Origin of the sequence: Diplocloster hominis (assembly GCF_032380655.1) — a bacterium.
Classification (GTDB): domain Bacteria; phylum Bacillota; class Clostridia; order Lachnospirales; family Lachnospiraceae; genus Diplocloster; species Diplocloster hominis.
This window is the reverse complement of the sequence record NZ_JAWDIY010000014.1, coordinates 1-115,343: the sequence shown is the minus strand read 5'-3', so window position 1 is coordinate 115,343 and position 115,343 is coordinate 1. Positions and strand designations below refer to the sequence as shown.

General features: G+C 46.3%; 112 protein-coding genes and 1 other annotated feature (1 of these 113 running past the window's edge). Of the genes, 84 read left to right on the top strand and 28 right to left on the bottom strand.

What is annotated here, in order from left to right; all coding sequences use genetic code 11:
• Both ABC831_RS14385 and ABC831_RS14380 read right to left on the bottom strand, forming a co-directional pair.
• A protein-coding gene (locus ABC831_RS14385; RefSeq protein WP_343248797.1) for an N-acetylmuramoyl-L-alanine amidase family protein crosses the window boundary here: on the bottom strand, positions 1 to 160 show its 5' portion. The gene continues 653 nt to the left of window position 1, outside the view; 160 of the gene's 813 nt are visible here — the first part of the coding sequence; its start codon is at positions 158 to 160; the stop codon falls past the left edge of the window.
• A 792-nt stretch (positions 161 to 952) separates the two neighbouring features.
• The gene (locus ABC831_RS14380; protein WP_343248796.1) at positions 953 to 1,723 is read right to left on the bottom strand and encodes an inositol monophosphatase family protein; all 771 of its coding nucleotides are present in this window, start codon (positions 1,721 to 1,723) and stop codon (positions 953 to 955) included.
• Between the two features lie 213 nt (positions 1,724 to 1,936).
• Between ABC831_RS14380 and ABC831_RS14375 the strand changes: the two genes are divergently transcribed.
• Positions 1,937 to 2,629: an iron-sulfur cluster assembly scaffold protein gene (locus ABC831_RS14375; RefSeq protein ID WP_158355063.1), complete on the top strand. Its 693-nt coding sequence runs from the start codon at positions 1,937 to 1,939 to the stop codon at positions 2,627 to 2,629.
• 18 nt (positions 2,630 to 2,647) lie between these two features.
• A complete protein-coding gene (locus ABC831_RS14370; RefSeq protein ID WP_343248795.1) occupies positions 2,648 to 3,658 on the top strand; it encodes a GGGtGRT protein in 1,011 nt (336 codons plus the stop codon).
• Positions 3,659 to 3,824: 166 nt separating this feature from the next.
• On the opposite strand, the gene ABC831_RS14365 is transcribed toward ABC831_RS14370, so the two are convergent.
• Together ABC831_RS14365 and ABC831_RS14360 are read right to left on the bottom strand one after the other, a co-directional pair.
• Positions 3,825 to 4,892, bottom strand: a complete 1,068-nt coding sequence (locus ABC831_RS14365) for a tyrosine-type recombinase/integrase (protein ID WP_343248794.1) — start codon at positions 4,890 to 4,892, stop codon at positions 3,825 to 3,827.
• 47 nt (positions 4,893 to 4,939) lie between these two features.
• Positions 4,940 to 5,467, bottom strand: coding sequence for a helix-turn-helix domain-containing protein (locus ABC831_RS14360; protein WP_343248793.1), 528 nt, complete (start codon positions 5,465 to 5,467; stop codon positions 4,940 to 4,942).
• 147 nt (positions 5,468 to 5,614) lie between these two features.
• On the opposite strand from ABC831_RS14360, the gene ABC831_RS14355 reads away from it, so the two are divergent.
• From ABC831_RS14355 to ABC831_RS14335, 5 genes are all read left to right on the top strand, one after another.
• Entirely contained in the window at positions 5,615 to 5,809 is a 195-nt protein-coding gene (locus ABC831_RS14355; RefSeq protein WP_343248792.1) for a helix-turn-helix transcriptional regulator, read from the top strand.
• Between the two features lie 11 nt (positions 5,810 to 5,820).
• The gene (locus ABC831_RS14350) at positions 5,821 to 6,084 is read left to right on the top strand and encodes a hypothetical protein (RefSeq protein ID WP_343248791.1); all 264 of its coding nucleotides are present in this window, start codon (positions 5,821 to 5,823) and stop codon (positions 6,082 to 6,084) included.
• 145 nt (positions 6,085 to 6,229) lie between these two features.
• Positions 6,230 to 7,180 (top strand): AAA family ATPase, encoded by a 951-nt coding sequence (locus ABC831_RS14345; protein ID WP_343248827.1) that lies wholly within the window; start codon positions 6,230 to 6,232, stop codon positions 7,178 to 7,180.
• An 81-nt stretch (positions 7,181 to 7,261) separates the two neighbouring features.
• Entirely contained in the window at positions 7,262 to 8,278 is a 1,017-nt protein-coding gene (locus tag ABC831_RS14340; RefSeq protein WP_343248790.1) for a plasmid recombination protein, read from the top strand.
• Positions 8,279 to 8,297: 19 nt separating this feature from the next.
• Positions 8,298 to 8,600: a hypothetical protein gene (locus ABC831_RS14335; RefSeq protein WP_343248789.1), complete on the top strand. Its 303-nt coding sequence runs from the start codon at positions 8,298 to 8,300 to the stop codon at positions 8,598 to 8,600.
• Between the two features lie 62 nt (positions 8,601 to 8,662).
• Here ABC831_RS14335 and ABC831_RS14330 read toward each other — a convergent pair whose 3' ends face one another.
• Positions 8,663 to 9,226 (bottom strand): SymE family type I addiction module toxin, encoded by a 564-nt coding sequence (locus ABC831_RS14330; RefSeq protein WP_343248788.1) that lies wholly within the window; start codon positions 9,224 to 9,226, stop codon positions 8,663 to 8,665.
• Positions 9,227 to 9,471: 245 nt separating this feature from the next.
• Between ABC831_RS14330 and ABC831_RS14325 the strand changes: the two genes are divergently transcribed.
• The 3 genes from ABC831_RS14325 (at position 9,472) to ABC831_RS14315 (ending at position 12,419) form a co-directional block, all read left to right on the top strand.
• On the top strand, positions 9,472 to 9,684 hold the full coding sequence (locus tag ABC831_RS14325; RefSeq protein WP_343248787.1) for a helix-turn-helix domain-containing protein: 213 nt from the start codon (positions 9,472 to 9,474) through the stop codon (positions 9,682 to 9,684).
• A 138-nt stretch (positions 9,685 to 9,822) separates the two neighbouring features.
• Positions 9,823 to 11,004 carry a GmrSD restriction endonuclease domain-containing protein gene (locus ABC831_RS14320; RefSeq protein WP_343248786.1) on the top strand — a complete coding sequence of 394 codons (1,182 nt, stop codon included), beginning with the start codon at positions 9,823 to 9,825 and terminating at the stop codon, positions 11,002 to 11,004.
• Positions 11,004 to 12,419 carry an ATP-dependent nuclease gene (locus ABC831_RS14315; protein ID WP_343248785.1) on the top strand — a complete coding sequence of 472 codons (1,416 nt, stop codon included), beginning with the start codon at positions 11,004 to 11,006 and terminating at the stop codon, positions 12,417 to 12,419. Before ABC831_RS14320 ends, ABC831_RS14315 begins: the two co-directional genes overlap by 1 nt.
• A gap of 458 nt (positions 12,420 to 12,877) precedes the next feature.
• On the opposite strand, the gene ABC831_RS26535 is transcribed toward ABC831_RS14315, so the two are convergent.
• From ABC831_RS26535 to ABC831_RS14300, 4 genes are all read right to left on the bottom strand, one after another.
• The gene (locus ABC831_RS26535) at positions 12,878 to 13,075 is read right to left on the bottom strand and encodes a helix-turn-helix transcriptional regulator (protein ID WP_425524590.1); all 198 of its coding nucleotides are present in this window, start codon (positions 13,073 to 13,075) and stop codon (positions 12,878 to 12,880) included.
• 370 nt (positions 13,076 to 13,445) lie between these two features.
• Positions 13,446 to 14,123, bottom strand: a complete 678-nt coding sequence (locus tag ABC831_RS14310) for a hypothetical protein (protein WP_343248784.1) — start codon at positions 14,121 to 14,123, stop codon at positions 13,446 to 13,448.
• Positions 14,124 to 14,347: 224 nt separating this feature from the next.
• The gene (locus ABC831_RS14305; RefSeq protein WP_343248783.1) at positions 14,348 to 15,049 is read right to left on the bottom strand and encodes an ImmA/IrrE family metallo-endopeptidase; all 702 of its coding nucleotides are present in this window, start codon (positions 15,047 to 15,049) and stop codon (positions 14,348 to 14,350) included.
• Between the two features lie 11 nt (positions 15,050 to 15,060).
• Positions 15,061 to 15,390 (bottom strand): helix-turn-helix domain-containing protein, encoded by a 330-nt coding sequence (locus ABC831_RS14300; protein WP_343248782.1) that lies wholly within the window; start codon positions 15,388 to 15,390, stop codon positions 15,061 to 15,063.
• 615 nt (positions 15,391 to 16,005) lie between these two features.
• On the opposite strand from ABC831_RS14300, the gene ABC831_RS14295 reads away from it, so the two are divergent.
• The 13 genes from ABC831_RS14295 (at position 16,006) to ABC831_RS14235 (ending at position 28,720) form a co-directional block, all read left to right on the top strand.
• Positions 16,006 to 16,503 carry a lytic transglycosylase domain-containing protein gene (locus ABC831_RS14295; RefSeq protein WP_343248781.1) on the top strand — a complete coding sequence of 166 codons (498 nt, stop codon included), beginning with the start codon at positions 16,006 to 16,008 and terminating at the stop codon, positions 16,501 to 16,503.
• A 19-nt stretch (positions 16,504 to 16,522) separates the two neighbouring features.
• The gene (locus ABC831_RS14290) at positions 16,523 to 16,807 is read left to right on the top strand and encodes a hypothetical protein (RefSeq protein WP_343248780.1); all 285 of its coding nucleotides are present in this window, start codon (positions 16,523 to 16,525) and stop codon (positions 16,805 to 16,807) included.
• 11 nt (positions 16,808 to 16,818) lie between these two features.
• Positions 16,819 to 17,235 (top strand): RNA polymerase subunit sigma-70, encoded by a 417-nt coding sequence (locus tag ABC831_RS14285; RefSeq protein ID WP_343248779.1) that lies wholly within the window; start codon positions 16,819 to 16,821, stop codon positions 17,233 to 17,235.
• 195 nt (positions 17,236 to 17,430) lie between these two features.
• Positions 17,431 to 17,706: a YjcQ family protein gene (locus tag ABC831_RS14280; RefSeq protein ID WP_343248778.1), complete on the top strand. Its 276-nt coding sequence runs from the start codon at positions 17,431 to 17,433 to the stop codon at positions 17,704 to 17,706.
• A 179-nt stretch (positions 17,707 to 17,885) separates the two neighbouring features.
• Positions 17,886 to 18,095, top strand: coding sequence for a hypothetical protein (locus tag ABC831_RS14275; RefSeq protein WP_343248777.1), 210 nt, complete (start codon positions 17,886 to 17,888; stop codon positions 18,093 to 18,095).
• A 28-nt stretch (positions 18,096 to 18,123) separates the two neighbouring features.
• Entirely contained in the window at positions 18,124 to 18,975 is an 852-nt protein-coding gene (locus ABC831_RS14270) for a hypothetical protein (RefSeq protein ID WP_343248776.1), read from the top strand.
• Positions 18,976 to 18,989: 14 nt separating this feature from the next.
• Entirely contained in the window at positions 18,990 to 19,448 is a 459-nt protein-coding gene (locus ABC831_RS14265) for a hypothetical protein (protein WP_343248775.1), read from the top strand.
• A 129-nt stretch (positions 19,449 to 19,577) separates the two neighbouring features.
• Positions 19,578 to 23,462: a phage tail tape measure protein gene (locus ABC831_RS14260; RefSeq protein WP_343248774.1), complete on the top strand. Its 3,885-nt coding sequence runs from the start codon at positions 19,578 to 19,580 to the stop codon at positions 23,460 to 23,462.
• Positions 23,463 to 23,546: 84 nt separating this feature from the next.
• The gene (locus ABC831_RS14255; protein ID WP_343248773.1) at positions 23,547 to 24,275 is read left to right on the top strand and encodes a hypothetical protein; all 729 of its coding nucleotides are present in this window, start codon (positions 23,547 to 23,549) and stop codon (positions 24,273 to 24,275) included.
• Between the two features lie 10 nt (positions 24,276 to 24,285).
• Complete coding sequence (locus ABC831_RS14250; RefSeq protein WP_343248772.1) at positions 24,286 to 26,412, top strand: phage tail spike protein; 2,127 nt, start codon at positions 24,286 to 24,288, stop codon at positions 26,410 to 26,412.
• On the top strand, positions 26,402 to 26,692 hold the full coding sequence (locus tag ABC831_RS14245) for a hypothetical protein (RefSeq protein ID WP_343248771.1): 291 nt from the start codon (positions 26,402 to 26,404) through the stop codon (positions 26,690 to 26,692). The genes ABC831_RS14250 and ABC831_RS14245 overlap by 11 nt, the downstream gene beginning before the upstream one ends.
• Complete coding sequence (locus ABC831_RS14240) at positions 26,664 to 27,683, top strand: BppU family phage baseplate upper protein (protein WP_343248770.1); 1,020 nt, start codon at positions 26,664 to 26,666, stop codon at positions 27,681 to 27,683. Before ABC831_RS14245 ends, ABC831_RS14240 begins: the two co-directional genes overlap by 29 nt.
• A gap of 11 nt (positions 27,684 to 27,694) precedes the next feature.
• The gene (locus ABC831_RS14235; RefSeq protein WP_343248769.1) at positions 27,695 to 28,720 is read left to right on the top strand and encodes a collagen-like domain-containing protein; all 1,026 of its coding nucleotides are present in this window, start codon (positions 27,695 to 27,697) and stop codon (positions 28,718 to 28,720) included.
• A gap of 8 nt (positions 28,721 to 28,728) precedes the next feature.
• Here the strand turns inward: ABC831_RS14235 and ABC831_RS14230 are convergent, their stop codons facing one another.
• A complete protein-coding gene (locus tag ABC831_RS14230; protein ID WP_343248768.1) occupies positions 28,729 to 29,166 on the bottom strand; it encodes a hypothetical protein in 438 nt (145 codons plus the stop codon).
• Positions 29,167 to 29,188: 22 nt separating this feature from the next.
• Between ABC831_RS14230 and ABC831_RS14225 the strand changes: the two genes are divergently transcribed.
• The 4 genes from ABC831_RS14225 to ABC831_RS14210 all read left to right on the top strand — a co-directional run bounded on the left by ABC831_RS14225 (position 29,189) and on the right by ABC831_RS14210 (position 31,417).
• On the top strand, positions 29,189 to 29,653 hold the full coding sequence (locus ABC831_RS14225) for a hypothetical protein (RefSeq protein WP_343248767.1): 465 nt from the start codon (positions 29,189 to 29,191) through the stop codon (positions 29,651 to 29,653).
• A 468-nt stretch (positions 29,654 to 30,121) separates the two neighbouring features.
• Positions 30,122 to 30,439 carry a hypothetical protein gene (locus tag ABC831_RS14220; RefSeq protein ID WP_158355105.1) on the top strand — a complete coding sequence of 106 codons (318 nt, stop codon included), beginning with the start codon at positions 30,122 to 30,124 and terminating at the stop codon, positions 30,437 to 30,439.
• Complete coding sequence (locus ABC831_RS14215; protein WP_343248766.1) at positions 30,436 to 30,693, top strand: phage holin; 258 nt, start codon at positions 30,436 to 30,438, stop codon at positions 30,691 to 30,693. The genes ABC831_RS14220 and ABC831_RS14215 overlap by 4 nt, the downstream gene beginning before the upstream one ends.
• Before the next feature lie 109 nt (positions 30,694 to 30,802).
• On the top strand, positions 30,803 to 31,417 hold the full coding sequence (locus ABC831_RS14210) for a glycoside hydrolase family 25 protein (protein ID WP_343248765.1): 615 nt from the start codon (positions 30,803 to 30,805) through the stop codon (positions 31,415 to 31,417).
• A gap of 32 nt (positions 31,418 to 31,449) precedes the next feature.
• Here ABC831_RS14210 and ABC831_RS14205 read toward each other — a convergent pair whose 3' ends face one another.
• The 3 genes from ABC831_RS14205 to ABC831_RS14195 are packed head-to-tail and all read right to left on the bottom strand — an operon-like array spanning position 31,450 to position 33,517.
• Positions 31,450 to 31,578, bottom strand: coding sequence for a hypothetical protein (locus ABC831_RS14205; protein ID WP_343248764.1), 129 nt, complete (start codon positions 31,576 to 31,578; stop codon positions 31,450 to 31,452).
• Between the two features lie 59 nt (positions 31,579 to 31,637).
• Positions 31,638 to 31,919: a hypothetical protein gene (locus ABC831_RS14200; RefSeq protein ID WP_343248763.1), complete on the bottom strand. Its 282-nt coding sequence runs from the start codon at positions 31,917 to 31,919 to the stop codon at positions 31,638 to 31,640.
• 41 nt (positions 31,920 to 31,960) lie between these two features.
• On the bottom strand, positions 31,961 to 33,517 hold the full coding sequence (locus ABC831_RS14195; RefSeq protein ID WP_343248762.1) for a response regulator: 1,557 nt from the start codon (positions 33,515 to 33,517) through the stop codon (positions 31,961 to 31,963).
• 248 nt (positions 33,518 to 33,765) lie between these two features.
• On the opposite strand from ABC831_RS14195, the gene ABC831_RS14190 reads away from it, so the two are divergent.
• Complete coding sequence (locus tag ABC831_RS14190) at positions 33,766 to 35,910, top strand: Hsp70 family protein (protein WP_343248761.1); 2,145 nt, start codon at positions 33,766 to 33,768, stop codon at positions 35,908 to 35,910.
• A 253-nt stretch (positions 35,911 to 36,163) separates the two neighbouring features.
• Positions 36,164 to 36,419, top strand: a binding site (T-box leader).
• 190 nt (positions 36,420 to 36,609) lie between these two features.
• A complete protein-coding gene (gene tyrS / locus ABC831_RS14185; RefSeq protein WP_343248760.1) occupies positions 36,610 to 37,818 on the top strand; it encodes a tyrosine--tRNA ligase in 1,209 nt (402 codons plus the stop codon).
• Positions 37,819 to 37,984: 166 nt separating this feature from the next.
• Here tyrS and ABC831_RS14180 read toward each other — a convergent pair whose 3' ends face one another.
• The gene (locus tag ABC831_RS14180) at positions 37,985 to 38,461 is read right to left on the bottom strand and encodes a DUF3021 domain-containing protein (protein WP_343248759.1); all 477 of its coding nucleotides are present in this window, start codon (positions 38,459 to 38,461) and stop codon (positions 37,985 to 37,987) included.
• Positions 38,462 to 38,470: 9 nt separating this feature from the next.
• Positions 38,471 to 38,821: a LytTR family DNA-binding domain-containing protein gene (locus ABC831_RS14175; RefSeq protein WP_425524589.1), complete on the bottom strand. Its 351-nt coding sequence runs from the start codon at positions 38,819 to 38,821 to the stop codon at positions 38,471 to 38,473.
• A gap of 571 nt (positions 38,822 to 39,392) precedes the next feature.
• Between ABC831_RS14175 and ABC831_RS14170 the strand changes: the two genes are divergently transcribed.
• The 12 genes from ABC831_RS14170 (at position 39,393) to ABC831_RS14115 (ending at position 52,879) form a co-directional block, all read left to right on the top strand.
• On the top strand, positions 39,393 to 40,223 hold the full coding sequence (locus tag ABC831_RS14170; RefSeq protein ID WP_343248757.1) for a MerR family transcriptional regulator: 831 nt from the start codon (positions 39,393 to 39,395) through the stop codon (positions 40,221 to 40,223).
• Between the two features lie 186 nt (positions 40,224 to 40,409).
• Complete coding sequence (locus ABC831_RS14165) at positions 40,410 to 41,444, top strand: NAD(P)H-dependent amine dehydrogenase family protein (protein ID WP_343248756.1); 1,035 nt, start codon at positions 40,410 to 40,412, stop codon at positions 41,442 to 41,444.
• A gap of 641 nt (positions 41,445 to 42,085) precedes the next feature.
• Positions 42,086 to 42,529, top strand: coding sequence for a LytTR family DNA-binding domain-containing protein (locus ABC831_RS14160; RefSeq protein WP_343248755.1), 444 nt, complete (start codon positions 42,086 to 42,088; stop codon positions 42,527 to 42,529).
• A 63-nt stretch (positions 42,530 to 42,592) separates the two neighbouring features.
• A complete protein-coding gene (locus tag ABC831_RS14155; protein WP_343248754.1) occupies positions 42,593 to 43,030 on the top strand; it encodes a hypothetical protein in 438 nt (145 codons plus the stop codon).
• Positions 43,031 to 43,127: 97 nt separating this feature from the next.
• A complete protein-coding gene (locus tag ABC831_RS14150) occupies positions 43,128 to 43,826 on the top strand; it encodes an ABC transporter ATP-binding protein (RefSeq protein WP_343248753.1) in 699 nt (232 codons plus the stop codon).
• 18 nt (positions 43,827 to 43,844) lie between these two features.
• Positions 43,845 to 45,572 carry an FtsX-like permease family protein gene (locus ABC831_RS14145; protein ID WP_343248752.1) on the top strand — a complete coding sequence of 576 codons (1,728 nt, stop codon included), beginning with the start codon at positions 43,845 to 43,847 and terminating at the stop codon, positions 45,570 to 45,572.
• A 112-nt stretch (positions 45,573 to 45,684) separates the two neighbouring features.
• The gene (locus ABC831_RS14140; RefSeq protein ID WP_343248751.1) at positions 45,685 to 47,040 is read left to right on the top strand and encodes an ABC transporter substrate-binding protein; all 1,356 of its coding nucleotides are present in this window, start codon (positions 45,685 to 45,687) and stop codon (positions 47,038 to 47,040) included.
• Between the two features lie 13 nt (positions 47,041 to 47,053).
• Positions 47,054 to 47,917, top strand: coding sequence for a carbohydrate ABC transporter permease (locus ABC831_RS14135; RefSeq protein WP_343248750.1), 864 nt, complete (start codon positions 47,054 to 47,056; stop codon positions 47,915 to 47,917).
• On the top strand, positions 47,917 to 48,744 hold the full coding sequence (locus ABC831_RS14130) for a carbohydrate ABC transporter permease (RefSeq protein WP_343248749.1): 828 nt from the start codon (positions 47,917 to 47,919) through the stop codon (positions 48,742 to 48,744). Before ABC831_RS14135 ends, ABC831_RS14130 begins: the two co-directional genes overlap by 1 nt.
• Positions 48,745 to 48,842: 98 nt before the next feature.
• Positions 48,843 to 49,934, top strand: coding sequence for a glycoside hydrolase family 172 protein (locus ABC831_RS14125; protein WP_343248748.1), 1,092 nt, complete (start codon positions 48,843 to 48,845; stop codon positions 49,932 to 49,934).
• A gap of 4 nt (positions 49,935 to 49,938) precedes the next feature.
• Positions 49,939 to 51,717, top strand: coding sequence for a cache domain-containing sensor histidine kinase (locus ABC831_RS14120; protein WP_343248747.1), 1,779 nt, complete (start codon positions 49,939 to 49,941; stop codon positions 51,715 to 51,717).
• A complete protein-coding gene (locus tag ABC831_RS14115; RefSeq protein WP_343248746.1) occupies positions 51,692 to 52,879 on the top strand; it encodes a response regulator transcription factor in 1,188 nt (395 codons plus the stop codon). The genes ABC831_RS14120 and ABC831_RS14115 overlap by 26 nt, the downstream gene beginning before the upstream one ends.
• A gap of 792 nt (positions 52,880 to 53,671) precedes the next feature.
• On the opposite strand, the gene ABC831_RS14110 is transcribed toward ABC831_RS14115, so the two are convergent.
• Positions 53,672 to 54,586: a prepilin-type N-terminal cleavage/methylation domain-containing protein gene (locus ABC831_RS14110; protein ID WP_343248745.1), complete on the bottom strand. Its 915-nt coding sequence runs from the start codon at positions 54,584 to 54,586 to the stop codon at positions 53,672 to 53,674.
• 174 nt (positions 54,587 to 54,760) lie between these two features.
• Here ABC831_RS14110 and ABC831_RS14105 point away from each other — a divergent pair, with 174 nt between their 5' ends.
• The 3 genes from ABC831_RS14105 (at position 54,761) to ABC831_RS14095 (ending at position 57,732) form a co-directional block, all read left to right on the top strand.
• Positions 54,761 to 55,180: a putative ABC transporter permease gene (locus ABC831_RS14105; RefSeq protein ID WP_343248744.1), complete on the top strand. Its 420-nt coding sequence runs from the start codon at positions 54,761 to 54,763 to the stop codon at positions 55,178 to 55,180.
• A 92-nt stretch (positions 55,181 to 55,272) separates the two neighbouring features.
• Complete coding sequence (locus tag ABC831_RS14100) at positions 55,273 to 56,313, top strand: threonine aldolase family protein (protein ID WP_343248743.1); 1,041 nt, start codon at positions 55,273 to 55,275, stop codon at positions 56,311 to 56,313.
• A gap of 102 nt (positions 56,314 to 56,415) precedes the next feature.
• Positions 56,416 to 57,732: an FAD-dependent oxidoreductase gene (locus ABC831_RS14095; protein ID WP_343248826.1), complete on the top strand. Its 1,317-nt coding sequence runs from the start codon at positions 56,416 to 56,418 to the stop codon at positions 57,730 to 57,732.
• Positions 57,733 to 57,998: 266 nt separating this feature from the next.
• Here ABC831_RS14095 and rhaM read toward each other — a convergent pair whose 3' ends face one another.
• The 4 genes from rhaM to ABC831_RS14075 form a co-directional block, all read right to left on the bottom strand.
• Positions 57,999 to 58,313, bottom strand: coding sequence for an L-rhamnose mutarotase (gene rhaM / locus ABC831_RS14090; protein WP_343248742.1), 315 nt, complete (start codon positions 58,311 to 58,313; stop codon positions 57,999 to 58,001).
• 96 nt (positions 58,314 to 58,409) lie between these two features.
• Positions 58,410 to 60,665 carry a CotH kinase family protein gene (locus ABC831_RS14085; protein WP_343248741.1) on the bottom strand — a complete coding sequence of 752 codons (2,256 nt, stop codon included), beginning with the start codon at positions 60,663 to 60,665 and terminating at the stop codon, positions 58,410 to 58,412.
• 7 nt (positions 60,666 to 60,672) lie between these two features.
• The gene (locus ABC831_RS14080) at positions 60,673 to 61,347 is read right to left on the bottom strand and encodes a DUF4956 domain-containing protein (protein WP_343248740.1); all 675 of its coding nucleotides are present in this window, start codon (positions 61,345 to 61,347) and stop codon (positions 60,673 to 60,675) included.
• 12 nt (positions 61,348 to 61,359) lie between these two features.
• On the bottom strand, positions 61,360 to 62,052 hold the full coding sequence (locus ABC831_RS14075) for a polyphosphate polymerase domain-containing protein (protein ID WP_343248739.1): 693 nt from the start codon (positions 62,050 to 62,052) through the stop codon (positions 61,360 to 61,362).
• Between the two features lie 1,240 nt (positions 62,053 to 63,292).
• Between ABC831_RS14075 and ku the strand changes: the two genes are divergently transcribed.
• Both ku and ABC831_RS14065 read left to right on the top strand, forming a co-directional pair.
• Positions 63,293 to 64,105 (top strand): non-homologous end joining protein Ku, encoded by an 813-nt coding sequence (gene ku, locus ABC831_RS14070; protein WP_343248738.1) that lies wholly within the window; start codon positions 63,293 to 63,295, stop codon positions 64,103 to 64,105.
• Positions 64,102 to 65,055, top strand: a complete 954-nt coding sequence (locus ABC831_RS14065; protein WP_343248737.1) for an ATP-dependent DNA ligase — start codon at positions 64,102 to 64,104, stop codon at positions 65,053 to 65,055. Before ku ends, ABC831_RS14065 begins: the two co-directional genes overlap by 4 nt.
• A 43-nt stretch (positions 65,056 to 65,098) precedes the next feature.
• On the opposite strand, the gene ABC831_RS14060 is transcribed toward ABC831_RS14065, so the two are convergent.
• On the bottom strand, positions 65,099 to 65,623 hold the full coding sequence (locus ABC831_RS14060) for a sporulation initiation factor Spo0A C-terminal domain-containing protein (protein WP_343248736.1): 525 nt from the start codon (positions 65,621 to 65,623) through the stop codon (positions 65,099 to 65,101).
• 239 nt (positions 65,624 to 65,862) lie between these two features.
• On the opposite strand from ABC831_RS14060, the gene ABC831_RS14055 reads away from it, so the two are divergent.
• On the top strand, positions 65,863 to 66,594 hold the full coding sequence (locus tag ABC831_RS14055) for a helix-turn-helix domain-containing protein (RefSeq protein WP_343248735.1): 732 nt from the start codon (positions 65,863 to 65,865) through the stop codon (positions 66,592 to 66,594).
• A 204-nt stretch (positions 66,595 to 66,798) separates the two neighbouring features.
• Complete coding sequence (locus tag ABC831_RS14050; protein ID WP_343248734.1) at positions 66,799 to 67,278, top strand: GNAT family N-acetyltransferase; 480 nt, start codon at positions 66,799 to 66,801, stop codon at positions 67,276 to 67,278.
• Here ABC831_RS14050 and ABC831_RS14045 read toward each other — a convergent pair.
• Complete coding sequence (locus ABC831_RS14045) at positions 67,269 to 68,969, bottom strand: sensor domain-containing diguanylate cyclase (protein WP_343248733.1); 1,701 nt, start codon at positions 68,967 to 68,969, stop codon at positions 67,269 to 67,271. The genes ABC831_RS14050 and ABC831_RS14045 overlap by 10 nt on opposite strands.
• Before the next feature lie 119 nt (positions 68,970 to 69,088).
• On the bottom strand, positions 69,089 to 70,342 hold the full coding sequence (locus tag ABC831_RS14040; protein WP_343248732.1) for a family 43 glycosylhydrolase: 1,254 nt from the start codon (positions 70,340 to 70,342) through the stop codon (positions 69,089 to 69,091).
• Positions 70,343 to 70,660: 318 nt separating this feature from the next.
• Between ABC831_RS14040 and ABC831_RS14035 the strand changes: the two genes are divergently transcribed.
• The 7 genes from ABC831_RS14035 (at position 70,661) to ABC831_RS14005 (ending at position 79,757) form a co-directional block, all read left to right on the top strand.
• Positions 70,661 to 71,665 (top strand): LacI family DNA-binding transcriptional regulator, encoded by a 1,005-nt coding sequence (locus ABC831_RS14035; protein WP_343248825.1) that lies wholly within the window; start codon positions 70,661 to 70,663, stop codon positions 71,663 to 71,665.
• A 148-nt stretch (positions 71,666 to 71,813) separates the two neighbouring features.
• The gene (locus tag ABC831_RS14030; protein ID WP_343248731.1) at positions 71,814 to 73,454 is read left to right on the top strand and encodes an ABC transporter substrate-binding protein; all 1,641 of its coding nucleotides are present in this window, start codon (positions 71,814 to 71,816) and stop codon (positions 73,452 to 73,454) included.
• A 245-nt stretch (positions 73,455 to 73,699) separates the two neighbouring features.
• Positions 73,700 to 74,563, top strand: coding sequence for a carbohydrate ABC transporter permease (locus ABC831_RS14025; protein WP_343248730.1), 864 nt, complete (start codon positions 73,700 to 73,702; stop codon positions 74,561 to 74,563).
• A 1-nt stretch (position 74,564) separates the two neighbouring features.
• A complete protein-coding gene (locus ABC831_RS14020) occupies positions 74,565 to 75,401 on the top strand; it encodes a carbohydrate ABC transporter permease (RefSeq protein ID WP_343248729.1) in 837 nt (278 codons plus the stop codon).
• A 4-nt stretch (positions 75,402 to 75,405) separates the two neighbouring features.
• Positions 75,406 to 76,704, top strand: a complete 1,299-nt coding sequence (locus tag ABC831_RS14015) for an MFS transporter (protein WP_343248728.1) — start codon at positions 75,406 to 75,408, stop codon at positions 76,702 to 76,704.
• Between the two features lie 34 nt (positions 76,705 to 76,738).
• Positions 76,739 to 78,487, top strand: coding sequence for an alpha-L-rhamnosidase-related protein (locus ABC831_RS14010; protein WP_343248727.1), 1,749 nt, complete (start codon positions 76,739 to 76,741; stop codon positions 78,485 to 78,487).
• Between the two features lie 94 nt (positions 78,488 to 78,581).
• Positions 78,582 to 79,757, top strand: coding sequence for an MGH1-like glycoside hydrolase domain-containing protein (locus tag ABC831_RS14005; RefSeq protein ID WP_343248726.1), 1,176 nt, complete (start codon positions 78,582 to 78,584; stop codon positions 79,755 to 79,757).
• A gap of 119 nt (positions 79,758 to 79,876) precedes the next feature.
• Here ABC831_RS14005 and ABC831_RS14000 read toward each other — a convergent pair whose 3' ends face one another.
• A complete protein-coding gene (locus ABC831_RS14000) occupies positions 79,877 to 82,288 on the bottom strand; it encodes a response regulator (RefSeq protein ID WP_343248725.1) in 2,412 nt (803 codons plus the stop codon).
• A 281-nt stretch (positions 82,289 to 82,569) separates the two neighbouring features.
• Between ABC831_RS14000 and ABC831_RS13995 the strand changes: the two genes are divergently transcribed.
• The 11 genes from ABC831_RS13995 to rpmF all read left to right on the top strand — a co-directional run bounded on the left by ABC831_RS13995 (position 82,570) and on the right by rpmF (position 94,060).
• Positions 82,570 to 84,066 (top strand): GntR family transcriptional regulator, encoded by a 1,497-nt coding sequence (locus tag ABC831_RS13995; protein WP_343248724.1) that lies wholly within the window; start codon positions 82,570 to 82,572, stop codon positions 84,064 to 84,066.
• 816 nt (positions 84,067 to 84,882) lie between these two features.
• Positions 84,883 to 85,860 (top strand): trypsin-like serine peptidase, encoded by a 978-nt coding sequence (locus ABC831_RS13990; RefSeq protein ID WP_343248723.1) that lies wholly within the window; start codon positions 84,883 to 84,885, stop codon positions 85,858 to 85,860.
• 23 nt (positions 85,861 to 85,883) lie between these two features.
• Positions 85,884 to 86,237: a hypothetical protein gene (locus tag ABC831_RS13985; protein WP_343248722.1), complete on the top strand. Its 354-nt coding sequence runs from the start codon at positions 85,884 to 85,886 to the stop codon at positions 86,235 to 86,237.
• A gap of 441 nt (positions 86,238 to 86,678) precedes the next feature.
• Positions 86,679 to 87,914, top strand: a complete 1,236-nt coding sequence (locus tag ABC831_RS13980; protein WP_343248721.1) for a nucleotidyltransferase — start codon at positions 86,679 to 86,681, stop codon at positions 87,912 to 87,914.
• 91 nt (positions 87,915 to 88,005) lie between these two features.
• Positions 88,006 to 88,509, top strand: a complete 504-nt coding sequence (locus ABC831_RS13975) for an SEC-C metal-binding domain-containing protein (RefSeq protein WP_343248720.1) — start codon at positions 88,006 to 88,008, stop codon at positions 88,507 to 88,509.
• A gap of 1 nt (position 88,510) precedes the next feature.
• A complete protein-coding gene (locus tag ABC831_RS13970; RefSeq protein ID WP_343248719.1) occupies positions 88,511 to 89,263 on the top strand; it encodes a YdcF family protein in 753 nt (250 codons plus the stop codon).
• A 110-nt stretch (positions 89,264 to 89,373) separates the two neighbouring features.
• A complete protein-coding gene (locus ABC831_RS13965) occupies positions 89,374 to 89,841 on the top strand; it encodes a C-GCAxxG-C-C family protein (RefSeq protein ID WP_343248718.1) in 468 nt (155 codons plus the stop codon).
• 1,111 nt (positions 89,842 to 90,952) lie between these two features.
• Entirely contained in the window at positions 90,953 to 91,948 is a 996-nt protein-coding gene (gene pta, locus ABC831_RS13960) for a phosphate acetyltransferase (protein ID WP_343248717.1), read from the top strand.
• A gap of 90 nt (positions 91,949 to 92,038) precedes the next feature.
• Entirely contained in the window at positions 92,039 to 93,235 is a 1,197-nt protein-coding gene (locus ABC831_RS13955; RefSeq protein WP_343248715.1) for an acetate kinase, read from the top strand.
• Positions 93,236 to 93,331: 96 nt separating this feature from the next.
• Positions 93,332 to 93,853 carry a YceD family protein gene (locus ABC831_RS13950; RefSeq protein ID WP_343248714.1) on the top strand — a complete coding sequence of 174 codons (522 nt, stop codon included), beginning with the start codon at positions 93,332 to 93,334 and terminating at the stop codon, positions 93,851 to 93,853.
• Positions 93,854 to 93,880: 27 nt separating this feature from the next.
• Positions 93,881 to 94,060 carry a 50S ribosomal protein L32 gene (rpmF, locus tag ABC831_RS13945; protein ID WP_158344836.1) on the top strand — a complete coding sequence of 60 codons (180 nt, stop codon included), beginning with the start codon at positions 93,881 to 93,883 and terminating at the stop codon, positions 94,058 to 94,060.
• Positions 94,061 to 94,184: 124 nt separating this feature from the next.
• Here the strand turns inward: rpmF and ABC831_RS13940 are convergent, their stop codons facing one another.
• The gene (locus ABC831_RS13940; protein WP_158354116.1) at positions 94,185 to 94,514 is read right to left on the bottom strand and encodes a winged helix-turn-helix transcriptional regulator; all 330 of its coding nucleotides are present in this window, start codon (positions 94,512 to 94,514) and stop codon (positions 94,185 to 94,187) included.
• Positions 94,515 to 94,807: 293 nt separating this feature from the next.
• Between ABC831_RS13940 and plsX the strand changes: the two genes are divergently transcribed.
• From plsX to ilvA, 6 genes are all read left to right on the top strand, one after another.
• Positions 94,808 to 95,830 (top strand): phosphate acyltransferase PlsX, encoded by a 1,023-nt coding sequence (gene plsX, locus ABC831_RS13935; RefSeq protein WP_343248713.1) that lies wholly within the window; start codon positions 94,808 to 94,810, stop codon positions 95,828 to 95,830.
• Positions 95,831 to 95,835: 5 nt separating this feature from the next.
• Positions 95,836 to 96,066, top strand: coding sequence for an acyl carrier protein (acpP, locus tag ABC831_RS13930; RefSeq protein WP_158354118.1), 231 nt, complete (start codon positions 95,836 to 95,838; stop codon positions 96,064 to 96,066).
• A gap of 890 nt (positions 96,067 to 96,956) precedes the next feature.
• Positions 96,957 to 97,649: a ribonuclease III gene (gene rnc / locus ABC831_RS13925; protein ID WP_343248712.1), complete on the top strand. Its 693-nt coding sequence runs from the start codon at positions 96,957 to 96,959 to the stop codon at positions 97,647 to 97,649.
• Between the two features lie 7 nt (positions 97,650 to 97,656).
• Entirely contained in the window at positions 97,657 to 101,217 is a 3,561-nt protein-coding gene (gene smc / locus ABC831_RS13920) for a chromosome segregation protein SMC (RefSeq protein WP_343248711.1), read from the top strand.
• Positions 101,218 to 101,245: 28 nt separating this feature from the next.
• On the top strand, positions 101,246 to 102,187 hold the full coding sequence (ftsY, locus tag ABC831_RS13915; protein WP_343248710.1) for a signal recognition particle-docking protein FtsY: 942 nt from the start codon (positions 101,246 to 101,248) through the stop codon (positions 102,185 to 102,187).
• A gap of 3 nt (positions 102,188 to 102,190) precedes the next feature.
• Positions 102,191 to 103,402 (top strand): threonine ammonia-lyase, encoded by a 1,212-nt coding sequence (ilvA, locus tag ABC831_RS13910; protein ID WP_343248709.1) that lies wholly within the window; start codon positions 102,191 to 102,193, stop codon positions 103,400 to 103,402.
• 182 nt (positions 103,403 to 103,584) lie between these two features.
• On the opposite strand, the gene ABC831_RS13905 is transcribed toward ilvA, so the two are convergent.
• Complete coding sequence (locus ABC831_RS13905; RefSeq protein ID WP_343248708.1) at positions 103,585 to 103,932, bottom strand: winged helix-turn-helix domain-containing protein; 348 nt, start codon at positions 103,930 to 103,932, stop codon at positions 103,585 to 103,587.
• Positions 103,933 to 104,305: 373 nt separating this feature from the next.
• Between ABC831_RS13905 and ABC831_RS13900 the strand changes: the two genes are divergently transcribed.
• Entirely contained in the window at positions 104,306 to 105,010 is a 705-nt protein-coding gene (locus tag ABC831_RS13900) for a LytR/AlgR family response regulator transcription factor (RefSeq protein WP_343248707.1), read from the top strand.
• A 113-nt stretch (positions 105,011 to 105,123) separates the two neighbouring features.
• Here the strand turns inward: ABC831_RS13900 and ABC831_RS13895 are convergent, their stop codons facing one another.
• Together ABC831_RS13895 and ABC831_RS13890 are read right to left on the bottom strand one after the other, a co-directional pair.
• Positions 105,124 to 105,468 (bottom strand): helix-turn-helix domain-containing protein, encoded by a 345-nt coding sequence (locus ABC831_RS13895; RefSeq protein WP_343248706.1) that lies wholly within the window; start codon positions 105,466 to 105,468, stop codon positions 105,124 to 105,126.
• A gap of 110 nt (positions 105,469 to 105,578) precedes the next feature.
• Positions 105,579 to 107,042, bottom strand: a complete 1,464-nt coding sequence (locus ABC831_RS13890; protein WP_343248705.1) for an FAD-dependent oxidoreductase — start codon at positions 107,040 to 107,042, stop codon at positions 105,579 to 105,581.
• 161 nt (positions 107,043 to 107,203) lie between these two features.
• Here ABC831_RS13890 and ABC831_RS13885 point away from each other — a divergent pair, with 161 nt between their 5' ends.
• From ABC831_RS13885 to ABC831_RS13835, 11 genes are all read left to right on the top strand, one after another.
• Positions 107,204 to 108,010, top strand: coding sequence for a class II aldolase/adducin family protein (locus ABC831_RS13885; RefSeq protein ID WP_158354127.1), 807 nt, complete (start codon positions 107,204 to 107,206; stop codon positions 108,008 to 108,010).
• A 48-nt stretch (positions 108,011 to 108,058) separates the two neighbouring features.
• The gene (locus tag ABC831_RS13880) at positions 108,059 to 109,489 is read left to right on the top strand and encodes an aldehyde dehydrogenase family protein (protein ID WP_343248704.1); all 1,431 of its coding nucleotides are present in this window, start codon (positions 108,059 to 108,061) and stop codon (positions 109,487 to 109,489) included.
• Positions 109,490 to 109,506: 17 nt separating this feature from the next.
• The gene (locus ABC831_RS13875) at positions 109,507 to 110,721 is read left to right on the top strand and encodes a zinc-dependent alcohol dehydrogenase (RefSeq protein ID WP_343248703.1); all 1,215 of its coding nucleotides are present in this window, start codon (positions 109,507 to 109,509) and stop codon (positions 110,719 to 110,721) included.
• A 17-nt stretch (positions 110,722 to 110,738) separates the two neighbouring features.
• Complete coding sequence (locus ABC831_RS13870) at positions 110,739 to 111,047, top strand: BMC domain-containing protein (protein WP_343248702.1); 309 nt, start codon at positions 110,739 to 110,741, stop codon at positions 111,045 to 111,047.
• Between the two features lie 66 nt (positions 111,048 to 111,113).
• The gene (locus ABC831_RS13865) at positions 111,114 to 111,392 is read left to right on the top strand and encodes a BMC domain-containing protein (protein ID WP_158344870.1); all 279 of its coding nucleotides are present in this window, start codon (positions 111,114 to 111,116) and stop codon (positions 111,390 to 111,392) included.
• Positions 111,393 to 111,410: 18 nt separating this feature from the next.
• Positions 111,411 to 111,704, top strand: a complete 294-nt coding sequence (locus ABC831_RS13860) for a BMC domain-containing protein (RefSeq protein ID WP_158344872.1) — start codon at positions 111,411 to 111,413, stop codon at positions 111,702 to 111,704.
• Between the two features lie 98 nt (positions 111,705 to 111,802).
• Positions 111,803 to 112,081 (top strand): BMC domain-containing protein, encoded by a 279-nt coding sequence (locus ABC831_RS13855; RefSeq protein WP_158344894.1) that lies wholly within the window; start codon positions 111,803 to 111,805, stop codon positions 112,079 to 112,081.
• 208 nt (positions 112,082 to 112,289) lie between these two features.
• Positions 112,290 to 112,931 carry a phosphate propanoyltransferase gene (locus ABC831_RS13850; protein WP_343248701.1) on the top strand — a complete coding sequence of 214 codons (642 nt, stop codon included), beginning with the start codon at positions 112,290 to 112,292 and terminating at the stop codon, positions 112,929 to 112,931.
• 39 nt (positions 112,932 to 112,970) lie between these two features.
• The gene (locus ABC831_RS13845; RefSeq protein ID WP_158344876.1) at positions 112,971 to 113,249 is read left to right on the top strand and encodes a EutN/CcmL family microcompartment protein; all 279 of its coding nucleotides are present in this window, start codon (positions 112,971 to 112,973) and stop codon (positions 113,247 to 113,249) included.
• 15 nt (positions 113,250 to 113,264) lie between these two features.
• On the top strand, positions 113,265 to 114,593 hold the full coding sequence (locus ABC831_RS13840; RefSeq protein ID WP_343248700.1) for an SLBB domain-containing protein: 1,329 nt from the start codon (positions 113,265 to 113,267) through the stop codon (positions 114,591 to 114,593).
• A 16-nt stretch (positions 114,594 to 114,609) separates the two neighbouring features.
• Positions 114,610 to 115,158 carry a BMC domain-containing protein gene (locus ABC831_RS13835; protein ID WP_343248699.1) on the top strand — a complete coding sequence of 183 codons (549 nt, stop codon included), beginning with the start codon at positions 114,610 to 114,612 and terminating at the stop codon, positions 115,156 to 115,158.
• Positions 115,159 to 115,343: the final 185 nt, after the last annotated feature.

Here is a 115,343-nt window from a genome sequence, read left to right as displayed (position 1 = left end):
TCCTATGTGCCAAAAGAAAGCCCAGAATCATCCCGATCACAACGAAGATCAGAGACTTGAGCACCCGATAAGACAATAGCTTGGCCGCCTTAATCAGCTTCTTCTTCCGCCGCAGCCTCATACGGGATTCGTAGCGTGTACGTTCGTAATTTGCTTCCATATATATGTCATCCTCATAAAGTAAGTCATCCTCAAAAGGGTTTTCATCTATCTATTAGATCCACAGACCCCTGAAAAAGTTCCAGTCTTTTTCAAAATATCCCATTTTATTTTCTCAAACTTTATTTGCCGGCATTTCATCCTAATAGTACCGTCAATATTCTATTAGATATCGTCATTTTCCAATGGATACGGTCATTAATTTCAACAGACACCGCCGTTTATCCCAATAGTTCGTCATCGATCCAAATAGTTACCATCATCGATCCCAGTATACATCAGAATAGTGTCATTATATCGGACATTTGTTTCAAAGTTGTATCTATAATTTCAAAATAAGACATGAATACTGTCCAGAATAAAATAATCATACCATCTTTCAGCAAAATGCGCCATAGTCTGCCAAATATTACATCTTGGGTCTCTTCCAAATATTACATCCTGGGACCCGTCTGAAGTTGGAATAAGTGGGAGCTATTAAAAATGCGACACAAGTGCGGCAATGAGATCAATCATATGGAATTATATACACCAGAATTATCTACACAGAATCGTTCATATGGAATCATATACACCAGAATCATGTACACAGAATCATTCATATGGAAACATATACACAGAATAGTAAAAAGCAGACACATGGAAAAAAGTATCATTTAATCCATGAATGAAAAGAAAACAACAGGAAACAGAAAGGCCGATAGCGCCTCTACAGAGTTTCCAAGTCCTGCGAGGTTCTTACCGGTCTTTCATTTATAGTTCCAATTAACTTTAACGGTTAGAAAGATACATATTAATCATTTACGATATGCTCTAAGAAATAAGAGTGTAGACATCCATTCGTAGCCAGAACATTGCAGTTCTGGTCAAAAGGAAGCGGCTGATTATTCCAACCGGTTATCTTTCCACCTGCTTCTGTCAGAATCAGGGAACCGGCGCTATAATCCCAGGGCTTCAGATTACGTTCCAGAAATGTATCCAGACGCCCGCAGGCCACGTAACACAGATCCAGAGCGGCTGAGCCGGAAATTCGGATATCCGTGCACTCCATAAAAACTTTTTGGAACAGTGCAAAATTCTGTGAAGCCTTTTCTTTTTCGTAAGGATCTGTACCCATGGAGATCAGGGTGCGCAGCAGATCGGTCTGATCGCTTACCTGTATCTTTTGCTCATTCAGATACGCGCCGCATCCCTTTGCGGCGGAAAACGTCTCATCGGTAAACGGATTATACACTACACCCAATGTAATCTCTCCCTGCTCATAAAGTCCCAGGGAAACGGCACTATGCTGGTAATGATGGATAAGATTTGTTGTTCCGTCGATGGGATCCAGAATCCAGGTCTTTGTATCCGGACCGATCTCATTTTCCTTCTGTTCCTCGGACATAAGGCCGATGCCGGGATATTTGCGAAACAGGATCTTCTTCAGAAAATCCTGGACTGAATAATCAACTTTGGTGACAAAATCAGCGGTACCTTTTGTGGTGATTGCTCTGGAATTGACCTCATCCATAACCAAAGGCCTGGTCTGATGTACGATCTCTATGAGTTCTTTTCGTTCCATGAAGTTACACTCCTTACTTTGACATTTTTGTAACAGTATAGCACAGACGAGGATCATTTGTAAAAGTAATTTATCCCGAAAAATTCTGGAAACCTCTGGACGAATCCGCCATTTTGTGAGAAAATAACCTAAGGTGCGGCGTTAAATAAGTAACGATGTCGAACAAATGCAGCCGCACGCAAATCTCACTATACATATGGAAGGAGTCTTATAATGATTTATTCACATGAAGTAGAACAAATGTGTCCGGTAGCGCAGGGCGTGAACCATGGTGCTGCTCCCATTCCTGAAGAGGCGAAATGGGTAAAGGCAAAAGACGTATCCGATATCTCCGGTTTGACCCATGGGGTAGGCTGGTGTGCTCCCCAGCAGGGTGCCTGCAAACTGACCCTGAACGTGAAGGAAGGAATCATCCAGGAAGCTCTGGTAGAGACCATCGGATGTTCCGGCATGACCCACTCCGCAGCTATGGCTTCCGAAATTCTGCCTGGCAGAACCGTTCTGGAAGCTCTGAATACGGACCTGGTCTGTGATGCGATTAACACAGCCATGAGAGAACTGTTCCTTCAGATCGTATACGGAAGAACACAGAGCGCGTTTTCCGAAGACGGACTGCCGGTTGGCGCAGGTCTGGAAGATTTAGGAAAAGGCCTTCGTTCCCAGGTTGGAACCATGTATGGAACTCTGAAAAAAGGACCTCGTTACTTGGAAATGGCGGAAGGCTATGTAACCGGAATCGCTCTGGACGAAGAGGATCAGATTATCGGTTATCAATTTGTAAGCCTTGGCAAGATGACAGACTTCATCAAAAAAGGCGATGACCCGAATACCGCTTGGGAAAAAGCAAAAGGTCAATACGGCCGTGTAGATGACGCTGTAAAAATCATTGACCCTAGACAAGAGTAATTGAGGAGGTAAGAGAGAATGGCTTTATTTGAATCCTATGAGAGAAGAATTGATAAAATTAATGCCGTATTAAACAGCTATGGCATCGCTTCGATTGAAGAAGCCGAAAAGATTACAAAGGATGCCGGTCTGAATGTATACGATCAGGTAAAGAAAATCCAGCCCATCTGTTTTGAAAATGCTTGCTGGGCCTACATTGTAGGTGCCGCAATCGCGATCAAAAAAGGCTGCAGAAAAGCAGCAGATGCAGCAGCAGCCATCGGAGAGGGACTTCAGGCTTTCTGTATCCCTGGTTCCGTAGCAGACCAGAGAAAAGTTGGTCTGGGACACGGGAACTTAGGAAAGATGCTGCTGGAAGAGAATACCGAATGCTTCTGTTTCCTGGCCGGCCATGAGTCCTTCGCAGCAGCGGAAGGCGCGATCGGTATCGCAGAAAAAGCAAACAAGGTTCGTCAGAAACCTCTGCGCGTTATCTTAAATGGCCTTGGAAAAGATGCCGCTCAGGTTATTTCCAGAATCAACGGATTTACTTATGTAGAGACTGAGATGGATTATTACACAGGAGAAGTGAAAGAAATATTCCGCAAATCCTATAGCACAGGTCTTCGTGCGAAGGTTAACTGCTATGGTGCGAACGATGTTACCGAAGGTGTTGCGATCATGCATAAGGAAGGCGTGGATGTTTCCATTACCGGTAACTCCACGAACCCGACCAGATTCCAGCATCCTGTGGCAGGTACTTATAAGAAGGAATGTATCGAGCAGGGCAAGAAATATTTCTCCGTTGCTTCCGGCGGTGGTACAGGCCGTACCCTGCATCCGGATAACATGGCAGCTGGCCCGGCTTCCTATGGTATGACAGATACGATGGGAAGAATGCACTCAGATGCCCAGTTCGCTGGTTCTTCTTCCGTTCCGGCTCATGTGGAGATGATGGGACTGATCGGTATGGGGAATAATCCGATGGTTGGTGCTACGGTGGCTGTGGCTGTCGGCATTGAAGAAGCGGCGAAGGAAGGGAAATTCTAGGGAATCCTTATTTTATAAGGGTTTGAGAAGTTGTGAGGTGTGCTGAAAAGTGCTGAATTTGAGTGCGTAGAACACAAGTAGCGCACACGTAGCACACATGCGTAGCGCACAAATAGATTTGAATGATAAGAGATGTTTACATGGTTTATGCCTTGTGAAACATCTCTTATTTTGTTATCTTGCATATCTCTTTTTGAAGCTGTTCCATTGTCCGGTGCGTGTAGGTTTTTTCTGTAATATCTGTTATGGCGTGACCGACAATGAGTTTTAATATGTATTCGTCTACATGACATTCTTTTGCTTTTGTGATGAAGGTATGTCTGGTTTCGTGTGGCCGATGGGTTAGCTTCAAGCGTTTCATTGCTTTTACGAACCGGCCCCGGTATTTGTCATAGGTCATGTAGGTTCCCTGTTGTCCGTTATCGTCATTAAATAGATATTCATTATCTGGCGAGAAGCGTTTTTCAATGAGAGGTAGAATAACAGGGTGGATTGGTACAACACGGTTCTTTCCTGCGTCTGTTTTCATGCCGCCTTTCATGGTGTTGGCTTCAAGGTCAATATCCGCTGTCTTTAAGGTCGCTAATTCCTGTGGGCGCCATCCGCTGTAAATACCCACTAATATCATGTCAACAAAAGGAACCTCGTTTATATTCTCCCAGAGAAGGGATATTTCTTCCGGTGTAAAGGGAATCACTTCTTTTTCAGGTGCTTCCCGTTTGACAGCGTTACAAAGCTGTGCGTAATCCTTTTGGACAATCTCATGTTTCATGGCATAGCGGTACATCATATTGAATAAGGATTTGATTCTGCCTTTGGTGGCGTTGCCTACGTCTGCGTCGCGTATGGTTCCCTCTAAATGCTCCACACGAATATCTTTCATACGCATTTTATAGAGGGGAGTACAATATTTATAGGCGGCCTGGACAGTGCGGACACTTGACATAGTGGATAGTGTAGGGAAGTAGTCTTTACTCCACAACTCATATACATCTTCAAAGGTGGCAGAGTTGGTCTGAATATCATAAGGACTGGAATTGTAGTTTACAAGGGCTTGAACCGCTTCATCTCTGGTGTGATAATAACCGATTGTCACCCGGTTTTGTACTAACTTTCCTTTTTCTTCACTATATGCCCATCCGTTGGTTATGACTGCCCGCCACGGGTTACGGCGCTTTCCTGAAAGTTTGTAGACACTTCCTGTTCCGTTTGCTCTTTGTAATGTTTTAGCCATACAATCATCCTTTCTGTATTTTGTTTTCAAGGAACATTTGTTAAAAATTAAACTTCTGATTTTTCTTCCAGGGCGGTAGAGGAATAATAGGCAAGGTCTTTGTCCTGTAATTCCTTGTACTTTGTGGCACTGATACGGCCATTCTGAAATTCTTCCCGGTACTCTGCAAATTCTTCCAGAAACAGGCACATATCCGCATTGAAATCTGCCGACTTGTCTTTACCATTGAACGAAATAGAACATTCCCATTCATCATAATGGGGAGGCCGTTTCACATCAATATTAAAATTCAAGCCTTTTACCTTGTCCAGTTTGAAAAGAAAGTCCATGATGTCCGAAAGACTACGGATATTCTTTTCGTCATGCTCGTAGCCGATTAGAAATGTGGATGTGGTATCAAGCGCCTTTGCCAACTCGTTAATCATGGCAATGGAAACCTCGATTTCTCCGCTTTCATATTTTTGTATGGTACGGAGTGACTTTCCTAAAAGGTTTGCTAACTCTGTCTGATTGATACCTTTCTGCTTTCTGGCTGCCCGGATTCTCTGTCCGATATTATTTTGATTGTCTATCATTTGTTCACCTCCGTTCTTATCATATCATAACAAAATACGAATTACAAGTACATATTTATCTGAAAATGACTTGACATATGAAAAACTTATACGTATAATAAAATGTGTATTTAAAATTCATATTTCAAACAAAAAAGGAGGAAAGTAATGAGATTAAACGAAACAAAAATGCAGATTAAGATGGGCGAACGGGGGATGAACATCCGTATGCTGTCTGAAAAGAGTGGTGTGTCCAGACAGACCATTTCCTGTATTAAAGCAGGGAAAAGCTGTTCACCGGTAGTAGCCTATAAACTAGCGGAAGCGTTGGGAATGAGTGTGGAAGAAATGTTAAAGCTGTAGGGAGGGATTGGATGGAGAATATCAGGTATTATGTAGAGTTACCGCCGTTTACAGGAAGAAATGTACCCGTGGGGGAAATAGCGAAAGCGATAGGAAAAGACGCACAATACATACGGTACGGATTGCAGAATGGAATCTTCTCATTTGGCTATGCGGTAAAACTGGAAAATTCATCCGAATACAATTATTACTGTCCTGACCGGAAAGTATGGGAAGAAACCGGATATTTCAGACCGGAGGAAGATAAAAAAGATAAAGTAAAAACCCTTGCATAGCAGGCAAGAGTTTTTATAAGTAACAGGGGCAAGCCGCCGTTACTGTACTCACACTATTAGTATACAGGCGGCTTCTCCAAAAATCAACAGGAATTTTAGGAGAGGTGCAAAATTGGAAGAAAAGAAAAAAGCGGAATTAAAACTAATGAGCATGGAAGAAATACAGGCGGAAGAAGTTGAGTGGCTTCTTTATCCCTTTATTCCTTACGGTAAAGTTACTATTGTCCAAGGTGATCCGGGCGAAGGTAAAACTACAATGATGTTACAGATTATCGCAAGGTTGACAAAAGGGGAAGCCGTATTGTCAGAATGGGAACAGACAGACAATACAGAAGAAACCAAACAGCCTATGACGGTTCTGTATCAGACAGCAGAGGATGGGCTTGGAGATACGATAAAGCCCCGCCTGATGGCGGCGGGAGCAGATTGCAACAAGGTTATTGTAATTGACGATAGAGAGAAAGCATTGACATTGATGGATGAAAGGCTAGAGGAAGCGATTGTAAGAACTTCCGCCCGGTTGGTGGTTTTAGACCCGATACAGGGTTATCTAGGCGCGGAGGTGGACATGAACCGGGCAAATGAAATCCGTCCTGTAATGAAAAGAATTGCTGTGTTGGCGGAAAAATATCGTTGCGCTATTGTTCTAATCGGTCATATGAATAAATGCAGCGGCGGGAAATCTTCTTACCGGGGGTTAGGCTCCATAGATTTTCAGGCGGCGGCCAGAAGCGTTCTAGTGGTCGGCAGAGTAAAAGATGATGAACAGGTGCGGGTAGCCTGTCATGTGAAAAGCTCTCTTGCGCCGGAGGGAACGCCTATTGCTTTTCGTATGGATAAAGAAACGGGTTTTGAATGGATTGGCGAATATGACATTAGCGTGGATGAACTTCTTTCAGGAGAACGGAAAGGACAGAAAACCAGAAGCGCGGCAGATTTCCTGAAGGACATACTGGCTGATGGTCAGAAACCATGTACAGAGATAGACGAGGCTGCAAAGGAAAGAGGGATAAAGAAAAAGACGCTCTGGAACGCTAAAAAGGAATTGGGTGTAGATTCTATAAAGATAGGGAATCAGTGGTACTGGATGTTGTAGAGGTTTCAAGATGGCAAGATACCCCTTTCCTTATAGAAAGGGAATCTTGCTGCCTTGAATATAGAGGGATCGTAATGTCGGATGGGTGGAAATTACTACGATAAAATCAGAACAGGCAAACAGGAGAAGCTATTCCATGAAGCGGTATTTCAAATCGGTAACAAAGATGATATGAATGTCAGAGGCGAACACGGAGAACTGGCTAGACAGATTTTAGATGAATTTATGAAGGATTTTCAAAAGCGGAATCCGAATCTGTATGTATTCTCCGCACACCTGCACATGGATGAAGAAACGCCACATTTACATATTGATTTTGTTCCATATACGACAGGAAGCAAGCGGGGACTGGACACCAGAGTTTCCTTGAAGCAGGCATTAAAGGCGCAAGGATTTGAAGGAAGTAACCGGCAGGAAACAGAATGGAGCCTGTGGATGGAATCCGAAAAACAAAAACTGTCAGAAGTAATGGAGCAACACGGAATCCAGTGGATAAAGTTGGGAACCCACCGGAAGCATTTGAGTGTATTCAACTTTGAGAAGCAGGAGCGCGAAAAGGAAGTACAGCAATTAGATAAAACTATAGAAGAAACTGTTCAGAAGGTTCAGTCCGCTGAAAAACAGATAAGAGCAAAACAGGCGGAGATAAAACAGGCTGAAAAGGATTTAGCAAAGTTATCTTCCAGTCGGTTAAGAGTAAATAAAAATATACAGATTTATCAATCAGGGGAGGAATGGCAATTACCGGAGCCGGCTGCTTTTACCAGTTTAAAGGCTTATAAGGAAAAGAAAGCGGAGCCGCTTGTTGCCAAATTAAAGGATGTCATTCAGACTGTCCTGATTCATAATTTGGATTTAAGCCGTAAACTGGAAACAGCAACAAACCGTCTGGAACAGATAAGACAACAGATGAAACGGCTCGAAGGCCGGTTAGTGCTTATGGAGCAGGAGAACGGCGATTTAAAGGAGCAGAATCGTGATTTAAAGCGGCTGCAACGGGCGTTAGGAGAGGACAAGGTTATTTCTATCCTTGAAGGGCAAAAGGCGGCAGAGAGCCTGTATAACAGCTTGAAAAAAAGGAAGGGAATGGAAAGGTAGGTGATTCACTATGACAGAGATGGAAAAGAAAATTATGCTTCGTCTATGTATCAAAGTGATGGAGTATGCAAACCTGACAGAAGATAAGGAAGCCGATAATCTGATTCAGTGGGTTTTGACAAGCAATAGCCTGAAAGAAAATAACAATGAAATCCGCAAGGTAACGGCTGATTACAAAAAGGTGCAGCCGGATGTCTATAGCGGGATTCGGGAAGCATTGAAAGCCAATCAGGAGATATGCAGGCGGAGAAATGAACTGTACGAAAAACAGCAGGATTTAAAGGGGAAGCTGTCTATAATTGAAAAAGAAATTGTGCGTTAGATAAAAAATCATCACGGGAGCAGAGGTTTTAAAATTGCTGTTCCCGTGATGATTTTCAGGTTTTATGTTGGATTTTGGTTGTTAAAAATGACAAGTTTGTTTTCAAAACATTCTACGGAAATTTGGGAGCCGACAGGGAAGCCGCATTTTTCCACCCATTTTCCTTGCAACAAGATTCTGGGGGTAGCAATGTAACCGGGGGCTTCCTGTACTTTCAGGATGTGAGTGGTATCTTCCGGGGGTTCATATGAGATATTTGTATCTAAATTGAAATATTGCAGAATGGTAAATACTCTTGACAGCATGGTATCATGTCCTAATCTGCAAGGTTCCGAGAAATCCATGTGTCCCTGCCAGTTTCTCATTTGCTGAACCTCATATATCAGGAATGTTCTGTTGTTATGGACAAATTCAGCTAACATCCATAGATTATTGAGCCGATAGAGCGTGTCCACAATCGAGTAATACTCCCGGTCGTTTAAGCCTCTCTTTGCGTAGAAGTTTTGAAAGTCCGTGTCACTTGACATCATAAGGAAGCGGAAGTTTTCAATAAAATTCCGTTGCTGTTCCTTTGAATCCAGTTTTTCGTATTCCCGTCTGATATAGTGGGAAAGATTCTTTTCCATATCAAATATCGTTATCACCTTCCTTTTCATTGCGTAGTAGAGTTTATAAAAATTTAATAATTAGACACCACCTCACTTGAATCACAAATATAAATTTGTAATATTAATTATATATGTGATTATACAGAGATAAATGTGAAATGTAAATACTCTGACAACAAAAATAAATTAGAAATCACATGAAACTTTGATTTTTCACATTTATTACTGTATAATCTTTATAAAAAGCAAAACGGGGTGATTCTATGGCTATGGCTTCTAAAATCCGTATCCTTTTGATAGAACGAAATATGAAGATAAAGGACTTGGCGGAAATGCTTGGATATAGTGGAAATAATTTAAGTAATAAACTTCGGGATGACAATTTTTCGGAGAAGGAATTGAGGAAGATTGCGGAGTTGTTGGACTGTGACTTTGACGCTACGTTTACTATGAGAGATACGGGAAAGGTAATATAGCGAATTGCATTAAATTATAATCGTGATTATTTTTAAACATGATGTTTACATCATGATATAGGCAATGACGTTATTAGATTGAAACGAAAAATATAGCTATTTGTATTTATTATTGAAATAAGTAGGAGGAAAAATTTAATGAAATGTGATACAACTAGTTTGGAAATTGAATCTATTTTAGGACGTATAAAAAATGGAGATATAAATTTGCAACCTGATTTTCAGAGGGGTGAGGTTTGGAGTGCTAACAAGAAAAAAAAATTGATTGATTCTATATTAAGAGGATGGAAAATTCCACCTATTCATTTAGTACAATCAGAAAATGCAATTGATGAAGTTCTTGATGGACAACAAAGACTAGTATCAATAAGAGATTTTTTTAATGACGTTTATACAGTGGATGGAAGTATCAGACCTTTAGATACAAATATTAAAAAATTAGATGGAAAAAAATATTCAGAACTTCCGGTTGAAATACAACGTTTATTAAAGAAATATTCATTAACTTTAATAAGATTGACAGAGTATAGTCCAGAAGAACCAGCGGAGCTATTTTATAGACTTAATCAGCCGGTTAGCTTAACTGCAGCTGAACAAAGAAACGCATATATTGGCATAACTAGAGATCAAATAAAAAATATGGTAAAGTTATTTGACAAATTGGGGGCAGGAAAAGATGTATTGGGATTTTCTAATTCCCGTTTGGCTTATGACGAAATTATATCAAAATTTTGTTATTGTGTTGAAATAAAAACTTTAAGGAGAAAAATAGCAGCAAGCGATATATCTGATAAATATAGAAGTAATACTCCGTTTGGAGATGACACTATAAATATTACAAAAGTAGTTTTGAGTAAATTTTTGAATGTTATAAAACTTAGTACTGAAACAAGTTATAAAATCAAATTTAGTAAGGCAACATTATTTAGCTGGCTTGTTTTTATTAAATCAAATATAAATATAAATGACAATGATTTATTAGAAACAATTAGAAAATTTGAAATATCTAGAGAATACCTAAAAGGTAAGATACGTGATGGTGTATTTGAAACTCATAGAGAATGGTACTTGCCTCTTGTAAATAAATATTCTTTTTTTGAAATTATGATGAATACATATAATCAAAGGGCTAGTATGGGCAGTACTGACGCGTTATCTGTAATATATAGAGATGTAATTCTAAATGTTTTTTATTCCATTATGTTTGATAATAAGAGTCAATTAATTAAAGACGTTCAAAAATATTTTGATAGAAAACAAAATATGGCTATTGTTTTAGAAAAAATTTACGATGAGTATGAATGGGGTGTAGAATTTTAATGCGAACAGCACGTGCAAATGATTATTGGAGAAGAACAACAAAAAGAGACTTTAAGAATTACATAAAAGATATAGAACTTAATAACTATAATGGAATAAAGGGGGTGAATATAGAAAAAGGAATATATGCAATATGTGGTTTGAATGGTGCAGGCAAGTCTACTATAATATCTGCTATAAAAGAATTATTAGGAATTGATAAGAATAAAAGTGATTTATTAAAACTTGAAAATGCAGTAATAACAGGACATGCGGTAATAAATAATAACGCAATAGAATGTTCAAATACCTATGGACAACAAGCGCTTTCATTAGGTTTAATAGAAGAAAATATTTTATTTGCAGATTATGATAGTGCAAGAATTGTTATGGAATTTTTTTTATCGCAAGATTTTTTAGACGAATTGTTAGAACAAAATGAAGAAATAGAAATAAGTGAGGAAGATTTAGAGGAAGTAAGCTATTTAGTAGGAAAAGAATATTCCTCAATTAAAATAATTGAAATTGATGATATTTCAGAAAAAGGTACTATGCCATATTTTGAAGTGATTTCGCATGGAGTTAGGTATGATTCTAGGAAAATGGGATTGGGTGAACATTTTTTGTTCTTTTTATTTTGGAAGTTAAAGAACATAATAGATAATTCAATATTGATTCTGGAAGAACCAGAAACATTTATTGGAATAGAATCTCAACGACATTTAATGGATTATATTGCTAAAATTGTAGCTGATAAAGGGGTTTCTACCATAATTACTACCCATTCTCCTTTCATATTAGAAAATATAGAATCAAATCATATTTGTATATTAGGGAGGTTATCGAATAGTGTTAATGTTACGAAGCCTAATATAAATTTAAGTGTAAATGATATTTTAGGTGGCGAAGAAGAGATTAAGGGAACTTTTTGGGTAGAGGATAAGGCGGCAGAACTGTTCTTGTCTATATTACTTGAAAGATATGCATCTGGTTTACTTAGAAAGTATACAATTGTACCTGTTGGAAGTGAATCTGAAATAACGAAGTGTCTAAAATTTATTCGGGATGATAAAATACATTACAATTTTGTGGGTATTTATGATGGTGATATGAAAGATAAAGTTCCGGTAGAAAAACTTAACTGGAAATATACATTCTTACCAATGGATAATAATGTTGAGAGCGAATTAAAAGAAACGTTATTATGTCATGATAATAATATTAGTGCTTTTTGTAGAGGAGTTAATAAGAATAAAGAAGAAATAACAGTGATTTTATCAAGAATTGACGGGAAAAATTATCATGATTGGTTTCTTGACTTATGTAAATACATATCTTGTGATAAAATGTTGATAATGAGAGAATTATGTAATATATGGCTGATAAAACATTCTAAAGAGGTTGAGTGTTTTATAAATGAGTTATACCAAATATAGAGAAATAGTAGTGATTCAGAGTTGTTAAATAGCCAATAGTAGTGCAGAGTAGCACACCTATAGCGCACAAATACCCCTCAAACCCTTGAAAACCCGCCCTTCACCGTTTCCATTGAAGAGAGCGCTAAAGCAGGGAAGTTTTAATAAAATCGTAAATTAAAGAAATTTAAAAGACCGCACTAACCTTTCATGGTTGGTGCGGTTTTTGAGACTGTAAATATATGCGCCTTATTCTTATGTGGAGGACATGAAAGAATTTATAGATATGGTTAGTCAAATGAATCGTGTAGCATAGGTTGATTAAAAGCATTATAGAGCTGTCAGTAGTGCAAAGCAGTACACCTATATCGCGCAATTGACCCTCAAACCTCAGAAAAACCAGCCCCATCTGCTTTTGAGAGAGCGGTGAAGGCTGGAAACTTCTAAGACATGCGCTTTCAGGGACCGGGAAGGCTCATTTATATCGTATCGATGAGCTGGTCCAAGGTGATATGATAAAGCCGGCATAGCTGTATAATATCTTCAATCCGGGGCTGTCGTTGGCCTGTTTCCCAATTTCCCAGGCATTGTCTCGATACATGTATCCTATTTGCAGCCTGCTGCTGTGTAAGTCCGGCAGCGCGTCTGCAATCAGCTAATTTTTTTCCGATTTCCATATTCAACATCTCCAGCATTTCCAAGAACATTATATCATGATTGCACGCAATCAAGACCCCTCCGGGAGGATGCACACTCCGCGATAAGGAAAGCGCTCCGGCGCAGATATAATATCTGCCGACATTATATCATATAGCAAAGAATGCCACAATATGAAGCTGATAAAAGTTAGCAAAAGTTATTCAAGTTAACAAGCAAAATTATCAAAGCGGATTGGAACTGAATGGATATAAGTAAAAGCCGGATAGCGATTGCGAGATGGCAATATGGGAGGGAAAGATTCATGTGACATAGTAAAAAACCCAGGGATATTTAGTTCTCTGGGTTTTCTGCTTTAAAAGATAGTGCTTTAAAAGATGACCACTTGAATTAGATCAGTTGAATATGAAACGCAGTTGTTTGGGGCGGAATACTGGGCGTTTGTATATTCGAATGAGTAATCCTGACCATCTGACCAGGCTGGAGAGCACTAAATCTGATAGGCGCACCAAAACGGTTTGAAAAAGAGGTGGTATTCGTAATTAGAAATCTGGTTTGATTGTTTCTGTTATTCGGATCTTCTGTGACGATATAGTTATTGTCAAAGTCAATTAAAACAATCCGGCCTGTTGATTCTGTGGAGGGTCGCAGAGGCGGCAAAGGGCGTTGGGGCGGTAACGGTCGCTGAGGCGGCAAGGGGCGCTGGGGAGGTATTGGCAATAATGGCGGTATCGGAAATTGAGGATTCCTTTGGACAACAACCCAGAAAGCATTTGCCTGAGGAGGTATGCTCATAGTCATACGGGATGAAAATGCAACATTCACCCACATGCCCCTTTGAATACAGCAGGAGCACATACTTTGTCCAAAAGAATTTAATATCGCAGTATTTCTATTGATATTTAACTGAATGTTTTGTATAGAATTCCTGTTATTTCTTTCTTGTACAGAGTAAGATACTATTATAAAACCTGTGGAGTTATTAAAACAAGAAACATCTTCAACAAAGGCATTATTAATTCGCATAATATCACCCTGTTGGAACATAGTTCCGCGTGGATCATTCATGTAAGCGCACCGATCAGAATTTTATTGTATTATATGCAAGGTTTCAGTATCCTGTGATATAAAATTATACAAAGATCAGCTTAAGAATAACCATCAGTAGTGAAATTGATCATGGATGGAATAAAGACATTATAGAATGAGAACAAAAAGAATTTATAATAAATCAGGCCCTGGGAAGCTGTCTGCGTTGTGGATCTGGAGCCCAGGGCTTGTGAATGTTAAAATCAAGTTGTGGTAATATAACCTAATACACGTGCATCCAATGAAAGGGGATCGGAAGCTTCGGAATCCGGATCATGACCCAGCCCTGATCTGACGCTGCATACGGAACAGAATTCCTTACCAGGCTGATTATAAATCTCGCGGCCGCAATCCCAACATTGTTCCAGATGCCACACAAAACGATTCGCATTACTATTAAAAAAATGTCGATACATCGCTTTATCTAATACGCTCATCTTATGATAAGCGACATAACGGCGCCAGCGGCGATAATCGTCAAAAGCAATTTCTGCGGCTGAAAAACTCATGGAAAAAATGTGGGATACATCATTTGCATTCTTACATTCTGAATAATGGATCGCAATACGCGGAGCCAATATATTACTGGCAAAATAATTGGCGTCTGTTTCATTTTGCGGTGAATCACCTGTATGATTCAATACATGATGACCTAATTCATGCATAAGGGTAAATCGGATTCTGCAGTTCTGTAAAGTATCATTATAGTAGACCTTTTTTTTCAAGCGGAAAGCATCGTCGCTGACCTGCAGGCAGGTGGCCTTTTTCTCAGGATTCTGATCGGAATATTTCACACACTCATACCCATATTTGCGTAACAAAGAGAAACAGTCTATTGGAAATGAGTATATGGAATTTGTCTCAAAAACATCTAAGATTTCTTGTTGAATACGAAGCGTATCCATAGGATCACCTGCTAATCTGATAATAATGTTCTGATGATTTCCTGCTTTTGTTCCACGGATAATTTCCTGCCGTTCCTGGCCACTAAGGATTGAATGTCTTCATACGACGGTTCATAATCGTTGGCCGTTTTGACCGGTTTGCCGGTACGTCCCAGGAGATAATCGATATCTACCCGAAATAGGTCTGCTATTTGTTCCAGAGTTTCAAAATCGGGTTCTCTGTTACCATTTTCATACATGCTGACGGCACTTCGGGATATTCCGAGTATTTCTGCCAAGCCATCCTGGGTATAACCAGCCTCAATTCTTAAATTCCGAAAAACACTATTAAAATTTCCCATATTACCAACCTCCATGTCTATATAATATCACGCATCGTGCTAAATGTAAACAAAAATAGACACGAAATGTAAAAAAAAGTGTTGACACAGTAAGCAGGATATGGTATAACATTAATAGACACGAAATGTGACGAATTTATAATTTTTGAAATTGCATAATACATTATATTTAAAATTGTAAAAAATACTAATAACAAAGATGTAGCTGTATTGACCACAAATACACAAATTAAGTCAAAGTAAACAATAATAACACATAACAAAATAGCTGTTGTTGTAAAAGTAATTTTTTTTTAACCTCAACGACACGAAATGTAAATAAGAACTAATGTTCGATATAATAATACCATATTTTGGTAATACATGCAAGAGTAGATTCATAATCCAGGACAGTATTTAACCCATTCGGATCTTTCATACCATTTTATGATTAGAATACGTCAGTTCCATATATTGCAGCTGAAATTTCTACAATATAGAAAGATCACCTTTAAAACCTACAAGGAGAAATTATTATGATCATGCATAAGATATGTCTTATCAGTGCCGGGATAGGAAGAGAGAGCCAGATCCGGATTAACAAAATCAGCGTGGAGGAGGGCAAGGTGCATTGTTATGGATAAGTTAAAGAGAATGGTGTTGTTGGTTCCCGTTCTGGCAATATTAATAACTGCCGTCAGGCCCATGGACATACTGGGTGATGAGGCTGCAGATAACCGAGAATATTGGAGAACCTATATAGAATTGACATGTGCGGAATATCATATCTGTCCAGAGCTGGTGGAGGCGATCATAGAAGCTGAAAGCGGCTGGAACCCGAAAGCAGTAAATGGCCAATGTATCGGATTGATGCAGATTAACAGTTACTGGCATCAGGATCGGATGAAGAGACTCGGGGTTACCGATCTGACAGAACCTAGACAGAACATTCTGGTTGGTATCGACTATCTGTCCCAATTATTCTCGGAAAATGAAGATATTTATCTGGTACTGATGAAATATAACATGCGTCAGGATACGGCATATCAAAAATGGAGTGCAGGTGATTATTCTAACTATGCGGTTTCTGTGGCCGCCCGGTCAAGTGAGTTAGAGCGGGAACATGGAAAATAGAGAAGGAGGATGCAGAGCGATGGAAAATCAGAAGGAGGTACTTGCATGGATGCAGAATTTAGAAAAGCTGTTTCTGGACCACAGAGAATTGATGGAGGGTGTGAGGGGAGACAAAGAGATCGAACCATTAGACAGTCTGAACGATTATTGTGTACATCTTTATAAGGGAGTCGAGCAGCTCTCCGAGGCTTCCGGCATACCGGTTATGACAAGAATGCAGGGAGATGGTCTGTACCGCAGAAATTATATCATACACAACGGAATCGAATATTTTCAGCTTGAACCATTACAAACTACCAGGTAAGGGGGATCATTATGAGAAAAGAAATTTTGGAAGAGTACATAGATGCTTGTGAATTAGTGAAAGAAACGGAGAATGACATCAAATATTTAAAAAAGAAAAAATCGATGTCGGACATCGGAGAGGGTCCTGTAAACAAATTTTCGAATACGGACAAATGCATAGAGGCTGCCGGTACAGAGGTTATGCAGGATAAGGATTGGCAGCTGCATTTGGAAGAAAAACTCCTAGAGGAACGGAAGAAAAATGCAGAGTATGTAAAACTGCAGGCGGAAGAATTCTTAAACACGGTTCCTGCGCGTATGCAGCGTATTATCCGGTTTAAAGTGTTCCAGCGCCTGACCTGGGAAGCGGTAGCTGTAAAAATGGGAAGAGGGGCCACAGGAGAGAGTGTGAAAAAGGAATATTTTAGGTTTCTCAATGAAAATTAAATGATCAATAGAAAATGAAAGATTGTCCCGGATGTCCTGCATGTCCCATTTGGAAATGATAGGATAGATACAAGGACAGGTAATAAAAGTATTGTAAGGTATTTTCGTATGTATGCCGTGAATCAAATGGCATATAGGTATGAACGTGGTATACCGATATCATGCAGGAAAGTACACACAAGCAGGAGGAAAAAGATGACAACTGATATAAAACAGCAGGTACTTCAGGCTATTTATGCAGAGTACCAGAAGGATCTGCCCAATATGGAGAAGATCACAAGTAAGCAATTACAGATGGAGGAACAGGTATTTTTGTCAGCCCTTATGAAGCTGCAGAATGAGGAACTGATACAGGGGGTGGTCTGGAGCCCCTCAGAAACGATGGATATCAGAAGAGTACGGGTAATAAACCGGGATAACCTTTTCCTCACAAAAGAAGGGGTGCGTTATATGGAAAGCCATACAGTATAACTGCATGGCTGCAGCAGAAATACAAGTGTTTGGAGAACAGGAATGACTTGGTAATAGGTCTGGCAGCTGTCGGACTTTATTATAAAAATTCCGCCTGGGCGCGGGCGTAATCGGCGCAGGTACACGGGGACGCGACCCCGATAAAAAGCGTAGTACCGGATAGAGAAGATGGAGATCCTATGACTAGAAAGTTTTTGAGCGATCTGGGCATTCAAAAAGATTGTGTAAATCAGATAATGACACAATACGGAAAAGCACTGTCAAAGCTTCAGAACCAGATCCAAAACCAGAACGCCATGATTGAACAATTGCGCAATGAACTTCTTCTAAACGACGGCTATATCGGCAGGCCGCAGAGTGTCGACAAAGATGATCACACAAAAACGTAAACCAAAACAACTGGAAAGGATGATTATAATGGCAGGAATTACACCGAGAAAAGGTACAGAGAGAGCAACTATCGATTGCAGTATGATCGTAGCAACGACAAAAGAGGAGAATCCCAGAAGCATCGCGATTACATCGGGAAGTAAGATCGCAGTGGAGCCTCAGGTAGAGACTACCGAAGCGGTAAAATTAATCGTAAAGGGCGTTCTTAAAGCCCAGAAACCGGAGAAAAGAACCCTGACCGGGCATCTGATTACCCTGACCGACAATTTAACCATTCTGGAGATGATCGAGATTCTGCAGGGCGGTACACTGGTGAAAGACAGCGAAGGCAATATTGTAAGTTATGAGCCGCCGGTATCCGGTGCGGAATACGAACCGGTGAAGTTCGTGCTGGACGTTTATTCCGCGCAGATGTCGGGATCTGAAGTGATCGGATACGAAAAGATTACATATCCGGGCTGCACCGGCCAGCCGGCCGGCCTGAACTCCGAAGATAATGTCTTCCGGGCAACGGAATATCCGATCAGTTCCTCCCCGGCCAGCGGCGAAGCGCCTTATAAGATTGAATATGTTAAGGAACTGCCGGTGGTTGAGCAGACGATCGGAACCCTTAGCGTGACTAGCGCAGCAGGCTCAGCGGCTGGAAAAACAAAACTGTCGGTTACTCCGGCAAAAGCGATCTCCAACAGCTATAAGTTCAAAACCGGCGCATCCGTATCTATCCCGGCTTATGATGAAGTATGCGGGGATGACTTTACAGCATGGAACGGCACAGAGGAAGTAACTGCAGCTAACGGTAATAAGATCCTTGTTGTGGAGCTGGATTCTGAAAATAAAGCGAAGAAAGCCGGCATCACAGACGTGATCGCAATGGCGTGACAGGAGGAGAGAGGATGGTAACATCGTTACAGGATTTAAAAAGATATGCGGGCGGTTCTGAAGTGGAGCTGCCCGGCTTCCTCTCCGAGGAGCCGCTGATTGTGAAGCTGCGCAGGCCGTCGCTGCTGCATCTGGCAGAGTCGGGGGGGATACCGAACCCGTTGCTGGCGACGGCGGCGGAGCTGTTTAAAAATGGGACGTCCGGAGTTATGAAGGACAATGAGAGTCTTATTGAAATGGCAAAGGTTATGCGCTGTATCGCTAAGGCAGCGCTGGTGGAACCGACTTATCAGGAATTCGAGGATGCAAAAATCAATCTGACAGATACACAGCTAATGTATATCTATAATTATGTACAGACAGGGATTGATTCCCTGCGTATGTTTCGTAAAGAGCAAGGAATTGTTAAGAATCATAAATCTGGGGATATCTCAAAGCAAAAGTCCGAGTCAGATTATGAAAATAAAAGATAACTATACAGGATTCTGCTTTGACGAAGCCTGTAATTATATTCGGACTAAAATAATAAACGGTGAAGATCCAGTATATGAGAATCAAGTGACAAATATGGAAGAGTTTTATAACAGATTGGGGGTGAGCTAATGGGAGGAAATGATATACAGGCCTTTGGACAAAAAGTGAGTAAGGCAGCTGGAATTATGTCAGATGTTTTTACCAAGCCATTGGAATCGGTAGGTAAGACAAGCCTGCAACTTGCAAAAGATGCAGAGCAGGGATTTCAGAAGATAAGTTCTATTTTTGATCATACGATTCTTTCCTATGACCGGTTAAGAAATGGGGTGGTTCAGGCCTCGGAGGAAACTGGTATCGCAATAACAGACTATAATGAAGCGATGTATCGGACAATGAAAGCAACTGGAGATACAGCAAATGCGATTGACTATACAACCATTGCGGTAAAGGCAGCAAAAGGAGGATTCACAGATATATCTTCAACTGTCGATGCTTTGACAACGGTTATGAATACTTATGGATTGACCGGTGCAGACAGTATGAGGAAAGTTTCGGATCAGATGTTTGCGGCTCAGAGTATTGGTAAAATGACTTTTGATGAATTGTCCTACAGCATCAGTCAACTGTCACCTATTTCTGCTCAGGCTGGTATGCAAACAGAAGAGTTGATGACCTGCTTGGCGTTACTGACTGGTAATGGTATGTCTGCAAATGAAGCCGTTGGAAATTTAGGTAATGTTCTTAATAATTTACTGAATCCTTCAGCGGAAGTATCAACAGCTGCTGAACAGTTAGGGATTGATTTTTCGGCATCAGCATTACAATCAAAAGGTTTCTCCGGAGTTTTGGATGATGTAAAAGAAGCAATGTTAAAAGCAGCACCTGAGTATATCAATTTATCTGAAAAAATAGAAACTAATAAAATAAAGCTGCAAGAACTCACGGAGCAAGGCCGCAGTAATACAGAAGAATATAAAAACCTGACAACAGAAACACAAAACATGCAGGCAGAAATGGATGCATTGGCACAAGTATCCGACTCTCCAATTTCAAAATTTTCGGCATTATTTGGAACTACGAAACAACTGAATTCTATGCTTTCATTTACTTCGGAATCAGGTTCAAAAAGTTTTCAGGATGCTTTGTCAAAGATTAAAAGTTCAGCGGGAGAAACTCAGAAGGCGTTTGATCAGATGGATTCTTCACCGCTGGGAAAGATGGAAAGTGACTTCAATAAACTGAAAATAGCTGGGATGCATGCTGGTGAAGCTCTTTTACCTATTGCGACGGAACTGGTGGAAGGTATCGGAAAACTTGCAGAAAGTTTTTCTAAACTTGAACCGGAGGAGCAAAAACTTATCGCGGCAGCCGGAGGAATATTGGCTGTATCAGGACCTGTTTTGGATTCCGTTGGATCGTTAACTACAGGAATAGGCAGCCTTATCCAGTTCCTTGGGTCTCCGGTCGGAATTGGAGTGGGGGTGGCGGCGGCTATAGTTGGTGTGGGAATTGCGATAGAGGAGGCTAATGAAAAAGCAGAGCAAGCTGCTCTTGAAGAAAAGTTCGGAGATATAACTTTGTCACTGGAAGAAACGAAAGATATAGCAGAAGAGCTGGTGAATTCAGAGGCTTTGGATAATATCAGCCAATCATTGGAAGCATTCGGTGACTTGAAGCAGCAGCGTACACAGATTGAAGGATTCGCTGAATCTTTGGAAAAGAGCTTAATGAAAGCAGTTACCTTGGGGGGACTGGACGAAATATCGAGTAAAGAACTGGGAGAAACTTTAGAATCCTACGTGAATAATGGTTTGGGTTTTCTGGAACAGACACAGTTCAGTGCGAAACTTTCTCTAAAAGCGATGTTCCCGGAAGGAGATAATGATCCATTTGGTTCTTTTATTTCAAATGCTCTTACTCAGAGTATGTCACAAATACAAGGCGAATTTGATTTAGCCTCGGATGAAGTCGGTAAAGCTTATGCAGACGCGATGACAGACGGGATAATTAATGCGGAAGAGGCTGAAACCATAGCTGCCGCAATCCAGAAGATGCAAAATATAATGGACAAAGTATCTGAGGCGTTGTTCGAATCAAAGATTAATAAAATTAAACTGGGTGTGGATTTGGGTTCATTAGATGCAGAAAGCTTCCTTAATCTAATGGATCAAATGAATGATGCAATGCAGGAAAAAGTGGATGCAATAGATGAATGGCAAATTCAGACAGGGGCAATTATTAATCTAATTCCTGACATGCCAGAGGCAGTGATTGATAACTTTAACAAGATTCTGAACAATGAGGCGAACAGACAAAAATATGAGGTCGAATTAAAAAGTATCGATGTAAGTATGGGTGTTATTGAAGATAAGTTTGGTGATGCGGCAAAACAAGTTGTAGATAATATTAGTACGGAATTTGGTAAAAACAGCCTTCTTTCAAAAAGTTTATCTACTGTTCTGTTTAACGCTGAGGCCTTTAAAAGCGCTTCAGACGATCAACTCGGAATGATGACAAGTTCCTTAGATACATCTGTTAGTAATCTAATGAGTTCGGTTGAGGGAAGTATGGTTAGAATTCAAAGTCAACTATCGCAAACGGATATGCCGAAACTGGATGAAATAATGCAGACTATGTTACCTACAGAAGAAGCTTTGTTTGAGATGAAAGAAAAGCTCATTGAGACTGGGAAGGGGATTCCTGAGAGTTTAAGAAAGGGTATCAGCGACGTTGAGAAATATAAAGCATTAGCCGGTGATACACAAGCATTATACTTTTATATAGGAGAACAGTTATCAGAAAATAATCCTGATTTAGTAAAATCCCTAATGAACATAAAGGGATTTGGTGAAAAAATACCCGCCAACATAATGGAAGGTATTGAGAACCAGGCTGGACTTGTGTATGACAGTACGTCGAACGTATATAAAAAAATTCAAGAAGTTCAAGAATCTGATTTTGTTCAGGAATTAATAGATGAATTAAATGCGAACGGTGCAAAGATACCGAAAGATATGTCAGCAGGTATGTTGTCTGGTCTTGGTATCGTATATGATAGTGCCACCAACTTATGGACAATGATTGGTCAGGCAGCATCAGATAATTATGAACCAACATCAGAACAACTTAACGGACAGGCCGGAGTTATGGTCGATGATTTTGCAGGGGCGGTAGATACTAAGCTTAATGAAATAAACTTTACCGAAAAGGGACGAAAAGAGATGTCCGGCGTAGTTACCGGTGGGGCACAGGCTATGGATGATGGGAACGATAGATTGGTTGAAAGTACACAAAACATGGCAGGTGCAGTCACAGGGACGTTGGAGGAAGCAAAACTACCGGAGTATACCTATGAATCATCTGCAGAAATGATGAATGGACTTATTACTGGAGTTGACGAAAAGCTGCCGGGTTTTCAAATGTTAATACAGAATATAATAGATACTGTGTCGACTTTGAATTCAGTAAATTTTCCTACATATGATTGGGGGGCTGATCTAATTTCTAATTTTGCTGACGGAATACGCAGCGGGACTACAGAAGTGGAAAGGGCGGCTCTAAGAGTTGCGGAAATCGTCAGCAGATACCTACATCACAGTACTCCGGATATTGGTCCGATGGCTGATGATGATACATGGATGCCGGACATGATGAAAAATTTCGCGATGGGGATTAAAAATAATCGAAAACAGGTATTAGATGAATCCTTCGCGTTAACGAAAGAAATGGAGCGTATATTTAAGGATTCGATTGGCAGAGATATATCGTTTACCGATTTCGCATCTCGTATTGAGCTTGAGGAACCTACCCACCCTGCTGAACAAAAGCTGAATATTGATTATTCCAGACTGGCCCAGGCTATATCAGAGGAGGTCGGAAAAGCTACATTTAAAGTGGAAGATAAACGGGAACAGCATTTCATTTTGGATATGAACGGGCAAGCAGTAGAAGTAGTAGGCAGAGCTGTTACACCGGTTGTTTCAAGAATCCAAGCTATGAATATGCATGGTTGATTTAAAAGGAAATAGCTTTATAAATGAAGAAGAGTATCTTTTTTCCCGGAAACCGTACTCTATTTTGATAAAGGAGGAATGCCCATGTATGACTATAATCCGGAATACAATTTTAAGGATCAATGTGTTGGAGAAAGATGTTTGATCAACCAAAAAGACGCATATTTAGAATTCAATGCAGATCTAAAATCATTTTCCATAATACCTGGTATCACCACTCCACAATATATTATTCAAGCAGGAAAAAGTGGATTTGTTGAGTTTGACAGGACGGCAGAGCCAAAAACAGCTACTGTAGAATTCTATGTAGGGGGAGCGTCAGATGAAAGGGCACAAGAAAACATATCGAATTTGTTGTTAGCAAGTAAAAATTGTGTCCTGAAACGGGAACTGCACAGATTTGAATATCCGGCACTTCTTATCGGAAAAAATATACAGGAAGCTGGTGTAGCCCCATATTATCTCGTAACGATAAATTTTATTATAATACAGCGTCTCCCCCTGATATCCACCGATATCACAGAACCAGCCATCATTTACAACGAAGGAAACATCCCGTCAGGGGTCAGATACATCCTAAAGCCCCCTATTGACATTTCATCCTTCAAAATCAACAGCATAAAAGTAACCAACCTCCATGCCGGCAAACATTTCATCATAGACGGGATCACCGGAAAGATCACAGAGAACGGCAATAACCGTTTTGCCGACACGGATCTCATCGATTTCCCCAAGATCTTCCCCGGCCAGAATGAGATAACCATGTCCTACAATATCCCCATAACGGTAGAATACTATCCGTTATTTGAATGAAGGTGAAGAAATGCTGAAAATACAAGATCCAAAAACACCTGGTATCCTGCACCCCTTTGAGCCGGAGGAGACAAAATGGAGTATTACACATGCGTTCAACGGTTACGATGTACTGACCTTCGAAATCCCGGCCAGGCATGAGAGCTATCCATACATAACCGAGGAGTGCCGGATTATTGCGGAAAACAACCAATATACCGTGAAATCCATTGATGAGCATTCCCAGTATGTCGTGGTCGACTGCCAGCTGGATCTGGATGATTGGAGAGAGCGCTTCTGGCGGGAATACCGTAAGGAAGATACCAGTCTGGCTGAACTGTTAAACGATATCAAACCCTATAACTGGTCCATCGCGGATGCGGGTAAATATCCCGAAAGATATACGATAGAGGCCAGTCAAGGCCATCCTGCAGAAAATGTTAATTCGGAAGACCTATTGAACAAGGCTCTGGGCTTGTGGGGCGTAGCAGGAAATTTTGATGTATTACATAAAATCCTCTATGTGGTAAATCCGGGTGAATACACAGCGACCGGCGAATACATTACGGAAGAACTGAACCTAAGAAGCCTCGGATACACCGGAAATAGTACAAATTTTGCTACCAGGCTGTATGCATACGGAAAAACAGATGATACTACCAAGATTCCACTCTCCATAGCATCCGTGAACGACGGTAAAGAATATGTGGAAAATCACCGTTACTCGGATCGAATCATTTCCGTTGGCTGGAAAGATGATCAGTATACAGACGCGCAGACTTTAAAGAACGCAGCGATAGAAAGACTGGAAAAACTGTCCTTCCCGGAGAGATCCTACGAGTGTGAGGTTAATAATCTGGATCAGGATATCTGGTTATACAAGGTAGTAACACTCATTGACCGGAAGCGTCATACCCGTGTGAATCATCAGGTTGTGGAATATAAGGAATACCCGAAAAGACATTCCTTAGATGTCGTGACACTCTCAACTTTGCCGCCGACCATAGAAGGGACTTACAACCAGATACGAACGGAAATTACAGAACAGGCCGAACAGACTAAGACGACGATGGAGATAGCGATCGAAGATGCCACACGCCTGATAACCGGCCAAGACGGAGGTTACGTCGTATTGGACCCGGCGCAGCGGCCGGAACGGATTCTGATTATGGATCAGCCGGATAAGACAAGGGCACAAAATATATGGTGCTGGAATCTGGCTGGTTTAGGGCATAGTAAAGATGGAGTCAACGGGCCTTATGGTTTGGCGGTGACCATGGATGGAAAAATAGTAGCCGATTATATTACGACCGGCATACTCTCCGGTATAAAGATCCAGGGAAATACAATCATCGCAGGAAGCCAAAATAATTCATCGGGTGAAATCAAAGCTATGTCGGGTGATGGAAAAACGGAATTCGTGAGACTGGATGATAACGGATTAACTGCGATTGGGGGAAAAATCGCGGACTGGACAATCGAACCATACCGTTTACACAGTAGTGGAGCGGGTATGAACGCGAATGGACACGGAAAAGCCTTCTGGGCAGGCGGCGATGATCTGACGGGTGGAGCTGCCCCATACCGTGTCGACCACAATGGGGACATGTTCGCATCCCATGTGACGATTGACGGCGGTTCGGAAAAGGATGTTACCTGTCTGATACATAATCACGATCAGACGGCTGAGATGAAAATGTTTGGCAGCGGAATGCATATCCAAAACATAGACGGCAGCGGATGGATCGCTAAAATCTCAACGGCGGGGGTTTCTACGGAAGCAGGAGAAGAGCACTATGCGCAGATGACTCCGAATTTTGTGTCCGTTGTGAACGGAGACAGGAAAGGGACGCTGGATGTCTTTGGAGCCAGCCCGCAGTCATTGGTTAAATTGAAACAAAATATCGAACCGGCAAGCGGTCTTTTAGAGCATGTCATGAATACAGATGTATATTCCTTCGAATATAAATCACATCCGGATTATCGGATGCAGGGATTTGTGATCGGAGAGGGATATCGGTTGTCGCCTAAGGTTTTGACAGCGGATGGGGAATCCATTAATTTGTACGCGTCGCTGGGCGTATTATGGGGTGGTGTTCAAGAGGCTGTTAAAAGAATCGAGGAGTTAGAGAGAAGGTGTTCTGAAAATGCTAAGTGAAACAAATGGAGAAATGCGAAGGAAGATGCAAAGTGAGAAACAAAAAGAGATGCAAAGTGAGCTGCAGAAGCCGGCGATCGTAGTAATTGACGAATTAAAAGAAAAGATACGGACGGACATAAACGGATCGGGTATCCATTGGGTCCTGCTTGAGCCTCTGATCAGGGATTTGTATGAGGAAGTACAGGCATTGACCCGGAAAATGGCAGATGCGGAAAGGGAAGCGTATCAGAAAAGTGTGGTGAAAAGAAATGCAGATAATAAAACATATAGTGATTGATTTATATAGAGAAATGCCGTCTATAATGGTCACGGCAAAACAAAATGATTCCGGAAGCAGATTCATAGCGGCAAGACTCACAGAAGACGGGTCCTTATTCGACATACCACAGGATGTGGAATTAAGAGTTAAAATACGTAAGCCTGACGGTACCTCGGTATTCAGTTTTTGTGAATTGCAAAACGGCGAAATTCTGGTGCCGCTGACCAGTCAGACACTGGCCGCAGACGGGCTGGCTATGGTGGAGATTGAACTTCGAAAGGAACAGGTTCTTCTATCTACCGCCAATTTTAAAATGCAGATCATAAAAAGTGTGGTCCCCGACAGCGGGATCGAAAGTTCGGATGAATTTTCCGCTTTGAATGAACTGATCGGGGATGCCAAAAAATATATTCCGCAGACGGGACCAGCATTGACAGCGGCAAGAGAAGCATTGGCAGAAGCGAATCAAGCCAAAGTTGCAGCCGAATATGTGATCGATGAGGCCGGACATGCCCGGGATGGCGCGAACCAGGCGGGGACTTTTGCAAATAGCCAGGCAGAGAGCGCCAGAACACAGGCCGATGCCGCATCGGTGGCTGCAGCCAATGCCAATAGAGTGGCCGCCGATCTGACAACCCGAAAAGAGAATGGAGAGTTTACAGGACCTCAGGGACCTACCGGTGCAAAAGGAGCGACGGGACCACAGGGGCCAGAAGGTAAGCAGGGCCCTGCCGGGCCTCAAGGATCAACCGGCGTACAGGGACCGAAAGGAGCGGTTGGAGGAACCGGGCCGCAGGGCCCTCAGGGAATACAGGGTATAGCCGGGCCGAAAGGGGAGAAAGGAGACCGGGGTGACAGCGGTGTCGTAGTCCCGGCCAGTGGGCTATTTACTCTGTCAGCAGACGAAGCGGGAGATCTCTATGCGACATATGCGGATGGAAGCGCGCCTCCCGTATTTGAATATGATGCAACTACAGGAAATGTATATTATGTAATACCAGAAGAATAGGAGGAATTAGAATGGGAAGAGCATTTATAGGCAATGTAAAAGGACCGAAAGGTGACAAGGGTGATAAAGGTGCAACCGGGGCCCAGGGCCCTATTGGCGCAACCGGGCCGGCAGGTCCGCAGGGACCGAAAGGAGAGAAAGGAGACACAGGCCCGCAGGGGCCGGAGGGACTTAGAGGAGTGAAAGGTGATACTGGCGCAGCAGGTCCACAGGGACTAAAGGGTGACAAGGGAGATACAGGCCCGCAGGGGCCGGAAGGCCCCAAAGGCGCAACCGGGCCGGCAGGTCCTCAAGGGCCGAAGGGAGATGTAGGGCCAATTGGACCGCAGGGGCCGAAAGGAGCTACAGGCGTGGTAGATGCCAGTACACCGGTGGCATTTACTGTCCCGGCTGCGGATGCAGATATTACCAGCGGAGAAGCGCTGACGACGTTATTCGGAAAGATCCGGAAAAGATTTGATGTTATAAAGACGTCAATGGGTACATTAGGAAGTTTGGCAACGACGGCGAAAGGTTCTTTGGTGGCGGCTATTAATGAGCTTAATACGCGAAACAATAATTTGGCGGATAGTATTGATACGACAAATGCAGCTTTGGCCGATACAAATAATAATTTATCTGGCAAGGCACCAGTCAACCACACCCATGCGTGGTCAGCTATAACTAGTAAGCCATCCACTTATGCTCCATCGGCACACTCGCATGATAATTACATGCCAAAGAGCGGAGGAACAATTACAGGAAGCTTAGTGATAAATCAGGGCACAAAATTAGGCAGTGCATCTGATATTATAAATAGAATACTATTTAATACAATGATAATTAGTTTCTCCAATGGTGTGGCTTCTTGGCCTCACAATTTAGGCACAAAGCCAAATGTTATTTTTATAACGTCAAGTAGTAATGCATCTGATGCGTTAGTTTTTACGTATGCATTCGATGAGAGTAATACAGCCACCGCTAAAATATATTGCTATACCCGTAGTGGAAACGCTATGGCCGGTAATGTGAGGATATCTGTGTTAGTAATTATATAAATGATCATTTAAGGTAATTTCTCGATTAGGCAGTACCCGTTTATACTATCTGGATATATAGATACTTCTTTGGCAGCTAATGCGCGGATTGTAAAATAATTTGATGTGGTAGCGCTTATAATACCTTGGCACATACCATTTACCGTTGTAGTTGTACATTTGCTTACAACATTAGTCCCGGTGGAATCTTCAATTGTGATTTGCACCCGAGTATCAGTATCAATGGCCAATACAAAAGTAAATTTATAAGTACCGTTTGTCGGAAACTTAAAGTATGCATTTGTATTATCGGTAAAAGAAATGATATTTGACCCTCTGGCTTTTAAAAGGGTTAATCCTGTTTTTGACGTTCTAATGACTCCGATAGTTTTATTAACACCAATATTATACTGACCCCATTGTAACTTATTAGACAAAGTAGTTAAATTATTATTTGTATCGGCCAAAGCTGCATTTGTCGTATCATTAATGATTACTACGACAAATAGCAATTTTGCGGAGTTAAATAATAATTTAATATCTCAGACTATCCAACTTTATGGAGCTGCGACTATTCCTAATTCCGGGGCCGGTTATTTTGCATTAAATGCAAGCGGAAACTATAATGCGTCTCTGTATGAGATAACTGATGATGGTTTAATGCTTAAGCGTGCAGGGAGATATTTGGTTCATTATCATGTCGTTTTCCCTGCTGCATCGGGTGCAACAACGGGGGTAGCAAGAATAGATCTGCAAAAAAATAAGACTGATTTCTCAATTATCATGCGATCCATCAAAAGTTATCATAATTTTTTAAGCTTTAGCAGTGCGGTTGAAATTAGCGCAGGAGTATCCATTGTAAGTGACAATACGACTCTTAACTTCCGGAGATCGCAAAATTATGTATCATCTGCACCTGTAGATACATTTATTACCGTAACGCGTCTACCTTAAAATAATTATACGTAAATAAATACTAGAATCCGGATGTGGGTGCCGAACTCCACCGTCGCTGCTGATCCGTCGGCTGTCTTAGCACAACACAAATTAATTGTAGTACCCAAACAGGTGGCTCCGGTAATAACATATGCTGTACTACCTGATGTCGTAGCAAATGCCGTCGCAGCTAGTGTCTTTCCGGCAAGTAATGGTATATGAGGCAATAAATCAATACTGGCAGCTCCTCCGACAAACGATATTCCAGTTAATGCCAGGAAGACTGGTCGACATTGAGCACCGGTATTATCAGATGCTAAATTATTATTTAACTCCGCCAAATTGCTATTTGTCGTATCAATACTATCCGCCAAATTATTGTTTATCCCATACCCTACCTACCACACTCCCACAAATCAACACCCCTCCGCCATCCTTCGCTCATCCCTCAACCCAAATACAATCAAAGAAAGGGTGGTGCCAAATGTGATAACCATATCCACAACCATAACCGCGATCTCAACATTAATTGCCTTTGTATCCGCGGCCTTCGCCATATACATGGGCCTAAGAAACGCCAGGCATGCAGACGAGACAGACGCAGAGAGAAAAGCAAAAGAATCCGCAGAAATAAATGTTAAACTGGACCAAATCGGAAACGATGTCCGAGATATAAAATATGATATATCAGCAGTCAAACGGGATGTGCAGGGACTGACGGAACGAGTTGTAATCGTAGAACAGTCAACGAAATCCGCTCACCACAGAATAGATCAAATAATAGTAAAGGGGGATGGAATATGAAACAAATAAACTGGAAGGTCAGGTTTCAGAACAAAACCACGCTAACTGCCATCATCATGGCAACGATTGCCCTGATCTATCAGATCTGCGGCCTGCTCGGGATAGTTCCGCAAATAGCAGAATCAGATCTGGTGACAACAGCCGGCATGATTATTAACCTATTGGTATTACTGGGAATAGTCACAGATCCCACGACAGCCGGAATAAAAGACAGCCAACAGGCTTTGACCTATAAGGAACCCAGGGATAAATAGGAAATTATAAGTATACCTGAGCTAAAATAGAAACCATAGTAATTGCGGTATTAGAGCAAAAGAAGGACATTGATAAGGTAAAAAGGCCAATGATAAGGAAGAGAGGACAATGATAAAAGGGATTGACGTCAGTTCCTATCAGGGAACGATCGACTGGGATAGTGTCCGTGGAGACGGTATGGATTTTGTTATTATACGGAGTATTATCCGAAACGGCAAACCGGATTCACGATTTGAAGAATATTATAAAATGGCAGCAGCAGCTGGCTTTAACCCAGACGTCTATGTATATATGTACGATACAACAATACCGGATACCCGGGAGCGAATCCGGAAAGTAATAAGATTATTAAAAGGAAAAGAAGCATATCCGCGGGTCTGGCTGGATATGGAAGAACCAGGTTTAAGAACCCTGTCCGCTGCTCATTTGACGGAACTAATCCTGGATTCGACTGCGCAGCTGGAAGCTGCCGGCTATGCAGCCGGGATCTATTGTAATAAAGATTGGTGCGATCACGTATTAGAAGTGGCAAAACTACCTTACCCATTCTGGATCGCCCGATACGGCAAAAATGATGGCTGCGCCAGAGATAAATACAGGCCTGAACATGCAGATATCTGGCAATATACCAGCAAAGGGAAGGTGTGCGGGATAACCGGACCCGTCGACAGGAATATCTGTTATGGAAAAGAGCTGTTCACAACGGAGGCAGCAGCAGTCTGATATCAAAATTGAGGCGGAATAAAGCCGGGGAATTACTCCCCGGCTTTATATGCGACTAACACGATATCTTCCTTAGTCTGTTCTTTCAATTTTTCCTGTAATTCATTAATTTCAGCGACATATTCTGATGTAAGATCAGCAATTCGATAATTATCATCCATAGCAAATACCTCCAAAGACAGTGTTACCGAAAACAAAGAACCTATACGGAAATGCAAATTTACCCAATCCGAACCGGTTTCCATAGGGCACTCTGCGCCTGATATTGTTCCTCCAGCCACGTTTGAACTTCTTCTATCCCTTCCGGACTGAATGGAAATTCCGCATACTGTTTTTTATCATCCGGCGTATTGTCTGAACTATAAGGACCCGGCCAGATTGTAGCCAACAATGCAGCATTCTTATCTTTGCTCTCGACTTTAAAACACATCCCGCCGCATGAGCCGGTGAAATTTTCCTTTTTGAAAAAGTTTATTTTAACCAGACCACGAAACTCTACCACTGTTTCACCTCCTGAATAAAATCAATATGTAAAAGATCCACCTATCCTAACATTTTTTCACGATATTCGGAAGGTGACAACCCCACGATTTTTTTAAAGCTCTTTCCGAAATAATTCCCATCGGTATATCCAACCCTCGATGAAATATCCGCGATCTTATTCCGGGGGTCCTCCAGCAGCTGTTTGGCACGTTCCATTCGGAATTCAGTGAGATACTGGTTTAATGTCTGACCGGTCTCAGCCTTGAACAGAGTGCACACGTAGGTTGAAGTCAGATACACGTGTTCACTGATATCTTTAACAGAGAGGGAAGAGAGGTCATAATTTTTGCTGATATATTCTTTAATCAGATAAATTGTGGAATTCTCGGCTGCCTGTTCCCTGAGAGCTTCAAAAAGCTGAAAGACTTTTCCGGATAAGAGAGCGGTGAGTTCATCCAGAGTGTTGCATTTCGCCAGATCGCCCCAGATGCTGTCCATGTCGGAACTCTCCTGGGGGCTGTTTAACTGGTATTTGGAATAGGAATTCTGCACCAGTATCAATAACCGGTAATAAATATCCTTAATCTGATTCGCCAGCAGTGTCTGACGGTTGCGGAGAATATCATTTAGGGAACTGAGTGCCTGAAGCGCCTGTTCTTCCGCGCGGGAAGACAATGCTTCCTCGAATATAGTGCATTGCTCCTTCAATAAGTCCAGACTGATCTCTGTCTGACGCTTCGCCGTCAAAATGCAGTTATAACCGTAAAAAAAGCCACTTTGCAGCAGAATAACCGCATCATTATAGGAATGATGGACATTGGAAATCCCAACTACAGGTTTACCAACGGCCAGGAAGAAGTTACAAAGCGGTTGAAAGGAATCTGCCAGATTCTGAATCAGCTGCTGATATAAAGCTGCCTTCGGCATTTCATCCCCGAACAGATGAAAGATCAGGAACCGTTCGTGTTTGGCTGCGTACAGTGTGTCAAGCTGGTAAGTATGCGCGTTTCGATTGAATGAATCGTAGAGCGTTTCCAGCAGCTTTGGCTCCAGTTCAGAGATCAGCTGCATCGTCTGTACGATAATGGTAGAAAAACAGGTTTCCGGATGGATATTCAATTGGAGAGATCCAAGCATAGAGGAAAGATCTGGAACCTCTTTGCCCCGGGAGTGGGTGATGGCCAGGGCCAGCTGTGTGGATTTTTCACGATGCTGTAAAAGCTGTGAACGCCGGGAGCGCTTTAAAAGTTCATTGTTTTCGATCGCTTCCGTTACAGCGTCCAGCACTTCCTGCGGATCGATGGGCTTTTCCACATAACGGATCGCTTTCAATTTTATAGCGGCCTTCAGATATTCCTTGTCTGAGTATCCGCTCATGAATATAATACTGGTATTGGGAAGGATTTTTCGAAGCTTCTCCGCCATCTGTATGCCATCCATTCGCGGCATGCGCACATCACTGAGTATAATCTCCGGTTTTTCCGTTCCGGCCAGTTCCAAACCGTGGATTCCATCATCCGCCTGGAAAATTTCCGTAATATTCAAAGAAGCCCAGTCTACGCTGGATATCAAACCTTCTCTTGTTAATGCCTCGTCGTCTACGATCAGCACTTTCATAATATGCCACCCGTTTTATCTTAGAATTTTAAAATATCTCAATTTACTTTACATACCTTATTTTACCAAAATATAAAAATAAAACAACCTTGTTCCTAGTCACAGAACTGCCATTACGACATAAAAAAATGCTTTTTATACCCAGACTCCCCGAAAGTGTGCTAGAATAAGTGCAAATCAGATAAGGTGTCCAGTCGCACCGGCGGATGCCGCAACTCATAAATAAGTATCGCGGGAGGGAGATTCTCATGAAAAAAAGGATAATAGGAATCGATTTCGGAACAAGCACAACTGTAGTGCGTGTGAAAAGATATGAGGAGGATGGAACGCCGGTGGGGGACCGCCTGTTCGTCAGCAACGTGCTGTTTGACGGGCGGGACAGTGTTCCGACGCTGATGCAGATACCGGAGGATATCGTTATTCAGGAGGACCTGGCTTTGAACGAGGCGGACTGTGAATTTGGATATTACGCGGCTGCTGAGCAGCCGGGCATGAAGAGCTGCCGGAATTTCAAGGTGGAACTGGAAAGTCCGGATCAGGAGATCCGCAGGCGTGCGAGATGGCTAACCAGACAATTTATGGCATACCTGTACCGCGGCTACAGCCAGCAGACGAATCAGCTGGGTGACAGTTCTGATGAGGAGATCACTTATATCAGTTATCCCGCAAAATATAACGACGAAAACAAGGAGTTTATGATAAAATCCGCACAAGACGCGGGTTTTCGAAATGTCAGGGGAATTACGGAACCGGAAGCAGCTGTTAAGGCTGTGATGGTCCAGGATGAAAAAGATCTGAGCGCAGGCGGAAGGCTCGCTGAGAATAAGGGGTCCTATCTGCTGTTTATCGATATGGGGGCGGGGACCACAGATATTGCCGTATGTAAATATGAGCACGGCCGTACACAGATCATAGCGACCTGGCCGGATAAGAAGAACGATATCTATTTTGGAGGCAAAGATATCGATGAGATCCTCTGCGGGTATGTAAAAGATTATCTCCGGCAGAACGCGCAGATAGTCCCCGAGCATTTTATAGAAAGCTTTACGGAAAAATATTTAGACAATATCAAGGCCTGGAAGGAGATCACAGTTTCCAGAACACTGATGCGCGGCAAAAGTATACCTTACTTTCAGACAGTAAAGAATCCTTACCCTGCGCTGCCCGATTTTTCCCCGGCGATTGACCGGACAGAGTTCGAGCGGGCCTGTGCGGATTACCTGAAAAATTTTGCGGTGCTTGTGAACGGAAGCCTGGAACATGCGAAGGCGGCGGCGCCTGACTTTCCGGGAGGCCAGGCGATAGATCTGGTGATTCTCAGCGGAGGCCACAGCCAGTGGTATTTTATTCAGGATATTCTGACGGGGAGAGCGCCTCAGCTGGGGGAGGTCTGCCTTCCTAAGATCAGGATGAATCCTGACAGACTACAGATGATCGGGAAACCGCAGGAGACGGTGGCGGTTGGAATGGTGTATGGGCCGATGATATCAGACTTTTCAATCCAAAAGAGGAGCCCGGGTAATGAGACTGACGGGACAGATAGGATTCCGGGAACGCGTACTGCCGCCTATCCGGACGAAAGGAAGATCGCATCTGCGGAAGAACTATTTGAACAGGGGATAAAGTCGACGAAGCCTGAGGAAAAGATCCGATGTTTTATAGCGGCGGCTGAGGGCGGGGTACCGGGAGCACAGTGCCGGCTGGCCTCTTTTTACGAGAAAGGATACGGTTCCATTTCCAAGGACAGGCAGCTTGCCATAAAATGGTATCAAAAGGCAAAGGAAGGCGGGGATCAGTCCGCTTCCGTGAGACTGCGTCAACTGGAGCTGGAAGATGAGATGACGAAGAATTCTGCTGCTATACCTGCGGATACGGAGTCCGTCTATACTTTTAATGAGATGATATCCAGAATGCCTCTGGAGCTGACGGCTATCATCAACAGCAACCGTTTTTATGAGGGGTTTGCCTATAATTATTATAAGAACCATTACGCGGACATCGCCGTATGGTTAAAAAAAGCTAAGGTAACGCTCCTGCCGAACGAATATCCGGTGCTGTATCTGAACACAAAAGGGAGCGGAAAGGAGAACCCGCTGTATCTGGCGCTGATTTTTACGAATAAGAGAATTCTATCCAAATCAGACCCGGTCAGCGGATTTGGCAATCCAAATTATATGACGGGACACAGGCAGATCTTCTACCGCGATATTCTGGATATCAACTGTAAAAAAGCGGCTTTTTATAAATGCTTCTATACGGTAACGTTTCAACATTATGAGATCAGCGGGACGGTCAGGCAGGCACGCAAAAGCAGCATTGCCGTGAATTATCCTGAAATGGATTATATTCCGATTGATCAGTTTTTCCGTATTATGTGGAAATATTTCAGATGACTGTGATGCATATAGGATTGTACTGGTATAGAAGAGTTGTTTAGACGCAGATAGTGATAAAATGTAGCAGAAGTATTTAACGTCAAGGAGAAACTGGGCCAACCGGTTTTGGCAAACATGGAAATAATATGCTGAAATAGGAAATAATATGTTGAAATCCCCTTGACATCCAGTAGTAACCCGGCTATAATTACATCAATTTAATAAACCGCATAACGAAGAATTATAGATCATAATTCGGAGTATATGATTAAGAAAAGCAATGAAAAGAATAAGTAGTGATAAGTGAAACATACAGAAAGCTGCCGGTTGATGAGAGGCGCATGGGAAACTTGTTATGAATACATCTTTGAGCTTCGCACTGAAAGAGTACAGTAGGCTGCGACGGATCCCGCACACGTTATAGTGCTAGAGTATCGCAGGAATATCCGGCCGTACTTGAAGAGGTAAGCAGTGTGAGCTGTTTATGAACTTAAGGTGGTAACACGAGATATACTCTCGTCCTTAGAACAGGACGGGAGTTTTTTGATTTCATGGAAAATAGCTCCTATGAAATGAAAAGCCCTCCGGGGGAGTGCAAACACCCTTTCAGCAGGACGCAAAGATCAAATCCTGTAGGTTTGGGTAAATTGTGGATTTAATCTTATAGACCTTGCGGTATTAAAGAAACAATATCATTTTTTTATCAGGAGGTCTGTTATGACAGTATCAGTAGAAGAGCAATTCCGGATTATCATGAAAGGCGTGGAGCAGGTAGTAAGTGAAGAAACATTAAAGCAAAAATTGAGTGACGCACAGAAAGCTGGTAGACCATTGAGAATCAAACTGGGATTAGACCCCAGCGCACCGGATATTCATTTGGGCCATGCCGTTGTGCTTCGCAAAATCAGACAGATGCAGGATCTCGGTCACAGAGCGATTATTATCATCGGTGATTTTACCGGACAGATTGGAGACCCCAGCGGAAAATCCAAAGGCAGGAACGCATTGAGTAAGGAGCAGGTGCAGGAAAATGCGCTGACCTATCAGACACAGATTTTTAAAGTGTTGGACCGGGATAAAACGGAGGTGCTCTTTAACAGTGAATGGCTGGGGAAGATGAATTTCGAAGAGGTGATCCGCCTGGCAGCCACCACCACGGTTGCCAGAATTCTGGAGCGGGACGATTTTCAGAACCGTTATAAAAATGAAGTGCCGATCGGTCTGCACGAATTCTTTTACCCCCTGATGCAGGCTTATGACTCAGTAGCCATCGATGCGGATATGGAACTTGGCGGAACGGATCAGACTTTTAATATATTGATGGGCCGCACGCTTCAGAAAACATTGGGGAAGGAACCGCAGGCAGCTCTGTTCATGCCCATTCTGGAGGGCCTGGATGGCGTGGAGAAGATGAGCAAGAGCCTGGGAAATTATATCGGAGTCGATGAAGAGGCCCCTTCCATGTTCAAAAAAGTGATGGAGGTTCCGGACCGCTTGATTTTGAAATACTTTGAGCTGGCTACAGATGTTCATCCGGACCGGGTGGAAGAAATCAGAAGAGATCTGGAACAGGGGAAAAATCCGCGGGATGTAAAATTGGAACTGGCGCGGATCATCACGTCCCTGTATCACACTGAGGAAAATACGAAAAAGGCAGAAGATTACTATGCTGCCGCGTTTCAGGAAAAAGGTATCCCGCAGGATATACCGGAACTGATTATAGAAGAGGAGAAAGACAGACTGGCAGATATAATTCCGCTTCTTACCAAAGCCAAATATACCGCGTCTAACAGCGAATTCCGCAGACTGGTGGCCCAGGGTGGTGTCCAGTTAAATGGGGAAAAGATGGAGGACTTTGATTATGTACTGGCAAACGGAGACGTATTAAAAATAGGAAAGAAGAAATTCGTGAGAATTGTGAAATAAAGGGAGCCGGTAAGGTTAATGCTTGAGTCCTGTACCTAATTCCAGCTGTATTTGGAGAGCCATCTGCCCTGTCTGTGTGAAGGCCTGACACGGTGATTTGCGAAGAAACGTATTTTCGCAGCAATCCGTCACAAGTTTCATTGTGCAGACAGGGCAGATGATCCACTCATTTTTTACTCTGGTTATCACGCTGCGATTTATATAAATTGGCGTTCATTTTTCTTACTGTGCGTTTGCCGATCATAATTTGAATGATCCATAAAATAATAAAAATAAGAACGAATATCCCAAAATATATGAGAAACCCTGTAATGCTATGTTCCATCCAGTACGTAAAATAGGCAATCGGCATCATGATTACAGAAATGATTCCGAAATAAACGCCGGTCTGTTTAACCATACTCCAATGGTCTATTTCCCATATCACAGAGCTTGCCGCGAAACCTACGCCTAATAAACCACAAAGCAGCGCCTGTAGGATAACGGCATTGATTTCATTTCCCATAATAGAGACCAGTTCAGGCATACATGGTGAATAGTGCCCGTTTGCCCAACCAAAAGAAATGAATATAGTGATTAAATATCCGATAGCAATTCCAAGCGGGAAGCCCAAAGCACTGCGTAAAATTATTTTCTTTTTCATATTTTCACCTCAAATTCCTAATATTTTTTTAATTTTGGAAACATATCTTCTGGAAACATAGGTGGTAATTCCGTTTGATAACCGGATGCAGATGGTACCTGTAAAACTGAGATCAAAATTATTGACTTGTTTTAAATTAATGATCTCTGAATTGGAGATGCGGACAAACTGATGCGGATTCAACCGCTCCTCCACTTCATATAGTCTGAGCCGCAAGGTGTATTCCCCTTTCTTAGTGACCGCAAAAACTTTTCCCGTATTCGCATAAATATGAATCAATTCCACTTGTTCCAACACTTCAATTTTATTATTTTTATTGCCGGTAATTATCTGAGGGACATCTTCAGATAATTTTTTCATTATGTTGTTTACCTCATCTGTAATCGTATCAGTTAAGATGATTATTCTGGGTTCAATACAGGAACTGTCAATTTTTATTTCGATTTGCAATGGAGTCAATCCCCCTTCCTGATTTTATTATAGAAAAATCGAATATCTCTATCAATCGATTTGCAGTATTCGGTTGATTTTACAATACAAGTGGCAATAAAATTGTTTAGGAGCAGCGGCCGGATTATTATAAGGTATTTTTGTGATATGTATAAATAATTTAAGTGGATATTCTATCGATAACAGGCGCAGATATGTTATAATTGAATAAAGGTTTGAACGGGATGTTATGCAAACCTAAAGTCTGGTTTATTTAGTTTACAATATGTTTCCTGATGGAGATTATTGTCGAAAACCTTATAGTAAGTATAAAGTTATTGTTTTGTTGTAAGATTATTTGAGCTAGACTTAAGTAAATGCGGCACCGGAGGAACGCGCATAACGCATACCTGAACTAAGCCGCAGTAAATGCGGCACCGGAGGAACGCGCATAACGCATACCTGAACTAAGCCGCAGTAAATGCGGCACTGGAGGAAATTAATGGATAAGATGACGATTGGCAGGATGGCCAGATTGAACCACATTTCCGAACAGACGTTGAGGCTCTATGACCGCATGGGGCTTTTGAGTCCTGTCCATGTGGGGGAAAATGGATACCGGTATTACGATATGCGCCAGTGTGCACAGCTGGATATGATTCAGTATATGAAATCATTGGGTATGAGCCTTAAAGATATCAAGATGCACATGGAAGATAAAAATATTGATATGATGAAGAGTGTCCTGCGTCAGAAAAGCAGCCAGATCGAAAGGCAGATCCGGGAACTGAAGTATCAGAGACGGGCGATCGAACGAACCCTGGACAGCTTTGAACAATATGAAAATGCCCCCAGGACAGGGACGATCCTGACCGAATTCATTCGGGAGAGGCAGATGTATTGTGTGAAGTCAAAAGAAAATTTCTATGACTATGGGATCGAAATGTATGAAAAGGTTCTGCGGCAATTGAAGGACAGCCTTATGGAAAATCAGCTGCCTCAGATCTATTTCTGCAATGCCGGATCGATCGTCACCCGGGAAAACATTCTGAAACGGAATTTTTACTCGGAAGTGGTCTTTGTGTTTGTAGACCAGGAATACGTAGATAAATCACTGATTACCAGGATACCCAGCAATACCTATCTGTGCATTTACTGCGAGGGCTTTGAGCAGGAACTGGAATACGCCGACCGGCTGCTGAACGAAGTGGAAGAGAAGGGGTACGTGATCTGCGGGGATTATATATGTGAGGTGATTTCGGAAATCCCGCTGATGGAGTATGAGGAACGGGGTATGTTCCTACGGTTACAAGTACCAATAAAATATCGTTAAATTTGTAACAATTGCAGTATTGACCCTATTCCTGTTATAAAGTTTACAATGAAGCCGTAAGAAAACAAAGACAAGCGGCTTCCATACTAAATCCTATAAGAGCTGTTACACAGCCAGGAGTTGCAGACAAAAGACTGCGGGCAGATAGGAAGGATATAAGGGAGCGACAGGAAAGGGGTATCGCATATGTATAACGAAAAAGTAAGAGTAGTGCAGTATGGTTGTGGAAAGATGTCCAAATATACACTCCGTTATCTGTATGAAAAAGGCGCGGAGATCGTCGGAGCGATCGATGTCAATCCGGAAGTGGTCGGCATGGATGTGGGTGACTGGGCTGAATTAGGCGTTAAGCTGGGAGTAACGATCCAGAGTGATGCGGATGCCGTATTGGACAACTGTGACGCAAATATTGCCGTGTTAACCCTGTTTAGCTTTATGGACGATGTTTATCCGCATTTTGAGCGCTGCGTGAAACGCGGTATCAATGTGGTTACTACCTGTGAAGAGGCGATCTACCCGTGGACAACCGCCTCCGCGATTACCAATAAATTAGACAAACTGGCGAAAGAAAATAACTGTACCATCGTGGGCGCCGGAATGCAGGATATCTACTGGATCAATATGATCGGCTGTGTGGCCGGCGGCGTTCACCGGATCGACCGGATCGAGGGAGCGGTCAGCTACAATGTGGAAGATTATGGTCTGGCATTGGCAGAGGCCCACGGTGCAGGATTCACGCCGGAAGAATTCGAGGAAAAGATCGCTCATCCGACCACACTGGAGCCTTCCTATGTATGGAATTCCAATGAATCCCTGTGTGCAAAGATGGGATGGACGATCAAATCCCAGACGCAGAAATGTGTCCCGTACTTCTATGATACGGATCTGTATTCCTCCACCCTGGGCAGAACTATTCCCAAGGGGAACTGCATAGGCATGAGCGCCGTGGTTACAACGGAAACCTTCCAGGGGCCTGTGATCGAGACCCAGTGCATCGGTAAAGTATACGGACCCGACGATGGAGATATGTGTGACTGGAAGATCATCGGCGAGCCGGATGTAACCTTCTATGTGCAGAAACCGGCAACCGTGGAACATACCTGCGCGACAATCGTCAACAGGATACCCACGATTCTGAACGCACCGGCAGGGTATGTAACTGTGGAGCAGTTAGAGCCAGTGGAATATCTCTCTTATCCGATGCAGATGTATGTGAAATAGAATCGGTGAAAACGTATTGGATTATAAGAAAGCATATAAATATAAGGAACAAGTAAAAAACTATAAACCAGTATAAGAAATGCAAAAAAAGCAGCAAAAAATAATGCAAGAGAACTAACCAAAGTAATGTAAGAGAACTAACCAAAGTAATGCAAGAGAACTATCCAAAGTTATGTAAAAAACTAGCTAAATTAAGGTACAAGAACTATCCAAAGTAGTTCAAAAGAACTATCCAAAAGATACTTGACTTAAAATACGGGAGAGAGTACCGGGCTGGATTTGTATATGAGGGTTTAAAAATCCTTATGTATAAATCCAGTCTTTTTATTTTTAGGAAAGAATTATTAAGAAATAAAAAGCACTCCGAATGGATCGCACGATACACTGCGGCATAATGCGGTTAGAACCTGCCGGTTTAAGGTTTATGCATAGCGGGTCAAAAGAGATTGTCAGGGTTATTGGATTTGAGGGCGGCATACTGTTTTTAGTAGATCATTGATTTTTGGCAATCAGACACATAGAATGAAAACAGAAACAAAAGCAGAGTTCAACTGCAAGTTGGTAGTGTCAAACTGCATGTTAGTTCGGTAACTATTGCGAAATAAGCGGTTTCGCATATAAACTGGAAGAGGGATCTAAACATGAATATAAAATTAGAGCAGGATAGAAATCAAAAAGACATGGAAGTACTGATCCGCTATGCACCGCACATGGACAGTACCGTCCGGCGTCTGGAAGATTATCTAAGGACATACGACCGTACGTTAAAGTGCAGCGCTGACCAGAGAGAGGTCTGGCTCCACGCGGCGGATATTTACTATGCGGAAAGCGTGGATAAGCATACCTTTGTCTATGGTGAAAAAGAAGTATATCGTTCAGAACTTAGGCTCTATCAGCTGCTGGAAGAGTTGGCGGACGCAGGATTTGTCCAGGTAAGCAAGTCCTGTGTCCTGAATATCCGGGTGCTGGAGAGTATCCGGCCGCTGATCAACAGCCGCATGGAAGCTGTTCTGACTAATGGGGAACGGATCAATGTGACCCGGAAGTATGTGTCCGTCATCAAGGAAATGCTGCAGGAACGATAAAAAGAAGTGTGAACCTATAACCGAAAAATTCATGGCGCAGTGCAAGCGCCGTTGGAGGAAAATATGAAAAAGCAGATTAAAAATTTTCTGGCTACCACAGGCCTCTCCCTGATTCTGCTGGCGGTGGTGGCAAAATTATATCAGGCTCGGTTCCTGTGCATCGAAACGGTATTCCAGGCGGCGGTGGCAAACGTAGTGATACATGCGGGAATGATCGCTCTGAAACGGTTTGAGAGTGCCTACTATCTGGTGGAAATCGCAGTAGAGCTCAGCTACATGCTGGCGGTGCTGGTTGGCTTTGGATGGCTGTTTCAATGGTACAGCAGCACGCCATTGTGGGTTTTGGTTCTGCTGGGAATATCCGTTTATTTTATCGGCAGCCTCATCGACATTTTCAGGATCAGAACGGATGTGGATGCCATTAACCGGGAGCTGGACCTGCGTAAAAAAGAATACGGAAAAATATCCAAGATAAAAACAGACGCTAGAAATAAACAATAGAAACAAGCGATAGATAGACGATAGATAGACGATAGATAGGCAATAGAAACAGGTAATAGAAACAAGTGATAAAAACAGACGATAGAAAGAGGCAGATATGAAGAATGTAATAGAAGCTTACGGTATCACTAAGATCTATAAAAATGAGGACGCAGTCTTAAAAGGGATCAGCCTCAAAGTAGAACAGGGCTCATTTACCGTAATGCTGGGCCCCAGCGGTTCCGGCAAAACCACCCTGCTGAACATCCTTTCCGGGCTCTTAAAGCCCACACAGGGAACTGTACGTTTCGGCCGTGATAACATCACGGACATGTCCCAGGCACAATTGGCCGGATGGAAGCGAAGGAAAACCGGCAATATCTTTCAGAATTATCTGCTGCTGAATAATCTGACCATCCGTGAAAATATCGAAATCGGAAAAGCCCCGGACTCTGCCCCCTTGTCACTGGACCAGCTGGCAAAGCTGTTGGAGTTAGAAGCTTTGCTGGACAAATTCCCGGCTCAGCTCTCCGGCGGACAGCAGCAGCGCGCCGCAGTCGCCAGAGCGGTGATCAAGAAGCCGGATATCCTGTTCTGCGATGAAGCGACAGGCGCCCTGGACGAATCCAACAGCAAGAAAGTCGTATCCCTTCTGCACGCATTAAAATCCGCTTTTGGAATCACGGTTTTGTTCGTCACTCATAACCTTCAGATCGCGGAGACAGCGGACCGGGTTATTACGATTAAGGACGGTCTGCTGTACAGCGACCAATACAACGACAGTCCGATTCGTGCGGAAGATATGGTATGGCAGTAAGCGCCTGAGGAGGGGACAATGAAATATTTATGTAAACAGATTTACCGGGAACTGCTCAGAAATAAAATATTTACAATACTATTACTGTTATTAACCACCTTCACATCATTTATGTATTATTTCGTTCATTTCTCTGTCGATGCGAACATAAAGGTACTCGAATCAATTCCGCAGCTGACAAAAAATCAACAGCTGTTTTACACCGGACTGAGTTCCAACATCATTCTTTCCCGCAATCTGCTGGCAGCTTTTCTTCTGCTGACTGCCTTTGTATTCGCCATCTATTTCCTGAATTTTTACCGTCAGAACCAAAAGCAGCTGGGCGGTCTGAAAGCCTTGGGTTTTTCCAATACACAGATTCTGATTCCTTGTCTTTTGTACACCGTTTTGCTCTCACTGACCGGAGCCGTTTTCGGACTGGCCGCCGGATATTTCGCGTCCGATATTCTGATCCTGGCCTCCGAGCAGTCATATTCCCTGACGGATCTGGCGAAAGGCCTGGAGCCGGATACGCTGGCCGTTGGCTTTTTCCTGCCGGCGCTGGTATTTGGCTGTGTCCCATACCTTACCTTTCTGCCTATCAGCCGCCGGGAAGCCGGGCTTCTCCTGAACGGTACAAATCAGCCCGCGAAAGATTCCGTCATTCTCAGAATCTCAGACAGGACTTCCCGCCTGTTCCCTGAGAAAATAAGGCTGCCCATCCGTCTGGCTCTGCGCAGACCCGTAGCAGTCTTTTTGATTCTGCTGTCCACGGCCGGATTTACGGTCATGTTTCTGCTTTCCTATTCCCTCTATGTCAGCAGTCCAACGGTATACCGTCAGCAGACCGCGGGCCGTTCCTATCTCTATGACAATCACTATAACCGGCCGCAATTAGGTCCCGTGAAAAACAATCCGGACGCAGAAGGAAAGCCCTATCTGGACACGGGGGGCAGTATCCGCAGGGAAAATACCGTGCTGCCGCAGACCCTCATAAGCCTGCACCCAGGGGGAACCCTCTTCCTTCTGCTGGATTCCAGCGGAAATCCCATTCCCTTGCCTGAACCGGGAGAAATCGTGATCCCGCCATCCCTGCAGGAACTATACGGATTCAAGGTCGGAGAACAGGTCACCATCACATGGGACACCACCCAGTCAGATACCGGTTTAAGGGCAACGATAACCGCGGTTGCTTTCAACGCCGAATCGAATCATATTTATCTCTCCCAGTCCGATCTGTCCCAAATCATGGGGCTGCCGGACACAGCTTACAATGGGATCTACAGTATACAGAACCGGTACGATCCCGATACCTTAAAAACAAGCAGCCAGATCCGGGCAGATCTGGAACGTGATTCCGTATCCAACCGGACCAGCGCCGTCATCAACCAGGTTATCGGCTGCCTCATCGGCTGTATTCTGTTATATCTGGCCCTGCTTCTGAATTTTCAAAGCAGCACCCGGGAAATCCTGATCCTGCACATGATGGGTTATACCTCCCGGGAAGTCCGCAAAATGCTGATCGATATCTACAGGCCGATTCTTATAGGTTCCTTCCTGCTCCTGGTATATCCGGCAGTTCTGACCGTAAAGACTATTCTGCGATCCCTTTCGCTTCAAACCGGCGATTATATGCCGTTTCAGACCAGTCCGCCGGCGGCAGCGGCCGCCTTTTTGATTCTGGCGGTTCTGTATTTCCTGGTCCAGCTTACCTTCACCCGGAGCCTGCGAAGCCTGTTGAAAATGGAGACAGTCCCGGCCCTTTAGCACGACGCCCAAAATCCTAGAATTTGTGCCCTTAAATATAGAATCCATGACATTATCATACACAGCCTCCAATGCTATAATGAAACCATTAAAAGCAGAAAGGAAGAGGTATATGAAAAAGTTAGTTGCTATGGTAATGTGTCTGTGTATGGGCGCTGCGCTGCTGGCCGGCTGCGGTGCGAAAGAGGAGCCGGCCGCGGCGCCTTCAGCTGCTCCGGCCGAAAGTCCGGCAAAGGAGGAAGCAAAAACGCCGGAATCCGGGCAGGAAACTGCCGGGGAGGAAGAGGTGAATATCCAGTTTTTGGCCAACGAAACCCCTATTCTCACCAGGGATTTCTGGCAGGTGGTGGTCGACCGTTATACGGCGGAGCATCCCAATGTACATATTGAGCTGATCTTCCAGCCATCCTCCAACATTACGGTTCGGGAACACGCGAAGACCCTGCTTTCCACCGGCCAGTTTCCTGACGTCATGGTGATGGCCACTCCCAGTGATTTTGTTCCGTCCGGTGCTTTACTGCCTTTCGAGGACAGCGATGTAGACATGATCAAACCGGAATATGTATCCAGGATAGACGGCAAGATTTATGTCGTACCCTATAAGATCCAGGTGGGCGGCGTGTTTTATAATAAGGATCTGTTCAAAGAGAATCATCTGGAGGTACCAGAAACCTGGGAGGAACTGGTGAAGATCTGTGATACGTTCAACAGCAAGGGAATCACTCCGGCTGTGATGGGTTTAAAAGACGGCTGGGCACATACCCTTCCTTTCCAGTGTATCGAGACGGTGGATCTGTTGTCCAAGGTTCCGGACTGGCCGCAGCAGAGGATGAAGAAAGAGGCGAATTTTGCCGATACGCCTGAATTCGTGGAAGGCGTGGAGAAATTTGTCGATCTTATGACAAAATACAATACCTCCGACCGGTCCAGTATGACCTATGCCCAGAGCAATGAATACTTCTTCAGCGGAAAAAGCGCCATGTATATGATGGGCTCCTGGACCCAGGGAGACGAGATGAATATGCCCCATGACTTCGAAGTTGGCTTCTTCCCCATACCAGGTGATGACGCAGCCGACAAGGTGATGCCTCTGTGGGTAAATGAAGGCCTGTCCGTCAGCTCTCAGACCAAGTATCCGGAGGTGGCCAAGGATTTTGTGAAATTCTTTATCCAGGATCCCACCTGGTCAGCTCAGTTCCTTCAGACAGAACAGTTATTTACACCGCTGAAGGAAGAAGTGAAGTATGAAAAGACGCCGTTGCACGAAGAGATCGAAGGAATGATGGATGAATATAAGGGAATCCCGAATTTCTTTGACACCGTTGGAGATAACGCCTGGATCGCGGGTGGGTCCGACCTGCTGATTAAATTCACTCTGAAGCTGGCCTCTGATCCAAATGCGGATATGCAAAAAGAACTGGAAAATCTGGACCGGGAGTTTGACAAGCTTCTGGATAACGCCCAGTAACGAAAGGGCCTGTATGAAAAACTGGAAAACGAAACTATCTGACTTTTTGTTTTTGCTGCCGGGCAGTCTGATCTATCTGATCTTTATGGTGGTACCGATCGTAGTCTGTTTTTATTACAGTTTTACGAACTGGGACGGGATCAGCCCCACCTATAAGTTTATCGGGTTGAAGAACTTTGTGAATCTGATGACGGACCAGGCATTCTGGGATTCGGTGAAAACTACGCTGATCCTGACCGCGTTCAATGTGATCTTTGTCAATGTATTCGGGGTACTGATCGCGGTCTGGATGGATAAAAAAGAGAAAACTTACAATCTGTGTAAAGCGGTTATCTTTATTCCCTGTGTGCTGAGCAGTGTGGTGGTGTCCTTTATCTGGTCCTATATGACACAGGGCAACGGAGGCGTGATCAATGCGGTCATCGGTTTTTTCGGAGGCGCCAATGTAGATTTCTTCGCCTCCCCGTTTATCACGACGCTGACGGTTACTATGGCGATCTCCTGGGCCGGCCTGGGCTTTTATGTGACGGTTTACGATGCCTCGCTGAAGACGATTCCCCAGGATTTGTATGAGGCGGCCCAGGTGGACGGCGCGTCCGCTTTTCACAAATTTTTCCGCATCACATTACCGCTGCTGGTTCCGGGCCTTACGATATCCATTATCTTTTCCGTGATAAACGCGCTTCGCCAGTATGATTTTGTAAAGATCATGACACCGCAGACCATCGAGACGATCGCGGTCAATGCGGTATCCAGAATGACCGACTATAATATGCTGGGATATTCCTCAGCCATCGTTCTGGTCCTGTTCCTGTTCATTGCGGTGGTGACGGCAGTCCAGTACCTGATTCTGAAAAAGATGGAGGTGGATTATTGATGAAGAGGAGAAAGAAAGTCTCCGTCATTTCCAGAATCGCAGCCGTGGCGCTCACAGTTATCTTTGCGCTGCCCTTGTATATCGCGGTGGTAAACGCATTTAAACCCTATGAAGACATTATCATGAAACCGCTGGCCCCGCCTGCCTCCTTTACCCTGCAGAATTTTGTCACTGCCTGGAACAGCGCGGGAATCCCCAGACTCTATCTGAACAGTATCCTGATCACCGGATGCTCGCTGGTGCTGTTGATTCTGGTGGCATCCATGGCCGCTTATATTGTGGCCCGGAATAAGACCAGGTTCTACAACGGCATCTATGTATTCTTCCTGATGGGGCTGATGATACCGGTCCAGATGATCCTGATACCCAGTATCAAGACGTTATCTTTTTTTCATCTGCTCCGGACGATGCCGGGAATGATCCTGTTTAACTGCGCGGTCTATTTCAGCGTGTCCTTCTTCCTCTATGTGGAATTCTTCAAGACGCTGCCCACATCCCTGGAAGAGTCCGCGAAGATCGACGGAGCCAGCCGGTTTGTGATCTTCCGCTCGATTTTGCTGCCGCTGTTAAAGCCATGTACCTCCACCGTGATTATTTTTTCCGGTATGTGGATCTGGAATGATTTTCTGCCGCCGCTGTATATCCTGGATGCCAGGACCGGCAGTACGATTACCACGGGTATCTACCGGGCGATCGGACAGTATACGACGAACTGGGATATCGTCTTTGGCGCGGTCATGTGGGCCTCGGTACCGATCGTGATACTGTATCTGTGTATGCAAAAGCAGTTCCGCCACGGCATGGTGGCGGGAGCCATCAAGGGATGATAAGGGACAGAAATCATTACAAGCCGGGACGGTTATAAGAGAGTATGCCGACAACAATTATAAGAAAATAAGAATAAAATTACATGAGGAGCTGGCAGATGGACGACAGATCAGATATGATGTTATTGGATGACGCGGTGAGCTATAGTATCTCACCGGAGAATCCAAAAGGGGAAAAGGGAAAGGGCGCTCTGGCAGCCGAAGGCTTCGGCGCCGGTGCTGCCCGGGAACTGGGAAAAGGGTGGAAGATCCATCCGTGTGAACTGATCAAACCCGGGGAGACGCTTACGCTTGCAGATATAGACGGCAACGGTATGATCGAGAGTATGTGGTTCGGCGGTGTGGTTGATAAAAATTACATCCTGAGAATCTACTGGGACGAATCGGCAGAGCCTTCCGTGGAATGCCCCCTGCCGGACTTCTTTGCCTACGGCTGGGCGGAAACGCCGGATGACCAATGGATGAAAGGCCCTTTTTTTACCCTGAATTCTTCCCAGGTGGTAGTGGGACCGATCCGGGGGCTGAACTGCTTCTGGAAGATGCCGTTTCGCAGGCATTGCCGGATGACCATCGAAAACCGGACGGAACGGGATTACATGTGTTTTTATCAGATTAATTATATCCGGACCAGCCTGCCGGAGAACATCGGATATTTCCACGCCCAGTACCGGCAGTCCAAACCGCTGCGCCAGGGAGAGGTGCATACGGTCCTTAATGGGGTGCGGGGAAAGGGAAAATATGTGGGACTGGCCATGAGCATCGGTTTAAACGGGGACGGACGCTGGTGGGGCGAAGGGGAATTGAAGATTTATCTGGACAATGATCAGGATGCCCCTTCCATCGTTTACACCGGCACGGAAGATTACTTTGGCGGGTCCTTTAACTTCGAAGTGGACGGGGCGTATACTACATACAGCACGCCGTATCTTGGGATGCATTATTACCGGAAGCCGGACGGGCTGTACAATATCCAGCCCAGGTTTTCCATGTACCGCTGGCATGTGCAGGACGCAATCCGCTTCCAGTCGGATATCAGGATCGAGATACAGGATCTGGGATGGACCAGGAAGGATCTCTACCTGGCCAGAAGAGACGACCTGTTTACGGTGTGTTACTGGTATCAGGCTTTGGGAGGGACCAGCTTTCCCAAACTGCCGGACAGCAGGGAGCTTCGAATTGTGAGTGAATAAGCGGATGAAAAAAAACAGATTTGTCAGCAATATGCTGGTGATGTATTCGCTGATTATCGTATTGGGTCTGGGGGCCTCATCCTGGTTTATCGCCAACACGATGGCGGAACAGATGATCAGGACCCAGACAAATTACGAGGCGGAGCTGATGGATAAGATGAAAGTGGATATCAACGGGCGGCTCCAGTCCATCGGCAATATTTTTACCAACCTTTATCTGAAAGAATATGATTATCAGAATATAACGGATGTGCTGCGGGAGGAACAGGATGATTATCAGCGGGAGCTGTTCATCAACCAGTTCCTGCGGGCATCCAGCAATGGCAACCAGTTCGTCAAAGAGATCATCCTGGTGGATTATCAGAGGAATAAGACGTATCTGATTGCCAAAAGCCTGTTTCAGGACTGGAACAAGGAGGTGGATTTCCTTCATTCGGATTTTCTGAAGGAAGTGAAGAAATATGAGAATGAGATTGTTATGACTCCTGTGTACCGGTCCGATTATTTAAAAGAACAGGATGACGTTATCAGTGTCTATATGAATATCGTGGATATCTATAACATGCAGAAGAGCCCGAAATGCGGAGCCGTGATTATCAATATCGATCCGAAAGCGTTTTTTGAAATCTACGACAGCCAGGGAGAACAGCAGATCGGGACCACCTATATCGTCGATCCCGAAGGTGTCATATATTACCGGACCGGGGATGAGAGTTTAGATTATCTGCTGAAGCAGACGAAAGCGCCGTCCCGGGAGGAACAGGACCAGTTCGTGGTGAAAAAGGCGGACCTGGTCTCGTGGAGCCGGCTGTCCTATATCCATATCATAGACAAAAGCGTGTTATACCGGGAGGTCTACCGGCTGACCCTGCAGCAGGTGCTGCCGGTGCTGGTGATCTGTCTGCTGCTGTGTCTGGCAGCGGGAGTCCTGATCGCCTGCCTGTTAGGCAGCCGGATCACGCGGATCGTCAGACATATCCGGAAGATTCAGAAGGGCAGGCTGGATGAGCGGCTGGAGGTTACGAGGGACGATGAGATCGCTGTGCTGGAAAATGGATTGAACGACATGAGCCGGAAATTGGAAGAATACATCGATACGATCTATGTAAAAGACATCAAGATGAAAAAAGCGGAGCTGCGGGCGCTGCAGATCCAGATCAATCCGCACTTTATGTTCAATACCCTGGAATCCATCCGGGCGATGGCAATATCCGGAGACGATCCGAAAACCGCGCAGATGCTGACGATTCTGGGTAATATGTTCCGCTGGAATTTAAGACATCCGGATATCGTGCTGATCGAGGATGAGCTTCAGTATGTGGATTATTACATGCAGCTGCAGGAACTGCGCTTTGGTGAAAGACTGGAATATGAAGAGCTCCTGGATCTGGAACAAAAAGAGCTTCGGGTTCCCAAGCTGACCCTGCAGCCGATTATCGAAAACTGTATGAACCATGCGTTTAACCAGGAGATGGAGGTGTGCAGAATCCGGATTCATGGGAAAAGTGAGGCCAACGGGGTCTGCATTTTCATCGAGGACAACGGAATCGGCATGGACGCGGCTGCCCTTAAGCTTCTGCAGCAAAAAATTGAGACGGATTCGGAAGAAGAGAATCTCTACCATATCGGAATCAAAAATGTAAATGAACGGATGAAATTACTGCTGGGCAGCAGCTATGGGCTGAGGGTATCAGGAAGCTCTCTGGGGGGAACCTGCGTGGCATTATATTTACCGGCGGGGAGACAGGAGGAAGAGGATGTACAGAGTAATGATCGTGGATGACGAGCCCCTGGTACGTCAGGGGATCATCCGTTCGGTAAACTGGGATAATCACGGGGTGGAACAGATCGAAGAGGCAAGTGACGGGCAGCAGGCGCTTGAAAAATACCGGGAGACCAGGGTGGATATTCTCATTACCGATATCAAGATGCCGCGGATGAATGGCCTGGAACTGATCAGGGAGCTCAGAGGAGAGAGCACTCAGCCTATTATCATCGTCCTGAGCGGATACAGCGATTTTGCATATCTCCAGGAAGCGATCCGGATGGAGGTGACGGATTACCTGTTAAAACCGCTGGACCCGGAGGAATTACATGAAGTGATCGGCACGGCCGTGTCCAGAATCCGCATGAAGCGCCGTGGGGACGCACTGGCCCGGGCTGGTAAGAATCTGCTGCGGGAGAATACCTTTCTGCGGCTCATCGAGGGAAATATCGGCAACAATGAGTTGAAAGACAAATTAAAAAATCTTAATATCCAGATTAACAAGGGTACCTACAGGATCAGTGTGTTAAAGATCCTGTCCGGAGAAGAGGCAGATAAAAAAGAAGTCTCATTAATGATATACGCGGCTGCAAATGTCTGCGACGAGCTGATGAAGGAGCGGCAGTACGGTCTGTCGTTTTCCTGTATGGAAAATTATGTGATCCTGCTGTATGACCGTCGTCAGACCCTGGCGCAGATTCAGGCCTTTGAGGAGGAAGTCCGCGGGACGCTGGCACGGCTTCTTAAGGTAAAGGTTAGATCCGGTATGGGGGTGGAAGTGGAAGAACTCGAAGAGGTAGCCTGTTCCTTCCAGGAGGCGAAAAAAAGCCTGGAAGAACAAAGCGGGGGTGCTCCGGTAAAAGAATACAGTAAACTGGTCAGTGATCTGCTGCAGTATCTGGGAGAACATTACCGGGACAATCTGTCTCTAAAAGAAATCGCGGCTGCATTCTATGTAAATCCCTCCTATCTGGGCTATATTTTCAAAAAAGAATACGGGGAATCCTTTATCGACTGTGTCAACAGGCACAAGGTGGAATATGCGAAAGAACAGCTTTTGACCACCAATCTGAAGATCTATGAAATCGCGGAGAACGTCGGATTCACGGATACCAGGTATTTTGTCAAAATATTTAAAAAATATATGGGGGTAAATCCATCCAAAATCAGAAGAACCTGAATAAGTTTTAATTTCATAGGAGCACTTTCCTATGAAATTATAAAAAGTGCCGGCGGGAAGCTGCCGGCACTTTTCGTGGTAATCAATGGCGGGAACATTGATTGAGCCAATAGACAAGAGGAATACCAAATTTAGTTAAGACGATAAGTAATGTGAAAGAAACAAGCAAGGTTTCTAACATTTTAACCGCCTCCTTATAATTCTATTATATACAAAATTTGCTGATTTGCACGCTAAGATATCGTTAAGAATATTTAATCAATTTTGGGTTGGGAAACTGGAAAAAAGAGGGGGTGACGGCATCTTTTCAGATGCCGCCTTATATGAAAAAGAAAGTGTTAGGATGAAAAAGCTATTTGCTTTTGCAATTCATAATATACGCTCCATTTGTGTAGAATGTGTGTTCAACGTGTCAAGAGTCTGTGAAAATTTTTTAACCATAAATTAATTTGAAACAGTTAAATATTACTATTTAAAAGACTCATATTATTGGACGGAACAGATAAGATATGATATAAGGACCAGCGAATCCGTTGTTCGTTATTCCTTTTCTTAACGAAAGATGAAAATCATGGAGAAGGAGGAAAGGCTATGGGCTATATACTCTGTTTGATTGGCGGGGCTTGTCTCGGAGTAATCACAATGTCTCTTATGGTTGCAGCGGGAGATGAGGATGAAAAAAGGGAAATGTGAAAAAGACAAAAGGATGCAGTGAAGCGGACGAAAGAATAAGCCATGATAACCTCAGAAAAGGAAATCATGGCTTAAAGATTCCTTATGGAATTCAAAAATTTACGGCTCATATTTGACCCAGGCACCCTGATTCGGAGCGATATCATCTGTGTTCAGGGTTTTGCTGGACAAGGCATTATCGATCAGCCGCTGGGCATTATCCATGGTCACGGCGCTCTGGTTTATCTCGAGATTTCCCTTATAATCCTTGCGGACATAATAATAAAAATTATTTCCGTCATAGAATACAGGCGTATTCTGGTTCTTATGCGTGACAGGGTCCGAAGGCGTAAACAGCAGGACCGTATCGGTTCCACGGATCAATACCGGCCTCCACTGAAGGGTATTCGGATCTATCTTCAGGGTACATCCAAATTTTTCCGCGAATTCGTTCATCAGCTGGACTTCCGTGTCAGTCAGGGGGGCGTCGCTGTTATCCTTAATAAAGGCGTCCCAGAGCTTGTCGTTATTAATATAATCGTTGGAACCCCACAATGTCTGCGCATCAGACAGATATTTTCCAGCTCCTGAATTTTCCCAGTCAATCGTATATTTGGAATCCTTAGAGGCGTCATAAATTACTTTGATTTTACTGGAAGAAGTGAATTTGAGCACAGAGATGGAACGGGAAGCGCCATCTGCAAAAGTTCCTTCGTTCTGGAAGGACAGGTAATTGATACTGGCCTTCTCAGGCAGTTCGGCCAGTTCGAATATCTCGTCTTTATACTTGGCCAGGAATGCAATCCCGCCGGATACTTCATTGTCTGATCCGTATTTTTCAGAAGCCAGCGTCTGGGTGGAGACGACTGCCCTGCGGCATTCCGCGATGGCCTCTTTTTCCTTTGCCTTGTCGATATAACCCACCAGTGTGGGTACCAGAAGAGCGATAAGGATGACAATGATCACCAGAACCACAATCATTTCCGTTAAAGTAAAGCCATTGGTATTTCTTCTGTGTGTTTTTTTGCTATTCATGATAACACCTGATCCTCTATGTATTGGCGTTTTTGAGCGCTATTATTTTTATTATAGTATGGAAATAAATGCAAAGCAACCGAATTCTGTCCTAAATGTCTCAAATTGGTTTTAATTACCGTAATGGTTCTGGAACTGTAGGGAGAAAATGATTAAAAAGGAGGAGAACAGGCAATGTGGAGACAAATTTCAAAGCTGCCGTTTTTGTTCGGCATTGGCGGCGGCGTATATTATCTGATGGAAATTATGTTCCGTGGGTATTCCCATTGGAGTATGGCAGTTCTGGGCGGGATCTGTTTTGTTCTGATCGGCCTTTTGGATACCAAATATTCCCTGCGCTTTCCGGTGTGGGCGCAGATGCTGGCCTCGGCCGGTATCATAACGACACTGGAATTCATCACCGGCTGGCTGCTGAATATCAAGCTGGGCTTAAATGTCTGGGATTACGGCGCGGTGCCGTTTAACCTGATGGGGCAGATCTGCCTGCCGTTTACCATTCTGTGGTTCTTTTTATCTTTCGTGGGAATTGTTCTGGATGATTACCTGAGATACTGGTTCTTCCGGGAGGCGAAGCCTCATTACCGCTGGTTTTAGTTGATCTGCGGGGGTCATAATTTTTCCGGTGGTGGGAATTCGTCTCCTGTTGTATAATGGGAGTACGAAAAAGCGCACGTATGGAGGAAAGAATGATCTATTTTCAAAGTGATTATGTAGAGGGATGCCATCCCAAAATACTGGAAAAAATGGCGGAAACCAATTGGGAGCAGACCCCGGGTTACGGAAACGACCCCTATTGCGGGAGCGCCAGGGAGAAAATCCGAAAAGCCTGCGGCAGGGAAGATGTGGATGTACATTTTCTGGTGGGAGGAACGCAGACGAATGCAACTGTGATCGCATCTGTTTTAAAAGCCCATCAGGGGGTGATCAGCGCCGACACCGGTCATATCGCATGCCATGAGACAGGGGCTGTCGAGGCAGCCGGACACAAGGTGCTGACCCTGCCATCCGCAGACGGCACCATCACCGGTGCTCAGGTGGCGGCATACTGTGAGGCCCATGCTGCCAGCACCAGCAGGGAACATATGGTACAGCCCGGCATGGTATATATCTCATTTCCCACGGAGAGCGGAACGCTGTATTCGAAGGAACAACTGACGAGCCTATATGCCGCCTGCCGTGAGCATGGGCTGCCCCTGTATCTGGACGGCGCGCGGCTTGGTTACGGACTGGCCAGTGGCAGGAACGACCTTGCCCTTGCGGATATCGCCCGGCTTTGCGATGTATTCTATATCGGCGGCACAAAATGCGGAGCTCTGTTCGGGGAGGCGGTCGTGATCGCCAGGGAGGAACTGAAGAAAGATTTCCGGTACATCATCAAACAGCATGGAGGTATGCTGGCAAAAGGACGCTTGCTGGGTATCCAGTTTGACGTCCTGTTTGAGGATGGTCTGTACTACCAGATCTGTAAAAACGCAGTGGACGCAGCTCTTACAATCCGCCGGGCGCTGGAAGAAAAAGGGGTGCCGCTCTATGTAAGCTCCTGGACAAATCAGCAGTTCCCGATCCTCAGTCAGGCTCAGATGCGGTATTTTTCCGAAAGGGCGGCCTATGAAATATGGGAGCCCATCGATGAGAACAATACAGCGGTGCGTTTCTGTACCAGCTGGGCTACAACCAGGGAAAATGTACAGTCTTTGGTGGAGCTGATCCGGAATATGCCTTCTTAAATCTTAAGTCATGAATATACATAACAATTATAGAGGAATAAATATTAGCCGTCTTTCTTTCATATAATAGTTCTAAAGGCTACTTCCGGATAAGAAAAAGGGATCCGGATCTGGGATAACGATGAGAGGAGCAGACAAAAAAATATGAAAAGAGTGGTTATCGCCGGGGGAGGCTGGTCCGGCTGTGCGGCTGCGGTGGAAGCAGCCAAGCTGGGTGCGTCCGTTACCTTGCTGGAGCGAACGGATATGCTGTTAGGCACCGGTCTCGCAGGCGGAATTATGCGCAATAACGGCCGATTTACCGCCACAGAAGAGCTGATCGCCCTGGGGGCAGGGGAGCTGTTCCAGGTGATTGATCAGAACATCAGGCATAGAAACATCAGATTCCCTGGACATGAGCACGCGGACCTGTACGATATCGGCAGGATCGAGGGCGCTGTGAGGCGTTATATCGAAGAACAAGACATCCGGTTGGTCTTTCAGGCCCGCATATCACAGATCGAAATGGAAAACGGACGGATCATAACTGCCACGGATGATAAAAACAGGACCTATGAGGGGGACGTGTTCATCGACGCAACCGGTACAGCAGGCCCCATGAACTGCTGCACTAAATACGGAAATGGCTGCGCGATGTGTGTGCTGCGCTGTCCAAGTTTCGGAGGAAGAGTATCCCTGACCGGGCTGACCGGCATAGAAGAGTATACAGGCAGGAAAAAAGATGGTTCCATCGGCGCCATGAGCGGTTCCTGCAAGCTCTTAAAAGAATCCCTCTCCCCCGGGATCAGCCGTAAGCTGGATGAGGAAGGCGTCTGTATCATTCCCGTTCCCAGAGACCTGATCGATGATCACCTGGATTTGAAATGCTGTCAGCAATATGCGTTACCGGAATTCCGGGACAATATCATCCTGCTGGATACCGGGCATGCGAAACTCATGACACCTTATTATCCATTAGAGAAGCTGCATCAGATTCCGGGATTTCAAAATGCCCGGTACGAGGATCCCTATGCCGGCGGGAAGGGGAACTCCATGCGGTACTTTGCCATGGCCCCCAGGGAAAATACCCTGAAAGTATCAGATACTGAAAACCTGTTTTGCGCTGGGGAGAAGGCGGGACTTCTGGTGGGCCATACCGAGGCGGTCGTTACAGGAGCTCTGGCCGGGTATAACAGTGTGAGATACGCGTCAGGGCTTGCGTTATTAGAACTCCCCCGCAGCCTGGTGACCGGAGACGCCATAGCATTTGTAAAAGAAGAGATGGCAACCGATGAGGGAATGGGCAGAAAATACACTTTCTCCGGTTCTTATTATTTCAACCGTATGAAAAAACTGGAGCTGTATACAACGGATACCGAAAAGATCCGCCGCAGAGTAAACAATGCGGGGCTGACCGGGATATTCTCAACTTTATCATAAATAGAATCCATTGCTTTAGAAAACATAACTTCTAAATGGATATAAAGGATGGATATAAAGGGAATCGGGAAATAAACAACGGCGGGAAACAAAGAGAACCGGAAATAAATAGAAGCAAAAATGTACCATGTTCGTGTTACAGTTTTTAGTTGGCGTAACACGAACATGGTACATTTAGAAACACCTAATCATTGTTTCAATCCACGCTCGGTAATTTCACAGAATACGACTTAAAAAATGATCCTCAGCAAGAACAATTACTCCGCTTAATCCAAATGAAAGACATTTTTAAGATCCACCGATACCGGGCTGTTATCCGGATTTGTTTCCATAACCGGAGCCATGAAATCCCACCATTTACGGTTAATAGCGGTATCGGCTCCCTTAGCCCATTTCTCCTCATCCTCGATCTCGATGTAACCAAACAGGATATTTGTCTCCTTGTCCCAGAAAATCGTATAATTCCGGCCGCCATGCTCATGGATCATATCCTTCATCTCCGGCCACAGTTCATTGTGGCGTTTCTCATATTCTTCGGCCATCCCCTCATACAGTTTCATCTTAAATCCCTTGATGATCATCTCAGCATCCTCCTCGTTGTTTTCATGTATATCACACTAATCTGTAAAGATCTGTCCGCCATTATTATAACAAAGAACGAACCAATGGGAAACCATTTATTCATCCGCCGCTGCAAAAAACTTCCAGGTATTCCCATACAGATATCGCCCATAACTCTCATCCGCCGCCATCTTCGGAATAGAAACCTGATCCAGGATCGTTCCATCGGCATCGGATAGGGTCAGCACCTCACCTTTTTTCAAATTAAAGTTCACCAGATAATGATTCAACACAGGACTGGTCTTACCGTAAAGCCTCAGGGTTTCCCCAGGCTCCAGCTCTGTCTCCGGACAGCGGTACTTCAAAAAATCACTGCGGTCATCGGAAAGATAAAAATCCCTGAGCTGTATCGTATTCGTATATGGGTTATAAAGTTCAATCCAGTCATCCACGCTGGCAGCGGATACATTGCTGATCACCGGTCCTTCTCCGCTTACCCGGCGGGTGACCAGACGAACCTGATTATCCCCTTCCAGGATCATATCAGGGGAAATGACAAGATCCCTGGCCGTGACGGTCTGTTGGTTCACTTCCCAGTGATCAAATTCGTAACCCGGATAAGTCTCGCAAGTCACCGTAAGAGGATGGCTTTGGAAAAAGTATCCGTTCCACTCCGGATCTTCAGGCGTCAGCCGGACGGCCCCAAAGGTCAGATCCGCTCCCTCAGAAGGAGCTATCGTCACGGTGTAGAGGTCTTCCACTTCGAACAGCGTGTCGAGCCAGTCGGATACCTCCTCGTTTCGGATCTCGGCATAATGCTTCAGACGGGCTACTTCGGAATCCCAGTTTCCGGCGACCTTACGTATCTCGGCGTCCGGGCTTTCCTTTTCCATATACCCGATCTCCGCAGCGATCTCTTGACTATAACGGTCGATCAACTCCAACAGATGCTCCGGATCCAGGATATTGCTCATAAGAGAAGTGATGATGTTGACAAAACGGGTTTCATAATCCGGATACTTTAATACGTTGGACAGGGCATTGTTGTCATTTTCCGGGTACACCAGCATCTCCCCAAAGAGTTCCTGGGCCCGGTCAGGGGTATCATAAAGGTTGTACATATAATCCGTGTCGAAGAGGAGAAACCGGACCCGGTTGTCGGCGCCCTCTTTGTTAATCCGGTAAGCAGCATAATTTTTCTGCGGCCAGTCAAAGTTATTTACCATGAGCTGGAAGGCGTAATAAGTCAGAAAATTATCCATATCCACCAGTTCTTCCAGGTGTTCCCGGTTCGAAGCCACGTTCAGATCGGAATACAGATATTCCGCATAACCGGCGGCTTCGGCACATTCCCGCTCGGAGCTCTCGAATTTCTCCACCTCATACTTTTCCACATGCAGCTGCTGGGCCAGATTATAGGAAGAATAGGAATCCTGCATCTGCAGCAGACCGTAATATTCGCCGTTTAAGTATACGGTCACGGGTCTGGCGGACATCACCGGAGCCATTCCGATTTCCTTGGCCAGTGAACTGGCCAGATTCCACCGAATCAGAGTAGAGTACAGATCATTGCCGCTGTTTCGAAGGACCAGATGGTTAAACTTACGGCCGGAGGATTGCATGGATACAGATTCTTCCGAAGCAAAAAAGGGATATTCGAACTTGGGATTCTCTTTGTCATAGATTTCGTTGGCATCCAGCTTTAAGGATTTGGGAAAATAATTTGCACTATATCCCCCCGAAATTCCCAGACCGATCTTTTGATCAATGATTTTGTTTCCGGTTTCGTCGAACATTTCCACGTTGGCGTCGCGTATCCATTCGTCGCCTCTTTGGTCAAAGTTCTTAAAGCCGTACTCCGTATTCGGGCCCTCCATCATGATGCCTGTGACCGGATCATAGAGATTTTCCGGATCCGTGGTAATGGAGGCGATGAAAGTCGTGTAGCGCTGGTCCGCGTTTTTGCCGACGAAATAGGTCTTGGTGACCACATCGCTTAAGGTATTCTTATAACATACCCGGGCCTTTACCGGTACCGCACGAACCGTGTCCCCGGCTTCCAGCAGGAGCGGTTTCTCATATAAGGAGGAATCCAGGTCAGGCGTGCTGCCGTCCAGTGTATAATAAATATCATAGGACGAGCTATAAACCGCATCGGCGGTAAGAGCCAATTCGGTATCTTCGGACAGGAATGTATCGGAAACGCTGAATTCCACACTTCCATTTTTCACATATTCCTGAAGACTGTCGGCGTCCTTTTCCTCCGTCATGGTAAACAAGACCACAGCCAGCACAAAGACCACCAGGGCACCTGTAAACAGCCACCAATTTTTATTTCTGGGATTTGAAAATTTCAGCAGTTTATCCTTCATATACGCATCATCCTATGGTTTCTCCGGTTTGCAGCATCCAGTGGAAACTTTTTACTCCCTCGATGCTATGTAAAACTTCCAGATTCTCCTTGGTAAGAGCACCCTTTACCTTCGTCTCCAATATCATTTCACAGGAGGAATCGGTTTGATTCACCGCTTTCACCCGAACAGAAGTAACCGTCGGTTTCAGGACCGCCTGAATCCGGGCGGCATCCATGGCCTGCTGTGTACCGCGGATGACAAGCAGATAAGAATTCCATTTCCGCACATACAGATGGAAGGCGAATATAACCAGGGCGATGAACAAAACAGATATCAAAGCCAGTTTAAAGTTTCGGGAACCCACACATAGCCCCTCAACGATGGACCAGAAAATAAAAACCGTATCCCTGGGGTCCTTGATCGCAGTCCGGAACCGTACGATGGAGAGCGCGCCCACCATACCCAGGGATATGACAATATTACTGCTGATCATCAGCATGATCACGACAGTGATCAGCAAAATAATCACATTAGAAGAATTGAATTTTGGATTATAGGTTACCCCATTATAGGTAAATCTATAAGTCAGGAAAATAACCGCGGAACAGAGCAGGCCGATGCACAGGATAATCGCGATGTCTCGGGCTGTCAGGGCTGTGCTGTTGGTATAAAACCAAGACAGGATATCTTTTTTAGACATACTTACACTCCTTTAAAAAATATATTCTTGATAGATAGGACGTCCAATTCCATACTTGCTGACAGAAAGCCTGGAAAGGGAATATTTGCGGAAAAGACTTGACAGAAAGGGCGGGAGCTGCTGGTCATATTTTACCTCCAGCACGACCTGTTCCGAGCTGACATAGGTCCAGGGAAGTTCTTTCTGATAGAGATCCAGGTCCATCTCGCTGCTTTTGATTGCGGAATCAAATGTAATCCGGGTGTGAAACAGCGGATACACAAAGGCCCGGCGGTCATACTCAATAATGACCACCGGACGGTACCCCTCACCCATCATCAGAGAATAGAGGCGCAGTGCGGCCTCCTCCTCAAGATCCAGCAGCAGGCCATAATCGCCGTCCATAATACGAACGGCCTGGTCCCTGGACAGCGTCAGGCTGGTCTTGTGCTGATAATGGTCTTCCTTTTCCTTCAGTTCCAATTTAGCGAATGGCTCATTTTCATCATAGATCCTGAGCCGAATTTTCTTCCGATAATACTCACCATAATAACGGGAATTAAAATCCGCGTCATAGACAGTATCAAAGTACAGACTCTTTACCCGATAAACCCCCTCGCTGGAGAATTCATCCGGTTCCAGAACCTGACTGATCTGGTCCTCCAACTGCACGGCCTGTTCCCAGCTCAACAAATACTTCAGTTCATTTCGGTAAACAGATAACACAAAAAAGACTCCTTTAAAAAAATTTATCATCATCTTAGCATAATTACACAAATAGAACAAGCTCTTTCCCCGTAATTATCGTAACAGGATCTGGAAAATTACTTCTAAACTTTATGGCTTGTACTTTGACTAGGGGACGGGCTGAGCGGGAAGGGGCGTGCCTTTGGGAGCCCGGCGGCAAATCTCGCGGGGCCAAATCACTTCGGCCGGACCTAAGAACGGCTAACTCCGAAGGCGGGAGAACCTCTTATTGGCAGGGCCCGGAACAAACTCGCCAAAGGACGGCTCGGACAGTGTTCCAGGCCCTGCGAGGTTCTCCCACCTTCTGCGTAAGCCGTTCTAAGGCCCGGCCTCAAGTGATTTGGCCCCGCGAGATTTGCCGCCGGGCTCCCAAAGGCACGCCCCTTCCCGCTCAGCCCTGCTTTACTAAAAGCTTATTTGCATGTTCTGTTAGGTTGTGGGCGCATACATTTTAGAAACATATATTGTAGGACATATATTATAGAGGGATGTACTTGTCTGTCTGCTGAAAAGGTTTTAGGTGCTCACATTGGAACATGCCATTCGGCCTGCGGCCTTACTATTTTTAGTTTCGGTTTAGGTGATCGATATATTTAATAACATTGTCCGTGAAGGTTTAGTCAAAATGGCCATGCGGCTACCAGTATATATAATTATTTAATGGATTTCCATTCTGCTAAAGCAGATAAGAACCAGTTTTCATCCCACCTTAACTTCTTCACATTTTAACCAAATTAGCAGCAGTCATTCTGCAGTGTATGATCAACAGACGGAGTTCTATATAATATCCGTCACAACCTGACAGAACATGGAATTAAGCCTTTATTAAAGCAGGGCTGAGAGGGAACGGGCGTACCCGGCCGGCACCAGGCGGCAAATCCCGTGGGGCCAAATCACTTGAGACCGGGCCTTAGAACGGCTTACGCAGAGGGCAGGAGAACCTCGCAGGGCCCGGAACACTGTCCGAGCCGTATTTTGGCGAGTTTGTTCCGGGCCCTGCCAATAAGAGGTTCTCCTGCCCTCGGAGTTAGCCGTTCTTAGGTCCGGCCGAAGTGATTTGGCCCCACGGGATTTGCCGCCTGGTGCCGGCCGGGTACGCCCGTTCCCTCTCAGCCCGGCCCCTACCAACCATCCCCAGGTTCCCTGGTAAAAAAAAGTTTTAAAAAGAATCAGAATGCAAAAAGCCGCGTCTGCGCATACTAAGGCCGAGGTGATAAAAATGGCAGCATCCCATAAAGGAGCGATTTCTTTTGGTTTGGTTCACATTCCGGTGGCGCTCCACACGGCAACACAGAATAATGATATCCACTTTAATCAGTTGTGCAGGGAGGACGGTTCCCGGGTTAAGTATAAGAAAGTCTGCGCGAATTGCGGCAAGGAAGTGGCGGCGGACGGAATAATCAAGGGGTTTGAATTTTCTCCGGGACAGTATATCACTATGACCGACGCAGATTTTGAGAAAGCGAAGACGGAAAAGGATAAGACGATTCACATCCTGCATTTTACGGAGATGAGAAATATTCGTCCGATTTATTATGATAAAACTTATCATGCGGTACCGGAGGCAGGAGGCGATAAGGCCTATGAACTGCTGCGTAAGGCTATGCTGGCGGAAGAGAAGGTGGCTATCGCCAAAACCGTGATCGGGCAGACGGAAAAACTCCTGGCGCTGATTCCCACGGATACCGGTATTCTGGTGGAAACGCTCTTTTTTTATGATGAGATTAAGGAAATGCCCAAAGAACCGGAGCATCCGGAATTGAACGATGCGGAACTTACCATGGCAAAAACTCTGGTCAACAGCATGGTGAAGCCCTTTGAACCGGAGCAGTACCAGAATGAATATCAGGTACGGCTGCGGCAGATTATCGAGGATAAGATCGCCGGTAAGGAGATCGTAACTCCTCCGGATGAAAAGCCGGCTAATGTGATCAATCTGATGGATGCGCTGCAGGCCAGTATCCGCCAGGTGGAAGATCAGGATAGCCCTCCGAAAAAGAAGAGGACCAGAAAGAAAGCGGAACCGGCATGAGAGATCTGTTCGAGACGAGAAGCTTAAAGCCCATGCTGATTGGTGCAAGCGCCGATGCATTCGACAGCAGGGATTATATTTATGAGCTGAAAATGGATGGGGAACGGTGTGTGGCTTATCTGGACCCGGACGCCGGATTGACGGAACTCAGAAACAAACGGGATCTGAAAATGCTCCCCAAGGTTCCCGAATTGGCGGAAATGTATAAGCAGGTGCAAAAGAAGTGTATTCTGGACGGGGAACTTATGATGATGGTGAACGGACGCCCGGATTATTCCGCTATCCAACGCCGGAGTCTGATGTCGAATAAGTTTAAAATCGAGCTGGAAGCCAAAAGGTTTCCGGCCAGTTTTGTCGCATTCGATCTGATCTACTATGAAGGGGAAGCAGTCATGGACCGGCCTCTCCTGGAACGCAAAGAATTGCTTGCGCAAAATCTGAAGGAAAATGAGAGAGTAGCGCTGTCCCGTTTTATTGAGGAAAAGGGAGTCGAGTTTTTCCGACTGGCGAAAGAAAACCATCTGGAGGGAATCGTCGCTAAATTAAAGGATAGTATTTATATTCCCGGAAAAAGGACAAAAGACTGGATCAAGATGAAAAACCTGCTGGACGATGACTTTGTGGTCTGCGGCTGGATCGATAAATCAGATCATGTGAGCAGTCTGGTGCTGGGCCAGTTCCTGGACGGAGATTTGATCTATCAGGGACATGTGACACTGGGAGTGTCTGGTCCTGATTTTGCCCGAATACGCCAGATGGAGCGGCTGTCAGAACCACCCCGGGGGATGAAGGTTCCCAAAGGAAATGAGGAAGCCTGCTGGATCGATCCGGAGCTGGTTTGTGTGGTGAAATATATGGAACGGACTGCCAGCGGGGGATTGCGGCAGCCCGTTTTCAAAGGGCTTAGAATGGATAAAAAGCCTGAAGAATGTAAATTGGAAAATAGATGATGAATTGGTAAACCGACGGGAAGGATGTATCGGAAACGGTGTGCTAAAAGTCCGATGGTCGATAGGTTAGTACTGTATGGTCCTTGCGCCTTTTCAAGTATTCGGTAAAAAGGGATATGAATTGACTGTTGGTTAGTCTGTGTCCCGCACTGTCTGGAAATAACTGCCGGTAAAAATCCCGGTCTCCTTTTGTCCAGATCACCTGAATAGCATGGCGGATCGAACGCTCCACACTGGCCTCAGTGGTATGGAAGGTACGGGCCACTTCCGGATAGATCAGTTTCGTAATACTTATCGCGGTATCCGGATAATGCATGGATATTTCGATGGCCTTTCGCAGATAGCCATACCCCTTTAAATTCGGCGACAATCCCAGCTTTCGGATAATGGGGGCAATCTCCAGGGATGATGTGTGTTCTTTTGGAAGAAGAAGCGAATGATCCGGCAGTTCTGCTGAGGTGGTATTCGGAAGTTCCAACACGGTGAGCCGGTCTCCCGATTGGCACAAGACAATGATCTGCAAGGAAGAATCCTCAGGGACAACCAGCTGAATATTTTTGGTTACCATAGCAAAAACTCCTTTCTCGTACGTTCTTCTAAAAGTTTCCTTTATAGGATTTATAGTATCCTTATAGGACTTATAGTATCATTATAGGACTTATAGTATCGATATAGGACTTATAGATTTATTGTAGGAATAGATTTAATTATATGAAAAGTACTATAATGAAGTCAATGACTGCACCTGCTTAAAATTGTCCAAATTTGGAATACAGAAGATGCTTAAGAAAGAGAGAGACTAAGGAAATGGACCATAAAAAATTGAAAGAAATTATGAGAGCCAGAGGTTTTACGCTGGAAATGCTGTCACAGGCCAGTAAGATACCGCTGAGTACGCTGGCTAAAATTGAAAGCGGGATTACGAAAAATCCAGGCTGTCAGGCCATTGAGGCGATTTCAGATGCGCTTCGGTGTTCTATGGATGAGCTGTTTGACAGAGAGATAAGTGTCCCTTATGAACTGGAAGAATATTATTACCGTTATAATAAGCTGCCAAAACACAGACAGGAATACATAAAGTTTTTGATTAATGTGGAATACGACCGCATGATCTATTTGAAAAACAAGGATAAAACTGTGATCGCCTGTTATGAATTCCTGAACTGGCAGGGGGAATTAGCGGAATGCTCCGGCAAGAAATTATATATGATAGAAACGGATTGCAATGCGTTGACAGTGCAGTCGACCTTCTGCGTCTACATGAATACGGATAAGTTTACGCCCTTTTTCTTCCAGGATTCCATTTTGTGTTTCCAGTATATAGACGATTATATTCCCAAACACGGGGAAATCTGGATGTTTTTAAAAGACGGGTATCTCATGATCCGGCGTGTTTATAAAAACAAAAAATTGATATTATTAAAAGCCCTTAACGATGAGGAAGATGATATCGATATCACCAACAATTACAAATTTAAGAGAATCGGCCGTTATATCGGTACGCTGAATCAAAAAGACATTAAATTGCAGAAGCCTTAGAATAGGCTCTGAGAATAGGAGAATAGGAAGCCACGGCTTGTTGACAAGCCCGCTTGTACATTTTAAAATGATATGCAGACAGCTCCAGATGCGCAGAAAGGCTGCCAGAAGCAAAACATGCCGCGTAATCATGAACGAATATACAGAAAAGTAAGGATAAATAAGAAGAAACCAGGACAGCACAGCTGCAGAAAAGAGGAATTTATGGAGATTCGAAAAGCCACAATCAACGATCTGGATACCATTGCGTTACTATTCCAGGAAGCGAGAAGCTTCATGGCGGAGAGTGGAAATCCCCATCAATGGGGAACAGCCTATCCGCCAATGGAGCTGATCCGTGCCGATATAGAGGAAGGAAACAGCTATGTATGTGAGAACGGCGGGGAAATCGTCGGAACCTTTTATTTTAGAAAGGGAGTGGAGCCGGCTTACCGGAAGATCTATGAAGGAAGCTGGATCAATGAACAGCCCTACGGTGTCATTCACCGGATCACCTCAAAACGAGGGACCAAAGGCGTAGCTTCCTTCTGTATTGGATGGTGCTGTGAGAAGTGCGACAGCATACGGATCGATACCCACAGGCAGAATATCCCGATGCAGCGGGCCCTGGAAAAGAATGGTTTCACACGCTGCGGAGTGATTTATCTGGAAAACGGTTCTGAGAGAATCGCTTATCAAAAATAACGCAGACACCCGTTGCCGCCGTTGTGCTTCACTTCGTACAGGGCTTGGTCGGCTTTTTTATAGAGTTCCTCAAAAGTGGCTGCATCCAACGGATAAGTGGACATGCCCAGACTGATGGTAATCTGGCGTGCAAGGCCGGTCAATTCGGTCAGACCGCAGATCTTGGCGCACAGCCTGTCGGCAATCTTAAGGGTTGCTTCCGCAGAGGATATATTTACCACAAAAACAGCAAACTCATCACCACCCATCCGGGCGAACAGATCCGAGGAGCGGAATTCATCCGGCAGGATGGTGGCAATATTCTTCAGCACCTCGTCTCCCTGTACATGGCCCATCGTATCGTTGATGCTTTTGAAATGATCGATATCAAACAAAAGAAAAGCATACCGGCCGGCGGGATACTCCTGAAGAATACGCTCCACGCTGCGCTGGAAGGCCATGCGGTTGAGCAGGCCGGTGAGAGAGTCCCGCATAGCCTGATCCTGGAGCACCGTAGCCGTCTGCTTGTAGTCATTGATATCGCTTAACAGCCCGATCGCGCGGATGGGTTTATGATTATCTCCGAAAATGGTGGTGACCCGGTTCCGGCACCATAGGTAAGAACCATCTGCGCATTTGGCCCGGTATTCCGCTTCCGCATAGGATTCCCCGTTTAGAATCGAATCTATCATCCTGTTGACCTGCGGTTTGTCCTCTTCATAGATGATATCGTAGTCTGTCAAACTTCGCACCGGAAGGTCCGCAGGGGGCATGAAGCCAAACATCTTCTGGTACACCGGGGAAAACTGGATGCGGTCATGAATCAGATCCCAGTCAAAAACAGTCTCCTTTGTCTGCTCAGAAATAATCCGGTAGCGTTCTTCATTCAGGGCAACATCCAGCCGCTGCTGGCGCTCATCGGTTATATCCTTGATAATTCCCTGCAGGATCGATGCGGGCTCATTGGGATCACTCAACCGTGAGCCTGTGGCCCACATCCACCGGATTTGACCGTCCTTGGTGATTATCCGGTATTCTAAGCCCACGCATTTGTATTCGGATCCGGTAAATGCCTCGGTCCTTTCCATGAGATAAGCCCGATCATCCGGATGCACAACACAAAGATACTGATTTTTTATATCTTCGCCGGCAAATTCTTTTTGTGTGTATCCAATCTGGCGGTAAAATTCGTGATTGGCGAACTGTATACAGATACCGTCGCCTATGGAGGCCCGGAGCACACCGGCCGGGATATTGTTGAGCAGATTTTTCAATTCAATCTCTGTTTGTTTGGTGTCGGTAATATCGAAGAAAAAGACATCGATGGTCCGTTCCGGACCGGAATGATTGATGCGGGCGCAGTGGGCAGAATTCCAGGCGATGGTGCCGTCCTTTTTTCGAATTCGGTATGTAATCCGGATAGGTTCATCCCGGGAAAGATTTTCGATCGCGGATGCGATCACAGGCAGATCCTGTGGCAAAACAAGATTAACCCCTTTTCGGAAGAATGGAGCTTCCAGGCTTTCGGCCTCGGAATATCCAGTCATGCGGTAATAACCCTCGGAGGCGGCGATAATCCGCATTCCGTCATCCACTGCCAGCCGGGCAGTACCGCCGTTTACTGTGTTAGTCAGCATTTCCACTTCCAATTTTGCCTTCGCCAACTCGTTCAATGCCTGTTCATAGGCTTCCTCTAAACGTTCCCTATCCATAACATACCACCTTGCCATAAGGTTTTCTGATCCACGGATGATGGGGCGGACACTCTCCGCAGTCTCTTTATTTAAGTATATTTTAGCGCATTTATCTTCAGATGGCAAGGAAGGGATTCTCAGTCTCTGTAAAAGCAGAATTCCTTCACGTCCATAAGCCGTCTCTTACGGTCATTTCCCCGGAAGACCAGATACAGTGTCTTTACTCCGGTGACGGGAATTAGGGGACAGCGGAAGGTGCGGTAGATATCCCAGCTTCCGGTGGGGGTGACCAGGCAGGAACCCAGCAGCAGAGAGTCGGCCCAGATTTCTACGGTTCCGCCGTTGATGGCGGCGGCCGCTGTTATGGTAAAGCTTTGAGGGGCGTCAAAAGAAAGGTAGCGGTAGGCTGCCCAGCTGCCATTGGTGGCGTGGCTCAGGATTTCGGCTGTGTTATCCGCGGTGGGGGTAATGAAGGGACCATGCATCACCTGGCAGGCGAGGGCCGCAGAAATAGGAGTATCGGTAGTGAGGGGGGGCTTGGCACCCTGACTGGTCATGGGGACTTCGGCTATGTATCCTTGTTCGTCAAAGAAAATGGGTTCTATGCATACACGGCGGTTGAACTTAGAATTCTGGGAGGAACGATGGTAAAATATGTACCACTGGCCCTTGTATTCCGTCATAGAGCCATGATTGTTCCAGGTATTGGGATCACAGTTCATGTTGTCAATGATGACACCGCCTTTTTTATAAGGACCGAGGGGAGAGTCGGACATGGCGTAGGATATACAGGTAGCCTTACCTCTGGAAATATCGGTGTATAACAGATAGTAGATGCCGTTCCGCTTCCTGATCGAGATGCCTTCATGGAAGCCGTGCTGTTTCTCATCTATGATGCAGGTGTCCAGGGTGGATACGTCCAGGGTTTTCATATCCGGGTTCAATTTTGACCCGCGTAAATGAAACTGTCCCCAGAAGTAATAGGCCTGTCCGTCGGTATCGATAAACACTGCGGGATCGATACTGTCCCGGTCGGCAGGGGTGATCGGAACCGGGTCATGGAAAGGGCCCGCTGGGCTGTTGGATACGGCGACTCCTTCATAGGAACCGGTCATGCAAAAGTACAGATAGTAGGTTCCGTCCCGGTATATACAGTCCGGTGCGTACAGAAGATGTCCTTCGCAAGCCCAGGGAATATCCTGGCTGCGCAGCGCAGTGCCGTGATCTGTCCAGTGGACCAGGTCATCGGTGGAGAAAACGTGCAGGATATCGGAACAATAGGTCGTTTCCTGGCTGATGTCATAAGAACCGTAAACATATAGGCGGCCGTCAGGCATGACACGCGCTTCAGTGTCCGGAACAAAATGCCGGATAGGTAATAATGGATTCATGGTTTGTTTCTCCTGTTTTATAGAATATTTCATCACTGATATAAGATGAAAGTAGCATGGCGCAGGAAAAAAGTCAATAAAAATATACACGTGTAAAATTCCGTTGACAAAAATTTTGTAAAATGCTATGATAAATGCAATACATAACAAAAAATACATAAATATATTCGATTGAAAGTTTGAAATCATACAAAATCACGGGAAATATTTCATGAACACAAGAATTATAGAAAGAATTATAGAGGAAGCAGATACTTCTTTTCTTTTTTACAAAAATTTACACGCATAAATTATTGAAGGACGGTGACGATCTTGAAAGTGACGAGAGCGGATGTGGCAAAGCTGGCGGGAGTATCTTCCGCGACCGTATCAAATGTATTGAACGAGAATAATAAAGTAAAGGAAGAGACAGCAGTCCGGGTCAGGGCAGCGATTAAGGAACTGGATTACCGGCCGGATATGATCGCCAGGAGTATGGTAATGAAGAAAACCATGCAGATCGGCATCGTGCTGGAGAATATTTCTAATCCATTCTTTGGGGATATTGTCAGAGGTTTCGAAAGCGCGGCCAATGAGAAGGGATATTTTGTAAATATCTGTACCGGTTTTAATAAATTGGACGATTATTTTGACAATTTTATTATCCGGCGGCTGGACGGTGTGTTTGTCACGGCGATACCATATAAGTTCAAGATCGAAAAACTATACCATCTGGTGGACAAAGGGATCAAAGTGATCGTCAGTGGTAATGTGGGCGCTGATTTCAGGAAAGTGTCCTCGATCGAAAATAACCATATGGAAGCCATGCATATAGCGATGCAGTACCTGTATGACCTGGGTCATCGGAATATTGCTTACCTGAGCGGATTGGGAAGGAATCTCCCTTATGACTTGAGAAGTATCGGTTACCGGGAGATGGTGGAAAAGTTAAAGCTTCCCTGCAAAGACAGCTTGCTGTTTGACGGGAAATTTCCTTATTCCACTGATATGATGGATGGCTACCACTATGCGAATGAATTATTGGACTCAGGAAGGGAATTCACAGCGGTCATCTGCGTCAATGACCTTATGGCGTTAGGAGCCATGAAGGCGTTGAAGGCGAGAGGACTTCGGATACCGGAGGATGTATCGGTGATGGGATTCGACGGGATCGCCTACGGACAGTACTGGGAGCCGACGCTTACGTCCATGTCCATGGATAAGATTCAGTTTGGGAAGAAAGCCTTCGAACTGCTCTATACAAATATGAGCCGCGGCAGTACGGGATATTTTCAAAACGATCTGGAACTGGTGGAAGGGCAGTCAACTGCAAAATGCAGATGATATAAAAAAGAAACGGGTGGCAAATATAGCTTAAGGAGGCGAAAACTGCACGCACTGTATCATGGGACCGGTGGAACGATTACCAAGTAAACCAGTGGCGGAAGAAAGACAAAATGCGATAAGCCCGTAAGAGAAAAGGAGAAGAAAAATGAGAAAAAGAAACCGAAGCTTAGCTTTTTTGTTAGTGGGGGCTATGACCATATCAACCATGCTCGCGGGCTGCAATAATAAAAGCGAAGCGCCAGGCGCAGACACACCGAAGGAAACGGCAGGCACGGCAGAACAGACCGGGGCACCGGCAACGGCTTCGGATACGGCCTGGGACAGTTCTAAGGAAGATACCATTGTATTGAGCGTTATCAACAACTACTATACGGCAGGACAGAAAAAGCTGGCGGAGGAATACATGGAACTTCATCCGGAGACGAAGGTTGTGGTGGACGTTGTGTCGGATAACGATGCATATATGACTAAGATGCAGACTGCGTTCAGCGCAGATCAGAATGATGCGCCGGATATCGTACATGGTAACTTTGTGGTAAATGCATTGACGGCCAGCAGCTGGAACGTGGCATTTGAAAAAGGATATCTGACGGATCTGGCTCCCATGCTGGATGAAGTCAATCCTTATAACGACGGGAAACTGGTCCGGGACGTATTTGACCCCAACGACCTGGCCATAGCACTGAATAAAACAGGCGGATCGAAAATGGGAATCCTGCCCTTTGATAAAATCGGTATCGCATTCTTCTACAATAAAGATATCTTTGAGAAAGAAGGGGTGGCGGTACCCCAGACCTTCGAGGATCTGATCGCGGCCTGTGAGACATTCCAGGCCAAAGGATACCAGAACCCGATCGCAGCCGGTCTGGAATCCAGCTGGTTCTTAAATTCCATCGCGGACTCCGGTTACCGGGCCATAGAAGATCAGTTCCTGACACAGCCCGGAGATGCCGTGTGGGATGAAGCGACCATGAAAGCCAATGAGGGATTCAAATGGGATCCCAGCGATCTGAAATGCGATAAAGACATCGTCAATAACGATGAGAGAATCGCTATGTACCGGAAAGAAAACAGTGTGAACACCGAACTGAACAAGACAGTATGGGATACCTTCAGCAAGGTCGCAAAATTCTTCCCGGAAAACTGGGTGGGAGTGGACAGCGGCCAGATGATCACCGACTTCGAGATGGGGAATTCCCCCATGCTGCTGCAGGGCAGTTTCAATGCCGGTAAGATCCTGGATGACATTAACCAGCTGCCGGCGGATAAGCAGTTCCAGTGGTCCACCTTCCAGTTCCCGTCTTTCAAAGATGCGCCCCAGGGATTGGAAAATACCTTGAGGGGACTCTTCGTACTGGGTAACGAGATGGCGGTCGTTCAGAAAGACAGCGAGGACCACATGGCCAGAGTCAAGGATTTCTACAAATTCTGGTATTCCCCGAAACAGGCCCAGACCACCTATGAAGAAACATTGGCGAGCGGAAACTTTATCCAGGGTCCCAGTGTAATTGCGGGAGTTACCTTAAGCGCAGAACTGCAGGAGAAGTTAGACGGCTTCGTACCGGAGGGAACCGCGCGCGACTGGGACGGCCTGACCGGATTTACCAGAGTTACCCAGGCGGATATGCCCAAATTTTATGATCTGGTGAATTCCCTGAGCAGAGGAAAAATTGATGCGGGTGAATTCCTGGAGCAGTTAAAGCCTTATTATGACAAGTATTCGGATGAGGGGATCGCAAGCGCCGGATTTGATCTGGACCCCGCGACCCTGGATACGGCGAAATAAATGACCTTTCCTGTTGAATAAATAATTTGAATAACAAATAGCTCCTGCCTTTCGCGGGCAGGAGCTATAAAAAACTGCTCTCACAATGTATTGGGACCGGTGGAACGATTACCCATAAGAGAACAGCAAGTTTATTATAGCAAATACGATGAAAAGAAGCAACTGCAAAACGGTAATACTGCGAAATGCGAAATGATAATACCGGATGCAGATAGGTCGCAGGGACTGCGGCACTGGAGGAGTTTATGAAAAAAACATTTCGTGCAAAGATGATCCCTTATCTGTTTATAGCGCCTACGGTGATTCTGCTGGCCGTATTTTCATACTATGCCATAGGGAACGCCGTATTTACCTCCTTTACGGATAAGAGCTCAAACTTTATCGGAATCCGGAACTATTTGGATGCGTTTCATGATGACATGTTTCTGACATCCTTTAAAAACCAGGTCGTGATTACGGTGGCGGCCGTATTCTTCAGCGTGTTCTTCCCGCTTTTGGCTTCGGAACTGCTGTTTTTTATCAAACATAAGAAAATATCAGGATTCCTGAGGACTGCGTTTGTCATCCCGATGCTGGTTCCCTCTATCGTTGTAATTCTGATCTGGAAATACCTGTATAACCCGAATTTTGGATTTAACACCATTCTTCAGAAAATCGGTGCCGACGGATGGATACATAACTGGCTGAACGATGAAAAAACAGCGTTGTTCGCCATTGTGCTGATCGGATTCCCCTTTGTATCCGGCATGTATTTCCTGATCTTTCACTCGGGGATCAACATGATCGGGGAGGAACTCTATGAGGCAGCCATCGTGGACGGAGCTACGAGTTGGAATGTGGTAAAAGACATTCATTTGCCCAATGTCAGGCCTTATACAAAAATCGTAGTGACCCTTTCCCTGATCAACAGCCTGTCGGGCTTCGGTCTGGTAGCGGCCACGACCAACGGAGGACCGGGCTACGCGACCATGATACCCGCTCTTCAGATGTACAAGGTAGCTTTCGGAGACGGGAACTTTGGATACGCTTCCGCTCTGGGGGTGGTCTTGTTCCTTGTGATCATACTGCTTACCATGATTTCCAGAAAATTGTTAAAGGATGGTGACTGACGTGGGAGTAAAGAGAAAAATAACGCCGGGCTATGTTATGTCCAGACTGGTTGTCATACTGCTTTTGATTACTACGGCATTTCCGTTTTTAATGCTGATGAATATGTCTTTAAAGCCCAATGTCATGATTACCAATGACTTTTTAGGCCTTCCGAATCCTGTATACTGGATTAATTTTGGAAAAGCGATGGAATTTATCTTCAAACCTGTATTAAATTCGATCTATGTGTGTGGGATTTCCCTGTTTTTCATCATTATCATCGTGGCGCTTTCGGGCTACGCGTTCGGCAGGATGGAGTTCAGGGGCAGAAAAGTGCTGTATTCCCTGATCCTGGCGGTCATGATGATCCCCTATACTTTGTTGATCATTCCGAACTTTCACATAGTAAAAGGACTGCACATTGTGGATACGTTCTGGGCTTTGATCATTCCTTACGTGGCAGGCCAGCAGGTGATGGGTATTATTCTGGCGGAATCCTTTTTCCGGGAACTGCCCGGAGATATTTTTGAGGCGGCTAGGATCGACGGAGCGGGAGAGTTCGGCATGTTCGCCAGAATCGCCATGCCGCTGTCCAAACCGATTCTGATTACTGTGGGAATCACCTCGGTGGTTGCCATGTACAATGACTATATCTGGCCCACCATCGCTATAACCGGCGGTGACGATGTCAAGACCTTCTGCCAGATCGTATTCAACAACGCGGCAGGCAAAGGGACCAATGATATGGGATTGATCGCAGCCGCATTTATCATCGGTACCATTCCTCTGCTGATCGCGACGGCAAGCTGCCTGAAATATTATGTACAAGGGATGATGGTAGGAGCCGTAAAGGGATAAACGTATGAAAAGTGAGCGTCAGAAGGAAGTGAGGCCATTGCGTCCGGAACAAAAACGGTTTCTTGCTTCCCAGGTGATGGCATCCGTATATAACAGCCTGGTTTCAGGGGTGTTGATGACAGGTTTTTTGCTGTATCTGGGCGTGGCGCCTTCAAAAGTAGGGGTCGTGCTGTCCATCCCTCTGCTGGCCAATATTTTTCAGTTAATGCTGGAACGTATCTGGTCGGGGCTTCCGGACTCCGGCAGGACCATTAACCGGATGGTGTTTGCGGGAAGAATGCTGATCCTGAGTATTATCCTGGTCCCATTGTTCCTTCCGGGCCAGGATGTGCGGATAGCAGGTACACTAAGCGCCCGGACTGCGATGGCGGGAGTAATCCTGGCATTTGCCTACACGATTGCCGCCAGTTCCGGTATCCGGTTGAATTACTGGATGGTAAATATGGTGGACGCCGATATACAGGGAACATTTTTCGCCAGACGGGACCGGATCGTGGTTGTGATAACCACCGTGCTGTCTTTCCTTGGCGGTATGCTGATTGATGAATTAAAAGCAAATGAGAGGGAATATATCGGGTTTGCTGCGGTGTTTTTTGCGGCCGCAGTGATTGCCGCGGCGGATTATGCCATTATCCGTAAGATCCCCTATGTGGAAATGCACCCGGCGCAGGAAAAGCAATCCTTTCAAAAGTATGTGGGCTGCCTTCGGTCGGACCGGAGGTTCGGGATGTTCCTATTTTACATGTTCTGGTTAAACTTTGCCATAAATATGGCAAATCCATATTATAACGCTTATATGCTGGATAAGCTGCATTTATCATTTACCCACGTGATGCTTTTGACATCGCTGCAGGTATTGATACAGATGCTCGTCGCACCGATCTGGGGGAGAATCGCCAACCGGATTCACTGGAACCGGATTCTGTTGGTTACCACTGCATCACTGGGTGTCCAGTTTTTCATATGGCCTCTCGTGACGTCACAGTCAATCGGTCTGATCCTGGTGATCTTTCTCACCAGCGGACTGATCTCCACCGGACTGGTTACCTCTCAGTTTATGATTCCCTACGATTATATAAAACCGGATCGGGCTATGGCCTATCTGGGACTGGCCACTGCGGTAACCGCCTGCGGAGGATTTATCGGGAGTTTTACCGGTTCCAGGCTGATTTCCCGGCTGGAACAGGTGAGACTTGAGATCGGAGGTATGATTTTTGGTTCCATGCAGATCAATATGCTGATTTCTGGAATGCTGATTCTGGGCTCCGTTTACTATGCCCATCGAATGCTGAAGTGGAAATAGGCGCGGTAAATGCGCTACTGGAGGAAGTATAATAATGAAAATAGAAAAAAAAGACGGTCAAAGTTTTTTGAATATAATAGAAAATAATATCCGGCCGGCTGCTGATAAGGATGTAAGAAAACGTATTTATCTGTGTCCCCGGAAAATATTGTGGCAGACCGAAGAGGAAGGCGCGCAGGTGGAAAACAGCAGTGCGCTGCTGCTGGACCGGTCGGTCCAGATCTCTTTGGAGGCCAAGAATCCCTGTATTCTGAGAAACAACGGGAAAAAGGCAGGCGTACTGCTGGACTTTGGTGCGGAGATCCACGGGGGGATTATCATATCCGCGTGGAAGGAAAATAAAGGAACGGGGGCGAAAGTCAGGGTCCGTTTCGGTGAATCTGCGATGGAAGCCATGAGCGATATCGGAGATGATAAAAATGCCACGAATGATCACGCCAATCGGGATATACTCACGAATATAGGCAGCATGAGCATGACGCCGGTGGGGGAGACGGGATTCCGCTTCGTACGGCTTGACCTGATGGAAGAGCAGGCGGAACTGGTCTTGAAAACCGTGAAGGCAGTGCTGATCATCAAGGATGTTCCATATCGGGGAAGCTTTCAAAGCAACGATGAGCTGCTGAACCGGATCTGGTATACAGGGGCCTATACGGTACATCTGAATATGCAGGACTACATCTGGGACGGGATTAAACGGGACCGGCTGGTGTGGGTCGGAGACATGCATCCGGAGATCACTACGATACAGGCGGTATTCGGTTCCGATTTAAGTATCACCCGGAGCCTGGATTTCGTAAAAGAGGAGACGCCGCTGCCGGGATGGATGAACGGCTACCCTGCTTATTCTATGTGGTGGATACTGATCCTCCATGATTATTTCCTGCACACCAATGACCTGGAATACTTAAAATCCAACCGTGATTATCTGCAAAGACTCAGTGATCAGCTCTCAGAGGCCATCGATGAAAACGGCAAAGATACCACCCCTCAGATTCGTTTCCTGGACTGGCCTTCCCATGCAGACACTGTGGTGGTGGATGCCGGACTCCAGGCACTGCATACCATTGCGACGCAGAAACTTCAGAGAATCTTTCAGATCCTGGGAGAGAAAGAATATGAACTGCGCTGCGGGGAAGACCTGATCAGACTTAAAAAATATCCGTCTGATTATAAAGAGTCCAAACAGGCCGCCGCTCTTCTGGTCATGGCCGGACTCCTGGACGCTGATACCGCCAACGAAAATCTGCTGAAGGCAGGCGGGGCGAAGGGAATGTCAACTTTTATGGGATATTATATTCTAACCGCCCGATCTATGGCGGGGGACCTGACGGGATGTTTGGACTGCGTCCGGGATTACTGGGGGGGAATGCTCCGCCTGGGGGCCACGACATTCTGGGAGGATTTTGATGTGGAATGGATGGAGCACGCGGCTCCGATCGACAGCCTGGTCGAAAACCCGGAGGAGGTGGACATTCACGGAACCTTCGGGAGATACTGTTACAAAGGTTACCGGCACAGTCTCTGCCATGGATGGGCATCGGGTGTCACACCCTGGCTGACGGAGAACGTACTGGGCCTGAAAGTGCTGGAGCCCGGATGCAAACTGATCGGGGCGGAACCGAAACTGGGCGACCTGAAATGGGTGAGAGGAAGCTTTCCCACTCCTTACGGTGAGGTCTGCATTTCGGCCGGACAGGATGAGGACGGTACGATACATGCCAGTGTGAGCGCGCCGGATGGAGTTAAGATCCGGAAAATGCCGGGAATCTGCTGGGAATAGGAGATTATATGGAGAGAATAGATCATACAATCATAGACCAGACTGAGCGCAGGGATAGGCAGATGATGAAGCAAATGAAAAAAGGAAGGGGCAGATGATGGAGCAAATGGAACAAACGATGATGGAGAAGATTGCGTCAAGCCTGACCGAAAAAGAACGTATACGGATTAGGGAGCTGATGGATCACGGTTTGGCGGTAAATGAGGAAACGGGTCTTTCGTATTATACGGGCTATGCCAACACGACACTATATGATTGGGATCAGTATTTTGAAGGAATCGTACAGCTTTATATGGGTCAGGATACGGTGCGTATGAGAAATGCGGTCCTGATTTACTTAGCCTTCCAGCAGGAGGATGGATTCACCAAGAGAGCGATACAAAACGGTTATTCCGGAGAAGAGGATTTCGAAATGGTAAAACCGTTCCTGTCCCAGATTACGCTGTTGTGTCTGCGCCATGACGGGCATCTGGACTGGCTGGAAGAAGAAAATTACAGGAAACTGCAAAGATCCCTGGATTACTGGCTGTATGCAAGGGATCCGGATAATAATAATCTGTCCTATTGGAGAAGTTCTGTGGAAACCGGCATGGACGATCAGCACGAGCGGGCCGGTGTATGGCGGTCTGATTATTGTGAAGGAGTGGACCTGAACTGCTACCTGTACAGGGAATGTCTGGCATTCGCGGATATCTGCAGATATTATGGGGATCAGGAAAGAGCCGGGAAGTATCGTCTGATCGCAAACATCAGAAAAACAGCAGTTCTGACGATGTGGGACGAAGAGGACGGTTACTTTTATGACCGGGATATGCGGTCCGGCGAAGCGATCCGGGTCAAATCCGTATCCGGACTGCTGCCGCTATGGGCCGGGATCGCTGAGAAAGAACAGGCAGGCCGGCTGGTTGAGCAGCATATTCTGAATCCAGAGGAATTCTGGCGTCCTTATCCGCTGCCTGCGTTGGCGGCATCCGAGCCTTACTACAGTCCGGTTCACCTGGACACAGATATCGGCTGCAATTGGCGGGCTAATACTTGGGTACCGACAAACTATATGGTCATGCACGGCCTGTTGGCTTATGGGTATCCGGATATTGCGTTGACGATTGCGGTTAAGACCCGGGAACTGATTGAAAAATCCGGCGACCGGGAATATTATATAACCGAAACCGGAGAAGGAACGGGACTGAACCCATTTTGGGGCTGGTCTTTGCTGGGATATTTTATGAAAGAGGAGTGCAGGAGCGGATATAATCCGATGAACTTGTAGTTCACCCCGGAGTGCTGGTTTACTGTCTGGGACGTTGTGAAATAATTGCTGCCGATTTTGGAAACAGGGCCAGTGCCTTAAAGGCAATGGCCCTGTACTTTACTATAATCATTTCATTGTCATTTAATATCTTTCAAGCATTTCCCCAGTGTCCGGTACAGTTCTTCCACATCAATAGGTTTTGCCACATGGGCGTCCATACCGGCGGCCAAAGCTGCATCCACATCTTCCCGGAAGGCGTTCGCGGTCATGGCGATGATAGGGATCGTGCCGGCATTGGGGCAGGCACAGCGGCGAATCGCCTTGGCCGCCTGGTATCCGTCCATCTCCGGCATCTGGATATCCATCAGAATGGCGTCGCAGGTTCTTCCTTCAGAGCTGAGAAACCAATCGACGGCTTCCTTTCCAGTGTGAGCGCTGTCCACGTCCGCACCGGCCATACTCAATATTTCCACGGCAATTTCCAGATTCAGATCATTGTCCTCCGCTACAAGGATTTTTCTTCCGGCCAGCGAATTGGATTTGATCAATGCGTGAGGTTTGGGAAGGGGGGCTCCCATTTCGGTTGCGCTTATCAAAGCGTTATACAGGGAGGATGCGAACAGCGGCTTCGAGAGGAAGAGATTAGCGCCAGCCTCCCTGGCAGCTGTCTCGATCTCACCGTAATCATAGGCTGTCAGAATGATAATGAGGGTATCCGATCCGACGATCCGGCGGATCTGGCGTGTGGTTTCGACGCCGTCCATCTCCGGCATCTGCCAGTCAATGAGGCAGATGTCGTAATTTTCCCCTGCGTCATAAGTCTGGCGAATCTCCGCAACCGCCTCCCTGCCGCTTTGCACCCATTTGGGCTTGATGCCGAATTTATCCAGCAGCAGGGTCGCATAGGTACAGTCATCCGGGTCATCATCGCTTACCAGGACACGCAGAGTGCCCATGGCAGGATAGGTCAGAGGCGGCTGCCTTTGGGATACCCCAAAGGGAAGCTCCACCGAAAAGGTAGTGCCTTTGTCCGGCACACTTCTCACAGAGATGGTACCGTCCAAAAGACCGACCAGATTCTTAGTAATCGGCATCCCAAGTCCAGTGCCGCCAATGGTGTTTTCCTGTTCAAACGGCTGATAGAGCCGTTCTAAAAATTCTTCGCTCATTCCCCGGCCGGTATCACTGACAGTAAAACAAAGCTTTATGCTGTTGTCGCGCCGGTCCAGCCTTTTTACCTCCAATTGTACCTTTCCATGCTCCGGTGTAAATTTCACCGCGTTGGACAGGAGATTGATTAAGATCTGGTTGACCCGCATGGAATCGCCCAGAAGCTCTTCCTCCTCCATGTCCTGCACGGACACTTTGAAGTCGATTCCCCGCGCGGCCGCCTGCGTATAGATGATCGTGGAGACGGAATCCAGTACTTGTTTGAGATAAAAAGGCGCCCGATTGATGGTCAGCTTGCCGTCCTCGATCTTGGACATATCCAAAATATCATTAATGAGAGCCAGCAGATGTTTGGAGGAGAAACTGATCTTTTCCAGGCAGTCCTCAATGCGGGCCCGTTCATCCAGATGGGCCGCGGCAATGGTCGTCATGCCAATGATGGCGTTCATCGGCGTGCGGATCTCGTGGGACATACGGGACAGGAAATCCCGCTTGGCGGAATTGGCCTTCTGCGCACTGAACAGGGCATCCTGCAGCTGCTGTTTCTGCTCCTGAAGCTTCTCCTGCATCTGGCGCAGCTCCGTCAGATCGGTCACGTCGATATAGGTCAGAAGATAGACCGGAGAGCCATCGATCCAGTCTACACAGTCGCCGTTGGCCTGCATGAAGAGAGATTTTCCCTCCCGGTTTTGGAGGCGGGCCAGAAAACGGACATGTTCGCCTCTTTGAACCTGCTCCATCTGTGGGATAATCGATTCCTTGTTGGATTCCACATTCATCCGGAAAAGCTGATCGTCCACAGAACGGGTTTGAGTGGTCCCAAAAAACTCTGTAAATTGTTTATTTGCCTCCAGAAGATCAATATGGAGATAATCCCTGATCAGGTACTTTGCCACGAAGCCGGGGATATTGTTGTAGGTAATGGACTGGGCCTGCTGCATCTTTACCGTGTCATCGATGTTAACCAATACGGAATAGGCAACCGGATAGCCGTCGAACATGTTTTTGGTAATCACACCGTGCAGCTGTACCCAGACATGCCCGCCGCCCTTCACCGGCATCCGGGTAGTCAGGCTGTACTCTGTTTTTCCCGTTTCTATGGCATCCAGCACGACTTCCTGAATTTTACGAAGCTCTTCCTCGTAATGATGGTATGGATAATAGAGGTCCGGGCGGTTATGGAATAAAGCCTCATATTCCTCTTTGGGATAACGGATCAGCTGATAGTAAAAGGCGTTACTCCAGATGGCAGTAAAATGCTCATCCAGAATATGTTTGCTGACGCTGACCTGCATGGTGTTCATCAGCAGTTCATAATCCTCAGAAACATCACCGCCGGTCAGTTCCACCCCATAGTTATTTTTCAATGGTTGAGCCATATGCAGCCTCCTTATTTAAGAAATTTCCCAAAGGCCCTTGCCCGTGTCATGGGCAAAGGCTCTTAAAAGAAATCGGTATACACTTTCCTTACTCACTTACCAATAAAGTATATCAAAACAAAATACAAATAGCAACTGTACAAGTATAGGATTTATCCAACTATATAGGTTTGAAAAATAAGGGTTTGTGAGAAAGTATCCGGTATATACCCAAAAATATACAAAAAAGAGGTTTTGTGTGATATAATTTGCTTGATTTTAAATCAAAGGGAGGGATTTCAATGCCAAAAGGAAGAGCATTACAGCAAATTATATATGAGCTGCTGAAGATGCAGATCGAGTTCGGGATGCATCGCTGCGGGGATTCTCTTCCTACGATCAAAGAGGCGAGTACCTATTTTTTGGCTTCCGTTGATACCGTGCGTCTTGCATACCTGCGGTTAAAAGAAGATGGTTATATAACCTTAAGAACCTGTGTGGGAGCCACGGTAAAGATTCAATACACGGACGAAGAAATCCGTCAGAATTTCCGGCAATACTTTTCCTGCCGGAGGGAGCCGCTGCTCGCTTTTGCACAGTCGGCAGGGATGCTGGCCAATTTTGCACAATGGTTCGCGTTAAAGACTGCCACCCGGGAGAATCTCGATGAGCTGGAACGGCTCTCCAGAATAAAAGATATAGCACCGATATACAGGATGTCCCGTCAGCTTCAGCTGCTATATAGTCCGCTGGGCAACGATATGCTTTTACAGCTATTATGGCATTTATTCCTGTTCTTTCAGGGACCATTGGTCAGTATCCGTCAGAACTTACCACCGATAAACGCTGGTGTCAGCCCTCTTTTGGACAGTATCCGGGCGGTTCGGGAAAAAGATTGGGAAGCCCTCTGGAATGCCGGGGAAGCGAGCACGGAGAAATATTACGAAGGTCTGCACACTTTCTATCATAAATACATCCCCCAAGAGACCGGGGGCGAACAAATTGGCTTTAGCTGGAATCTTTATAAAAAGACTTCTCAGGTCTGCTATTCCCTGTGTACAGAATTATTGATAGCGATCCGCGAAGGAGTCTATCCTGCCGGAGATTACCTGCCCCCGCCTCAAACACTGGCCCTGGAAAAACAGGTCAGCCTCAATACTGTCCGCCGGACCATAGCGCTGCTTAATAAGCTCGGGGCTACGCAATCGGTCAACGGAGTGGGTACAAAGGTGCTGTCGTCTCTGGACAGTGCTGAGAACTGCGATTTAACAGACCCTTTGATTCAAAAACGGTTGCTGGAATTTTTACAGAGTTTCCATATTTTAGCCTTCTCCTGCCGTGACTGCGCTCAAATCACTTTAAAATCCATCAGCAGCCATTCCCGCAGCCAGTGGATAGAAAAGCTGGAGAAAATCAGGCGATCCGATAGTTATAACATTTTGCTATATACCATCTATGAATTTATATCTCATAATGCCCCGTATCCGCTAATCTGTACAGTATATACCGAGTTGGCGCGCCAGCTTTTCTGGGGATTTCCTCTGTGGAATCTGCATGGGGATCGGAAGCAGACGAACCGCTATTTTCTTCCTTATCTGGAGTCGATGATTGACTTCCTGGCCCGTGCGGACGCGGCCGGCTTTTCCGCCTGCCTGGAGGAACTGCAGATAGCGGAGACCGGTTATGTCGCTCGCTATTTAAGCGGTCTGGGTATTCAGGAAGTGGAAGCGATAGTCCTTCCCCAGAGAGAAGATTCCCTACAGAGAAGATCCTTTACGGAATTAAAGTCGTTTCAATAGCCTGGAGGAGCATGTCAGCGGTAAAAAGGCAGGACAATCAGGTGATTCTCTCACTGATCAGCAGGAGTTCAGACAGAGAATGCCATAGGTGAGAAAATCCGGCGGTAAGAGTATTACCCGATTTTGAAGGGACGGTTACACAATTAAATGCGCCTTCTGGAATAATTTTCGGTACCGATACCAGGGCACAAGGTCATAAAGCGTTAGGTACTTACCGTTTCTGCCTGCGCCATTATGTTAGCGTCACAGGTAACATCACAGCAGTATGCCTTTTTTTCTTCTTTCTTTTTTCGAAACAGTACAATTTTAATACCTCCTATAATTAGATTAGCAAAAATTGAAACGTATTAAACAGATAGCCAACGATGATAATGCCCAGCGTACAGATACAGATGAATTTTCAGAAGTATTGAAGGTTCTCTCCGAACTGGTGGTGAAATGATTTAGTGATCATTTATTTGTATATGTGTGGTTTATATTACCTCTATTTAAGAGGGAGAAATATTTGATCTATCAAATGATTAATTTTTAATGGTAATGAAAACTATGGTATGGGAAAATAATAAAATATGATACAATAAGGAACAAGGACTTTGACAATTATTGACATTTTAAATGATTCATGGTGGTATAATATATATAACAGTTAACTTTCTGCTATTCGTATACCTCTTATCACTATACATTCACTTGATTTATTTTGCTAAATAAATTAAAAGAATGAGGGGAAGTGATAGGGATGGTCTGATATCTTTACAAATTCTGAAATGGTATCATTAAACTCAAAAACTAAATAGTGGAAAGGATTGTGATATAGTGAAGAAGAAATCATGGATGTCAATTGTTTTTAGTGTTGTACTTATGATGTCTTTAGTGTTAAATTCTATTGGCGCTTTTGCAGCAACTCGAGACGTTCCGCTTGTTTCGCTGATCACTTGGAATCTATCTGATCAGCAAGCGTTCAGACAGAGTATGCCATATGTGGGAACTTCGGCGGTAAGAGTATTACCTGATTTTGAAGGGACGGTTACACAATTAACCGCGTCGCCTAGAATAATTATCGGTACCGATACCAGGGTACGAGTTCATAATGCATATCAAACGAATCCTTATTCCAGAATTGGACGTGTAGTTATTACATATGATACTCCCGAGGGTATTCAATCTTATAGTGCTACGGGTTGGTTGTTCGGTAAAAATGTGATTATGACAGCGGCACATGCTGTATATAGACATGAATTTGAATCTTTTCCAACATCCGTGAAATTTGAACCGGCACGCAACGGGGATGAAATATCGTATCCAGATGTAAATATTACTGATGTAATTGTTCCACAAATTTATATTGATCAAAAAGAACGTAATTTGCCTCGAGTCAGACACGATTATGCTATTTTAATTGCTGATCAAGATATTGGGCTACAGTACGGATACTTTGGTGCTCGTTACCAAATGGGAAGTTTGGTTGACAATGGTGGTCTAGTCACAGGTTATCCCGGTGATTTAAGTCAAAATGGGGTTGAACTCTACAGAGCTATGGGCATGATTGTAGCGGATAACGGGCAGATCCTAGATCATACCGTGGATACAGCAAATGGCGATAGTGGTGCTCCATTATATGTTTACTGGGACGAAAATGGTTGGGTTGCATTAGGTGTTCATGTAGGTGAAGCAATAGAGTATAGTAACCGTAACTGCGCAGCTCGGATAACAACAGAATTGATTGAAGTAATGTATCAGTATCGGACAAATAACGTTGACCCTGGTGAACCTTATGTGTTAGGTACTCAATGAAATTTAGTTCACAAGGAGATGATATGAAAAAAAGTTTAGCTTACACAATACTCTTTTTGATAGGATTCTGTTTAGTTGTTTATGTAACATTAACTATAAAAAATTACATGAATCGTCCTAAATATTCAACTATGGTATGCCAGATTACAGAGTATAACAGTGTTGAAATTATGGTAAAGGACGTAAATAAAAAGAATTCTTTTTATTCGATAGGAATGAACGAATTGGATATTAGAAATGAAGAGAATACTCGAATAAGCTTATCAGAAAGTGATGTGGGGCGGCTGGTTAAAATTCAATACAGTGGTACTTATGAAACTCAACCTGCGATGTTTGCATTAATTAAAAAAATTATTTTATTAGATAGTAGTCAATAAATATAGGGGACTAATAAAATGGTAAACTTTATTAGTCCCTTATAATATTTATTATTTGAACTTTTATTAACTTTTGCTCGTACAAACGGCGAAACCCTTGATAAATCAAGGGTTTCGCTTAAAAAAGGGGAGGATAAGTATTAATTTGTCTTTCGTATTTCCCGCTGCCTAAAGGGGGGGATGCGGCAGCGGCAAAGAGCATACGCAATTGTTAATCTACAAACAACCTGGCTTCGCTGCCAAATCATCTGTGAGATTAATCATATTATAGGAAGATTTTTTGACTTTTATACAAAAGTTGTAAAAAAATTTAAAAAATTTATTTTTCCCCGCGTTGACAGTATAAATAGAAAGAAATAAGATAATAACATCTCAGATCATTTTCCACGGTTCAGGATCTTTGTATCCTGAGCCAATCGGACAGAAATGGAGCGGGTAACCATGAAAACGGTAGGAATCATCGCGGAGTACAATCCATTCCACAACGGCCATCTGTACCACCTGCAAGCTGCCAAAGAAAAAACCGGGGCCGACTATGTGGTCGTCGTCATGAGCGGAAACTTTCTTCAGCGCGGAGTTCCTGCGCTCATAGATAAATATGCCCGCAGCAGGATGGCGCTGTTAAACGGTGCGGACCTGGTGATCGAGCTGCCGGTCTGTTACGCCACCGGCAGTGCCGAATACTTTGCCTCCGGCGCCGTTGCACTTCTGGACAAACTGCACGTGGTGGACTATCTGAGCTTTGGCTGCGAGACGGAGGATGATACCCTTCTTGGCAGGGCAGCTGCCATCCTGGCGGATGAACCGGAAGAAGTATCCAACCGGATACGGTCCGCATTAAAGGAGGGGCTGACCTATCCGGCCGCAAGAAGCCAGGCCCTTACCGCCTGCCTGGATAGTCCAGAGCTTGCCTGCGTATTGGAACAGCCGAATAATATTCTGGCCCTGGAATACCGGAAAGCGCTATATAATAGAAACAGTTCGATCATTCCCATATCAGTAAAACGCATCAGCGCCGGATACCATGACAGATCCATAGACCAGCCGATCTGTTCCGCCACCGCCATCCGGGAGACCCTGCACAGCGGCGGAGCACCCGATGATTTCAGAGACCAGGTTCCGGAATCTGTATTTGAAATTCTGGAACAGGAATATAAGACCACCTGTCCAATCTACGAGGATGATTTTTCCTCCATGTTAAAATACAAACTGCTTTTGAGAGGACAGCCGCCCATCAGTGAATATCAGGATATTTCCAGTGATCTGTCGTCCCGCATCCAAAAGGAACTAAACCATTATAAAAGCTTCAGTTCCTTTGCGGACCACATCAAGACCAGGCAGCTGACTTATACCCGTGTCTGCCGTTCCCTCCTCCATATTCTGCTGGAGATCCGAAGTGACGACGTGGCCGACTGGGTACACAACGGGTATATTGGCTATGCCAAAGTCCTTGGCCTGCGCCGTTCCGCCCGGGATCTGCTGTCCGCCATCAAGGAAAGAAGCGAGATTCCCATGGTTACCAAGTTATCCGGAGCCAAAAGCCAGATGGATGAGAAGTTCTACCGGATGCTGGAACAGGACATCTGGGCATCCGATGTCTACTACACCGCGGTCACGGATAAATACGGAAAAGATTTCAGGGGAGAGCTGAACCGTGAAATATCTTTTGAAAAATAAGGTAAAATGGTATATACTATAACCGTTAATCAAAATCAAATCTTATGACGGACCTTAGGCCGCTCATAGGAGACACGAAGGAGTAAGAAATATGGGATTATTAGATCAGTGGAGAGACAGGGCATACGATCAGAATGCCGACAAAGCAAAATTACAGGATTTCTGGACCGAGTACTTCCAGATTGAAAAAGGAATCTATGAGCAGCTCCTAGACGCCCCGGACACCGCGGTAACCGGAACCGTCAAAGAACTGGCAGAAAAATACGAGATCGATGTTATGACTATGGTAGGATTCCTGGATGGAATCAACGACAGCTTAAAGACTCCTAATCCGATTGAGGAGATGGAAGAGGACACCCAGGTCAGCCTGGAATTCGACAAAGAAAAGCTCTATAAAAATATGGTGGACGCTAAGGCAGACTGGCTCTATGAACTGCCCCAGTGGAAAGAAATCTTTACCGAGGAACAGCTAAAGCAATACTATAAAGAGCAGAAGGCAGCCCAGACATTCCGCCGTGAAGGCCCCAAAGTCGGCCGAAACGATCCCTGCCCCTGCGGAAGCGGAAAAAAATACAAGAAATGCTGCGGAAGATAAGATGGGATTTTTCTTTCTCCTATCCGGCATCGTGTTTCTTCTATATTATATTACTATAATTCTATACGCCGGCTGGCGGGCCTCTTTTTCCTGGCTCTGGTTGGCCGGCGGTATCATTTTTATCGGCATATACGCGCTGCTGGAATACAAAAAACACCATGCTCTATCCATAAAGCTTCCAAACTGGGCGGGCATAAGCCTCATAACCTTCATCGCTGCCATTCTTTTGATCTTCGGCATCATTGAAGGTTTTATCATTGGAGGAATGAACCAGGAGACCACTGAGACTGTTGATTACACCGTAGTACTGGGAGCCCAGGTAAAAGGCCGGGTTCCCAGCAAAGCCCTGCGCCACCGTTTGGATGCGGCTTATGCTTATTACCAGGAGCATCCGGACACTATACTGATCCTCTCCGGCGGACAGGGAACAGGGGAAGACATCTCCGAAGCCCAGGCCATGTACGATTACCTATACGGAAAAGGCATTCCCGCTTCCCGCATGCTGCAGGAAAACCGGTCCACCAACACCGCCGAAAACCTGAAATTCAGCATAGCCCTCATGCAGGGAGAAAATCCATCCGCAGCCGTCGTAACCAACAACTTCCATATCTACCGGGCCGTCAGTATCGGCCGCAGACAGGGGCTGACCCAGATAAGCGGTATTCCTGCCCCCGGAGACCCGATCCTGCAGATCAACTACATGGTCCGCGAATGCTTCGGCGTCATCAAAGACAAACTCGCAGGCAACATGTAACCATGGGAACCTGTTACCGATGATTACCATATAATTACATGGCGAAAAAGATACCTACCTACCTATCTATAGAATAAATGACGCAGTAAATGCGCCGCTGGAGGAAACATATGAAAAGCAGAGTCGACGAAGCCGTCCGTCTGTTCAAGGAAGGCTACAACTGTTCCCAGGCTGTATTCACCGCATACGCGGACCTATTTGACATAGACCAGGAAACCGCCCTTAAGATATCCTGCGGTTTCGGCGGAGGTTTTGGCCGTATGCGGGAAGTCTGCGGTACTGTCTCAGGCATGACCCTCCTGGCCGGCATGTCAAACGGCAATCCCGACAGCAAAAACCAACAGGCCAAGAAAGAAAACTACGAATTGGTCCGCCGCATGGCGGAAGAATTCAAAGAGCAAAACGGTTCCATCGTCTGCCACGAGCTCCTGGGCCTGAACAAGCCGGAAACCAGCGCCGCCCCCGAAGCCCGTACGCCCCAGTACTACCAGAAACGTCCCTGTGCGGAGCTGGTCGCCATGGCAGCCCGGATCGTAGAGAAAACCCTCTTCCAGGACCAGATAGAGAGTGATGGCTGAAGGGGGGCGAGGGGCTGAGGGCCGGAGCGTGCAGGCACAGGGAGCGGTTCCGGGGCTGTCTGCGGCCTGGACGGGTTCCCGGCTTGCGGCTGGGGCGGGCGGTATCCGGGGATGCTCCCGGCGGCCGGGTCCTCTTGTGTCTCCCCGGGAGAGCGGAGGGCTTGCGCTGGCATTCGCTAAGTGAAATCGAAAAGCCAGGTTCAGGAATCGGGCCTATTCACCAGAAACACATGATGTGTTTCCGGTTCAGAGGCCCTTGCCCGCCGGACGTGAAGTCCGTCGTGCATCCTGAACCTGGCTTTCCGATTTCACTAAGCGAATGCGCAGCCGCCCTATGCTCTCCCGGGGAGACACAAGAGGACCCGGCCGCCGGAAGCATCCCCGGATACCGCCCGCCCCAGCCGCAAGCCGGGAACCCGTCCAGGCCGCAGACAGCCCCGGAACCACCCCCTGTGCCTGCACGCTCCTGCTTTGGTGAGAAAAGCCATAGACACTCCATTCGTATCTACAAGCCTTTCGGTACATGGAACCTGGCTCTGTAAGAACCAAGGGAAGAGAGCGGCGCGGCAGCGGACCGGTGGGCGGGAACCCATCTCGTGGGGACAAATCGCTTGAGGCCGGACCTTAGAACTTGTTACGCAGATGGTGGGAGAACCTCGCAGGGCCTGGAACGGTTCTTTCTGAGAGTTGGGTATAGCCTGATAACCGGAATGCCCGCAACCGGCTTAATATATAAGTATGCGGGCATTCCGGTTACCAGGCTATACCCAACTCTCAGAAAGAACCCCTGGAACACTGTCCGAGCCGTCCTGTGGCGAGTTTGTTCCAGGCCCTGCCAATAAGAGGTTCTCCCGCCATCGGAGTTACAGGTTCTTAGGTCAGGCCGAAGCGATTTGTCCCCACGAGATGGGTCCCCGCCCACCGGTCCGCTGCCGCGCCGCTCTCTTCCCGCCCCCATCACAGCAAAACTTCCCAAGCAGCCCCACCACCCAACGTACTGCGAAAAATACAAGGTTTTGCCTTTACGTTCTATTTTAAAAGGGGTATAATATTGATAACTGTGATAAAAGGAGCCCTGAGATGGGTTCGAAGGAAAGGAGCCATATTGATTATGGGATTTATTGACACGATTAAAGAGCGGGCAAAGGCGGACAAAAAGACGATCGTTTTGCCGGAGACAGAGGACCGGCGTACTTACGAAGCTGCTGCTCAGATTTTAAAAGAGGGGATTGCAGACCTGATTCTGGTTGGCAGCGAAAAAGCGGTTGCAGAAGTGGGACAAGGTCTGGACCTGACCGGTGCCGTGATTGTTGATCCGGCCACGTCGGATAAGACGCCCGCATATATTGAGAAGCTGGTTGAGTTGAGACAGGCGAAGGGCATGACCAGGGAAGAGGCTGAAAAATTATTATTGAATAATTACTTATATTATGGAGTTATGATGGTTAAAATGGGAGATGCAGACGGAATGGTTTCCGGTGCCTGCCATTCTACCGCGGACACCCTGCGTCCCAGCCTTCAGATCCTGAAGACAAAACCGGGTACAAAACTGGTCAGCGCGTTCTTCCTGATGGTGGTTCCCAACTGTGAATATGGCGCGGACGGTACGTTTATATTCGCGGACAGCGGTCTGGAGCAGAATCCGGATCCTGAGAAGCTGGCGGCTATCGCTGCTTCCTCTGCGGAGTCTTTTGAACTGCTGGTACAAAAAGAGGCGATCGTGGCGATGCTGTCTCATTCCAGCAAGGGAAGCGCTAAACACGCGGACGTGGACAAGGTAGTGGAAGCGACCAGAATTGCAAAAGAAACACATCCGGAATTGAAACTGGATGGAGAACTTCAGTTAGACGCAGCCATCGTTCCAAGTGTCGGGGCTTCTAAGGCGCCTGGCAGTGAGGTGGCGGGTAAAGCGAATGTTCTGGTATTCCCCGATCTGGATGCTGGAAATATCGGATATAAGCTGGTGCAGCGTCTGGCGAAAGCGGAGGCTTATGGCCCGGTAACCCAGGGGATTGCAAAACCAGTCAATGATTTGTCCAGAGGCTGCTCCGCGGAGGATATCGTAGGGGTGGTAGCGATCACTTCCGTACAGGCACAGGTAAAATAAGAAAGCGGACGGCAGAGCAGGTCTCCTTATAAATAGGGACAGAAGATAGAGATTAAAAAAACAGGATCTGAATTCCAGGAGGAAGATAGAATGAAAATATTAGTAATCAATTGTGGAAGCTCTTCTTTAAAATATCAGTTGATCGATATGGATACCGAGGATGTCATCGCGAAAGGTCTCTGCGAGAGAATCGGAATCGACGGCAGCAGGATCGTTTATCAGCCGGCGGGCAAAGAGAAGACCGTAACGGAATCCCCGATGCCGACCCATACCCAGGCGATCAAGATGGTAATCGACGCGCTCACGAACCCCGAGACCGGAGTGGTGAAAAACATGGACGAGATCGGTGCGGTAGGACACCGTCTGGTACACGGCGGCGAGAAGTTCGCCTGCTCCACCGTCATTGATGACGAAGTAATCAAAGCGGTGGAAGAGTGCAACGAGCTGGCTCCTTTACACAATCCTGCAAACCTGATCGGTATCGCAGCCTGCCAGGAGATCATGCCCAATACTCCCATGGTTGGTGTATTTGACACCGCATTCCATCAGACCATGCCGGAAGAAGCCTTCCTGTATGGACTTCCGTACGAATATTATAAAAAATATAAAGTCAGAAGATACGGTTTCCACGGAACCTCCCACAGCTATGTATCCAAACGGGCGGCTGAAGTCCTGGGACAACCTTATGACAGCTTAAAGACTATCGTCTGCCACCTGGGTAACGGAGCATCTGTATCCGCAGTAAAGAACGGCAAATCTGTAGACACCTCCATGGGGCTGACCCCTCTGGAAGGATTGATCATGGGAACCCGTTCCGGAGATATCGATCCGGCTATCATGGAATTTATCATGAAGAAAGAAAATCTGGATATCGATGAGATGATGAACGTATTAAACAAAAAATCCGGTGTTCTGGGTGTCTCTGAGATGACCAGCGACTTCAGGGATCTGGAGGATGCCTATCTGGCAGGAAATCAGGATGCGATCCGCGCCATGAAGGTATTCGCTTACCGTGTGGCGAAATACATCGGTGCCTATACGGCCGCTATGAACGGGGTAGACGTGATCTGCTTTACCGCAGGGCTGGGCGAGAATAACCGCTATGTCCGCAACGATATCTGTGCATATCTGGGATATCTGGGAATCGAGCTGGATCAGGAGCAGAACGCCAAGAGAGGCGAGGATCTGGTGATCTCCACTCCCGATTCCAAAGTGAAGGTTATGGTCATCCCCACCAATGAAGAACTTGCCATCGCAAGAGAAACTCTGTCTCTGGTACAGAAATAAAACAAAAACAGCCTTTTCGTTTGTCAGCGGCTGGAAAATTATGTTGACAAACGAAGCAGGGCTATGTATAATTGTGTAGGTGTGTAGGAGATAACCATGTTATTTGACTTGACAGAAGTACTATCCGGTGAAAATAAAGTTATTCACAGAGAAGTCCCATTAGAGCTGAATGCGGTTACGTATCAGGGGGAAGAATTTCCGGTTGTTGCCAAAACCCCTGTTTCACTGACGGTGACCCACGTCAGTAAGAAGGAAGTCCTGATCGAAGCGGTGGCAGATGTAACGGTCCGTATACCATGTGACCGGTGTCTGGCGGATGTGGATCGGAGATTTCATCTGAGCATCAGCAGAGGGTTTGATCTTCAGATCGATGAAGAAGCCCGGCGCAGGGAATTAGATGAATGCAGTTTTCTGGATGGTTATAAGCTGGATGTGGATCTTATGGTCTTTCATGAGATCATACTGAACTGGCCGATGAAGATTCTGTGCAGGGAGGATTGCAAGGGGATCTGCCGCAAATGCGGAAAAAATCTAAACGAGGGCGCCTGTGATTGCGACATGACGGAGTTGGATCCCAGGATGGCCAAAATACTTGATATTTTCAATAATTCACGATAGAATCGCGATGATGAGGAGGTGTAACCTATGTCAATCTGTCCGAAGAATAAATCTTCCAAAGCTAGAAGAGATAAAAGAAGAGCTAACTGGAAAATGAGCGCTCCCAATCTGGTAAAATGCAGCAGATGTGGAGAACTGATGATGCCTCACAGAGTATGCAAGAGCTGTGGTTCTTACAACAAAAAAGAGATCATTGCTCAGGATTAATTAAAAGACCAGGAAAAATCAAGCATTCAATGAAAATTGAATACTTGATTTTTTTTGCACTTAGGAAAATGGCTCCTATGAAATAAAACACTCCGCAAATCAAACAACAGCCTTCATTTACAACCTAATTTTCCAAAGTTTCTTTATAATGCATCCCCCAGGCCACCATAGAATCCAGGATCGGTTTTAAGCTAAATCCGGTTTCTGTCAGTGAGTATTCCACCCGGGGAGGGACCTCGGCATAAACTTTCCGGTTCACAAGCCCTGCTTTTTCCATAGCGCGCAGATGACTGGTCAGCACTTTTTGAGAAATCCCCGTTACAGAACGCATAAGCTCGTTAAATCTCTTCGTACCCTCCATCAGGTCACGGATAATCAGAACCTTCCACTTGTCACCGATCAACTGAAGCGTCATCTCCACGGGACAGCTGGGCATCTTTTTTTCACTTTCCATAATACCCTCCTAAATATCAAAATTTACGCATCTCTACAAATAGCTGTTAAAAAAATTATATACTCACCATAGAAGTTTTGCAACAGTATCTCACCGCAGCGGCGTGACGGCTTCCGGCCTTCCATGTCCGTCCGTTTTCCTAAAATCTTAAGACAGCCCCGCGCGCTTAGTTGGGCTGTTTTCCCTTGTCTTTGCTTTCCCTTCCTTCATTTATTCCTCTGCACGAAATTAAATATTGATTTATAGAAACAGATATAGTATATTTTACAATAGATATGCAAGGAGGAAGACAAATGCAGGAATTCATCAAGGTGGCGGTAGACGCCATGGGTGGTGACAATGCGCCGGGCGAGATCGTCAAAGGCGCTGTGGATGCTGTCAATACCAGAAAGGATATACAGGTGTTACTGGTAGGGCAGGAAGAGGTAGTGAACGGCCAGCTTGCACAATATACTTATGAAAAAGAGCAGATAGCGGTTGTTCCTGCCACAGAGGTCATTGATACGGCGGAACCGCCGGTTATGGCCATTCGGAAGAAAAAGGATTCCTCTATCGTTGTTGGCATGAATCTGGTTAAAAAAGGGGAGGCGGATGCCTTTGTCTCAGCAGGCAGTTCCGGTGCCATTTTGGTAGGCGGACAGCTGCTTGTGGGAAGAATCAAAGGAGTGGAACGCCCGCCTCTTGCGCCGTTGATCCCCACGGAGAACGGAGTATCCCTGTTAGTCGACTGCGGTGCCAACGTAGACGCCAGAGCTTCCCATCTGGTGCAGTTTGCCAAAATGGGTTCGGTATACATGGAACATGTGATGGGTATTAAGAACCCCCGGGTTGCGATAGTCAACATCGGTGCAGAAGAGGAAAAAGGAAATGCGCTGGTCAAAGAGACATTTCCGCTGCTGAAAGAATGCGATGATATCAACTTTATCGGAAGCATCGAAGCAAGAGAAATTCCCCATGGAGGCGCAGACGTCATCGTCTGTGAGGCTTTTGTCGGGAATGTAATACTGAAGCTCTACGAAGGGGTGGGAGCCACACTGATCAGTAAGATCAAAGGCGCCATGCTGTCCTCATTCAGAGGCAAGATCGGGGCTCTCCTGGTGAAGCCTTCGTTAAAAAAGGTATTAAAATCCTTTGACGCTTCGGAATACGGCGGTGCGCCGCTGTTAGGATTAAAGGGCCTGGTTGTCAAGACACACGGCAGCTCCAAGGCAAAGGAAGTAACGAATTCCATCATTCAGTGTGTCGTATTTAAAGAACAGAGAATCAACGAAAAAATCAAAGAAAAAATAGTGTTGAGGGAAAATAAGGAGGAGTAACAAAAATGGAATTTGAAAAATTACAGCAGATTATCGCGGAAGTATTAAATGTGGATGCGGATGAGATCACGATGGAAACCACATTCGTAGATGATTTGGGTGCAGATTCCCTGGATGTATTCCAGATTATCATGGGGATCGAAGAGGAGTTCGATATCGAGATCGCCAGCGAGGATGCGGAAAAAATCGTTACGGTCAGCGACGCGGTCGAGCAGATTAAGAATGCGGTGAATTAGTATTTTTACTGAGGGACGGAGGGAGCTGGGGGCTGGCGGCCTCTGGGCGCTTACAGCTGGGGCGCGAGGGCGGTTCCCGGGGTGTTCCCGGCGGCCGGGTCCTTTTGTGTCTCCCTGGGAGAACAGAGGGCTTGCGCTGGCAACAGCTAAGAGAAATCGAAAAGCCGGGTTCAGGAACCGAGCCTATTCACCGGGAACACATAATGTGTTCCCGGTTCAGAGGCTCTTGCCCGTCGGACGTGAAGTCCGCCGTGCATCCTGAACCCGATTTTCCGATTTCACTAAGCTGATGCTCAGCCGTCCTATGCTCTCCCAGGGAGACACAAAAGGACCCGGCCGCCGGGAACACCCCGGGAACCGCCCTCGCGCCCCAGCCGTAAGCGCCCAGAGCCCGCCCGCCCCCCAACTCCCTCCTGCTTCGGTGAAACCCAAGATTCATGTCCAGTGCAGAAGGCTCTGTATATCGAAATCTGCACTGCCAATCCCAGCCCGACAGACCATGAAAACCGGCCTGTGATAAAGCAGGGATGAGAGGGACACGGCGGCGGCCTTGCGGGGGCGGGCGGCAAATCTGCCGGGGACAAATCGCTTGAGGCCGGGCCTTAGAACGACTTGCGCAGATGTCGGGAGAACCTCGCAGGGCCCGGAACACTGTCCGAGCCGTTTTTTGGCGAGTTTGTTCCGGGCCCTGCCAATAAGAGGTTCTCCCGCCATCGGAGCTAGTCGTTCTTAGGTCCGGCCGAAGCGATTTGTCCCCGGCAGATTTGCCGCCCGCCCCCGCAAGGCCGCCGCCGTGTCCCTCTCATCCCGGGGCCCCTACACCCCCCCACAGGAGTCTCTCATCCCGGGGGCTAATTACCCAACACTCTCACAAAGAAAAGGAGGTAACTATGAATCAGGAAGATTTCAAGGAACTGGAAGAAAGGATTGGTTATCATTTTCAGGATGCTTTGCTGCTGCGGCAGGCCATGACCCACAGTTCGTATTCCAACGAGCACCGCTTAAACCGTCTGACGAATAATGAACGGCTGGAGTTTTTGGGAGATGCGGTTTTGGAGATTATAACCAGTGAATTTTTATATCGGAAGTTCGATACGCTGCCGGAAGGGGATCTTACGAAAATGCGCGCCAGTATCGTCTGCGAGCAGACGCTGGCTTTTTGCACCAGGGAGATTGAGCTGGGTAAGTATCTGCTGCTGGGCAAAGGGGAAGATATGACCGGCGGTCGGGAGAGAAGTTCTATCGTTTCCGATGCGATGGAAGCATTGATCGGGGCGATATATCTGGATGGTGGTTTTGCTAATGCGAAAGAGTTTATCCATCGGTTTATTGTGACGGATATCGAACATAAGCAGCTCTTTTTTGATAGCAAGACTATCCTGCAGGAGATGGTACAGAGCAATTACACGCAGAGTCTCTCCTATGAACTGGTCGCGGAAGAGGGACCGGATCACAATAAGAAGTTTGTAGTGCGGGCGAAGATCGGTGAAGAGGTGATCAGCGAGGGATCGGGCCGCACGAAAAAAGCCGCCGAACAGGAAGCAGCCTATCTGGCGATTGTAAAATTAAAGGGAAATAAGTAGGTGACTTATGTATTTAAAGAGTATTGAAGTACAGGGATTCAAATCCTTTGTCCATAAAACCGTGTTTGAATTCCATAACGGGATCACCGGAATCGTCGGGCCAAACGGAAGCGGTAAGAGCAATGTGGCCGACGCGGTGCGCTGGGTGCTGGGAGAGCAGCGGGCAAAGCAGCTGCGGGGTTCCAACATGCAGGACGTTATCTTTGCCGGAACCGAGAACCGTAAGCCTCTGGGGTTCGCTTCTGTGGCGATCACGCTGGATAACGCCGATCATCAGCTGCCGATCGAGTATGAGGAAGTGACAGTTACCAGGCGGGTGTACCGTTCAGGGGAGAGCGAATACCTGATCAACGGTTCCGGCTGCCGTCTGAAAGACGTCTATGAGCTGTTCTATGATACCGGTATCGGGAAAGAGGGATACTCTATCATCGGGCAGGGCCAGATCGACCGGATACTAAGCGGGAAGCCGGAGGAGAGGCGGGAGCTGTTCGATGAGGCCGCCGGGATCGTCAAGTTCAAACGGCGAAAGGCTACGGCGCAGAAGAAGCTGGAGGACGAGAAGCAGAACCTGGTCCGTGTATGTGATATCCTGTCTGAACTGGAGAAGCAGCTGGGACCTTTGGAGAAACAGTCTGAGACCGCCAGGGCCTATCTGAAGAAAAAAGAAGAGTTAAAAATATACGATGTGAATATGTTCCTGATGGAGTCTGAGAGGATCAGCGGGGAGCTTTCAAAAATAGAAGAAAATCTAAAAAATGCCCAGACCAATCTGGAGCAGTCCAGAAGCCGGTATGAGGGCAGCAAACAGGAATATGAGAGGATCGAAACCAAGATCGAGCAGATCGCCGGTGAAATCGAAACCTTAAAGGAACAGGCCGGGACGGCTCATCTGGAAAAACAGCAGATGGAGGGACAGATCGGTGTCCTGAAAGAGCAGATCAATACGGACCGGATGAACGACGAACATTTGCAGAACCGGATAGGAGCGATTGAAAAAGAGATCAGGGAGCGGGAAGCCTCCCGGTCTGAATACGCAGAGGATAAGGCCAGAATGGATGAGCAGCTGCAGGAGGCCGGCCAGGTGCGAACGGAAGCAGAGGCGGCACTTTTGGAGGTCCAGCAGCAGATCGCTCAGATAACTGCTTTGATCGACGAGGGCAAAAGTGAAGTGATCGAGCTTTTGAACCAGCGGGCCTCCACGAAGGGAAAACTGCAGCGCTATGATACCATGACGGAGCAGATCCAGATCAGGAGGGCTGAGTTAAACCAGAGATTACTGCGCAACCGGAGCCATAAGACGGAGCAGGATAGTCTGATACATAGTTTCCAGGAGGAGCTGGATCAGGTAACCGGTGTGATCGGGCAGTTAAATACAAGGCGTCAGGAAGCGGAAGAACAAATCGAGCAGCTCCAGGAGCAGTTGAGCAGGCAGAACGAGCAGCAGGCGGTCGGGCAGAGCGCGTATCACCGGGAAGTGTCCAGGCTGGAAGCGCTCCGCAACATTACCGAGCGCTATGACGGATACGGCAACAGTATCCGCCGGGTCATGGAGCAAAAAGACCGGGAAAAGGGAATCCACGGCGTTGTGGCTGATCTGATTAAGGTGGAGAAAACGTATGAGACAGCCATCGAAACCGCATTGGGCGGCAGCATCCAGAATATCGTGACCGATGACGAGGAAACCGCCAAGCGGATGATCGAATATTTAAAACGGAATAAATATGGAAGAGCCACCTTCCTGCCCCTGACCAGCATAAAACGGCGGGAACAGTTCCAGAATGACAGAGCCCTGAAGGAGCCCGGCGTCATCGGACTGGCCAGCGATCTGGTCCATACCCAGGAAAAATACCGGGAACTGGCGGGATATCTGCTGGGGAGAACCATAGTCACGGACCATATCGACCATGCGATCGCGCTGGCCAGAAAATATCACTATTCCCTGCGGATCGTCACGGTGGAAGGAGAGTCCTTAAGCCCGGGAGGCTCCATGACCGGCGGCGCTTTTAAAAACAGCAGCAATCTGCTGGGAAGGCGCCGGGAGATCGAAGAGCTGGAGGCCAATGTCAAGCTGTTAAAAGCAGACCTGGAGAAGGCGGGCCGGGAGATTGAGCAGGCGAAAAAGAACAGGACTTCTTTGTATACACAGATCGATGAGATCAAAGGGCAGATCCAGGAGCAATATATCCTGCGCAATACGGCGGGACTGAATAAAAGCCAGGCTGAGACCAGAAAAGAAGAGCTGCAGAACAAATACCTGTCGCTGAAGTCTGAAGGGGAGCAGATCGAAGTACAGTTACAGGAAATCCAGGAAAACAAGCTGGAGATCCAGAAAGAGATCGCGGAATCAGAAGCCAGGGAAAAGGAGCTGGAGGCGCAGACCCTGGGAGGCCAGGCCCGGCTGGAGACGTTCCATGAACAGGAAGCAAAGCGCAGCAAAAAGGCGGAAGCAATCCGTCTGGAGTACGCCAACTTAAAGCAGAAGGATGAATTTATCACCCAGAATATCGGCCGTGTCGATGCGGAAATGAAGAAACTGCTGGCTGAAAAATCGGAACTCTCACGAAATGTGGGCGAGACTGCCGAGGGGATCAGGGAGAAAGAAGAGCAGATCCGGAAGCTGCAGCAGCGGATCATACAGACGGAAGGCTCCTTTAACGAATATGATAAGAAGATAGAAACGCTGACCCGGGAAAAAGAACAGCAGAATGAGCAGCACAAAGCATTGTTTGTGAAACGGGAGGAATTAAGCGGGCAGATCAGCCTGTTAGATAAGGAAACATACCGGCTTGCCGGCCAGAAAGAGAAACTGGAGGATGTGTCCCTTCAGCAATCGGACTATATGTGGCAGGAGTATGAGCTGACCTATGGTATGGCGGCGCCGATGCGCAATGAGGAGCTTAAGTCAGCGGCTGAGATCAAGCGGGGAATCAACCGGTTAAAGGAAGAGATCAGGAAGCTTGGGGACGTCAATGTGAACGCCATTGAAGATTTTAAAAATCTGTCGGAGCGGTATGAGTTCCTGAAAACCCAGCATGATGATCTGGTGAAAGCGGAGGAATCCCTGATGGGAATCATCGCCGAGCTGGACGAGGGAATGCGCAGGCAGTTTACGGAAAAATTCGAACAGATCCGGCTGGAATTTGACAAAGCCTTCAAGGAACTGTTCGGCGGAGGCAAGGCATCGCTGGCTTTGACAGAAGATGAGGATATCCTGGAGGCGGGTATCCGTATTATCGCGCAGCCCCCGGGGAAAAAGCTTCAGAGCATGGTATTACTCTCTGGCGGGGAAAAGGCGCTGACCGCCATCGCCCTGTTATTTGCGATCCAGAACCTGAAACCTTCCCCGTTCTGTCTGCTGGATGAGATCGAGGCTGCGCTGGATGATTCCAACGTGGGCAGATTTGCCCATTATCTGCATAAGTTGACAAAGAACACGCAATTTATTATTATTACACATAGACGTGGTACCATGGCGGCAGCCGACCGGCTGTACGGAATCACGATGCAGGAAAAGGGAGTATCCACATTGGTTTCCGTAGACCTGATCGAAGGAAATCTGGATAAATAAGAACCGGGCATACAGGAGGGAGAATGACATGGCAGAAGAAAAAAAGGGATTTTTTAAGCGTCTGGTCAACGGACTTTCCAAGACCAGAAATAATATTGTAGCCGGAATAGACAATATTTTCAGTGGATTTTCCGCTATCGATGAGGACTTCTATGAAGAGATAGAGGAAATCCTTGTGATGGGGGATCTGGGGATCAATGCCACCACATCCATCATAGAAAATCTGAAGGAGAAGGTGAAGGAACGAAAGATCAAGGAACCGGCAGAGTGTAAGCAGCTGTTGATCAACAGCATCAAAGAACAGATGGACGTGGGGGATACCGCCTACGAATTTGAAAACCGCAAATCCGTGGTGCTGGTTATCGGAGTCAACGGCGTGGGAAAGACAACTTCCGTCGGGAAACTGGCCGGTAAATTAAAGGACCAGGGAAAGAAAGTCGTTCTGGCGGCGGCAGACACCTTCCGGGCGGCGGCGGGAGAGCAGTTAAAAGAGTGGGCTTTCCGGGCCGGGGTGGATATCGTAAGTGCCGGGGAAGGAGCGGACCCTGCAGCGGTCGTATATGACGCGATCGCCGCGGCCAAGGCCCGTAACGCGGATGTGCTGCTGTGTGATACAGCGGGCCGTCTGCACAATAAGAAAAATCTGATGGAAGAGCTGCGGAAAATAGACAGGATCATAGACAAGGAATTCCCGGACGCCTACCGGGAGACGCTGGTAGTACTGGATGGTACCACAGGACAAAACGCCCTGTCCCAGGCCCGTCAGTTTAAGGATGTGGCGGATATTACCGGTATTATTCTGACGAAGCTGGACGGAACGGCGAAAGGCGGAATCGCGGTGGCGATCCAGTCCGAACTGGGAATCCCGGTGAAATATATCGGAGTCGGAGAGAGCATTGACGATTTACAGAAATTTAACCCGGATGAATTTGTAAACGCGTTATTCCATGTGGAAGCGCAGGAAGGATAAGCTATGTTAACATTGGAAAGTTTTGAGGAAGCATCAGAGGTCGTCAAGAAGGTCACAACCGCCACGGAATTGGTATACAGCGACTATTTCAGCGCCGGAACCGGGAACCGGGTGTATTTCAAACCGGAAAATATGCAGGTCACCGGAGCATATAAGATCCGCGGTGCCTACTACAAGATCAGCACGCTTACGGAAGAAGAAAGAAGCAAGGGGCTGATCACCGCTTCCGCCGGCAACCACGCGCAGGGAGTGGCTTATGCGGCCAAGGAGTTTGGATGTAAAGCGGTGATCGTAATGCCCACCACCACACCTCTTATGAAAGTGAACCGCACGAAGAGCTATGGGGCCGAAGTCGTGCTGGCAGGGGATGTGTATGATGAAGCCTGTGCCAAGGCGTACGAGCTGGCGGAGGAATACGGCTATACCTTTATCCATCCTTTCGACGATCTGGCAGTGGCGACCGGACAGGGGACCATCGCGATGGAGATCGTCAAAGAGCTTCCGTTAGTGGACTATATCCTGGTACCGGTCGGCGGCGGCGGACTGGCTACCGGTGTATCCACACTGGCCAAGCTCCTGAATCCGAAGATCCAGGTCATCGGTGTGGAACCGGCTGGGGCCAACTGCCTGCAGGAATCCATCAAAGCGGGAAAAGTAGTCAGCCTTCCTGCTGTGAACACGATCGCGGACGGTACCGCAGTCAAGACTCCAGGCAGTAATATTTTCCCTTTTATCCAGCAGAATCTGGATGATATCATCACCGTGGAGGACGATGAACTGGTCGTATCGTTCCTGGATATGGTGGAAAACCATAAGATGATCGTGGAGAATTCCGGCCTGCTGACCGTTGCTGCCTTAAAACATCTGCCTTCCAAAAACAAAAAAGTAGTATCCATCCTAAGCGGCGGTAATATGGATGTAATCACCATGGCGTCCGTCGTTCAGCATGGCCTGATCCAGAGAGACCGGATTTTCACCGTATCGGTGCTCCTTCCTGATAAGCCCGGCGAGCTGGTCCAGGTGGCCGGCATTATTGCCAAAGAGCAGGGCAACGTGATCAGACTGGATCACAACCAGTTCGTGGCTGTGAACCGGAACGCAGCGGTGGAATTGAAAATAACCATGGAAGCCTTCGGCACTGATCACAAGAACCAGATCGTCAAGGCCCTGGAGAAGAACGGTTACCGGCCGAAGATCATACGGCCGAATCTGTAATTATATGACGCATAGGGCGGTCATACCGGGATGACCGCCGGGGCCGGGGCAGCCGGCGCGGGGATCGTTTGCGGGAAGAAATAAAAAAGTAACGGGCATCTGATTATTGAAGCCCGTTACTTTTCATTTTCCCAGAAAAGCACGCCCGGCGTATCCCGGTCCAGTTTATATTAAAATAGGAATCAAGTAAAATACTTATGAAACAGCGCGTCGACGCTGCCCCGGGCTTCGGCCATAAAAGCGTTGTAGCGTTCCAGCATTTCTTCCGCCTCAGGGGTCAGATGGGAACCTCCGCCCTGGCTGCCGCCTGCGGTCCCTTCCAGGAGCGAAAATCCCAGGTCCTGTTCCGCGCGGCCGATAATTTTCCAGCCTTTGCTGTAGGACATGTTGATGGCTGCACAGGCCTGGCGGAGGGAATGGGTTTCTTTGACCAGGGAGAGTATGGTCGCTACCCCTGGCCCGAAGTCGGGCTGTTCGTTGAAAACCTGGATTTTTAATTTGTATTTCCGTGGATACGGTATTGGTGTCATGAGGTACCTCGTCTTTCGTACGATTCTGCCGAAACGTTCCGTTTTTATCCGGTTCTGCTTCGATCAGGCTTTTCCGGTTTCTAATAGTTCCAGTCCTTTTCGTTCTTACATAAAAGATCCACTCAGTTATCCTAACAAAAAAGAATGACAGGATGACAGGTGCGTTTCTCTGAAAACTCCCGGTCTTATGTTATAGTTTAATTCACTTATTTATGGTTGTCAAATCAACAGGCATAATTTCTGATGGAAGAGAAACAGAACAAATCCTATAGAGTATAATTACATATTCCATAGAGTTGACAACCCCAAAATATGGGTATATAATTTGATTAAAAATCAGTAGAAAAACCATAGTGGAAAATGTGGAGAATAAATGGTAAAAATTGCGGTTTATGATCAACAGGCAGATGCGGTGAACTCGATTCTGTACACGTTAAGAGCGCGGTATGGTTACCAGATAGCGGTCAGGGGTTATACGGATCTGGAGGAATTCCGGGAAGGACTGCTCTTACATTGGCCGCCGGATATTGCTGTTTTAAATATAACCGGTAATACGGACGAGTGTATCCGTGCGGCGAAGAAGGTGCAGGAGACGTATGAGAAGCTCCAATATATTTTTCTCACGGATTCCTACCATGAACTGGAGAAAGTTTTTCAGGTGAATACCGCGGCATGCCTGAAGCAGCCCTTTCAGCCGGAAAAAGTTACAGGGGTTCTGGAACGTCTGATGAGCCGGATGAAGGAGAAATACAGGGAATCCCTGCTGGTAAAAAATCAATCGGGAATCGAAATTGTTCCATGTGAGGACATTCAAAGCATTGAGAGCTGCAGACATACGGTCACGATCCATGGCCGGGAGAATCAATGGAAGTGTTACGGTAAGCTGGACGAGCTGAAGGAACGTCTCCCGTGGTATTTTCTGCGGTGCCATCAGAGCTGGATCGTTAATATGGAAAAATTAAAAGAGGTGCAGACCTCTTATATAGAAATGGAAAACGCTGATAAAATACCGGTGAGCAGAAACCGATTAAAACTTGTCAAAAAATTTATGGAAGAGAATTTTGATAATAAGATATAGGGTACAGAATAGATAATAAGAGCCGGATATAGGTGGAAGGAATCATATATACTTAGTATAGCTATTTATATAAGGAAAGGTTTCTGTATCAAGAGTATAATTTTGCAGGATACTTACTGGGAAGACTTCCTGCGTATTGCATTAATAAACTCGGTCAATATGCGTATCGCAGATTCCCGGGAGGCGTCATCCAGTGAATTCAGTAATTCCAGAATCATATCATTCTGATACCCGGCGTGATTGCCAAAGATCAGGTAATCGGCAGATATATTGCACCCGGAACATATTTTATAAATTGTTTTGGAAGTGATACTTTTTATTCCACTCTCCACTGCGGCCAGAAAACTTTCGGAAATATCGCATTTCTCGCAGAACTGTTCTCTTGACATTTGCAGAGCCTCGCGGACTTCCCGGATTCGGAGTCCAACTAGTAAGTTAAAATCTTTGTTTATCTCCACGTGATCGCTCCTTGCTTGTTCCTGTCATCATATATAGTGTAACAAAAAAAGTTAATTAAAAAATATTCTATAGAGTACTTACAAATACTCTATAGAATATTGCGCGATAATCATGTGAAATGCTTCCCTGTATGGTTCTGATCCTCTATTGCAGGATTGCTGATAATGTTTCCTTTACAATCGAGCCTGGTTCCATGACACGGACAATCCCAGGACTTTTCGTCGGGATTCCAACTGAGGATGCAGCCAAGATGCGGGCATCGCAGATGTACCAGCGATACATTACCGTCCTCATCCCGGTATGCCCCAAGCAGCTCGCCGTCTTTTTCCACCACACCGCCCTGCCCGTTTTCCAATTCTTCTATTTTTAACGCATTCTTTTTGGCCTTACGTCCGATCAGGCCGCGGACCGCGTGGCCGATCTCATTGGCAAAATTCCCAAACTCAAAAAGTTCATCAAAACGTTTCGGCAAATACAGGTCGTGGCAGTCATTGGGCTGCCCAATGATCAGATCCGTCAAAAGTTTGGCAGCCACCATGGAGGAAGTCATTCCCCATTCCTGGAAACCAGTGGCAAGATAGAGATCGGGAGTGAAGAGCGAGTATCTTCCTATATAAGGCAGACCGTCCAGGGTAATGCAATCCTGGGCGGACCAGTGAAATTGCTCGCTGGCTTCCGGGTAAAGTCTCCTTGCTTCCGCCCGGAGCCTGTCATAGTATCCGCCCTGGATATTTTCTCCGGAACGGTGGTTCCCGCCGCCAATGATCAGATAATCCCCATAGGAACGGAAGGTACAGCCGTTCTTAGAGGTGTTCACGTACATACCCGATAAGGCGGGGGGGCCGGATATGGCCAGCGCATAGGAGCGTTCCTGATGCATTCTTGTAAAATAGAGGCCGGGCATATTTTTAAACGGATAATGGGTAGCCACAATGATATGTCTGGCATGTACCTGAAATCCGGAAGAAGTATATACCGTATTTTTTTTGACCTTTGTGGCCATAGTATGTTCATAGATGTTCAGGTGTGATGCCAGCTGCCAAAGAAACTGCAGCGGATGAAACTGAGCCTGTTCCTCATAACGGATCGCCCCTGTTACAGGAAAGGGCAGCTCGGTACTGGTTACCATGGATACAGGGAGGCCGAAAGAAGCGGCGGCTTTATATTCCGCTTCCAGGGCAGTCGTATCCCCGGTTGTATAGAGATAGCAGGGCAATATCTCAAATCCGCAGTCGATCTGTTCGGTGTCGATGAGATCCCGGTAGGCAAGAATCGCTTTTTGATTCGCTATGGCATGACAGCCGGCCAGCTTTTTCCCAGCCTGGTGCAGCAGACGGTCATAGATCAGGCCGTGGCATGCGGTGATCTTGGCGGTGGTGTGGGAGGTAATGCCGCTGCCTACCGTATTCCCTTCCAGAACCACCACCTTGATACCCTGCTTCGTCAGGTGATAGGCCGTCAGTATCCCGGCGATACCGCCGCCGATGACGACCGCTTCCGTATCCAGATCCTGATCCAGAACGGGAAAATCTTTTTTTAATTTCCCGGAATTTTTAATCCAAAGAGAGTCCATGTAAGTCACCTCGCTTAGAGTATGACACAATGCCAATATTTTCATACGAAAAACCCGAAAATTCTTTATAAATGTGTTGATTTTTGAACAAACAAGTGGTAGAATAAGCTTAAAGTCAAAACAAAACAACACAAACAAACATATTAAGGAGGATTTATTTCATGGCTAACGAGTATGAAATTAAAAAACAAATCTGTGATATCGGTAAGAGAATTTATAACCGGAATATGGTTGCAGCAAACGACGGTAATATTTCCGTAAAGCTGAACGATCATGAGTTCCTGTGTACCCCTACCGGTGTATCCAAAGGTTTCATGACCCCTGAGTATATCTGTAAAGTAGATGAAAATGGTAACTGCCTGCAGGCAAACGGAAACTTCCGTCCTTCTTCTGAGATCAAGATGCACATGAGAGTGTACAAATTAAGACCTGATGTAGGTTCTGTGGTACATGCTCATCCTACCTTCGCCACTTCCTTTGCTATCGCTGGTATTCCTTTGACTCAGCCGATCATGCCGGAAGCTGTTATCGCACTTGGCTGTGTACCGATCGCTGAATACGGCACCCCTTCCACCGATGAGATCCCGGATGCTGTTGAAAAATATCTGCCTTACTATGACGCAGTATTACTTGAGAACCACGGCGCATTAAGCTATGCAGGAGATCTGTTAAGCGCATACTTAAAGATGGAATCCGTAGAGTTCTATGCGGAATTATTGTACAAGTCCAGAATGCTTGGCGGACCGAAGGAATTCGACAAAGATCAGATCGCGAAACTGTACGAGATCAGAAGAAAAATGGGTCTGCCCGGAAAACATCCCGCGAACCTGTGTGCAGAATTAGGCGGCAAATGTGACGGCGGATGCCACGGCGCATGCAGCTGCGGCGCAGAAAAGAAAGATGATACCGCAGATGTGGAAAAGATCGTAGCAGAAGTAACCAAAAAAATCCTCGAACAGATGAAATAGAGGAAGATTCCATATTTTCTTAAAATATAAAATAAAGGAGGTGTTCCCGTGGCTGTAAGTGAACAGGAGATCCAAAACATTGTACGCGGCGTACTGCGCAACATGTCCGGAGCAGCAGAAACTGTGATTCCGGCGCCGGTACATAACACACAGCCCAAACAGCTCATGGGTATCTTCGAGAACGTAGAAGATGCGATCGCAGCGGCGAAGAAAGCTCAGAAAGAAATTCAGCCGATGCCTTTAGAGTTTCGGGAAAAGATCATTGCCAATATCCGTAAAAAGACGCTGGAAAATGCGAAGCTGTTTGCAGAATTAGGCGTAGAAGAAACCGGTATGGGTAATGTGGGACATAAAATATTAAAGCACCAGCTGGTAGCGGAGAAAACACCGGGAACCGAAGACTTAAGTACAGTCGCATGGTCCGGAGACAGAGGCCTGACTCTGATCGAGCAGGGTCCCTGGGGTGTCATCGGAGCGGTAACTCCCTCCACGAACCCGACGGAAACCGTTATCTGTAATTCCATCGGGATGCTGGCAGCCGGTAACGCAGTTGTATTCGCTCCCCATCCGGCGGCTAAGAAGGTTTCCAATCTGGCGATCGATATGGTAAACAGAGCCAGCGTGGAAGTCGGCGGACCGGAGAATCTGGCTACGGCGGTATATGAGCCTTCCATGGAAGTAAGCCAGGTTATCTTCAAACACAAAGACATCCAGCTTCTGGTAGCGACCGGCGGCCCCGGTGTGGTAACCACCGTACTTTCCTCCGGAAAGAGAGCTCTGGGAGCAGGAGCCGGAAATCCTCCGGTTCTGGTAGATGAAACTGCCAATGTGCAGAAAGCAGCCGAAGATATCGTAAACGGATGTACCTTCGATAACAATCTGCCCTGTATCGCGGAGAAGGAAGTAGTCGCCGTGGATCTGATCGCAGACGAACTGATTTACCATATGGAGCAGGCCGGATGCTACAAAGCTAGCCCGGAAGAAGTACAGAAGTTAATCGAGACCGTGTTCATCGAGAAAAACGGAAGAAAAATTCTGAACAGAAAATGTGTTGGCCGAAGCGCGAAGGTATTGCTGGAGAAGATCGGTGTTACGGTGGGCGATGAGATCCGCTGCATCATCTTCGAAGGGGAAAAGACCAATCCGCTGATCTGGGAAGAACTGATGATGCCGATCCTCGGAATCGTCCGTGTCAAGAACGTGGATGAGGGAATCGCCGTATCAGTTGAACTGGAACATGGCAACCGTCATTCCGCACATATGCATTCCACCAGCGTCGTGAACCTGACCAGATACGGCAAGGCGATCGACACCGCGATCTTCGTAAAGAACGGACCTTCCTACGCGGCATTAGGCTTCGGAGGAGAAGGATATCCGACCTTCACGATCGCCAGCAGAACCGGTGAGGGACTGACATCCGCCAAGACCTTTACCAAAATGAGGCGCTGTGTTATGTGTGATGCACTGTGCATACGATAGGAGGCTGAATAACAGATATGGAACAGGTAAATATAGAAGAAATCGTAAAACAGGTATTATCTGAGATGAAAGGAAGCGCAGGCAGCCAGGCGGCCGCTCCCGCGAAGAGCGCAGCACCTGCAGGCGCCATCCCGAAAACCTCCAGAGTAGCGATGCTGACCGGCCTGGAACACTACGACATCAAGGAATATCCGATCCCGGAACTGGGTGACGATGATATCCTGGTCAAAGTGGAAGGCTGCGGCGTATGCGGTACCGATGCCCATGAATTCAAGAGAGATCCCTTCGGTCTGATCCCGGTTGTCTTAGGACACGAGGGTACCGGCGAGATCGTGAAAATGGGTAAGAATGTGAAAGTGGACAGTGCCGGAAAACCTTTGGCATTGGGTGACAAGGTTGTTACCTGTATGATCTTCAAAGACAACCCGGACATCACTATGTTCGACCTGAACAAGCAGAATGTGGGCGGAGCCGATGTATACGGATTACTTCCCGATGATGATATCCATCTGAATGGATGGTTTGCCGACTACCTGGTAGTCAGAGGCGGATCCAGTATCTTCAATGTAAGCGACCTGGATCTGGATTCCAGAATCCTGATCGAGCCCTGCGCAGTTCTGATCCATGCGGTAGAGCGTGCGAAAACTACCGGAATCTTAAGATTCAACAGCAGAGTAGCCGTACAGGGCTGCGGACCCATCGGTCTGATCTGCATCGCCATCTTAAAGACCATGGGAATCCAGAACATCGTAGCCATCGACGGAGAACAGAAACGTCTGGACTTCGCAAAAGAACTGGGAGCTTCCGCCAGTGTCAACTTCAAGGATCACAAGGGAATTGAAGAGCTGACCGAGGCTGTGAAAGATGCGTTCGGCGGATACCTGGCAGATTTCGCATTCCAGTGTACCGGATCTCCGGTGGCTCATGCGAACATCTACAAATTCATCCGCAACGGCGGCGGACTCTGTGAGCTGGGCTTCTTCATCAATGGTGGAGACGCAACCATCAATCCTCACTTTGATATCTGCTCCAAAGAGATCACAACGGTAGGCTCCTGGGTATATACCCTGAGAGATTACGCGACCACCTTTGATTTCTTAAAGAGTGCGAAACAGATCGGCCTTCCGATCAACAAGCTGATCACCCACAAGTTCCCGTTAGACCAGATCAATGAGGCACATCACACGAACCTGAGGATGGAAGGACTTAAGATCGCCATCATCAACGAATAAAAAAGGTGGGATGAGCTATGGCAGGTCAGGCAGTTGGATTGTTAGAAGTATTTGGCTGTGTAGCGGCTTTTGTAGCGGCAGATGCAGCGGCAAAGGCGGGCAATGTTTCCATTGAATCACTGGATAAGAACAAACCGGCCAATGCAGACGCACTACCCGTACCGCTGATCATGTGCCTGAAAATCCGCGGTCCGGTTGCAGATGTAAGAGCTGCCATGGAGGCGGCAAAGGCTGCAGCCGGCAGCATCACCGGGGTAGTTACCGAATATATTATTCCGGCTCCGGATGAGAATACGGAGAAGATGTTGAAAATCAGTGCAATATAAGATATGATGTTGAAATAGAATGTATAGTAAATGAAAAGCAAACGCCCTTAAGGAGGATTTTTAATTATGACACAGGAAGCATTAGGAATGGTAGAAACCAGAGGTTTAGTAGCAGCGATTGAGGCATCTGATGCAATGGTTAAGGCTGCTGACGTGACTCTGATCGGAACTGAGAAAATCGGAAGCGGACTGGTAACCGTTATGGTTCGCGGCGATGTAGGCGCGGTAAAAGCTGCAACCGAAGTTGGCGGGGAAGCTGCTGCAAGACTTGGAGAATTAGTAGCTGTACACGTAATCCCGAGACCTCATACCGACGTTGAGAAGATTTTACCGATCATTAAATAATAAAAGCAGGGAATGCGTATGAAATCTTTAGGTTTGGTAGAATTACCGAATTGTACGGACGCAATCGTCGTGTTAGACCAGATGTTAAAAACGGCGAATGTGAAGTTTCTTACATGGGAAAAGAAACTGGGCGGCCGGTTAGTGACCATTTTCGTCCAGGGGGAAGTATCCGCCGTTACCGAAGCTGTAGAACGGGCAAAGAACTGCGGTACAGGCCGGGTCGTTGCTTCCGCGGTAATCGCAAACCCTCATGAAGAAACAATGAAGCTGGTAGAGACTAGCCGCAGGAAATACAAATTCAAATTTGATTGAGATCAAAGAGGAAAGTTCAGAGCGGTTCACGAGGAAACAAAATGGCACAGACAAAGACGAGACAGGCAAAACAAATCGAAATTAAGGAGGAAAAAAGAATGGATCTTCAGGCATTAGGAATGGTAGAAACCAGAGGTTTGGTAGCATCGATCGAAGCAGCCGATGCAATGTTAAAAGCTGCAAACGTAGTATTAGTTGGTACCGAGAAAATCGGAAGCGGACTGGTAAGCGTTATGGTCCGCGGTGACGTAGGCGCTGTAAAGGCTGCTGTAGAAGCAGGTTCCGCCAACGCTGCAAAATTAGGCGAAGTGATTGCTGTACATGTAATCCCGAGACCTCATTCAGATGTGGAGAAAATTCTTCCCCAGATCAAATAATCCATAAGACAATTGTTACGAAACAGAGAAGAAGGAGAGTTCCTTCTTCTCTGTGGATTGTAACTAAACCCTAAGGAAGGGATGAAAGGCTGAACGGAATGTTCAACCATACCTATATGTGCAGAAAAAACGCACGTTTGGAGGAAAGGCTGAATGAAACATTCATCCATACCTATATGTGCAGAAAAACGCACGTTTGGAGGAAACCATGCAAGAACAATTGATTCAGGAAATTACCCAGAACGTATTAAAACAGCTTCAGGATGTTGACGTTTATAATGAAGAAAACAAAGTTCCCATCGGCGTATCCGCAAGACATGTGCATCTTTGCAGGGAACATATCGATATATTATTTGGCAAGGGGTATCAGCTCACAAAGAAAAAAGATCTGATGGGCGGCCAGTTCGCTTCCAACGAGTGTGTGACTCTGGTGGGAACGAAACTGCGTGCCATTGAAAATGTCCGTATCCTCGGACCGGAAAGAAAAGCTTCTCAGGTGGAAGTATCCAAGACCGATGCGATCCGCTTAGGCTTAAATCCTCCGGTCAGGGAGTCCGGTAAGATCGCGGGAAGCGCACCGGTGTCCCTGGTGGGACCCAAAGGTGTGGTTTATCTCAATGAGGGCTGTATCGTAGCTATGCGTCACATCCATATGTCTCCGGACGACGCTAAGAAGTTCGGAGTGGAAAACGGACAGATTGTCAAGGTGCGTTTCGGCAGCGAGCGCGGAGGGATCTTTGAAGATGTATTGATCCGGGTGCATCCGACCTTTACTCTGGAAATGCATATCGATACCGATGAGGCAAACGGACTGGGGATTGGAAAGCAAATGGGTATTCTGATAAAATAAGAGTTTGAAAGTGAAGAGTGCCGGGGAGGCGCAGATGACATGATAATTGGTAAGGTTGTAGGTACGGTTATTTGTACCAGAAAAAATGATCATCTGGTTGGGAATAAGTTCCTCATAATAGATCCCATGGAGAAAATGGCATCTGAGATGGAATCCAGAATAGTGGCAGTGGACAATGTGGGAGCCGGTATCGGTGAAATCGTGTTGGTAGCCAGAGGCAGTGCGGCGCGTGTCGGCTGTGGGGATGAGAACTCTCCCGTAGATGCCTGCGTCGTAGGTATCGTAGATGATCCGCAGAAAATCGTTATTGTAGAATAGGTTGGTGTGAATAACATGGAATTGGTACAGATGAAGGAAGCGCTATATGAAGGCGGTGTCGTAGGTGCAGGCGGAGCAGGATTCCCGACCTACGCGAAATTGTCGGACAAAGCACAAACCGTAATCCTGAACTGTGCGGAATGCGAACCGTTGATCAAGGTTGACCGTCAGCTGATCATGGCCCATGCAGAAGAGATTCTTTCCGGTATGCAGATGCTGGTAGACACCATGGGAGCAGAAGAAGGCATTCTGGCAGTGAAGAAATCTTATACGGCGGCGATCGAGGCAGTGCAAAGCCGCATCGGTGGATATCCGAAATTGCGGTTACATATACTGCCGGACATCTATCCGGCCGGGGATGAGGTGGTACTGATCTATGAGACCACGGGTAAGATCGTCCCGCAGGGTAAGATCCCTATCTTGGTAGGCTGCGTTGTCGTCAATGTGGAGACAGTGCTGAATCTATATAATAAGGTAACAAGTGATAAAGATGTTACATCCAAGTTCGTCACGGTAGCCGGTCTGGTAAATAATCCCTTGACCGTAGAGGTTCCGGTGGGCATCACGGTGCAGGAACTGATCGATCTGGCCGGCGGAGTGTCAACAAAAGACTACGCCATCTTAATGGGTGGTCCTATGACGGGACGGATCTGTTCCGCCCACGACATCGTGACCAAGACTACAAAAGCAATTCTTATATTGCCCCCTGACTGCCCTCCGATCGCCAAGAGACGTCGTGAGAGCCGTCTGGACATCCGTAACGCGATGTCCGTATGTTCCCAGTGTTCCATGTGCACAAGCCTGTGCCCGAGAAACCTGCTGGGACAGTCCATCAAGCCTCATGAGTTTATGCGGTCCATCGCGAACGGCCTGACGGACAATGTGGAACCGTATCTGAATACATTCTTCTGCTGCTCCTGCGGCCTGTGTGAGATGTATTCCTGCCACCAGGACTTATCCCCCAGACGACTGATGGATGAGTACAAAGGTAAGATGCGCGCCAAAGGAATCAAGATTCCGGACAAAGCAGGAAAAGGTGTGGCAAGCCCGCTTCGGGAAGAGAGAAGAGTCCCCGAGCATCGTCTGGTTCACCGTCTGGGATTACACCAGTTTGATGTTCCGGCACCACTGGTAAAATGCGAGAAGGAATTCAAAGAGGTAAAACTGATGCTTCGTCAGAACATCGGCGCTCCTTGTGTTCCGGAGGTCAAGGTGGGAGATTCCGTAACACAAGGACAGACCGTCGCAAGACCACCGAAGGAAGCATTAGGTACCTGCCTGCATGCAAGTATCGGCGGTAAGGTTACGGCAGTTACGGATCAATTTATAACCATTAAGGCATAGTGTGGAGATGAAAGCGATGAATAGAGCAATAGGAATGGTAGAATACAAAACGGTTTCTTCCGGTATACAGGCGGCGGATTTGATCGTGAAGACATCGGATGTGACGCTGATTGAGGCCCAGACCGTATGTCCCGGTAAATTCATTATCTTATTTTCCGGTGATATCAGTGCGGTCCGCGTAGCGGTGGATGCGGCGCAGCGGCAGTTCCCGGAGAGCATGATAGACAAATTCGTGTTGGGTAATCCTCATGATTCCATCTTTAAGGCACTGTCCTGCACAGCGGAGATCGATGATGTAAATGCGCTGGGCATTGTGGAAACTTTCACAGGCGCTTCCGCGATCGTAGCGGCCGATCACGCGGCCAAGACGGCGGAAGTGGATATCTTCGAGATCCGGATCGCCAGAGGTATGTGCGGAAAATCCTATGTGCTGCTGACCGGTTCCGTGGCGGCAGTGACGGAGGCTGTGGAATCCAGCGTTTCAATGATAAAAGAGGAAGGCCTGGTACTGGATTATGCAGTAATACCGAGCCCTTCCAAAGAATTTGTACGTACTTTAATCTAGGTTTGTTTGTGTTTGTGCATAGAGGAACCGGCCGGGCCGGACAGGTTAACTGTCTGGGCCGGCCGATTTTTTGGTGCGCCTGGCGGCGCACGTTTCTAACCGGTGCAAGTCCGGAATCCGCCCGGTAGTGGGAAGGATATAGCCGAAGGCAAGGGTGTCCATTGCGAAATGGAATCTGAAGGAAG

Coding starts and splice junctions, on each gene's coding strand:
- ABC831_RS14380 (WP_343248796.1), bottom strand. CDS start 1,723: ATGGAACGAAAAGAACTCATAGAGATCGTACATCAGACCAGGCCTTTG.
- ABC831_RS14375 (WP_158355063.1), top strand. CDS start 1,937: ATGATTTATTCACATGAAGTAGAACAAATGTGTCCGGTAGCGCAGGGC.
- ABC831_RS14370 (WP_343248795.1), top strand. CDS start 2,648: ATGGCTTTATTTGAATCCTATGAGAGAAGAATTGATAAAATTAATGCC.
- ABC831_RS14365 (WP_343248794.1), bottom strand. CDS start 4,892: ATGGCTAAAACATTACAAAGAGCAAACGGAACAGGAAGTGTCTACAAA.
- ABC831_RS14360 (WP_343248793.1), bottom strand. CDS start 5,467: ATGATAGACAATCAAAATAATATCGGACAGAGAATCCGGGCAGCCAGA.
- ABC831_RS14355 (WP_343248792.1), top strand. CDS start 5,615: ATGAGATTAAACGAAACAAAAATGCAGATTAAGATGGGCGAACGGGGG.
- ABC831_RS14350 (WP_343248791.1), top strand. CDS start 5,821: ATGGAGAATATCAGGTATTATGTAGAGTTACCGCCGTTTACAGGAAGA.
- ABC831_RS14345 (WP_343248827.1), top strand. CDS start 6,230: ATGAGCATGGAAGAAATACAGGCGGAAGAAGTTGAGTGGCTTCTTTAT.
- ABC831_RS14340 (WP_343248790.1), top strand. CDS start 7,262: ATGGGTGGAAATTACTACGATAAAATCAGAACAGGCAAACAGGAGAAG.
- ABC831_RS14335 (WP_343248789.1), top strand. CDS start 8,298: ATGGAAAAGAAAATTATGCTTCGTCTATGTATCAAAGTGATGGAGTAT.
- ABC831_RS14330 (WP_343248788.1), bottom strand. CDS start 9,226: ATGGAAAAGAATCTTTCCCACTATATCAGACGGGAATACGAAAAACTG.
- ABC831_RS14325 (WP_343248787.1), top strand. CDS start 9,472: ATGGCTATGGCTTCTAAAATCCGTATCCTTTTGATAGAACGAAATATG.
- ABC831_RS14320 (WP_343248786.1), top strand. CDS start 9,823: ATGAAATGTGATACAACTAGTTTGGAAATTGAATCTATTTTAGGACGT.
- ABC831_RS14315 (WP_343248785.1), top strand. CDS start 11,004: ATGCGAACAGCACGTGCAAATGATTATTGGAGAAGAACAACAAAAAGA.
- ABC831_RS26535 (WP_425524590.1), bottom strand. CDS start 13,075: ATGGAAATCGGAAAAAAATTAGCTGATTGCAGACGCGCTGCCGGACTT.
- ABC831_RS14310 (WP_343248784.1), bottom strand. CDS start 14,123: ATGAATGATCCACGCGGAACTATGTTCCAACAGGGTGATATTATGCGA.
- ABC831_RS14305 (WP_343248783.1), bottom strand. CDS start 15,049: ATGGATACGCTTCGTATTCAACAAGAAATCTTAGATGTTTTTGAGACA.
- ABC831_RS14300 (WP_343248782.1), bottom strand. CDS start 15,390: ATGGGAAATTTTAATAGTGTTTTTCGGAATTTAAGAATTGAGGCTGGT.
- ABC831_RS14295 (WP_343248781.1), top strand. CDS start 16,006: ATGGATAAGTTAAAGAGAATGGTGTTGTTGGTTCCCGTTCTGGCAATA.
- ABC831_RS14290 (WP_343248780.1), top strand. CDS start 16,523: ATGGAAAATCAGAAGGAGGTACTTGCATGGATGCAGAATTTAGAAAAG.
- ABC831_RS14285 (WP_343248779.1), top strand. CDS start 16,819: ATGAGAAAAGAAATTTTGGAAGAGTACATAGATGCTTGTGAATTAGTG.
- ABC831_RS14280 (WP_343248778.1), top strand. CDS start 17,431: ATGACAACTGATATAAAACAGCAGGTACTTCAGGCTATTTATGCAGAG.
- ABC831_RS14275 (WP_343248777.1), top strand. CDS start 17,886: ATGACTAGAAAGTTTTTGAGCGATCTGGGCATTCAAAAAGATTGTGTA.
- ABC831_RS14270 (WP_343248776.1), top strand. CDS start 18,124: ATGGCAGGAATTACACCGAGAAAAGGTACAGAGAGAGCAACTATCGAT.
- ABC831_RS14265 (WP_343248775.1), top strand. CDS start 18,990: ATGGTAACATCGTTACAGGATTTAAAAAGATATGCGGGCGGTTCTGAA.
- ABC831_RS14260 (WP_343248774.1), top strand. CDS start 19,578: ATGGGAGGAAATGATATACAGGCCTTTGGACAAAAAGTGAGTAAGGCA.
- ABC831_RS14255 (WP_343248773.1), top strand. CDS start 23,547: ATGTATGACTATAATCCGGAATACAATTTTAAGGATCAATGTGTTGGA.
- ABC831_RS14250 (WP_343248772.1), top strand. CDS start 24,286: ATGCTGAAAATACAAGATCCAAAAACACCTGGTATCCTGCACCCCTTT.
- ABC831_RS14245 (WP_343248771.1), top strand. CDS start 26,402: ATGCTAAGTGAAACAAATGGAGAAATGCGAAGGAAGATGCAAAGTGAG.
- ABC831_RS14240 (WP_343248770.1), top strand. CDS start 26,664: ATGCAGATAATAAAACATATAGTGATTGATTTATATAGAGAAATGCCG.
- ABC831_RS14235 (WP_343248769.1), top strand. CDS start 27,695: ATGGGAAGAGCATTTATAGGCAATGTAAAAGGACCGAAAGGTGACAAG.
- ABC831_RS14225 (WP_343248767.1), top strand. CDS start 29,189: ATGATTACTACGACAAATAGCAATTTTGCGGAGTTAAATAATAATTTA.
- ABC831_RS14215 (WP_343248766.1), top strand. CDS start 30,436: ATGAAACAAATAAACTGGAAGGTCAGGTTTCAGAACAAAACCACGCTA.
- ABC831_RS14210 (WP_343248765.1), top strand. CDS start 30,803: ATGATAAAAGGGATTGACGTCAGTTCCTATCAGGGAACGATCGACTGG.
- ABC831_RS14205 (WP_343248764.1), bottom strand. CDS start 31,578: ATGGATGATAATTATCGAATTGCTGATCTTACATCAGAATATGTCGCT.
- ABC831_RS14195 (WP_343248762.1), bottom strand. CDS start 33,517: ATGAAAGTGCTGATCGTAGACGACGAGGCATTAACAAGAGAAGGTTTG.
- ABC831_RS14190 (WP_343248761.1), top strand. CDS start 33,766: ATGAAAAAAAGGATAATAGGAATCGATTTCGGAACAAGCACAACTGTA.
- tyrS (WP_343248760.1), top strand. CDS start 36,610: ATGACAGTATCAGTAGAAGAGCAATTCCGGATTATCATGAAAGGCGTG.
- ABC831_RS14180 (WP_343248759.1), bottom strand. CDS start 38,461: ATGAAAAAGAAAATAATTTTACGCAGTGCTTTGGGCTTCCCGCTTGGA.
- ABC831_RS14175 (WP_425524589.1), bottom strand. CDS start 38,821: ATGAAAAAATTATCTGAAGATGTCCCTCAGATAATTACCGGCAATAAA.
- ABC831_RS14170 (WP_343248757.1), top strand. CDS start 39,393: ATGGATAAGATGACGATTGGCAGGATGGCCAGATTGAACCACATTTCC.
- ABC831_RS14165 (WP_343248756.1), top strand. CDS start 40,410: ATGTATAACGAAAAAGTAAGAGTAGTGCAGTATGGTTGTGGAAAGATG.
- ABC831_RS14160 (WP_343248755.1), top strand. CDS start 42,086: ATGAATATAAAATTAGAGCAGGATAGAAATCAAAAAGACATGGAAGTA.
- ABC831_RS14155 (WP_343248754.1), top strand. CDS start 42,593: ATGAAAAAGCAGATTAAAAATTTTCTGGCTACCACAGGCCTCTCCCTG.
- ABC831_RS14150 (WP_343248753.1), top strand. CDS start 43,128: ATGAAGAATGTAATAGAAGCTTACGGTATCACTAAGATCTATAAAAAT.
- ABC831_RS14145 (WP_343248752.1), top strand. CDS start 43,845: ATGAAATATTTATGTAAACAGATTTACCGGGAACTGCTCAGAAATAAA.
- ABC831_RS14140 (WP_343248751.1), top strand. CDS start 45,685: ATGAAAAAGTTAGTTGCTATGGTAATGTGTCTGTGTATGGGCGCTGCG.
- ABC831_RS14135 (WP_343248750.1), top strand. CDS start 47,054: ATGAAAAACTGGAAAACGAAACTATCTGACTTTTTGTTTTTGCTGCCG.
- ABC831_RS14130 (WP_343248749.1), top strand. CDS start 47,917: ATGAAGAGGAGAAAGAAAGTCTCCGTCATTTCCAGAATCGCAGCCGTG.
- ABC831_RS14125 (WP_343248748.1), top strand. CDS start 48,843: ATGGACGACAGATCAGATATGATGTTATTGGATGACGCGGTGAGCTAT.
- ABC831_RS14120 (WP_343248747.1), top strand. CDS start 49,939: ATGAAAAAAAACAGATTTGTCAGCAATATGCTGGTGATGTATTCGCTG.
- ABC831_RS14115 (WP_343248746.1), top strand. CDS start 51,692: ATGTACAGAGTAATGATCGTGGATGACGAGCCCCTGGTACGTCAGGGG.
- ABC831_RS14110 (WP_343248745.1), bottom strand. CDS start 54,586: ATGAATAGCAAAAAAACACACAGAAGAAATACCAATGGCTTTACTTTA.
- ABC831_RS14105 (WP_343248744.1), top strand. CDS start 54,761: ATGTGGAGACAAATTTCAAAGCTGCCGTTTTTGTTCGGCATTGGCGGC.
- ABC831_RS14100 (WP_343248743.1), top strand. CDS start 55,273: ATGATCTATTTTCAAAGTGATTATGTAGAGGGATGCCATCCCAAAATA.
- rhaM (WP_343248742.1), bottom strand. CDS start 58,313: ATGATCATCAAGGGATTTAAGATGAAACTGTATGAGGGGATGGCCGAA.
- ABC831_RS14085 (WP_343248741.1), bottom strand. CDS start 60,665: ATGAAGGATAAACTGCTGAAATTTTCAAATCCCAGAAATAAAAATTGG.
- ABC831_RS14080 (WP_343248740.1), bottom strand. CDS start 61,347: ATGTCTAAAAAAGATATCCTGTCTTGGTTTTATACCAACAGCACAGCC.
- ku (WP_343248738.1), top strand. CDS start 63,293: ATGGCAGCATCCCATAAAGGAGCGATTTCTTTTGGTTTGGTTCACATT.
- ABC831_RS14065 (WP_343248737.1), top strand. CDS start 64,102: ATGAGAGATCTGTTCGAGACGAGAAGCTTAAAGCCCATGCTGATTGGT.
- ABC831_RS14060 (WP_343248736.1), bottom strand. CDS start 65,623: ATGGTAACCAAAAATATTCAGCTGGTTGTCCCTGAGGATTCTTCCTTG.
- ABC831_RS14055 (WP_343248735.1), top strand. CDS start 65,863: ATGGACCATAAAAAATTGAAAGAAATTATGAGAGCCAGAGGTTTTACG.
- ABC831_RS14050 (WP_343248734.1), top strand. CDS start 66,799: ATGGAGATTCGAAAAGCCACAATCAACGATCTGGATACCATTGCGTTA.
- ABC831_RS14045 (WP_343248733.1), bottom strand. CDS start 68,969: ATGGATAGGGAACGTTTAGAGGAAGCCTATGAACAGGCATTGAACGAG.
- ABC831_RS14040 (WP_343248732.1), bottom strand. CDS start 70,342: ATGAATCCATTATTACCTATCCGGCATTTTGTTCCGGACACTGAAGCG.
- ABC831_RS14030 (WP_343248731.1), top strand. CDS start 71,814: ATGAGAAAAAGAAACCGAAGCTTAGCTTTTTTGTTAGTGGGGGCTATG.
- ABC831_RS14025 (WP_343248730.1), top strand. CDS start 73,700: ATGAAAAAAACATTTCGTGCAAAGATGATCCCTTATCTGTTTATAGCG.
- ABC831_RS14015 (WP_343248728.1), top strand. CDS start 75,406: ATGAAAAGTGAGCGTCAGAAGGAAGTGAGGCCATTGCGTCCGGAACAA.
- ABC831_RS14010 (WP_343248727.1), top strand. CDS start 76,739: ATGAAAATAGAAAAAAAAGACGGTCAAAGTTTTTTGAATATAATAGAA.
- ABC831_RS14005 (WP_343248726.1), top strand. CDS start 78,582: ATGATGGAGCAAATGGAACAAACGATGATGGAGAAGATTGCGTCAAGC.
- ABC831_RS14000 (WP_343248725.1), bottom strand. CDS start 82,288: ATGGCTCAACCATTGAAAAATAACTATGGGGTGGAACTGACCGGCGGT.
- ABC831_RS13995 (WP_343248724.1), top strand. CDS start 82,570: ATGCCAAAAGGAAGAGCATTACAGCAAATTATATATGAGCTGCTGAAG.
- ABC831_RS13985 (WP_343248722.1), top strand. CDS start 85,884: ATGAAAAAAAGTTTAGCTTACACAATACTCTTTTTGATAGGATTCTGT.
- ABC831_RS13980 (WP_343248721.1), top strand. CDS start 86,679: ATGAAAACGGTAGGAATCATCGCGGAGTACAATCCATTCCACAACGGC.
- ABC831_RS13975 (WP_343248720.1), top strand. CDS start 88,006: ATGGGATTATTAGATCAGTGGAGAGACAGGGCATACGATCAGAATGCC.
- ABC831_RS13970 (WP_343248719.1), top strand. CDS start 88,511: ATGGGATTTTTCTTTCTCCTATCCGGCATCGTGTTTCTTCTATATTAT.
- ABC831_RS13965 (WP_343248718.1), top strand. CDS start 89,374: ATGAAAAGCAGAGTCGACGAAGCCGTCCGTCTGTTCAAGGAAGGCTAC.
- pta (WP_343248717.1), top strand. CDS start 90,953: ATGGGATTTATTGACACGATTAAAGAGCGGGCAAAGGCGGACAAAAAG.
- ABC831_RS13955 (WP_343248715.1), top strand. CDS start 92,039: ATGAAAATATTAGTAATCAATTGTGGAAGCTCTTCTTTAAAATATCAG.
- ABC831_RS13950 (WP_343248714.1), top strand. CDS start 93,332: ATGTTATTTGACTTGACAGAAGTACTATCCGGTGAAAATAAAGTTATT.
- rpmF (WP_158344836.1), top strand. CDS start 93,881: ATGTCAATCTGTCCGAAGAATAAATCTTCCAAAGCTAGAAGAGATAAA.
- ABC831_RS13940 (WP_158354116.1), bottom strand. CDS start 94,514: ATGGAAAGTGAAAAAAAGATGCCCAGCTGTCCCGTGGAGATGACGCTT.
- plsX (WP_343248713.1), top strand. CDS start 94,808: ATGCAGGAATTCATCAAGGTGGCGGTAGACGCCATGGGTGGTGACAAT.
- acpP (WP_158354118.1), top strand. CDS start 95,836: ATGGAATTTGAAAAATTACAGCAGATTATCGCGGAAGTATTAAATGTG.
- rnc (WP_343248712.1), top strand. CDS start 96,957: ATGAATCAGGAAGATTTCAAGGAACTGGAAGAAAGGATTGGTTATCAT.
- smc (WP_343248711.1), top strand. CDS start 97,657: ATGTATTTAAAGAGTATTGAAGTACAGGGATTCAAATCCTTTGTCCAT.
- ftsY (WP_343248710.1), top strand. CDS start 101,246: ATGGCAGAAGAAAAAAAGGGATTTTTTAAGCGTCTGGTCAACGGACTT.
- ilvA (WP_343248709.1), top strand. CDS start 102,191: ATGTTAACATTGGAAAGTTTTGAGGAAGCATCAGAGGTCGTCAAGAAG.
- ABC831_RS13905 (WP_343248708.1), bottom strand. CDS start 103,932: ATGACACCAATACCGTATCCACGGAAATACAAATTAAAAATCCAGGTT.
- ABC831_RS13900 (WP_343248707.1), top strand. CDS start 104,306: ATGGTAAAAATTGCGGTTTATGATCAACAGGCAGATGCGGTGAACTCG.
- ABC831_RS13890 (WP_343248705.1), bottom strand. CDS start 107,042: ATGGACTCTCTTTGGATTAAAAATTCCGGGAAATTAAAAAAAGATTTT.
- ABC831_RS13885 (WP_158354127.1), top strand. CDS start 107,204: ATGGCTAACGAGTATGAAATTAAAAAACAAATCTGTGATATCGGTAAG.
- ABC831_RS13875 (WP_343248703.1), top strand. CDS start 109,507: ATGGAACAGGTAAATATAGAAGAAATCGTAAAACAGGTATTATCTGAG.
- ABC831_RS13870 (WP_343248702.1), top strand. CDS start 110,739: ATGGCAGGTCAGGCAGTTGGATTGTTAGAAGTATTTGGCTGTGTAGCG.
- ABC831_RS13865 (WP_158344870.1), top strand. CDS start 111,114: ATGACACAGGAAGCATTAGGAATGGTAGAAACCAGAGGTTTAGTAGCA.
- ABC831_RS13860 (WP_158344872.1), top strand. CDS start 111,411: ATGAAATCTTTAGGTTTGGTAGAATTACCGAATTGTACGGACGCAATC.
- ABC831_RS13855 (WP_158344894.1), top strand. CDS start 111,803: ATGGATCTTCAGGCATTAGGAATGGTAGAAACCAGAGGTTTGGTAGCA.
- ABC831_RS13850 (WP_343248701.1), top strand. CDS start 112,290: ATGCAAGAACAATTGATTCAGGAAATTACCCAGAACGTATTAAAACAG.
- ABC831_RS13845 (WP_158344876.1), top strand. CDS start 112,971: ATGATAATTGGTAAGGTTGTAGGTACGGTTATTTGTACCAGAAAAAAT.
- ABC831_RS13840 (WP_343248700.1), top strand. CDS start 113,265: ATGGAATTGGTACAGATGAAGGAAGCGCTATATGAAGGCGGTGTCGTA.
- ABC831_RS13835 (WP_343248699.1), top strand. CDS start 114,610: ATGAATAGAGCAATAGGAATGGTAGAATACAAAACGGTTTCTTCCGGT.